116 protein-coding genes and 5 tRNA genes (1 of these 121 cut by a window edge) are annotated in these 112,594 nt (G+C 67.9%); 50 read left to right on the plus strand and 71 right to left on the minus strand.

Annotated features, from left to right (window positions below; genetic code table 11):
* Positions 1-235 precede the first annotated feature (235 nt).
* On the plus strand, positions 236-661 hold the full coding sequence (locus ACAG25_RS10975) for a pyridoxamine 5'-phosphate oxidase family protein (protein WP_370488415.1): 426 nt from the start codon (positions 236-238) through the stop codon (positions 659-661).
* 3 nt (positions 662-664) lie between these two features.
* Here ACAG25_RS10975 and ACAG25_RS10980 read toward each other — a convergent pair whose 3' ends face one another.
* The gene (locus ACAG25_RS10980) at positions 665-2,134 is read right to left on the minus strand and encodes a class I adenylate-forming enzyme family protein (protein ID WP_370488416.1); all 1,470 of its coding nucleotides are present in this window, start codon (positions 2,132-2,134) and stop codon (positions 665-667) included.
* A 103-nt stretch (positions 2,135-2,237) separates the two neighbouring features.
* On the opposite strand from ACAG25_RS10980, the gene ACAG25_RS10985 reads away from it, so the two are divergent.
* Positions 2,238-2,390, plus strand: a complete 153-nt coding sequence (locus ACAG25_RS10985; RefSeq protein ID WP_370488417.1) for a hypothetical protein — start codon at positions 2,238-2,240, stop codon at positions 2,388-2,390.
* Positions 2,391-2,458: 68 nt separating this feature from the next.
* On the opposite strand, the gene ACAG25_RS10990 is transcribed toward ACAG25_RS10985, so the two are convergent.
* From ACAG25_RS10990 to ACAG25_RS11000, 3 genes are all read right to left on the minus strand, one after another.
* Entirely contained in the window at positions 2,459-4,606 is a 2,148-nt protein-coding gene (locus ACAG25_RS10990; RefSeq protein WP_370488418.1) for a 3-hydroxyacyl-CoA dehydrogenase NAD-binding domain-containing protein, read from the minus strand.
* A gap of 30 nt (positions 4,607-4,636) precedes the next feature.
* Complete coding sequence (locus ACAG25_RS10995) at positions 4,637-5,848, minus strand: acetyl-CoA C-acetyltransferase (RefSeq protein ID WP_370488419.1); 1,212 nt, start codon at positions 5,846-5,848, stop codon at positions 4,637-4,639.
* Between the two features lie 128 nt (positions 5,849-5,976).
* The gene (locus ACAG25_RS11000) at positions 5,977-6,165 is read right to left on the minus strand and encodes a hypothetical protein (RefSeq protein WP_370488420.1); all 189 of its coding nucleotides are present in this window, start codon (positions 6,163-6,165) and stop codon (positions 5,977-5,979) included.
* A 65-nt stretch (positions 6,166-6,230) separates the two neighbouring features.
* On the opposite strand from ACAG25_RS11000, the gene ACAG25_RS11005 reads away from it, so the two are divergent.
* Positions 6,231-7,397 (plus strand): pyridoxal phosphate-dependent aminotransferase, encoded by a 1,167-nt coding sequence (locus ACAG25_RS11005; RefSeq protein WP_370488421.1) that lies wholly within the window; start codon positions 6,231-6,233, stop codon positions 7,395-7,397.
* Here the strand turns inward: ACAG25_RS11005 and ACAG25_RS11010 are convergent.
* The 7 genes from ACAG25_RS11010 to ACAG25_RS11040 all read right to left on the minus strand — a co-directional run bounded on the left by ACAG25_RS11010 (position 7,394) and on the right by ACAG25_RS11040 (position 9,838).
* Positions 7,394-7,837: an SRPBCC family protein gene (locus tag ACAG25_RS11010; protein WP_370488422.1), complete on the minus strand. Its 444-nt coding sequence runs from the start codon at positions 7,835-7,837 to the stop codon at positions 7,394-7,396. The genes ACAG25_RS11005 and ACAG25_RS11010 overlap by 4 nt on opposite strands.
* Before the next feature lie 71 nt (positions 7,838-7,908).
* On the minus strand, positions 7,909-8,349 hold the full coding sequence (locus tag ACAG25_RS11015; RefSeq protein ID WP_370488423.1) for an SRPBCC family protein: 441 nt from the start codon (positions 8,347-8,349) through the stop codon (positions 7,909-7,911).
* A gap of 17 nt (positions 8,350-8,366) precedes the next feature.
* Complete coding sequence (locus ACAG25_RS11020) at positions 8,367-8,957, minus strand: TetR/AcrR family transcriptional regulator (RefSeq protein ID WP_370488424.1); 591 nt, start codon at positions 8,955-8,957, stop codon at positions 8,367-8,369.
* A gap of 9 nt (positions 8,958-8,966) precedes the next feature.
* Positions 8,967-9,536: a chorismate mutase gene (locus tag ACAG25_RS11025; protein WP_370488425.1), complete on the minus strand. Its 570-nt coding sequence runs from the start codon at positions 9,534-9,536 to the stop codon at positions 8,967-8,969.
* A tRNA-Phe gene (locus ACAG25_RS11030) sits at positions 9,536-9,612 on the minus strand. Before ACAG25_RS11030 ends, ACAG25_RS11025 begins: the two co-directional genes overlap by 1 nt.
* A 40-nt stretch (positions 9,613-9,652) precedes the next feature.
* Positions 9,653-9,729 (minus strand) — tRNA-Asp (locus tag ACAG25_RS11035).
* A gap of 36 nt (positions 9,730-9,765) precedes the next feature.
* Positions 9,766-9,838, minus strand: a tRNA-Glu gene (locus ACAG25_RS11040).
* 119 nt (positions 9,839-9,957) lie between these two features.
* On the opposite strand from ACAG25_RS11040, the gene ACAG25_RS11045 reads away from it, so the two are divergent.
* Positions 9,958-10,030: transfer RNA gene (locus ACAG25_RS11045), tRNA-Lys, on the plus strand.
* A 1-nt stretch (position 10,031) separates the two neighbouring features.
* Here the strand turns inward: ACAG25_RS11045 and ACAG25_RS11050 are convergent.
* The 3 genes from ACAG25_RS11050 to ACAG25_RS11060 all read right to left on the minus strand — a co-directional run bounded on the left by ACAG25_RS11050 (position 10,032) and on the right by ACAG25_RS11060 (position 12,831).
* On the minus strand, positions 10,032-10,715 hold the full coding sequence (locus ACAG25_RS11050) for a hypothetical protein (RefSeq protein WP_370488426.1): 684 nt from the start codon (positions 10,713-10,715) through the stop codon (positions 10,032-10,034).
* A 133-nt stretch (positions 10,716-10,848) separates the two neighbouring features.
* Positions 10,849-11,745, minus strand: coding sequence for a serine/threonine-protein kinase (locus ACAG25_RS11055; RefSeq protein WP_370488427.1), 897 nt, complete (start codon positions 11,743-11,745; stop codon positions 10,849-10,851).
* 54 nt (positions 11,746-11,799) lie between these two features.
* Entirely contained in the window at positions 11,800-12,831 is a 1,032-nt protein-coding gene (locus ACAG25_RS11060) for an oxygenase MpaB family protein (RefSeq protein WP_370488428.1), read from the minus strand.
* Positions 12,832-12,900: 69 nt separating this feature from the next.
* On the opposite strand from ACAG25_RS11060, the gene ACAG25_RS11065 reads away from it, so the two are divergent.
* The 5 genes from ACAG25_RS11065 to phoU all read left to right on the plus strand — a co-directional run bounded on the left by ACAG25_RS11065 (position 12,901) and on the right by phoU (position 18,737).
* A complete protein-coding gene (locus tag ACAG25_RS11065) occupies positions 12,901-13,482 on the plus strand; it encodes a TetR/AcrR family transcriptional regulator (protein WP_370488429.1) in 582 nt (193 codons plus the stop codon).
* 106 nt (positions 13,483-13,588) lie between these two features.
* On the plus strand, positions 13,589-14,599 hold the full coding sequence (locus ACAG25_RS11070) for an acyl-ACP desaturase (RefSeq protein ID WP_370488430.1): 1,011 nt from the start codon (positions 13,589-13,591) through the stop codon (positions 14,597-14,599).
* Between the two features lie 86 nt (positions 14,600-14,685).
* Entirely contained in the window at positions 14,686-15,771 is a 1,086-nt protein-coding gene (gene dusB / locus ACAG25_RS11075) for a tRNA dihydrouridine synthase DusB (RefSeq protein ID WP_370488743.1), read from the plus strand.
* 215 nt (positions 15,772-15,986) lie between these two features.
* Positions 15,987-17,984 (plus strand): LCP family protein, encoded by a 1,998-nt coding sequence (locus tag ACAG25_RS11080; protein ID WP_370488431.1) that lies wholly within the window; start codon positions 15,987-15,989, stop codon positions 17,982-17,984.
* Between the two features lie 84 nt (positions 17,985-18,068).
* Positions 18,069-18,737 (plus strand): phosphate signaling complex protein PhoU, encoded by a 669-nt coding sequence (gene phoU / locus ACAG25_RS11085; RefSeq protein WP_370488432.1) that lies wholly within the window; start codon positions 18,069-18,071, stop codon positions 18,735-18,737.
* A 21-nt stretch (positions 18,738-18,758) separates the two neighbouring features.
* On the opposite strand, the gene pstB is transcribed toward phoU, so the two are convergent.
* The 6 genes from pstB to ACAG25_RS11115 all read right to left on the minus strand — a co-directional run bounded on the left by pstB (position 18,759) and on the right by ACAG25_RS11115 (position 24,486).
* Positions 18,759-19,535: a phosphate ABC transporter ATP-binding protein PstB gene (gene pstB, locus ACAG25_RS11090; protein ID WP_370488433.1), complete on the minus strand. Its 777-nt coding sequence runs from the start codon at positions 19,533-19,535 to the stop codon at positions 18,759-18,761.
* 8 nt (positions 19,536-19,543) lie between these two features.
* Entirely contained in the window at positions 19,544-20,458 is a 915-nt protein-coding gene (pstA, locus tag ACAG25_RS11095) for a phosphate ABC transporter permease PstA (protein ID WP_370488434.1), read from the minus strand.
* On the minus strand, positions 20,455-21,522 hold the full coding sequence (gene pstC / locus ACAG25_RS11100) for a phosphate ABC transporter permease subunit PstC (RefSeq protein ID WP_370488435.1): 1,068 nt from the start codon (positions 21,520-21,522) through the stop codon (positions 20,455-20,457). The genes pstA and pstC overlap by 4 nt, the downstream gene beginning before the upstream one ends.
* A 48-nt stretch (positions 21,523-21,570) precedes the next feature.
* Entirely contained in the window at positions 21,571-22,692 is a 1,122-nt protein-coding gene (pstS, locus tag ACAG25_RS11105) for a phosphate ABC transporter substrate-binding protein PstS (RefSeq protein ID WP_370488436.1), read from the minus strand.
* Between the two features lie 124 nt (positions 22,693-22,816).
* Positions 22,817-23,710 (minus strand): mycothiol synthase, encoded by an 894-nt coding sequence (gene mshD / locus ACAG25_RS11110; protein WP_370488437.1) that lies wholly within the window; start codon positions 23,708-23,710, stop codon positions 22,817-22,819.
* Positions 23,707-24,486 (minus strand): winged-helix domain-containing protein, encoded by a 780-nt coding sequence (locus ACAG25_RS11115; protein ID WP_370488438.1) that lies wholly within the window; start codon positions 24,484-24,486, stop codon positions 23,707-23,709. The genes mshD and ACAG25_RS11115 overlap by 4 nt, the downstream gene beginning before the upstream one ends.
* Before the next feature lie 170 nt (positions 24,487-24,656).
* Here ACAG25_RS11115 and lmeA point away from each other — a divergent pair, with 170 nt between their 5' ends.
* From lmeA to ACAG25_RS11145, 6 genes are all read left to right on the plus strand, one after another.
* Positions 24,657-25,469, plus strand: a complete 813-nt coding sequence (lmeA, locus tag ACAG25_RS11120) for a mannan chain length control protein LmeA (protein ID WP_370488439.1) — start codon at positions 24,657-24,659, stop codon at positions 25,467-25,469.
* Positions 25,466-25,888: a thioredoxin family protein gene (locus tag ACAG25_RS11125; RefSeq protein ID WP_370488440.1), complete on the plus strand. Its 423-nt coding sequence runs from the start codon at positions 25,466-25,468 to the stop codon at positions 25,886-25,888. The genes lmeA and ACAG25_RS11125 overlap by 4 nt, the downstream gene beginning before the upstream one ends.
* 29 nt (positions 25,889-25,917) lie before the next feature.
* Positions 25,918-26,004: an Ms5788A family Cys-rich leader peptide gene (locus tag ACAG25_RS11130; protein ID WP_370488744.1), complete on the plus strand. Its 87-nt coding sequence runs from the start codon at positions 25,918-25,920 to the stop codon at positions 26,002-26,004.
* 200 nt (positions 26,005-26,204) lie between these two features.
* Entirely contained in the window at positions 26,205-27,038 is an 834-nt protein-coding gene (locus ACAG25_RS11135) for a sulfurtransferase (protein ID WP_370488441.1), read from the plus strand.
* 1 nt (position 27,039) lies between these two features.
* Complete coding sequence (locus ACAG25_RS11140; RefSeq protein ID WP_370488442.1) at positions 27,040-27,342, plus strand: DUF1416 domain-containing protein; 303 nt, start codon at positions 27,040-27,042, stop codon at positions 27,340-27,342.
* Positions 27,343-27,490: 148 nt separating this feature from the next.
* On the plus strand, positions 27,491-28,120 hold the full coding sequence (locus ACAG25_RS11145; RefSeq protein ID WP_370488443.1) for an FABP family protein: 630 nt from the start codon (positions 27,491-27,493) through the stop codon (positions 28,118-28,120).
* A 246-nt stretch (positions 28,121-28,366) separates the two neighbouring features.
* On the opposite strand, the gene ACAG25_RS11150 is transcribed toward ACAG25_RS11145, so the two are convergent.
* Positions 28,367-29,248 (minus strand): aminodeoxychorismate lyase, encoded by an 882-nt coding sequence (locus ACAG25_RS11150; protein ID WP_370488444.1) that lies wholly within the window; start codon positions 29,246-29,248, stop codon positions 28,367-28,369.
* Between the two features lie 51 nt (positions 29,249-29,299).
* Between ACAG25_RS11150 and ACAG25_RS11155 the strand changes: the two genes are divergently transcribed.
* Together ACAG25_RS11155 and ACAG25_RS11160 are read left to right on the plus strand one after the other, a co-directional pair.
* Complete coding sequence (locus ACAG25_RS11155) at positions 29,300-30,373, plus strand: folate-binding protein YgfZ (protein WP_370488445.1); 1,074 nt, start codon at positions 29,300-29,302, stop codon at positions 30,371-30,373.
* Between the two features lie 147 nt (positions 30,374-30,520).
* A complete protein-coding gene (locus ACAG25_RS11160; RefSeq protein ID WP_370488446.1) occupies positions 30,521-30,694 on the plus strand; it encodes a DUF3073 domain-containing protein in 174 nt (57 codons plus the stop codon).
* A gap of 21 nt (positions 30,695-30,715) precedes the next feature.
* Here ACAG25_RS11160 and purM read toward each other — a convergent pair whose 3' ends face one another.
* Entirely contained in the window at positions 30,716-31,789 is a 1,074-nt protein-coding gene (gene purM / locus ACAG25_RS11165) for a phosphoribosylformylglycinamidine cyclo-ligase (RefSeq protein ID WP_370488447.1), read from the minus strand.
* Positions 31,790-31,891: 102 nt separating this feature from the next.
* Between purM and ACAG25_RS11170 the strand changes: the two genes are divergently transcribed.
* Positions 31,892-32,869, plus strand: coding sequence for an NAD(P)H-binding protein (locus ACAG25_RS11170; RefSeq protein WP_370488448.1), 978 nt, complete (start codon positions 31,892-31,894; stop codon positions 32,867-32,869).
* Positions 32,870-32,883: 14 nt separating this feature from the next.
* Here the strand turns inward: ACAG25_RS11170 and purF are convergent, their stop codons facing one another.
* The 13 genes from purF to purS form a co-directional block, all read right to left on the minus strand.
* Positions 32,884-34,428, minus strand: coding sequence for an amidophosphoribosyltransferase (gene purF / locus ACAG25_RS11175; protein ID WP_370488450.1), 1,545 nt, complete (start codon positions 34,426-34,428; stop codon positions 32,884-32,886).
* An 81-nt stretch (positions 34,429-34,509) separates the two neighbouring features.
* Positions 34,510-34,902, minus strand: a complete 393-nt coding sequence (locus ACAG25_RS11180; RefSeq protein WP_370488451.1) for a sterol carrier family protein — start codon at positions 34,900-34,902, stop codon at positions 34,510-34,512.
* A 12-nt stretch (positions 34,903-34,914) separates the two neighbouring features.
* Entirely contained in the window at positions 34,915-35,550 is a 636-nt protein-coding gene (locus ACAG25_RS11185) for a lysostaphin resistance A-like protein (protein ID WP_370488453.1), read from the minus strand.
* Entirely contained in the window at positions 35,547-37,214 is a 1,668-nt protein-coding gene (locus ACAG25_RS11190; RefSeq protein WP_370488745.1) for an alpha/beta hydrolase, read from the minus strand. The genes ACAG25_RS11185 and ACAG25_RS11190 overlap by 4 nt, the downstream gene beginning before the upstream one ends.
* A gap of 17 nt (positions 37,215-37,231) precedes the next feature.
* A complete protein-coding gene (gene purL / locus ACAG25_RS11195) occupies positions 37,232-39,553 on the minus strand; it encodes a phosphoribosylformylglycinamidine synthase subunit PurL (protein ID WP_370488454.1) in 2,322 nt (773 codons plus the stop codon).
* Positions 39,554-39,585: 32 nt separating this feature from the next.
* Positions 39,586-39,927 (minus strand): VOC family protein, encoded by a 342-nt coding sequence (locus ACAG25_RS11200; protein ID WP_370488456.1) that lies wholly within the window; start codon positions 39,925-39,927, stop codon positions 39,586-39,588.
* 14 nt (positions 39,928-39,941) lie between these two features.
* Positions 39,942-41,201: a M18 family aminopeptidase gene (locus ACAG25_RS11205; protein ID WP_370488457.1), complete on the minus strand. Its 1,260-nt coding sequence runs from the start codon at positions 41,199-41,201 to the stop codon at positions 39,942-39,944.
* A 35-nt stretch (positions 41,202-41,236) separates the two neighbouring features.
* Positions 41,237-42,550, minus strand: coding sequence for a hypothetical protein (locus ACAG25_RS11210; protein WP_370488458.1), 1,314 nt, complete (start codon positions 42,548-42,550; stop codon positions 41,237-41,239).
* A complete protein-coding gene (locus tag ACAG25_RS11215) occupies positions 42,547-43,278 on the minus strand; it encodes a hypothetical protein (protein ID WP_370488460.1) in 732 nt (243 codons plus the stop codon). The genes ACAG25_RS11210 and ACAG25_RS11215 overlap by 4 nt, the downstream gene beginning before the upstream one ends.
* Entirely contained in the window at positions 43,275-44,603 is a 1,329-nt protein-coding gene (locus tag ACAG25_RS11220; RefSeq protein WP_370488462.1) for a hypothetical protein, read from the minus strand. The genes ACAG25_RS11215 and ACAG25_RS11220 overlap by 4 nt, the downstream gene beginning before the upstream one ends.
* A 1-nt stretch (position 44,604) precedes the next feature.
* A complete protein-coding gene (locus ACAG25_RS11225; RefSeq protein ID WP_370488464.1) occupies positions 44,605-44,889 on the minus strand; it encodes a hypothetical protein in 285 nt (94 codons plus the stop codon).
* A gap of 31 nt (positions 44,890-44,920) precedes the next feature.
* Entirely contained in the window at positions 44,921-45,595 is a 675-nt protein-coding gene (gene purQ / locus ACAG25_RS11230; RefSeq protein WP_370488466.1) for a phosphoribosylformylglycinamidine synthase subunit PurQ, read from the minus strand.
* Positions 45,592-45,843 (minus strand): phosphoribosylformylglycinamidine synthase subunit PurS, encoded by a 252-nt coding sequence (gene purS, locus ACAG25_RS11235; RefSeq protein ID WP_370488468.1) that lies wholly within the window; start codon positions 45,841-45,843, stop codon positions 45,592-45,594. Before purS ends, purQ begins: the two co-directional genes overlap by 4 nt.
* A 31-nt stretch (positions 45,844-45,874) precedes the next feature.
* Here purS and ACAG25_RS11240 point away from each other — a divergent pair, with 31 nt between their 5' ends.
* The gene (locus ACAG25_RS11240) at positions 45,875-46,528 is read left to right on the plus strand and encodes an MBL fold metallo-hydrolase (protein ID WP_370488469.1); all 654 of its coding nucleotides are present in this window, start codon (positions 45,875-45,877) and stop codon (positions 46,526-46,528) included.
* On the opposite strand, the gene ACAG25_RS11245 is transcribed toward ACAG25_RS11240, so the two are convergent.
* The 6 genes from ACAG25_RS11245 to ACAG25_RS11270 all read right to left on the minus strand — a co-directional run bounded on the left by ACAG25_RS11245 (position 46,525) and on the right by ACAG25_RS11270 (position 53,016).
* A complete protein-coding gene (locus tag ACAG25_RS11245) occupies positions 46,525-48,165 on the minus strand; it encodes an FAD-binding dehydrogenase (protein WP_370488471.1) in 1,641 nt (546 codons plus the stop codon). The two genes, ACAG25_RS11240 and ACAG25_RS11245, sit on opposite strands and share 4 nt — an antisense overlap.
* Before the next feature lie 25 nt (positions 48,166-48,190).
* The gene (locus ACAG25_RS11250) at positions 48,191-48,868 is read right to left on the minus strand and encodes a DUF2334 domain-containing protein (RefSeq protein WP_370488472.1); all 678 of its coding nucleotides are present in this window, start codon (positions 48,866-48,868) and stop codon (positions 48,191-48,193) included.
* A 66-nt stretch (positions 48,869-48,934) separates the two neighbouring features.
* Entirely contained in the window at positions 48,935-49,432 is a 498-nt protein-coding gene (locus ACAG25_RS11255; RefSeq protein WP_370488473.1) for a glutathione peroxidase, read from the minus strand.
* A gap of 26 nt (positions 49,433-49,458) precedes the next feature.
* Positions 49,459-50,010: a TetR/AcrR family transcriptional regulator gene (locus ACAG25_RS11260; protein WP_370488475.1), complete on the minus strand. Its 552-nt coding sequence runs from the start codon at positions 50,008-50,010 to the stop codon at positions 49,459-49,461.
* Between the two features lie 4 nt (positions 50,011-50,014).
* Complete coding sequence (locus ACAG25_RS11265; RefSeq protein WP_370488476.1) at positions 50,015-52,114, minus strand: S9 family peptidase; 2,100 nt, start codon at positions 52,112-52,114, stop codon at positions 50,015-50,017.
* Positions 52,111-53,016, minus strand: coding sequence for a phosphoribosylaminoimidazolesuccinocarboxamide synthase (locus ACAG25_RS11270; RefSeq protein WP_370488478.1), 906 nt, complete (start codon positions 53,014-53,016; stop codon positions 52,111-52,113). The genes ACAG25_RS11265 and ACAG25_RS11270 overlap by 4 nt, the downstream gene beginning before the upstream one ends.
* A gap of 40 nt (positions 53,017-53,056) precedes the next feature.
* Here ACAG25_RS11270 and ACAG25_RS11275 point away from each other — a divergent pair, with 40 nt between their 5' ends.
* Positions 53,057-53,692, plus strand: coding sequence for a hypothetical protein (locus ACAG25_RS11275; protein ID WP_370488479.1), 636 nt, complete (start codon positions 53,057-53,059; stop codon positions 53,690-53,692).
* A gap of 5 nt (positions 53,693-53,697) precedes the next feature.
* On the opposite strand, the gene ACAG25_RS11280 is transcribed toward ACAG25_RS11275, so the two are convergent.
* The 5 genes from ACAG25_RS11280 to purB are packed head-to-tail and all read right to left on the minus strand — an operon-like array spanning position 53,698 to position 58,381.
* The gene (locus ACAG25_RS11280) at positions 53,698-54,168 is read right to left on the minus strand and encodes a DinB family protein (protein WP_370488480.1); all 471 of its coding nucleotides are present in this window, start codon (positions 54,166-54,168) and stop codon (positions 53,698-53,700) included.
* Between the two features lie 13 nt (positions 54,169-54,181).
* Positions 54,182-54,754 (minus strand): DUF1707 domain-containing protein, encoded by a 573-nt coding sequence (locus ACAG25_RS11285; protein WP_370488481.1) that lies wholly within the window; start codon positions 54,752-54,754, stop codon positions 54,182-54,184.
* An 11-nt stretch (positions 54,755-54,765) separates the two neighbouring features.
* Positions 54,766-55,800, minus strand: coding sequence for a tellurite resistance/C4-dicarboxylate transporter family protein (locus tag ACAG25_RS11290; protein WP_370488482.1), 1,035 nt, complete (start codon positions 55,798-55,800; stop codon positions 54,766-54,768).
* Positions 55,740-56,966, minus strand: coding sequence for a cytochrome P450 (locus tag ACAG25_RS11295; RefSeq protein ID WP_370488484.1), 1,227 nt, complete (start codon positions 56,964-56,966; stop codon positions 55,740-55,742). The genes ACAG25_RS11290 and ACAG25_RS11295 overlap by 61 nt, the downstream gene beginning before the upstream one ends.
* Positions 56,963-58,381 carry an adenylosuccinate lyase gene (purB, locus tag ACAG25_RS11300; protein WP_370488486.1) on the minus strand — a complete coding sequence of 473 codons (1,419 nt, stop codon included), beginning with the start codon at positions 58,379-58,381 and terminating at the stop codon, positions 56,963-56,965. Before purB ends, ACAG25_RS11295 begins: the two co-directional genes overlap by 4 nt.
* A 42-nt stretch (positions 58,382-58,423) precedes the next feature.
* Here purB and relZ point away from each other — a divergent pair, with 42 nt between their 5' ends.
* On the plus strand, positions 58,424-60,148 hold the full coding sequence (relZ, locus tag ACAG25_RS11305; RefSeq protein ID WP_370488487.1) for a bifunctional ribonuclease/(p)ppGpp synthase: 1,725 nt from the start codon (positions 58,424-58,426) through the stop codon (positions 60,146-60,148).
* Here relZ and ACAG25_RS11310 read toward each other — a convergent pair.
* Entirely contained in the window at positions 60,145-61,926 is a 1,782-nt protein-coding gene (locus tag ACAG25_RS11310) for a DUF222 domain-containing protein (protein WP_370488489.1), read from the minus strand. The genes relZ and ACAG25_RS11310 overlap by 4 nt on opposite strands.
* Positions 61,927-62,156: 230 nt before the next feature.
* Here ACAG25_RS11310 and ACAG25_RS11315 point away from each other — a divergent pair, with 230 nt between their 5' ends.
* Complete coding sequence (locus ACAG25_RS11315) at positions 62,157-62,465, plus strand: hypothetical protein (protein ID WP_370488491.1); 309 nt, start codon at positions 62,157-62,159, stop codon at positions 62,463-62,465.
* 57 nt (positions 62,466-62,522) lie between these two features.
* Here ACAG25_RS11315 and ACAG25_RS11320 read toward each other — a convergent pair whose 3' ends face one another.
* On the minus strand, positions 62,523-63,959 hold the full coding sequence (locus tag ACAG25_RS11320; RefSeq protein WP_370488492.1) for an APC family permease: 1,437 nt from the start codon (positions 63,957-63,959) through the stop codon (positions 62,523-62,525).
* A gap of 28 nt (positions 63,960-63,987) precedes the next feature.
* A complete protein-coding gene (locus tag ACAG25_RS11325; RefSeq protein ID WP_370488494.1) occupies positions 63,988-64,596 on the minus strand; it encodes a TetR/AcrR family transcriptional regulator in 609 nt (202 codons plus the stop codon).
* A gap of 73 nt (positions 64,597-64,669) precedes the next feature.
* Between ACAG25_RS11325 and ACAG25_RS11330 the strand changes: the two genes are divergently transcribed.
* Complete coding sequence (locus ACAG25_RS11330) at positions 64,670-65,497, plus strand: alpha/beta hydrolase (RefSeq protein ID WP_370488496.1); 828 nt, start codon at positions 64,670-64,672, stop codon at positions 65,495-65,497.
* Here ACAG25_RS11330 and purD read toward each other — a convergent pair.
* Positions 65,494-66,762 (minus strand): phosphoribosylamine--glycine ligase, encoded by a 1,269-nt coding sequence (gene purD / locus ACAG25_RS11335; RefSeq protein ID WP_370488497.1) that lies wholly within the window; start codon positions 66,760-66,762, stop codon positions 65,494-65,496. The two genes, ACAG25_RS11330 and purD, sit on opposite strands and share 4 nt — an antisense overlap.
* A gap of 102 nt (positions 66,763-66,864) precedes the next feature.
* Between purD and ACAG25_RS11340 the strand changes: the two genes are divergently transcribed.
* Genes ACAG25_RS11340 through ACAG25_RS11350 form a run of 3 tightly spaced genes read left to right on the plus strand, consistent with a single transcriptional unit; the run spans position 66,865 to position 69,482 of the window.
* Positions 66,865-68,100: a cytochrome P450 gene (locus ACAG25_RS11340; RefSeq protein WP_370488499.1), complete on the plus strand. Its 1,236-nt coding sequence runs from the start codon at positions 66,865-66,867 to the stop codon at positions 68,098-68,100.
* A gap of 9 nt (positions 68,101-68,109) precedes the next feature.
* Entirely contained in the window at positions 68,110-68,718 is a 609-nt protein-coding gene (locus ACAG25_RS11345) for a TetR/AcrR family transcriptional regulator (RefSeq protein WP_370488501.1), read from the plus strand.
* Positions 68,718-69,482 (plus strand): SDR family NAD(P)-dependent oxidoreductase, encoded by a 765-nt coding sequence (locus ACAG25_RS11350; RefSeq protein ID WP_370488503.1) that lies wholly within the window; start codon positions 68,718-68,720, stop codon positions 69,480-69,482. Before ACAG25_RS11345 ends, ACAG25_RS11350 begins: the two co-directional genes overlap by 1 nt.
* Here ACAG25_RS11350 and ACAG25_RS11355 read toward each other — a convergent pair whose 3' ends face one another.
* From ACAG25_RS11355 to ACAG25_RS11375, 5 genes are read right to left on the minus strand one after another with little or no spacing between them, the layout of a single operon-like run.
* The gene (locus tag ACAG25_RS11355; protein ID WP_370488505.1) at positions 69,483-70,709 is read right to left on the minus strand and encodes a hypothetical protein; all 1,227 of its coding nucleotides are present in this window, start codon (positions 70,707-70,709) and stop codon (positions 69,483-69,485) included.
* A complete protein-coding gene (locus ACAG25_RS11360; protein ID WP_370488506.1) occupies positions 70,706-71,149 on the minus strand; it encodes a carboxymuconolactone decarboxylase family protein in 444 nt (147 codons plus the stop codon). Before ACAG25_RS11360 ends, ACAG25_RS11355 begins: the two co-directional genes overlap by 4 nt.
* Positions 71,150-71,154: 5 nt before the next feature.
* Entirely contained in the window at positions 71,155-72,006 is an 852-nt protein-coding gene (locus tag ACAG25_RS11365) for an NAD(P)-dependent oxidoreductase (protein WP_370488746.1), read from the minus strand.
* An 8-nt stretch (positions 72,007-72,014) separates the two neighbouring features.
* Positions 72,015-72,776 (minus strand): SDR family oxidoreductase, encoded by a 762-nt coding sequence (locus ACAG25_RS11370; protein WP_370488508.1) that lies wholly within the window; start codon positions 72,774-72,776, stop codon positions 72,015-72,017.
* A 12-nt stretch (positions 72,777-72,788) separates the two neighbouring features.
* Entirely contained in the window at positions 72,789-74,255 is a 1,467-nt protein-coding gene (locus ACAG25_RS11375; RefSeq protein WP_370488510.1) for an aldehyde dehydrogenase, read from the minus strand.
* A 172-nt stretch (positions 74,256-74,427) separates the two neighbouring features.
* Here ACAG25_RS11375 and ACAG25_RS11380 point away from each other — a divergent pair, with 172 nt between their 5' ends.
* From ACAG25_RS11380 to ACAG25_RS11420, 9 genes are all read left to right on the plus strand, one after another.
* Complete coding sequence (locus ACAG25_RS11380; protein ID WP_370488511.1) at positions 74,428-75,024, plus strand: TetR family transcriptional regulator; 597 nt, start codon at positions 74,428-74,430, stop codon at positions 75,022-75,024.
* A gap of 22 nt (positions 75,025-75,046) precedes the next feature.
* Entirely contained in the window at positions 75,047-76,255 is a 1,209-nt protein-coding gene (locus tag ACAG25_RS11385) for a cytochrome P450 (RefSeq protein WP_370488512.1), read from the plus strand.
* Positions 76,256-76,266: 11 nt separating this feature from the next.
* A complete protein-coding gene (locus ACAG25_RS11390) occupies positions 76,267-77,094 on the plus strand; it encodes an SDR family oxidoreductase (protein WP_370488514.1) in 828 nt (275 codons plus the stop codon).
* Positions 77,091-78,449: a cytochrome P450 gene (locus ACAG25_RS11395; RefSeq protein ID WP_370488516.1), complete on the plus strand. Its 1,359-nt coding sequence runs from the start codon at positions 77,091-77,093 to the stop codon at positions 78,447-78,449. The genes ACAG25_RS11390 and ACAG25_RS11395 overlap by 4 nt, the downstream gene beginning before the upstream one ends.
* A 1-nt stretch (position 78,450) precedes the next feature.
* Complete coding sequence (locus tag ACAG25_RS11400; protein WP_370488518.1) at positions 78,451-78,657, plus strand: ferredoxin; 207 nt, start codon at positions 78,451-78,453, stop codon at positions 78,655-78,657.
* Positions 78,658-78,659: 2 nt separating this feature from the next.
* Positions 78,660-79,199 (plus strand): nuclear transport factor 2 family protein, encoded by a 540-nt coding sequence (locus tag ACAG25_RS11405; RefSeq protein WP_370488520.1) that lies wholly within the window; start codon positions 78,660-78,662, stop codon positions 79,197-79,199.
* Positions 79,200-79,299: 100 nt separating this feature from the next.
* Complete coding sequence (locus ACAG25_RS11410; RefSeq protein ID WP_370488521.1) at positions 79,300-80,433, plus strand: NDMA-dependent alcohol dehydrogenase; 1,134 nt, start codon at positions 79,300-79,302, stop codon at positions 80,431-80,433.
* 6 nt (positions 80,434-80,439) lie between these two features.
* Entirely contained in the window at positions 80,440-80,871 is a 432-nt protein-coding gene (locus tag ACAG25_RS11415) for a nuclear transport factor 2 family protein (protein ID WP_370488522.1), read from the plus strand.
* Between the two features lie 7 nt (positions 80,872-80,878).
* Positions 80,879-81,721, plus strand: a complete 843-nt coding sequence (locus ACAG25_RS11420) for an SDR family NAD(P)-dependent oxidoreductase (protein ID WP_370488523.1) — start codon at positions 80,879-80,881, stop codon at positions 81,719-81,721.
* On the opposite strand, the gene ACAG25_RS11425 is transcribed toward ACAG25_RS11420, so the two are convergent.
* The 3 genes from ACAG25_RS11425 to ACAG25_RS11435 all read right to left on the minus strand — a co-directional run bounded on the left by ACAG25_RS11425 (position 81,722) and on the right by ACAG25_RS11435 (position 84,148).
* Positions 81,722-82,642, minus strand: coding sequence for a TIGR03619 family F420-dependent LLM class oxidoreductase (locus tag ACAG25_RS11425; RefSeq protein ID WP_370488524.1), 921 nt, complete (start codon positions 82,640-82,642; stop codon positions 81,722-81,724).
* 4 nt (positions 82,643-82,646) lie between these two features.
* A complete protein-coding gene (locus tag ACAG25_RS11430) occupies positions 82,647-83,486 on the minus strand; it encodes a mycofactocin-coupled SDR family oxidoreductase (protein ID WP_370488526.1) in 840 nt (279 codons plus the stop codon).
* 74 nt (positions 83,487-83,560) lie between these two features.
* On the minus strand, positions 83,561-84,148 hold the full coding sequence (locus tag ACAG25_RS11435; protein WP_370488527.1) for a TetR/AcrR family transcriptional regulator: 588 nt from the start codon (positions 84,146-84,148) through the stop codon (positions 83,561-83,563).
* A 56-nt stretch (positions 84,149-84,204) separates the two neighbouring features.
* On the opposite strand from ACAG25_RS11435, the gene ACAG25_RS11440 reads away from it, so the two are divergent.
* Positions 84,205-85,485 carry a cytochrome P450 gene (locus ACAG25_RS11440; RefSeq protein WP_370488528.1) on the plus strand — a complete coding sequence of 427 codons (1,281 nt, stop codon included), beginning with the start codon at positions 84,205-84,207 and terminating at the stop codon, positions 85,483-85,485.
* Here ACAG25_RS11440 and ACAG25_RS11445 read toward each other — a convergent pair.
* On the minus strand, positions 85,469-87,112 hold the full coding sequence (locus ACAG25_RS11445) for a long-chain-fatty-acid--CoA ligase (protein ID WP_370488530.1): 1,644 nt from the start codon (positions 87,110-87,112) through the stop codon (positions 85,469-85,471). The genes ACAG25_RS11440 and ACAG25_RS11445 overlap by 17 nt on opposite strands.
* A gap of 76 nt (positions 87,113-87,188) precedes the next feature.
* Between ACAG25_RS11445 and ACAG25_RS11450 the strand changes: the two genes are divergently transcribed.
* On the plus strand, positions 87,189-87,593 hold the full coding sequence (locus ACAG25_RS11450; RefSeq protein WP_370488532.1) for an HIT family protein: 405 nt from the start codon (positions 87,189-87,191) through the stop codon (positions 87,591-87,593).
* Here ACAG25_RS11450 and ACAG25_RS11455 read toward each other — a convergent pair.
* Entirely contained in the window at positions 87,576-89,027 is a 1,452-nt protein-coding gene (locus tag ACAG25_RS11455) for a sensor histidine kinase (protein WP_370488533.1), read from the minus strand. The genes ACAG25_RS11450 and ACAG25_RS11455 overlap by 18 nt on opposite strands.
* Positions 89,024-89,737 (minus strand): response regulator transcription factor, encoded by a 714-nt coding sequence (locus tag ACAG25_RS11460; RefSeq protein ID WP_370488534.1) that lies wholly within the window; start codon positions 89,735-89,737, stop codon positions 89,024-89,026. Before ACAG25_RS11460 ends, ACAG25_RS11455 begins: the two co-directional genes overlap by 4 nt.
* Before the next feature lie 93 nt (positions 89,738-89,830).
* On the opposite strand from ACAG25_RS11460, the gene ACAG25_RS11465 reads away from it, so the two are divergent.
* The 11 genes from ACAG25_RS11465 (at position 89,831) to ACAG25_RS11515 (ending at position 100,292) form a co-directional block, all read left to right on the plus strand.
* Positions 89,831-90,559, plus strand: a complete 729-nt coding sequence (locus tag ACAG25_RS11465; protein WP_370488535.1) for a hypothetical protein — start codon at positions 89,831-89,833, stop codon at positions 90,557-90,559.
* A 35-nt stretch (positions 90,560-90,594) separates the two neighbouring features.
* Positions 90,595-90,666, plus strand: a tRNA-Thr gene (locus tag ACAG25_RS11470).
* Between the two features lie 46 nt (positions 90,667-90,712).
* Entirely contained in the window at positions 90,713-91,117 is a 405-nt protein-coding gene (locus ACAG25_RS11475) for an HNH endonuclease (RefSeq protein WP_370488536.1), read from the plus strand.
* Between the two features lie 23 nt (positions 91,118-91,140).
* Entirely contained in the window at positions 91,141-91,497 is a 357-nt protein-coding gene (locus ACAG25_RS11480) for a hypothetical protein (protein WP_370488538.1), read from the plus strand.
* A 176-nt stretch (positions 91,498-91,673) separates the two neighbouring features.
* A complete protein-coding gene (locus tag ACAG25_RS11485; protein ID WP_370488540.1) occupies positions 91,674-93,728 on the plus strand; it encodes a DUF4185 domain-containing protein in 2,055 nt (684 codons plus the stop codon).
* A gap of 43 nt (positions 93,729-93,771) precedes the next feature.
* Complete coding sequence (locus tag ACAG25_RS11490) at positions 93,772-94,893, plus strand: XdhC family protein (RefSeq protein ID WP_370488542.1); 1,122 nt, start codon at positions 93,772-93,774, stop codon at positions 94,891-94,893.
* Positions 94,894-95,026: 133 nt separating this feature from the next.
* Positions 95,027-97,324 (plus strand): xanthine dehydrogenase family protein molybdopterin-binding subunit, encoded by a 2,298-nt coding sequence (locus ACAG25_RS11495; protein ID WP_370488747.1) that lies wholly within the window; start codon positions 95,027-95,029, stop codon positions 97,322-97,324.
* A 10-nt stretch (positions 97,325-97,334) separates the two neighbouring features.
* The gene (locus tag ACAG25_RS11500; RefSeq protein ID WP_370488543.1) at positions 97,335-98,027 is read left to right on the plus strand and encodes an SRPBCC family protein; all 693 of its coding nucleotides are present in this window, start codon (positions 97,335-97,337) and stop codon (positions 98,025-98,027) included.
* Positions 98,024-98,920, plus strand: coding sequence for a xanthine dehydrogenase family protein subunit M (locus ACAG25_RS11505; RefSeq protein WP_370488544.1), 897 nt, complete (start codon positions 98,024-98,026; stop codon positions 98,918-98,920). Before ACAG25_RS11500 ends, ACAG25_RS11505 begins: the two co-directional genes overlap by 4 nt.
* A gap of 2 nt (positions 98,921-98,922) precedes the next feature.
* The gene (locus ACAG25_RS11510; RefSeq protein WP_370488546.1) at positions 98,923-99,405 is read left to right on the plus strand and encodes a (2Fe-2S)-binding protein; all 483 of its coding nucleotides are present in this window, start codon (positions 98,923-98,925) and stop codon (positions 99,403-99,405) included.
* Positions 99,402-100,292, plus strand: a complete 891-nt coding sequence (locus tag ACAG25_RS11515; RefSeq protein WP_370488547.1) for an NAD(P)-dependent oxidoreductase — start codon at positions 99,402-99,404, stop codon at positions 100,290-100,292. Before ACAG25_RS11510 ends, ACAG25_RS11515 begins: the two co-directional genes overlap by 4 nt.
* A 62-nt stretch (positions 100,293-100,354) precedes the next feature.
* Here ACAG25_RS11515 and ACAG25_RS11520 read toward each other — a convergent pair whose 3' ends face one another.
* Complete coding sequence (locus tag ACAG25_RS11520; protein WP_370488548.1) at positions 100,355-101,197, minus strand: SDR family oxidoreductase; 843 nt, start codon at positions 101,195-101,197, stop codon at positions 100,355-100,357.
* Between the two features lie 44 nt (positions 101,198-101,241).
* Positions 101,242-102,147: an enoyl-CoA hydratase gene (locus tag ACAG25_RS11525; RefSeq protein WP_370488748.1), complete on the minus strand. Its 906-nt coding sequence runs from the start codon at positions 102,145-102,147 to the stop codon at positions 101,242-101,244.
* Between the two features lie 70 nt (positions 102,148-102,217).
* Between ACAG25_RS11525 and ACAG25_RS11530 the strand changes: the two genes are divergently transcribed.
* Positions 102,218-102,385: a hypothetical protein gene (locus ACAG25_RS11530; protein WP_370488549.1), complete on the plus strand. Its 168-nt coding sequence runs from the start codon at positions 102,218-102,220 to the stop codon at positions 102,383-102,385.
* A complete protein-coding gene (locus ACAG25_RS11535) occupies positions 102,385-103,824 on the plus strand; it encodes a trehalose-6-phosphate synthase (protein ID WP_370488550.1) in 1,440 nt (479 codons plus the stop codon). The genes ACAG25_RS11530 and ACAG25_RS11535 overlap by 1 nt, the downstream gene beginning before the upstream one ends.
* On the opposite strand, the gene ACAG25_RS11540 is transcribed toward ACAG25_RS11535, so the two are convergent.
* The 8 genes in view from ACAG25_RS11540 to ACAG25_RS11575 are tightly spaced (at most 47 nt apart) and all read right to left on the minus strand, a layout consistent with a single transcriptional unit that may run on beyond the window.
* Positions 103,706-105,145, minus strand: a complete 1,440-nt coding sequence (locus tag ACAG25_RS11540) for an MCE family protein (RefSeq protein ID WP_370488551.1) — start codon at positions 105,143-105,145, stop codon at positions 103,706-103,708. The genes ACAG25_RS11535 and ACAG25_RS11540 overlap by 119 nt on opposite strands.
* Positions 105,142-106,317: an MCE family protein gene (locus tag ACAG25_RS11545; protein ID WP_370488553.1), complete on the minus strand. Its 1,176-nt coding sequence runs from the start codon at positions 106,315-106,317 to the stop codon at positions 105,142-105,144. Before ACAG25_RS11545 ends, ACAG25_RS11540 begins: the two co-directional genes overlap by 4 nt.
* A complete protein-coding gene (locus ACAG25_RS11550) occupies positions 106,314-107,702 on the minus strand; it encodes an MCE family protein (RefSeq protein WP_370488555.1) in 1,389 nt (462 codons plus the stop codon). The genes ACAG25_RS11545 and ACAG25_RS11550 overlap by 4 nt, the downstream gene beginning before the upstream one ends.
* Positions 107,699-108,757, minus strand: coding sequence for an MCE family protein (locus ACAG25_RS11555; RefSeq protein ID WP_370488557.1), 1,059 nt, complete (start codon positions 108,755-108,757; stop codon positions 107,699-107,701). The genes ACAG25_RS11550 and ACAG25_RS11555 overlap by 4 nt, the downstream gene beginning before the upstream one ends.
* Positions 108,750-109,736: an MCE family protein gene (locus ACAG25_RS11560; protein ID WP_370488749.1), complete on the minus strand. Its 987-nt coding sequence runs from the start codon at positions 109,734-109,736 to the stop codon at positions 108,750-108,752. Before ACAG25_RS11560 ends, ACAG25_RS11555 begins: the two co-directional genes overlap by 8 nt.
* 47 nt (positions 109,737-109,783) lie before the next feature.
* Positions 109,784-110,986 (minus strand): MCE family protein, encoded by a 1,203-nt coding sequence (locus tag ACAG25_RS11565; protein ID WP_370488559.1) that lies wholly within the window; start codon positions 110,984-110,986, stop codon positions 109,784-109,786.
* Positions 110,987-111,007: 21 nt separating this feature from the next.
* Positions 111,008-111,850: an MlaE family ABC transporter permease gene (locus ACAG25_RS11570; RefSeq protein ID WP_370488560.1), complete on the minus strand. Its 843-nt coding sequence runs from the start codon at positions 111,848-111,850 to the stop codon at positions 111,008-111,010.
* Positions 111,847-112,594, minus strand: the 3' portion of a protein-coding gene (locus ACAG25_RS11575; protein WP_370488561.1) for an MlaE family ABC transporter permease. 17 nt of this gene lie beyond the right edge of the window; the window shows 748 of its 765 coding nt (coding positions 18-765); the start codon falls outside the window, past its right edge; it ends in the stop codon at positions 111,847-111,849. Before ACAG25_RS11575 ends, ACAG25_RS11570 begins: the two co-directional genes overlap by 4 nt.

Consider the following 112,594-nt stretch of genomic DNA (forward strand, 5'->3'; position numbering starts at 1 on the left):
CCACCATTTCGCAGCAGCCGCCTGATCGGCGCAGAGCGACAGCCTACCTCTGACTGCCGCCAATCTTTGCAACAGAGCCGCTGCGCGGGGTCGATGTCGACCAGATCCAGTCGCCAGCCCTGCGGAATGAACAGTCCAAAGCGCATAGTGCCCGACTCTAGGTGTCCGAACGCGCCACCGGCAGACCGCCCGCGAAAGTCGTGTCGATGTCGTGGCATCTCAGTACGTTCACCCCATGGCTCTTTCCCCACCCGAACGCGAGGCTTTCCTCGCCGAACCGCATGTGGCCGCGCTGTCCGTCCACGCCGGAACTCGTCGCGGCCCGTTGACGGTGCCCATCTGGTACCAGTACCGACCCGGTGGTCAGCTGTGGTTCAGCACCGGCGCCGGTTCCCGCAAACACCGGCTGATCGAGGCGGCCGGCTACGTGTCGCTGATGGTCGACCGCGTCGAACCGACGGTGCGCTACGTCGCCGTCGACGGCCCGGTGCTCCGCATCGAACCCGGCACCGACGAACAGCTGGTGGAGATGACCCGGCGCTACCTTCCCCCGGACAAGGTCGAGGATTACCTCGAATACGCACGGCGCGAACACGGCGAGAGCATCGCGGTGTTCGTCGAACCGGAGCACTGGCTGTCGGCCGACCTCGGGTCGTTCTAGAGGTCAGCCGCGATACATCGCCGCGACGGCCGGCAGACTCACCTTCAGCGCCGGGTTGCGGGGCAACTCGTCGACGACGACGAAGCCGACCGGCACGTTGTAGACGGGAAGTCGTTGGCGGACCAGGTTTTCGAGCTCCTCGCTCGAGGGTGCAGTCACACCCGGCGTGACTTCCACCGCGGCGAAGGGCACCTGTCCCAGCCGCGCGTCCGGCACGCCGACGACGCACGCGTCGCGCACGTCCGGGTGGGAGATCAACACGCGCCGCACGGCCTCGGGAAGCACCTTGAAGCCTCCGCGGTTGATGGCGCCGTCCGCGCGCCCGTGCAACGTGACGAACCCGTCCGCGTCGACGCTGGCGATGTCGGTCGTGCGGATCCAGTCGGGGCTGATGGGCGCGACCTTGGCCTCCAGCAGTCCCTGCTCTCCGGCCGGCAGTTCCGCTCCGGTCTCGGGGTCGACGATGCGCAGTTCGGTGTCGGGTAGGGCCCGGCCCACGCTGTGCCGTTTGGAACTGCCGAACTCGGCGATCATCTCCGGGGTCCATGCGCACAGTGAGCCCGCGAATTCGGTTGCCCCGTAGGCCAACCGGATCGGTATGCCATATCGGTCCTCGAACTCGTCGCGGGTTTCGGGATCCAGGGGGCCCGACGCGCTGATCAGGAACTCCAGGGACGCCAGGTCCTCCTTCGCGACGTCGGCGTCGAGCAACATCCGGATGACGGCAGGTTGCACGCCGGATCGGGTGATGCGGTAGGTCTTGATCGCGCGGACGTACCCATCCACGCTGAACCGTTCGAGCATCACGATGCGCCGGCCGTTGTAAATGCCGGCGATCAACTGGCAGACGCCGATGCCGCCGAACTGCCAGTACGCGAGTTCCGGTGGCGCGTCGGTCGGCGCCTTCTCACCACTGGTCACGCTGAACACCGTGCGCTCGAGCACGGCCACCTTGATCGACTGCCGTTTCGGTGGGCCGGTGGTCCCGCTGGTGAGGATCTGCAGAGCGACGTCGGGCTCGGCCAGGGTGTGCGCGCGACCGGGATCGCGGGGTCTCACCTGGCTGACGATCGGATCCGACCGATCGATCGCGACAGCGGCGCTGCCGGTACGCGCGACCGCCGCGCGCATCTCCTGCGACCAGTCGTGGGCATCCGCGATGATCGCCGCCAACGCGAGTTGGTCGATGTCGTCGGCGATTGCCCGGTCCGACTGGAACGAATAGATCATCGACACCGGGCGACCCGCTGCGAGACAGCCCACGATCGTCGCGGCGTGCTGCAGTCGGTTACGCACCACCAGACCGACCGGCGCACGACGCGGCACCCCTGCGCGGTCGAGCACCGCCTCGACCGCGGCGCCAAAGGCACTGACCTCGCGGCCCGAATACCAACGGCCCTCGAACTCGATACACGGTGCGTCGCCGTATGAAGCCAGACCTGCGGCGAACCTGTCGGTGAAATTCTCGGGCACGGCGTCATTGTGCCGGGTGCACGGCCGCCATTGTCTGCATCTTTTCGTCACCCGGCACCCGAGCGACTGTCGTCGGCTCGCGGCGATGCGGCATCCTGTGGGCATGTCCGTCACACGACCCTCACCCCGGCCGCGCATCAAGTGGGCACTCACGAGCAACCTCGGCGCGCTGCGTGCCTTCGCCGCCGGCATCCACATCGCCAACGGCCTCGCCCACGGCGTTTTCCCGCCCGAGCACTCACGCACCCGCGCCTGACCCCCTCGTGAAACGCGAAAGCCCCTGCCGGAGCAGGGGCTTCGCGTCTAACAGGCGTCTTACGAGTCTTACGTCGTCAGCGAGGCAGGCGGGTTGAAGCGCTCGCCGTAGCGCTCGGCCAACTGCTTGGCCCGCGCCACGAACGCCTCCTTGCCGACACCGAGCTCACCCTGGTAGCCCACGATGAACTGCGCGCTGCCGCCCGTGTACGGCGGGAAGCCGATGCCCATGATCGAGCCGATGTTCGCATCGGCGGTCGAGGTGAGCACGCCCTCGTCGAGGCACTTCTGCGTCTCGAGCGCCTCGGCGAACAACATGCGGTCGATCATGTCCTGCAGGGGGATGTCCGAGCTGCCCGAGTTGAACGTCTCGGCCAGGCCGGGCCACAGGCCGACCCGCTTGCCGTCGACGTACTCGTAGAAGCCCGCACCCTTGAGCCGCGACGGACGACCGATCTCGATCATCTTGTTGACGACCGCCTCGGCCGGGTGCGCCACGTGGGTGCCGCCGGCGGCCTCGGTCGCCTTGCGGGTTTCGGTGGCGATCTTCTGCATCAGCTCGAGGTTGAGCTCGTCGGACAGCTGCAGCGGAGCCGCCGGGTAGCCGGCCTGCGAACCGGCCTGCTCGATGCTGGCCGCGGGCACGCCCTCACCGAGCATCGCCAGCGCCTCGTTGACGAAGGTCCCGATGACACGCGAGGTGAAGAAGCCACGGCTGTCGTTGACCACGATCGGGGTCTTGCCGATGGCCAGCGTGTAGTCGAACACGCGGGCCAGCGCCTCGTCGGAGGTCTTCTCCCCCTTGATGATCTCCACCAGCGGCATCTTGTCGACGGGCGAGAAGAAGTGGATGCCGATGAAGTCCTCCTGGCGCTTCACGCCGGTCGCCAGACCGGTGATCGGCAGCGTCGAGGTGTTCGATCCCAGCAGCGCGTTCGGTTCGACGATGTCCTCGATCTCCTGGAACACCTTGTGCTTGAGTTCCTGGTTCTCGAAGACGGCCTCGATCACGAAGTCGACGCCCTTGAGGTCGGCGGCATCGGCGGTCGGGGTGATCCGGGCCAGCAGCGCGTCGGAGCGCTCCTTGGTGGTTCGCCCTCGCTCGAGCGCCTTGGCTTCGAGCTTCTCGGAGTAGCCCTTGCCCTTGTCGGCGGCTTCCTGCGAGACGTCCTTGAGCACGACGTCGAAGCCGGCCTTGGCCGACACGTAGGCGATACCGGCGCCCATCATGCCCGCGCCCAGCACACCGATCTTCTTGATCTCCTGCTTGGCGATGCCGTCGGGCCGTGAGGCGCCGCCGTTGATGGCCTGCATGTCCAGGAAGAACGCCTGGATCATGTTCTTCGCGGTCTGACCGGTGACCAGCGTGGTGAAGTAGCGGCTCTCGATGCGGCATGCGGTCTCGAAGTCGACCTGCGCGCCCTCGACGGCCGCGTTGAGGATGGCCCGGGGTGCCGGCATCGGTGCGCCCTTGAGCTGCTTCTTCAGCAGGGCCGGGAACGACGGCAGGATCGATGCCAGTGCCGGCGAGGTCGGGGTGCCGCCGGGCATCTTGTAGCCCTTCGCATCCCACGGCTGGGTGTGTGCCTCCGGATTGGCCTTGATCCAGGCCTTGGCGGCGGGAACCAATTCCTCGACGCTGCCGACCAATTCGTCGACCAGCCCGATCTCCTTGGCCTTGCCCGGCTTGAAGCGGGTGCCCTGGCTCAGTACCTCCATGAAGGCCTTCTGGATGCCGAACATGCGCACGGTGCGGGCGACGCCGCCGCCACCGGGCAGCAGACCCAGCGTGACCTCGGGCAGCCCGATGACGACCCCCTTGACGTCGGCGGCGATGCGGTGGTGACAGGCCAGCGCGATCTCCAGGCCGCCACCGAGCGCGGCGCCGTTGATGGCGGCCACAACGGGCACACCGAGGGTCTCGAGCTTGCGCAGGTCGGCCTTGATGAACTCGACCTCGGCGAACGACTCGGCCGCGTTGTCGGGCCCGACGTTCATCATGCCCTTGAGGTCACCGCCGGCGAAGAACGTCTTCTTCGCGCTGGCGATCACCACGCCGGTAATCGAATCCTTTTCTGCCACAAGTTTATCCACGGCATTGTGCATGGATTCCTTGTAGTGCTCGTTCATCACGTTCGCCGAGCCGGTCGGGTCGTCGAGCGTCAGGGTGACGATGCCGTCGGCATCCTTGTCCCACTTGATGGTGTTCTCAGCCATGATTTTTCAGTCCCTTGTTCCGACTCGCGCTCAGACGCGCTCGATGATGGTGGCCACGCCCATGCCGCCGCCGACGCACAGCGTGATCAGCGCACGGCGAGCGCCGCGGCGCTCGAGCTCGTCGACCATGGTGCCGGTGATCATGGCGCCGGTGGCGCCCAGCGGGTGGCCCATCGCGATCGCACCACCGTTGACGTTGAGCTTCTCGTCGGGAATGTTCAGGTCCTTCTGGAACTTCAGCACCACCGACGCGAACGCCTCGTTGAGCTCGAACAGGTCGATGTCGTCGACCGTCAGGCCGGCGCGGTCGAGCACCTTCTTCGTGGCCGGGGTGGGCCCGGTGAGCATGATGACCGGGTCGGCGCCACTGGTGGCGGTCGCGACGATGCGGGCGCGCGGGGTAAGTCCCTGCGACGTGCCGGCCTTCTCCGAGCCGATCAGCACCAGTGCGGCACCGTCGACGATGCCCGAGCTGTTGCCGCCGGTGTGGACGTGGTTGATCTTCTCGACGAAGTGGTACTTCTGCAGCGCCACGTCGTCGAACCCGCCCATCGCGCCGACAGTGTCGAACGCGGGCTTGAGCTTGCCCAGGCTCTCCACGGTGCTGCCGGGCCGGATGTGCTCGTCATGGTCGAGGACGACCAGACCGTTCTGGTCGCGCACCGGCACCACGGACTTGGCGAAGTAGCCACCGGACCACGCCGCAGCCGCACGTTCCTGCGACCGCGCGGCGTAGGCGTCGACGTCCTCGCGGGAGAAGCCCTCGATGGTGGCGATCAGGTCGGCGCCGATGCCCTGGGGCACGAAGCCGATGCGGTAGTTGGTCTCCGGGTCCGACGCCCAGGCGCCCCCGTCGGAGCCCATGGGCACGCGGCTCATGGACTCGACGCCGCCGGCGAGCACCAGATCGTCCCAACCGGAGCGCACCTTCTGGGCGGCCATGTTGACGGCTTCCAGACCCGAGGCGCAGAACCGGTTGAGCTGCACGCCGCCGGTGGTCTCGGGCAGGCCGGCCACCAGGCCGGCGGTGCGGGCGATACACCCGCCCTGGTCGCCGACCGGGGAGACGACACCGAGGATCAGGTCGCTGATCAGGTTCTCGTCGAGGTCGGGGAAACGGGTGCGCATCTCGTCGATCAGTCCGACGACGAGGTTGACGGGCTTGATCTCGTTCAGGGCGCCGCCGCGCTGCTTGCCGCGCGGGGTGCGGATGGCTTCATAGATGAAGGCTTCTTCGGACATGTGTTCTCCAGGTCCTGTTCAGGGTTTTCGCGGGCGTGACACCCGCGCGGAGAGGCAGAGCCTCTTCGCGCGATGCTAACAGCCTCGCCCAACCCGTTGGTCGGGACCGTTGGAGAACTCCCGGACGGCTAGTCGGGTGAACCTTCGCTGCTGTCGAAGAACGACCACTCGCCGTCGTGTTCGACCTCCATACGCCACCCCAGTTCGTCGTACTCCGCCTTCTGGTCCACGAACCAGGCATGGGCGTCGTCGGCGCTTTCGATGTCCTTGGTCTCGACGACTTCACCCTTGGGATTGAGAACTCGGTAAGTAGCCATGCCGGTCCTGTTCCCCTCCGACGGTGTCCACACACCTACCGGGCACGGCGCTAGGCTCCGAAGTCGTGACGGTTCCACGGTTACGGCCGTACGCGGTGACCATTTTCGCCGAGATGTCAGCGCGCGCCGCCGAGGTCGGCGCGGTCAACCTGGGACAGGGCTTCCCCGACGAGGACGGTCCGGCCGCCATGCTGGACGCCGCACGTCAAGCGATCACCGACGGGGTCAACCAGTACCCACCCGGACTGGGTATCCCGGAGCTCCGTCAGGCCATCGCCGAGCAGCGCAAACGCCGGTACGGCGTCGACTACGACCCGGACACCGAGATCCTGGTGACCGTCGGCGCCACCGAGGGCATCGCGGCGGCGGTGCTCGGCCTGGTCGAACCCGGGTCGGAGATCCTGTTGATCGAGCCGTTCTACGACTCCTACTCGCCGGTGATCGCCATGGCCGGCTGCCACCGTCGTGCGGTTCCGCTGGTACCCGCGGGACGCGGGTTCACCGTCGACGTCGACGCACTGCGCGCTGCCGTCACGCCTAACACCGGGGCGCTGATCGTGAACTCCCCGCACAACCCGACCGGCATGGTGGCAAGCGAGGACGAGTTACGCGCGATCGCCGAGCTCGCGGTGGCCGCGGACCTGCTGGTGATCACCGACGAGGTGTACGAGCACCTGGTCTTCGACGGGCACACCCACCATCCGCTGGCCCGGTACCCGGGGATGGCCGAACGCACCGTGACCGTCTCCAGTGCGGCCAAGATGTTCAACGTCACCGGCTGGAAGATCGGGTGGGTGTGTGGCCCGAGCGATCTCGTCGCGGGGGTGCGAGCCGCCAAGCAGTACCTGACCTACGTCGGGGGGTCTGCGTTCCAGCCCGCGGTCGCGCAGGCACTGGCCACCGAGGATGCGTGGGTGGAGGCGCAACGGGCCTCGCTGGAGTCGCGACGGAACACGTTGGCAGCAGCGTTGAGTGACATCGGCTTCGACGTGCACGACAGCGCCGGTACGTACTTCCTGTGCGCGGACCCGCGCCCGCTGGGCTACGACGACAGCGCGCAGTTCTGCGCCGACCTCCCCGAACGCATCGGCGTGGCCGCCATCCCGATGACGGCGTTCTGCGATCCCGCCGCCCCGCACGCCGATCAGTGGAAACACCTGGTGCGGTTCGGGTTCTGCAAGCGCGAGGACACCCTCGACGAGGGAATCCGACGACTGCAGGCGCTGCGCTAGCGTTTCGACGAACTGAGCACCCGGCGCTTGAGGTCCTCGAGCGCGACGTCGAGCACCATCCGCCGGGCGCGCTTGAGCAGGAAGTCCGGCACCGGAGCGGCGAGGTCGAGGATCAGGTCGAATCGCACGCGAGTCTGGTCCTCGCCCACCGGCGTCAAGTTGTATTCACCGTGCTGGCCCCGCTGTGTCTTGGTGCTCGCGGCATCCCAGACCATCCAGTCGTCGCCCCAGTGGTACTCCAGGATCTCCCGGTCGGTGATCCCCATGATCTTCACCGTGGTCCTGACCCGGTGGGGCCGGCCGTCGGGATGCCGGTCGAGCACCTCGGCGTCCTTGTGCAGCGGCGACCACTCCGACATCTCCTCGACGTCGGCGAGCGCTTCCAGGATCACGCGTGGCGGGGCCTCGATGACCGTCTCACTGCTTGCCCGAACCGCCATACCGGCAAATGATAGTCCCGAGACCTGCCTCTTGCAGAAGTTTGCTCAGCTAATTCTGCGTACCGGTCTGATCACTGTTTGGCGACTTTGAGCACCTGCTTGCGCAGGCCGTCGGTGGCCGTCTCCATCCCACCCTTGAGGGCCCGCTTGAGCACGAAACCGGGCATCGGCACCGACAGGTCCAGGGCCATGTCGAACCGCACGCGGGTGGCGTCTCCCTCGGGTGTCAGCGTGTAGCCGGCGTCCTGGGCCTTCAGCTGGCCCGCCGACACCAGGGTCCAGGTCACCGAGTTCGGCCCCCAGGTGTACTCGAGCACCTGCTCGTCGGTCAGCCCGGCCGCCTTGACCTTCATCTTGACCTTCTTGGGCCGGCCGTCGTCGAACCGCTCGAGCACTTCGGCCTGCTGGTACTGGGGGGACCACGACGGCGTGGATTCCACGTCGGCGATCACGTCCAGGATCTGCTCGGGCGTGGCTTCGATCACGACTTCGCGGGAGTCTCGGGTTGCCATCCCGAGACGATAACCGCCTACCGACCGTGGTGGCTCAGTAATGCGATCGATGCCTCGACCGCTTCGTCGGTCACGTCGCCGAGCTCGCCGCCCTCTTCGACGGTGATGGCCGTCAGCTCGCGCAGGCCGCCCAGCAGCATGATGATCCGCTGACGCGAGATCGGGCTGACACCGGCGGAGCGGAACTCGTCGGTGGCCGAGATCGCGTCGACCATGCCGATGAACGCCTCCAGCGCCTCGCGCTGCAGACCGCGGGCCGCCGCGCCCAGAGACGGCACGTCACGGATCCAGCTCAGCATCAGCGCCGATCTGTCCTCGCCGGTGGCGATCCACGCCTCGACGGCCTGCCGCACCTGCTTCTGCCACGGGGCGCTGACGTCGACGGCCTCGGATATCTGCCGCACCTGTTGGGCGTTGGCGTCGGACAGCAGTTCGATGAAGCACGCCTCGCGGCTGTCGAAGTGCTCATAGAAGGTCCGGCGGGAGGTCCGGGCCCGACGCACGATGTCGGCGACGGTGGTCTTGGCGTAGCCCTGCTCGGCGATGGACTCCTCGAGCGCGTCGAGCAGCCGCTGTCGGAATCCGTTGCGTGTCATGTCGGAGGACATGATCGCACGTCAGCGGCAGTAGTTGCGGGTGGCGGCGGTCAGCGCCCGACGGTGGAGGTCATCGAAGCCGCGCCCGGTGGCCACGGCGTCCTCGGCCCGGCCCAGTTCCATCCGGCACATCGGCGATGACAACGCCTCACGTCGATCGGCCAGCAGCGTGACGAGTTCGCGGTTGACCGCATCCAACACCGCCCGCGACGCGGCCAGATCCTCCGCAGGCGCCGGCGCGGACGCCGGGTCCAGCGTCCACTGCGACAGCCGCGCGTACTGGATGCCGACCGACGCGTCGATCTGGTCGCGGAACACCGCGGTGACTTGAGCGGGGTCGACGCCGAGGGTGGTCGCTTCGGCGACGGCGGCGTCGATGACCTGTTGTTCGCGCCGGGGATCCTTGACCGGTTGCCCCGAGTGGAACTTCGACAGCGCCACCGGGTCGGCGACCTCGAGCCGGCGGGCGGTGGCGTCCACCAGGTCGGTCAGGGTGCTGTGGGGTTGCGCGGCGGCGACAGGGGCGACCAGCAGGGCCAGGACCGCGCACACCGCGGCCCAGGCCGCGGTGTGCCGGACTGAGACAGACATGGTGGCCAGGGCCGGGATCGAACCGGCGACCTTCCGCTTTTCAGGCGGACGCTCGTACCAACTGAGCTACCTGGCCGGACGGCACCGATCACTGTGCAACAAGTGCCTCGCCGTGATGGCGACCCTGACGGGACTCGAACCCGCGACCTCCGCCGTGACAGGGCGGCGCGCTAACCAACTGCGCCACAGGGCCTTACTGTGTGTCTCCCACTTCCGTGGTCGTCACGCGTACCCCCTACGGGATTCGAACCCGCGCTACCGCCTTGAAAGGGCGGCGTCCTAGGCCGCTAGACGAAGGGGGCCCAGCCGAATCTCTCCGGGGTACTCGCAACGCTTCAGTCGTTGGGAGCTTCGATAGCTTAGGGTACCGACACCCAAATCCTCAAACCGGCACCCCACCGCTATCCTTTTGGGTGCAAACGCCCCTATAGCTCAGTTGGTAGAGCTACGGACTTTTAATCCGCAGGTCCCAGGTTCGAGCCCTGGTGGGGGCACTCAGCGCAGATACAACTCGTCGCCGGTGGGATAACCGCCGCCGGTGGTGGTGATGTGCACATGGTCGTAGTGGCCGTAGCCGCCGGAGCGCGCGCCGCCGGGCGTGTAGTACACACCCCGCCAGATCGCATCCTGGATGCCGAACCGCTGCGCGTTCTGCAGCACATAGGACACGATCGCGTCGCCCAGCGCGATCCCGGCGGCCGACATCGGGTTCGGGATCATCACGTCCAGCGCCAGACCGTTGGGATGCCAACGCAGTGCGTCGGAACGGACGCCGCCGATGTCGTTGATCTCCGGGAACATCGCGCTGATGCTGCGTGCGGTCAGGATGGTGCGGACCTGCAGTCCGCGCTCGGAGGCCACCCCCGCGGGCAGCGTGCGGCTGACGACGCGCCACCGCGAGGCCGAGGCGAGCTCCACCGGCGCGTCCGCCGCCGCCGGTACTTCGGCTGTCAGATGGGCCGTGGGCGCGCCGGGCGCCGCGACGATCTCGGCGCAACAGGGCCGCTCAGGCGCGGCCGCGGGTTCCGGTGCCTGCTGGGCGACGGGCGCGACGTCGGCGACGTCGCGGAGTTGACCGCCGTCCGCCTTGGCGACGAGGAGGACCGCCGCCGGGGCGAGAAGGGCGCCGAGATAGACCGAGGGAGTTCGCCGCTCTTGGGGCTTCGAGTGCCGACCCACACAAGCAAGATACGGAAAAGTCCGGCAATGTACAGCATCGGGGTGCGAACCAGAAGGCGGCGCGCTGATCGTTACCGGACCGGGATCGTCCCGTCAGCGAAGCGTCATCGTGACTGTCGTCGCAGGTCAGCCGCTACACCACGACGAGCAGCGCCGCCACCGCCAGTACCGCCAGAACCGCGGCGGCGGCGACCATCCCGCGGGCACCCTGCGGGCGCGGCATGGGCGCGTCGAGGTTGGCGAGCATGGCCTCCGCGGTCGCGAACCGCCATCGCGGATCGGGCGACATCGCGCGCTCGATCGTGAGGGCCACCGCCGGATCGACGCCGGGCCGCAGGGCGCGCAGCGGCACCACCTGACCGCGGTAGATCGCGTCGGCCAACGCCGCGAGGTTGTCCTGGGGATAGGCGCGGCGACCCGTCAGCGCCTCGTAGGCCACCACACCCAGCGCATACAGGTCGTCGCTCGGCATCGCCGGGCGCCCGGCGATGCGGTCGGCCGGCAGGTAGGCCATGGTCCCGAAGACGCGGTTGGTCAGTGTCTGCGGTGAGTCGGCGCTCTTGGCCACACCGAAGTCGGTGATCTTCACCCCTCCCGAGGGTGTGAACAGCAGGTTCGCGGGTTTGACGTCCCGGTGCAGGACACCGCGGGCGTGCGCGGCAGCCAGCGCCGAGAGCACGTCGGTGAGGATCGCTCGGACCCGGTCCCCCGGTAGCGGACCGTAGGAAGCCAGGACATCGGCGAGGGTCTGTCCGGGGAGACGCTCCAACACGATGTAGTCGCGTCCCCGGTCGACGCCCTGATCGTGGACCGCGACCACATGCGGGTGGTTGAGAAGCGCGGCCGCGCGCGCCTCGGTCATGAAACGGCGACGGGTGTCCGGTTGGGCGCTGACCGAGGGATGGAGCATCTTGATCGCGACCGGACGGCCCAGTCGCATGTCCCAGGCGTCACGCACCTCCGCCATGCCGCCGCGGCCCAGAACGCCACGGAGTTCATAGCGGCCGCCCAGAACCTCTGGCGCCTGCATGTCCTTCAAGCTAGCCGGTACCGCCCGAAAGCAAACGCGACGACGCGACGACGGTCACACGTTCGGGCAATAGAACTGCGGTTGTCCGCGGTATTCGAGCGGCGGCAGGTTACGGGCCGGCGTCTCGACCAGCGGTGCGTCGGCGGGCAGCCGGCCCGTGGCCCGGTCCAGCGCGGAACGCTTGCGCGGGTGCATGAGCCAACGTTTCGGCAGGACCTTTCCCGCGAAGGTCACCACCTCACAGAACCGCTGGTGCAGGAATTCCTGGCGGGGCGACCAGGTGTAGCCCATCAGCTCGCGCACCGGCGGGTCGTAGAGCGCGACGGTCATGAAGTCGAGGAAGCGCTGCATGACCTTGAGGTTGAGTTTCCACAGCGGATCCGGAACCCATTCCAGCGACGGATGTTTCGGCATGGTGGACAGATCCATCACCTCGCGGGCGGCCCAGTTGTTCTCCAACACGTTGTTGCACATGTGGTCCCAGTACTCCTCGAACTCCTCCCAGGTCTTGGGGACCGGGCGCATGCTCATGCCGTACATGCGGTACCAGGTGATGTGTTCGTCGAACAGCTGGCGCTTCTCGGCTTCGGTGATCCCTCCGCCGAACTTCTCCGCGGCCAGCAGCACGGACTTGAAGAAGGTCGCGTGCGCCCAGTAAAAGACCTCCGGGTTCAGCGCGCTGTAGCGGCGACCCTGTTCGTCGACGCCTTTGATGCCGATGTGATAGTCGCGCACCTCGGCACCGGTCCTGGGCGCGCGGTCGCCGTCGAACACCACGCCGCCGATGGGATAGATGGAGCGCAGCAGCCGCGGGATGCGTTCCAGGAAGAAGATCGAGTGGTCTTTGACGGCCGCGCCGAGCTGGGGGTGCATGTTCTGCATCGACCCGGCCCAGGTGCCCTGGAACAGACCGGTCCACTGGCCGAAGTACTTCCAGGTCAGAGAGTCCGGTCCGAGCGGCATCGGCAGGTCGTCGTATCCGCCGCCGGTGACCGGGCATCCGGCGGCGACGGCCGGTCCCGGATCGCTGTCGGCCGGCTCCGGATTGCTGTTGGCCGGGCACACTGCAGACGTATCTTGAGTCACGGGCGCTCTTCCTGTCGACGCGTCACAAACTTTTGACTACACACGTTGTCATTCGAGCTTAGGAGGGTCGTGCGGTCAGGTCAACGACGCGGCAGATGGTCCGGCGTCCCCTTGTCGGATCGCCAGGCCCTGCGTCGCGACGAGTTGATCACCGCCGGGATCGCCGCCCTGGGCAATCCCGACCGTCCGGGCCTCACCGTGCGGGCGGTGTGCCGCGCAGCCGGACTGACCGAGCGCTACTTCTACGAGAGCTTCACCGACAGAGACGATTTCGTCGCCGCCGTCTACGACGAGGTGTGTACCGCCGCGATGTCGGCCCTGCGCCAGGCCGAGACCCCGCGCGAAGCGGTCGAACAATTCGTCTCGCTGATGGTCGACGACCCCACCCGCGGGCGGGTGCTGCTGCTGGCCCCCGAGGCCGAACCGGTTCTGGCGCGTTCCGGAGCGCGCTGGATGCCGAACTTCATCGCGCTGCTGCAGCACAAGCTGACGCGCATCACCGATCCCACGGTCCAGGCGATGATTGCCACCGGCCTGATCGGGGCACTCACTGCCTTGTTCACCGCCTACCTCGACGGCAGGCTGGGAGCCTCACGAGAGCAGTTCATCGACCACTGTGTTGAGCTACTGCTCAGCGGAGCAACGACTTGATAACGCTTACCACCTGCATGTGAGCTGCGGCGCGGTGGCTTGAATGTCACCGAGAGACACAGATATATTGACTGCAACTAACAGGTACAGATAACTGGGAGGCGTCGTGTCGAAAGACCTGACCGACCTGCAATTGCTGAAGGAGCTCGAGCCCGTCGTCGAGCCCCTGGTCAATCGGCATATGCGGATGAAGAAGGACTGGAACCCGCACGACTTCATCCCGTGGTCGGACGGCAAGAACTACTACGCCCTCGGCGGCCAGGACTGGGACATCGAGCAGTCCAAGCTCTCCGAGGTGGCCCGCGTCGCGATGCTGACCAACCTGCTGACCGAGGACAACCTGCCCTCGTACCACCGCGAGATCGCGATGAACTTCAGCATGGACGGACCGTGGGGCTTCTGGGTCAACCGCTGGACCGCCGAGGAGAACCGGCACGGTATCGCCCTGCGCGACTACCTCGTCGTCACCCGCAACGTCGATCCGGTCGAGCTGGAGATGCTGCGCATCGAGCAGATGACCCGCGGCTTCTCCCCCGGCCAGAACCAGCAGGGCGGGATCGAGCTGTTCGCCGAGAGCCTCTTCGATTCGGTGATCTACGTGACGTTCCAGGAGCTCGCCACCCGCGTCTCGCACCGCAACACCGGCAAGGCGTGCGACGACCCGATCGCCGACCAGCTGCTGCAGCGGGTGTCGGCCGACGAGAACCTGCACATGATCTTCTACCGGGACGTGTCCGAGGCGGGCTTCGAGATCGCCCCCGACCAGGCGATGAAGTCGCTGCACAAGGTGCTGCGCAACTTCAAGATGCCCGGCTACACGATCCCCGACTTCCGCCGTCGCGCGGTGACCATCGCCTCCGGCGGGGTGTACGACCCGAAGATCCACCTCGACGACATCGTCATGCCGGTGCTCAAGAAGTGGCGGATCTTCGAGCGCGAGGACTTCAACGGCGAGAGCGCCCGCATGCGGGACGACCTGGGCCTGCTGGTCGAGGAGCTGCAGGAGGCCGTCGACAAGTTCGAGGTCGCCAAGCAACGCCGAGAGGCGCGGTTGGCCCAGATGGCCGAGAAGAAGGCCGCCAAGGCCCAGCTCGTAGGGACTTCCGCAGCACCGTGACCACCAGCGTCGACGCGCCGCGGCCGGCCCGATCTGCACTGCGGATCGGGCCGATCGCATTGCGCAGCCCGGTCGTGCTGGCCCCGATGGCCGGTGTGACGAACGTCGCATTCCGGACGTTGTGCCGGGAGCTCGAGTTGAGCCGCGCCGGCACGGTCAGTGGGCTGTACGTCTGCGAGATGGTCACGGCCCGCGCGCTGGTCGAGCGGCACCCGGTGACCATGCACATGACGACGTTCGCCCCCGATGAGCAGCCGCGCTCCCTGCAGCTCTACACCGTCGACCCGGCCACCACCTATGCCGCGGCCAAGATGATCGTCGACGAGGACATGGCCGACCACATCGACATGAACTTCGGGTGCCCGGTGCCCAAGGTCACCCGCCGCGGCGGCGGTGCCGCGCTGCCGTACAAGCGCCGGCTGTTCGGGCAGATCGTCGCGGCCGCGGTCCGCGCCACCGAAGGCACCGACATCCCCGTCACGGTCAAGTTCCGCATCGGGATCGACGACGAGCACCGGACCCACCTCGACGCCGGGCGCATCGCGGCCGAGGAGGGTGCCGCAGCGGTGGCGCTGCACGCGCGTACCGCGGCCCAGCGGTACTCCGGGCAGGCCGACTGGGAGCAGATCGCCGCGCTGAAGGCCCACGTCCGCGACATTCCGGTACTCGGCAACGGTGATATCTTCGACGCCCGAGACGCGTTGGCCATGATGGCCGCGACCGGGTGCGACGGTGTGGTGATCGGCCGTGGCTGCCTGGGGCGGCCCTGGCTTTTCGCCGAGCTGTCGGCCGCCTTCTCCGGGGCGGAACCGGCGACACCGCCCACGCTGGGCGAGGTCGCCGCCATCATCCGAAGGCACGGCGAGCTGCTGGCCGCCCACTTCGGAGAGGACAAGGGAATGCGGGACATCCGCAAGCATGTGGCGTGGTACCTGCACGGGTTCCCCGCGGGAGCCGACCTGCGCCGATCGATGGCGCTGGTCAAGACCATCTCCGAGCTCGACGACCTGCTCGGGCAACTCGACGCCGACGAACCGTTCCCCACCGCCGCCTACGGTCCGCGCGGGCGGCAGGGGTCACCGGCGTCGGTGACGCTGCCCGAGGGCTGGCTCGACGACCCCGACGACTGCACCGTCCCGGCGGGCGCCGACGTGATGCACTCCGGGGGCTAGTCACCCGAGACCATTTCGAGAGATTTCTGACACTCAACTCGCCTGGATGTCTCTCAGGTTGTCTCAGTACGATGAGGAACCACGTGTTCGGCTCCAGTGGCGGAGTCAGAGCCAGTGCTTTATGACTGATGGCACGGGTATGGCAGTGGGTGCGCGGAACGCAACGAGGCGAGCGGGCACCGCAACGCCGAAACACCTGGAGGACCGGTACGAAGATGAGCGACGGCGACATGCAGGACGCCGCTGCCGATCGTGGCCGTCCCACGCCCGGTGACCGTCCCGACACCACGGGCGACAGTGACTGGCTTACCCGATCGTCGCGCCCGACGCCAGGCGCCGCGCCGTGGGAGCGACGAATCGATCCGCCGCCCGCCGATCCCGCTTCCGGAGCCGACGAACGCACCCCGGTCACCGTCGCCGATCTGATCGCCAAGATCCACGGTGATCAGGCACCCGTGGTCCCGCGCCGCCGGCGCGCCGCGCCGGAGCCCACTCCCCGGACGCCGGTCGAACGAGACAATGATGCCGAGGACTATCCCGCCGACGACTTCGACACCGCGGTGCTGCCCGTCGCGGTCCCCGAACCCGAACTGCCCAGCCTCGGCGCGCGCACGCCGCCCCCGCGGCCGCGACAGGCACGGACCCGCCCGCACGCGCGCACGCTGGTGGCCGGACGTACCGCCGCCGCGCTGGTCGCGGTCCTGGCCCTGGTGCTCACCGGCGGGGCCTGGCAATGGCAGTCGGCGAAGAACAACCTGCTCAACAAGGTCTCGGCGCTGGACCCCGACTCCCGCGACATCGTCGACCCCAACGCACAGTTCGGTGACGAGAACTTCCTGATCGTGGGCACCGACAGCCGTCTCGGTGACAACAGCGCGATGGGCGCCGGCACCACCGCGGACGCCGCCGGCGTGCGCTCGGACACGGTGATGCTGGTCAACATCCCGGCCAACCGCAAGCGCGTGGTCGCCGTCTCCTTCCCGCGAGACCTCGAGATCGAGCCGATGAAGTGTGAGCCGTGGGACCCCGAGACCCGCGAATACGGCGTGATCACCGACGAAGAGTCGCCCATGTACGGCATGGAAGAGGTCTACACCGAGTACAAACTGAACTCGGCGTTCGCCGTCGGTGGTCCGAAGTGCCTGGTCAAGGTGATCCAGAAGCTCTCCGGCCTGCATGTGAACCGCTTCATGGCCGTGGACTTCGCCGGGTTCTCCAAGATGGTCGACGCCCTCGGCGGTGTGGAGGTGTGCAGCACGACGCCGATCGAGGACCTGGAACTGGGCACAGTGCTGCCGCGGGCGGGCCGACAGGTCGTCGACGGGCACACCGCACTCAACTACGTCCGGGCCCGCTCGGTCACCAACGAGTTCAACGGCGACTACGGCCGGATCAAACGCCAGCAGCTGTTCCTGTCGTCGCTGCTGCGCTCGCTGATCTCCAAGGAGACGTTCTTCTCGCTGTCGAAGCTGAACAACGTCGTCAACATGTTCATCGGTGACAGCTATGTCGACAACCTGACCACCAAGGACCTGGTGGATCTGGGTCAGTCGGTGCAGGGCGTGACCGCCGGACGCATCACCTTCGTGACCGTCCCGACCGTCGGCTACGCCGACGAATGGGGCAACGAGATCCCCCGCGAAGACGACATGCGGGCGTTGTTCAACGCGATCATCAACGACGACCCGCTGCCCGAGGAACGCAACCCCGACAACACTCCCGTACCGGGCACCCCGGAGTCGCTGGCCAACAGCAACGGACAGCCCACCGACGCGTCCGGTTCGACCCCCGAGGTCATCAACGCCGTGACCACCGACCCGTCGGACGTCACGGTGCAGGTGTCGAACTCGACGGCGCAGTCCGGGCTGGCCTCATCCGCGGCCGGCGCCCTGCAGGCCTACGGGTTCAACATCACCACCCCCGACGATTACCCGGGGCCGCTGCAGCAGACCACGGTGTTCTTCTCCCCCGGCAACGAGGAGGCCGCCGCCACGCTGGCCGCGTCGTTCACCGACCCGAAGATCGAGCGGATCGGCGGTCTCGGCGACGTCGTGCAGGTCGTCCTCGGCACCGACTTCGACAGCGTCGCAGCGCCGCCGCCGAGCGGATCCTCGGTGCAGGTGCAGGTCATCCGCGGCACCAAGGACGCCGGGTCGACGGAGCTGCCCGAGGACCTCACGGTCACCAACGCCGCCGACACCAGCTGCGAGTAGAACCACCGTTTCGGCAGGTGGGGTTCACCTGCCGTTCATCGTCCGCTCGTGACGGGGGTCCCCGTGCGCCGTAGGCTTGATCCCATGCGTACCGCGTACCACGAGCAGTTGGATGCCCTGACCAGTCTCCTCGGAGAGATGTGCGGACTGGCGGGCGTCGCGATGGAGCGCGCCACCCAGGCCCTGCTGCAGGCCGATCTCGCCCTCGCCGAACAGGTCATCACCGACAACGACCAGATCACCGCGATGAGCGCGCGCGCCGAGGAGAGCGCGTTCGTGCTGCTGGCCCTGCAGGCGCCGGTGGCCGGCGACCTGCGCGCGATCGTCAGCTCCATCCAGATCGTCGCCGACGTCGAGCGCATGGGGGCGCTGGCACTACACGTCGCCAAGATCGCGCGCCGGCGCCATCCCCAACACGCGCTGCCCGAGGAGGTCAACGGCTACTTCGCCGAGATGGGCCGCCTGGCCGTCGAGTTGGGTCACAGCGCACAGGAGGTGCTGATCACCCGCGACCCCGAGAAGGCCGCGAGGATCGGCGAAGAAGACGACGCGATGGACGACCTGCACCGCCACCTGTTCTCCGTCCTGATGGACCGGGAATGGAAGCACGGCGTGGCCGCCGCCATCGACGTCACCCTGCTGGGCCGGTTCTACGAACGCTTCGCCGACCACGCCGTGGAGGTCGCACGTCGGGTGATCTTCCAGGTCACCGGCAAGAACCCGGACGAGGAGCAACTTCCGGCGTCACGCTGAGCGTGCCCGCCCCTTCGGGGGTCAGCCGAAGCGGCCGGAGATGTAGTCCTCGGTAGCCTTCTTCGACGGATTCGAGAAGATCTTCTCGGTGTCGTCGATCTCGATGAGCTTGCCCGGCCGACCTGTGGCCTCGAGGTTGAAGAACGCGGTCTGATCGCTGACCCGGGCGGCCTGCTGCATGTTGTGGGTGACGATCACGATGGTGAAGTCCTGCTTGAGCGTGGAGATCAGATCCTCGATGGCCAGCGTCGAGATCGGGTCCAGTGCCGAGCACGGTTCGTCCATCAGCAGCACGTCGGGCTGCACGGCGATGGCGCGCGCGATGCACAGCCGCTGCTGCTGGCCACCGGACAGCCCGCCGCCGGGCTTGTCGAGCCGGTCCTTGACCTCGTTCCACAGGTTGGCGCCGCGCAGAGAGCGCTCGGCGACCTCGTCGAGGGTCTTCTTGTTGCGGACACCGGCCAGCTTGAGCCCGGCCACCACGTTGTCGCGAATCGACATGGTGGGGAACGGGTTCGGGCGCTGGAAGACCATGCCGATGGTCTTGCGGACACCAACCGGGTCGATGCCGGGGCCGTAGATGTCCTCGCCGTCGAGCAGCACCGAGCCTTCGACGCGCGCCCCGGGGATCACCTCGTGCATCCGGTTCAGCGTGCGCAGCACCGTGGACTTCCCGCAACCGGACGGCCCGATGAACGCGGTGACGCTGCGTGGCTGCACCGACAGGGACACCTCGGCGACCGCATGGAACGAGCCGTAGTAGATGTTGACGTCCTTGAGATCCAGACGCTTGGCCATGACAGCTCCTAAACCTTTTTGGGGGCAAAGAATTTGGCGAGGAATCGCGCGCCGACGTTGAGCAGTGCGATCAGCACGATCAGGGTCAGCGCCGCACCCCACATGCGGTCGGTGGGCACCGGGTTGGCGCCCGCGCCGGCCGAGGTCTGGTCGTACATCATGCCGGGCAGCGAGCCCATGAATCCGCTGAACATGTCGAAGTTGATGGCCTGGGCGTACCCGACCAGGATGAGCAAAGGCGCAGTCTCACCCATGACGCGGGCCAGTGCCAGCATGATGCCGGTGACGATGCCCGACAACGCCGTGGGGATCACGATCGCCGAGATGGTCTTCCACTTCGGCACCCCGAGCGCGTAGCTGGCCTCGCGCAGATCCATCGGCACGATCCGCAGCATCTCCTCGGTGGAGCGCACGATCACCGGAATCATCAACAGCACCAAGGCAAGTGACACCGCGAACCCGGACCGTTCGAAACCCAGGGTGGCCACCCACAGCGCGTAGATGAACAGCGCCGCGACGATCGACGGCACGCCGGTGAGGATGTCGACCATGAACGTGGTGACCCTGCCCAGTCGGGTGCCGCCGCCGTATTCGACGAGGTAGATGCCGACGAACACCCCGACGGGAATCGAGATGGCCGCGCACACCAGGCCTTGCAGCAGGGTGCCGACGATCGCGTGATACGCCCCGCCGCCGGCAGCGAACGCCGTCATGCCCGCCTGCGAGTTCCACCACCAGGTGCTCGAGGTGACCGCGCCAATGCCCTTGGCCACCACGGTGTAGAGCACCCATACCAGCGGCACGAGAGCGACCAGCACCGAAGCGGTCACCAGAACGGTCGCCACCTTGTCGACCGCCTTGCGCCGGAGGCTCAGGCCCTGGAAGGTCGGCGCCTTGACGGGCTGGTCGAGTGTGCTCGTCATGACTTGCCCTTCCCGGCGACCGCGGCGCGGGCCAGCGAGTTGACCACGAACGTGAGGATGAACAGCACCAGACCCGCAGCGATGTACGCGCCGGCCTTGTACTGGTCGTTGAATTCCGAAGCCGCCGAGGCGATCAGGCTCGCGAAGGTGTACCCACCGTCGAACAACGACCACCCGAAGGCCTGCTGGGTGCCGCGCAGGATGATCAACAACGCGATGGTCTCACCGAGTGCGCGGCCCAGACCGAGCATGGCGCCGCTGATGTATCCCGACATCCCGAACGGCAGCACCGTGGTCCGCACGACCTCCCACCGGGTGGCGCCCAGGGCGAGCGCGGCCTCGATCTGACCGCGCGGGGTCTGCACGAACACCTCTCGGGTGACGGCGGTGATGATCGGCAGGATCATCACCGCCAGCACGATGCCGGCGGTGAAGATCGTGCCGCCGCCCGACACCGACGCGGTGCCGTCGGCGAACAGGAACATCCACCCCAGCGTGTCGTTGAGCCACAACGCGAACGGCTTGATCACCGGCGCCAGGACATACAGCCCCCACACGCCGTAGATGATCGACGGCACCGCGGCCAACAAATCGACCAGATAGGCCAGGGGTTGGCTGATCCGGCGTGATGCGTACTGCGTCAGATAGATCGCGATGCCCAGCGCCACCGGCATCGCCAGCAGCAGCGCGAACACCGAGACGAACACCGTGACCTGCAGCAGGTCCAGGATGCCGAAATGCATCGCCGAGGTGTCGGTGGTGATCCAGTTGCCGCCGAAGAGGAAGAAGTTCTCCTCGTTGCGGGCCAGCGCCGGGATCGCGCGCCACATCAGGAAGAAGCCGATCGCGGCGATGATCGCGACGATCAGGACGCCGGACCCTTCGGCGAGAATCCGGAAGATGCGGTCCCCGAACCGCACCTTGGCGTTCTTGGCGGGGTCCGTCGAGATCGGGGTGGGCTCGGGGAAGGGTGCGGCCAGCGCCTCACCCGATCCCGAGTCGGCTGGGTTGGGAATCGTCACAGAAGTTCCGTCGAAGCCCTTCTCGGTTCCGTGGTACGTCATTCGGTCAATCCCCATCCTCGCCTCGACACCGCCGCCGCGCCAAGGCGGCTAGGCAGTGGCGCCGATGGCGTCGACGGAGGTGAGCAACCGCTCCTTGAACTTCTGCGGCAGCGGCACGTATCCGGCCGACGACAGGTCGTTCTGTCCGTTGTTGGCCGCGGCCGTCAGGAACGACTTCACCGCGGTCGCGGTCTCGGCGTCATAGCCGTTGGAGCAGACGATCTCGTAGGTCGCCAGCATCAGCGGGTAGGCACCCGGCTCCTGGGTGCCGTAGATCGAGTCCAGGTCCAGCACCAGATCGTTGCCCTCGGACACGAACGTGGCGGCGTCGATCGCCTTGCCCGCGGTCTCGTCGTTGAGTGCGACCGCGCCCGCACCGGTGTCGATCTGCGCGTAGGGCACCCCGGCCTGGTCGGCGAAGCCCTTCTCGACGTAGCCGATCGAACCCGGGGTGGCCTGCACGGCCTGCACGACGCCGGCGGACTTCTGTGCGCCCTCCCCCGCGCCGCCTTGGAACTCGCTGCCGGCGCCCTGCGTCCACGTCTGCGGGGCGGCAGCGGTCAGGTACTTCTGGAAGTTGTCGGTGGTCCCCGACGAGTCGGAGCGGTAGACCGGGGTGATCGGGGTGTCCGGCAGGCTCGCGCCTTCGTTGAGGGCCGCGATCGCCGGATCGTTCCACGTGGTGATCTGGCCGGAGAAGATCCTGGCCAGCGTATCGCCGTCGAGCACCAGCGAGTCGACCCCGTCCAGGTTGTAGGCCATCGCGATGGGACCGAACACCAGCGGCAGGTGCCAGGCCGGGTTGCCTCCGCAACGTTGGGCGGCGGCCGCGATCTGGGCATCCGAGAGCGGGGAGTCCGACCCCGCGAAGTCGACGTTGGCCGCGATGAACTGCTCACGGCCGGCGCCGGAGCCGGTCGGGTTGTAGGAGAGGTTCTTGCCGGGGCAGGCCTGACCCCACACCTGGTTGAACACGGCGACGGCGTTCTGCTGGGCCGTGGAGCCCTCGGCGGTCACGTTGTTCTTGCCGCCGCAGTCAGCCGCCGACGCCGCACCGGTTTGCGTCCCCGTGGCCGTGGGCGCGTTGTTGTCGCTACCGCATCCCGCGAGGGTCAAGGCCGCTATCGCCGCGATCGAGGCGGTGGTGCCGAATGTCCTGCCGGTGCTCATGCGCTTCACTGATCCCACTTTCCTGATTCGATGCCGGAACGGCTGCGATCTCAGGGCAACGTATGCGGCCGTGGTGGATCGTTCGCGGACTGCGGGTGAACGCGAGGTGAACGGTTCGGCGTTCCTACCGGTTCGCCGCGTAGGCCACGTCGGTGTTGGCTATATCGAAGCCGAGGCGTTCATACGTCTTCACCGCGGCGGTGTTGTCGGCTTCGACGTAAAGCATCACGTCGGGCTCGACTCTGCCGACGGTCAGCCGCTCCGCCAGGTGGTGCAAGCCGCTCAGGGTCAGCAGCCCGCCCAGGCCGCGACCCTGCGCGGCGGGGTCGACGCCGACGACGTACACCTCACCGAGGGTCGCCGAATGCACCTTGGTCCAGTGGAATCCGAGCAGCGCACCGGACTGCTCGTCGAAGGCCATGAACAGTCCGTCGGGGTCGAACCATGCTTCGGCGCGGCGCTCGGCGATTTCGGCATCGGTCCAGCCACCCTGCTCGGGGTGCCACGCGAACGCGGCGTTGTTGACCCGCAACAGCTCGGCGTCGTCATCGGGACCCGAGTAGGTGGCCAGGCGCACTCCGTCGACCTCGGGCACCGCGGGCAGGTCCGCCAGCGGACGACTCATCTGCAGCAGCCGGCGCACAGGCACCAGTCCCAGGGCCCCGGCCGTGGCACGGGCCGGTTCGAGATCACCGTGGGCCCAGAATCGAGCGTCGGCGTCCCCGGTTTCGAGCGCGGTGCGGATCAGGTGGGCACCGATACCGCGACGACGCGCGTCGGGATGCACCACGAGTTCAGCCATGGGCGGGGCGTCGTCGGTGGCCGGCGCCAGATTGAGGTAACCCTGCACACGGTCGCCGTCGACGGCCAGAAGGTGTCGGGTCCGGTCGTGGTTCAGCGCGCGCAGTACCTGTTCGCCGACGGGTGCGACACCGTCGGCGACGGTGGCCGCCTCCACGAGTTCACGGATCTGCCGACGTCGGGTGTCGGCGAGTTCGTGCTGCCAGTCGACCGTCACGGACTCCCCAGCGCCTCGGAGACCACGTCGCTGCCGATCTCGTCGACCTCGTCGTCGTAGGGGTCGTCGTCGACCTCCTCGGGTGCCGGTGCGGCCGCTCCGCGGCCGCGGGCCGGACGGACGGCCTTGTACCCGACGTTGCGGACGGTGCCGATCAGCGACTCGTACTCGGGGCCGAGTTTGGCGCGTAGCCGGCGGACGTGCACGTCGACGGTGCGCGTGCCGCCGAAGAAGTCGTAACCCCACACCTCCTGCAGCAGCTGCGCCCGGGTGAACACCCGGCCCGCATGTTGCGCGAGGTATTTCAGCAGCTCGAACTCCTTGTAGGTGAGGTCGAGCGGTTTGCCGCGCAGACGAGCGGTGTAGGTGCCCTCGTCGATCACCAGCTCGCCGAGGCTGATCTTGCCGACGTTCTCCTGGTTGGCCAGACCGCCGCGGCGGCCGACCAAAAGCCGCAGGCGCGCGTCGATCTCGGCCGGACCCGTGCTGGGCAACAGGATCTCGTCGAGACCCCACTCGACGTTGACCGCGACCAGTCCGCCCTCGTTGACCACGGCCACCACCGGCACCGAGGTGCCGGTCGTGCCCAGCAGACGGCAGAGTCCACGCGCCGCGGCGAGGTCGGTGCGGGCGTCGACGATGGCCACGTCGGCGGAGCCGGCCTCCAGCAGCGACGACACCTCGGTGGGTGCGGTGCGCACGGTGTGCGCGAGCAGGGCCAGCGACGGTAGGACGGATTCCGGATGCGGGTCGACCGTGAGTAGCAATAGGTCCAACTGGCCCTCCAACAGCCGTGGAGATCTTCGGCAGGACACCACCGGTACGTCGTTGTCGCGCGGTGACTTCCCAGATTCATGCCTGACACACGGCCGTTACCGACCGTTGGTGGTCTAACGATAGCGCGCCACCTGCTCATACGCCGCGTCGAACGGGGACGCCGCGGCACGTGGGCAACAATGTCGGGGTGCGCAAGCTCCTCCTCGGTGGCCTCGCGACCGTGCTCACGTTGGTCCTGGGCGCGGTCGGCACGGACTTCGGCGCGGCGATCTATGCCGAATATCGCCTGGCCAGAAGCGTCCGCAGCGCCGCCGACCTGAACTGGGATCCGTCGGTGGCGATTCTGGGCTTCCCGTTCGTCGCGCAGGCGTCGCAGCACCGGTACGACGAGGTCGAGATCAAGGCCAGTGGTGTTGATCACGCGGTGATCGGCCGGGCATCGCTGGAGGCCACCCTGCATTCCGTCGAGCTTCCGGGGTCGTGGCTGGTGGCGCCGGACACGACGTTGTCGGTCGGCAAGGTGGAGAGCCGCATCATCATCGACTCCACCCATCTGGGCCGCTACATGGGCATCACCGACCTGCTGGTGGAGGCTCCGACCGTCGAGACCAACGACTCGACCGGCGGCACCACCGAGTCGGGGATCTCGAGTAACCGCGGCGTGGTCTTCACCGGTACCCCCCACCAGGCGGGGTTCGGTGAGAGGGTCAGCATCGCGGTGGATCTGTCGTTGACCGGACCGGACGACTCCACGCTGGTCCTGACCGCGACCGGAGTGCTGACGGGACCGGGCACCGCCGATCAGGACGTGCCGGAGGACCGGCTGCCGGCGGTGTTGGAGACCTTCAGCGGCTCGCTGCCGGGGCAACGGTTGCCGTTCGGGGTCCTGCCGACCAGTCAGGGGGCCCGCGGATCGGACATCATCATCGAAGGCATCACCGAGGACGTGGAGCTACGCCTGGACAGGTTCCGGCTCTCATGAGTGCGACCTGGGTCGTCGTCGTCGCGGTGTTGATCGCCGTGGCCGGCTTGGCCCTGGTGATCGGACGGCTGGTCACGCTGCGCAGCACGCTGGCCAGGGGCGCCGCGGAGTGGCCCGACGTCGACACCAGCGATCTGGGCCTGTCCGGCACCGGCCCCACGGTGCTGCATTTCTCGGCGCCGTGGTGCGGGCCCTGCGCCGGTGTCCGTCGGGTGGTCGACGAGGTCTGCGCGGAGCTGCCCCAGGTGGCCCACGTCGAGATCGACATGGACGCCAATCCCGCGGCGGCACGCAAACTTTCGGTTCTGTCGCTGCCTACGACGTTCGTCTTCGACGCCGACGGGCGCCAGCGTTACCGCACATCGGGGGTACCGACCGCCGCTGACCTGCGGTCGGTCCTTCAGCGGCTGTTGGCTTGATCACCCTGTCATTGGGTAAGCTGTCGGCCGTGTCAGCCCGCCTCGAGCTTGTGCTCACCAAGCGCCGCGCAGTGGATCTGTGCCGCGTTGCGGGCTGTTGCTGTTGTTGCTGCTGAGTAGCCGCGTCTTCGGTGTGCGTCGCACTGCCGTGAGCGGCCGCCGACCGGCCCCAGTCCGTCGATGCACCAACAGGAGCTTGATCCATGTCGAACCTCATCACCATCGGGAAGCCCCCTGCCATCCGTCGTCGCCTGACGTCGGGTGCACCGTCCCCCACGTAATCGCACCGCCCCCAACAAAACCGGAAGGACCCTCTATGGCACGCTCCGACGTCCTGGTCTCAGTCGACTGGGCCGAGAGCAATCTCGACGCTCCGAACACCGTCTTCGTCGAGGTCGACGAAGACACCAGCGCTTACGACACCGGGCACATCCCCGGTGCGGTGAAGCTCGACTGGAAGGCCGATCTGCAGGACCCGGTGCGGCGCGACTTCGTCGATGCCGAGCAGTTCTCGAAGCTGCTGAGCGAGCGCGGGATCTCCAACGACGACACCGTGATCCTCTACGGCGGCAACAACAACTGGTTCGCCGCCTACGCCTACTGGTACTTCAAGCTCTACGGCCACGAGAACGTCAAGCTGCTCGACGGCGGCCGCAAGAAGTGGGAGCTCGACGCCCGCCCCCTGTCGACCGACAAGGTGGAGCGGCCGACCACGAGCTACACCGCCAAGGCGCCCGACACCAGCATCCGCGCGTTCCGTGACGAGGTCATCGACGCGATCGGCAAGAAGAACCTCGTCGACGTGCGCTCCCCCGACGAGTTCTCCGGCAAGATCCTGGCTCCCGCGCATCTGCCGCAGGAGCAGAGCCAGCGTCCCGGCCACGTCCCGGGCGCGATCAACGTTCCCTGGAGCAAGGCCGCCAACGAAGACGGCACCTTCAAGTCCGACGAGGAGCTGGCCAAGCTGTACGCCGACGCCGGCCTCGACGGGTCGAAGGAGGTCATCGCGTACTGCCGGATCGGTGAGCGCTCGTCGCACACCTGGTTCGTCCTGCGCGAGCTCCTGGGGCACGAGAACGTCAAGAACTATGACGGCAGTTGGTGCGAATACGGCTCCCTGGTGGGGGCCCCGATCGAATTGGGAAGTTGATATGTGCTCTGCACCCAAGCAAGGACTGACGTTGCCCGCCAACGTCGACCTGGAGAAGGAAACGGTCATCACCGGCCGGGTCGTGGACGGCTCGGGGCAGGCGGTCGGCGGCGCGTTCGTCCGCCTGCTGGACAGCTCCGACGAGTTCACCGCCGAGGTCGTCGCATCGGCCACCGGTGACTTCCGCTTCTTCGCGGCACCGGGCACCTGGACGCTGCGCGCCCTGTCGAAGGTCGGCAACGGTGACGCCGTGGTCGCGCCGACGAGCGCCGGGATCCACGAGGTCGACGTCAAGGTCGCTTAGGCAGACCTCCGGTCGCGAGCAGGATCTCGACGGCGGTTAAACTCTCCGCCGTGGTGCTGTTCTTCGAGATCCTGCTCGTCGCCGCGGTCGTGGTGATCACCTGGTTCGCGTTGTACGCGGTGTATCGCCTGGTCACCGACGAGTCGTAATGACCTCCGGCGACGAGGCGGTCGCCGCTGCGGCCGAACGGGCCAAGCAGACCGCGGCGCGCAACGTTCCGTCGTTCACCGATCTTCCGGTGCCCGCCGATACCGCGAATCTGCGGCAGGGCGCCGACCTCAACGACGCCCTACTGGCGCTGCTGCCTCTGGTGGGTGTGTGGCGCGGCGAGGGTGAGGGTCGCGGCGCCCACGGCGACTACCGGTTCGGCCAACAGATCGTCGTATCGCACGACGGCGGCGACTACCTGAACTGGGAGGCCCGGTCGTGGCGCATGACCGAGGACGGCGATTACGAACGTCCCGATCTGCGTGAAACCGGCTACTGGCGGTTCGTCAGCGATCCGGCCGACCCCGGTGAATCCCAGGCCATCGAACTGTTGCTGGCGCACTCGGCCGGCTACGTGGAGCTGTTCTACGGCCGCCCGCTGAACCAGTCGTCCTGGGAGTTGGTCACCGACGCGCTGGCCCGCAGCAAGTCCGGCATTCTCGTCGGCGGAGCCAAACGGCTCTACGGCATCATCGAGGGCGGCGATCTCGCCTATGTCGAAGAACGGGTCGACGCCGACGGCGGTCTGGTTCCGCACCTGTCGGCACGGCTGTCGCGCTTCGCGGGCTGACCCACCCCGAACATGGAGCGACCCCCGAGCCGTCATCCACGGTCGGACAAAAACCGAGGGGCTCGGGGGCCGGGTGACTGCGGGGAATTCGCCAGCGCGCGCAGGTGTGCGTCAAGCGCTCCCCGGCGCTGCTAGCTCGCAGCCACCTCACATGTCCATAAGTCACTCAAAATCTCGGACCACCTCCTTTCCTGTGTACGAGCGAAGGTACCCCCGCGCCGCGACACCGACAAGGGAAATACGCTCTCAGCGATCGCGGCGCAGCGCGGCGTCGATCATCTCGGCCATGTCCTCGGCTGCCGCCGCGTGCGCCAGCTCGACTCCGTCGACGGTGTGCACGCGCGCCGCCAGCGTGATGCTCGACACCAACCAGACCCCTTGCGCGGCAACGAGATCAGCGGGCCGCAACGCCTGGTAGTCGCAGTCGTACCCCTTGTCGCGAGCGACTTCGAACAGCGCCTGCTGGGTGGTGCCGCGCAGGATCGGATACCAGGGCGGCGGGGTGAGCAGGCACGGCCGGCCGTCGTCGGACACGGTGGCGATGACGACCGTCGAGCGCGGCCCCTCGAGGATGTATCCGTCGCTGCTGACGAAGATCACGTCCCCGGCGCCACGCGCCTCGGCGTGGCGCAGCGCGGCCATGTTCACCGCGTAGGACAGCGTCTTGGCGCCGGCCAGTAGCCACGGCAACTCGTCGGTCCCGTGCGAGGTCAGTCCGCGGTCGAGGGTCACGGCCGCCAACCCGTGCCGCCGGACCTCGGCGACGCGCGCCGGCAACGCCCCGACGGTCGCGTAGGCCGTGCTGCCGGGTGCGCTCTCGCGGCCGCGGCTGTACACCAACCGCAGGACACCGTCATCCTCGGTCGCCGACGTCCAGGCCTCGACGGCGACCGCGACCGCGGCGCGCCACCGACCCAGATCGGGAGCAGGTAGGTCCATCATCTTCGCCGAGTGCGTCAGCCGTTCCAGGTGCGCGTCCAGCAGGCAGGGGCCGCCGTCGCGCACCAACAGGGTCTCGAAGATCCCGTCGCCGCGGACCGCGGCGAGGTCGTCGGCGAACAACAGCGGAACAGTCGGGTCGTGCAGCTGCCCGTCGAGGGTGACCACAACTCCGGGTCCGTCGGCCATGGACCCACAGCGTAGCCCCAGCGCCGGTCACCGAATCCGTAGAGTTGACCTATGTCCGCTGTCCCCGCACCTGATTCCGGACCCGATGCCGGGGCCGTCTGGCATTACGGCGATCCCCTCGGCGAGCAACGGACGGCCCGCGACGGCGCCGTCGTGGTCGAGCGGTCCCACCGCGGGGTGCTGACCCTGACGGGCGCCGAGCGCAACACCTGGCTGCACAGCCTCTCCACGCAGCACGTCAGTGACGTCGCCGACGGCACCACCACCCAGAATCTCAGCCTGGACGGGCAGGGCCGGGTCGAGGACCACTGGTTGCAGGCCGAGGTGGACGGTCGCACGGTCCTCGACACCGAGCCGTGGCGCGCCGAGCCGCTGCTGGCGTACCTGCGCAAGATGGTGTTCTGGTCGGATGTCGCGATCGAACCGGCCGAGTTCGGGGTGCTCTCGCTGCTGGGGCCGGATCTCGGCGACACCGCGGTGCTCGACGTGCTCGGACTGACGTCGCTGCCGGCCGACGGGACGGCGACGACCGTCGAGGGCGGCGGATTCGTGCGTCGCCTGTCTTCGGGCGGGGCGGACCTGGATCTGGTGGTGCCGCGGGTACAGCGCGACCAGTGGTGGGACCGCCTGACTGCGGCGGGGGTGCGCCCGGCCGGGGTCTGGACCTATGAGGCGCTGCGGGTCGCGGCCCGGCAACCACGCCTGGGCGTGGACACCGACGAGCGCACCATCCCCCACGAGGTGGGCTGGATCGGACCGGCCGTGCATCTGGACAAGGGGTGTTACCGGGGTCAGGAGACGGTGGCGCGGGTGCACAACCTGGGCAAGCCGCCGCGGATGCTGGTGCTGCTGCATCTGGACGGCGACACCGAACGTCCCGCTCCCGGGGACCCGCTGCTGGCCGGCGGCCGCGCGGTGGGGCGGCTGGGCACCGTCGTCGACCACGTCGACGAGGGAGCGATCGCCCTGGCGCTGGTCAAGCGCGGACTGCCCGCCGACACCGAGTTGACCACCGGCGGCCAGGTGGCCTGCACGGCCGCCATCGACCCCGACTCCGTGCCGGAGACCGACGCCGTCGGCGCCGGGCGACTGGCCGTCGAACGGTTGCGTAGCGGAACTAAGTGACGGCAGCCACAAAACCCGGCGGGTGATCAGGGCCTGCCAGCGCCACGGCGTTCGGCACGGTAAGGTGTCGGGCAGGACAATAAACACACTCAGATCGGAGCCGCCTAGTAATTGGGCCGCTCCGTTATTGCGCGAGGGGGTTCCCCCATGGGCCGCGGCCGGGCTAAGGCAAAGCAGACCAAGGTTGCACGTGAGCTCAAGTACAGCTCACCTCAGACCGACTTCGAGCGGCTTCAGCGCGAGTTGTCGGGATCGTCCAGTCTGGATGGTGAGAGGGCATCAGATGATGCCTGGGTCGAGGAGGACGACTGGCGCCGCTAGGCTCCAGTCCCCTCGACCCACCTAGAACCTGGGGTGCTGCCCCACCAGAACCGCACGGGCACTGTCCTTACCGCCCTTCTTGACGGTGCCCAGGGTCCAGCAGTCCAGGTGTCGGGCGGTCAGCACGGCCAGCGCGCGATCGGTGTCCTCCGGCGCGACCACGGCCACCATGCCGACGCCCATGTTGAACGTCCGTTCCATCTCGGCACGCTCGATGCGCCCGCGCTGGGCGATCATGCCGAACACCGGGGCGGGCGTCCAGGTGCCGCGGTCCAGTTCGGCCATCAGGCCGTGCGGGATGACGCGTTCCAGGTTGCCGGCCAGTCCGCCTCCGGTGACGTGGCAGAAGGTGCGCACCTGGGTCTCCGCGATCAGCGCCAGGCAGTCCTTGGCGTAGATGCGGGTGGGCTCGAGCAGTTCTTCGCCCAGGGTGCGGCCGAACTCCTCGACGTGGCCCGCGAGGTTCATGTGGTCGATCTCGAGCAGCACATGCCGAGCGAGTGAGTATCCGTTGGAGTGCAGGCCGGTGGACGCCATCGCGATGATCACGTCCCCGGGCTTGACCCGGTCGGGTCCGAGGACGTCGTCGGCCTCGACGACGCCGATGCCGGTGGCCGAGATGTCGTAGTGGTCCGGCGCCATCAGGCCGGGGTGCTCGGCGGTCTCCCCGCCCAGCAGCGCGCACCCGGCCTGGACGCAGCCGTCGGCGATGCCCGACACCAGCTCGGCGACCCGCTCGGGGACGGTCCGGCCGACGGCGATGTAGTCCTGCAGGAACAGTGGTTCTGCACCACACACCACCAGGTCGTCGACCACCATGGCGACCAGGTCGATGCCGACGGTGTCGTGCTTGTCCATGGCCTGGGCGACCGCCAGCTTCGTGCCGACCCCGTCGGTCGACGACGCCAGCAGCGGCTCGCGGTAGTCCCCGCGTAGGGCGAACAGGCCGGCGAAGCCGCCCAGCCCGCCCCGCACCTCGGGGCGGGTCGCCTTCTTGGCAAGTGGCTTGAAGAGTTCGACGGCACGGTCACCGGCTTCGATGTCGACGCCCGCCGACGCATAGGAAATGCCGTGTTGTTCGGCGCCCTTAGTCATCGGATGCAAGGCTACCGCCCGCCCTCCGGTGTCGAACTCCCGGATTGCGGCAATCCAGGTCGGCGTCGGCTCCGAAGACGGGGTAGACGGGCGGAGGAAGAGATGTCGGCTGGACAGACGCGGTGCCTGGTGACCGGCGCCACCGGTTATATCGGGGGTCACCTGATACCCAAGCTGCTGGAACAAGGGCTGGCGGTACGCGCGATGGCACGCACGCCCGCCAAGCTCGACGGGGCGCCGTGGCGCTCCGAGGTGGAGGTGGTGCGCGGCGACCTGACCGACCCGGACTCCCTGACCGAGGCCTTCGAGGACGTCGACGTCCTGTACTACCTGGTGCATTCGATGGGCACCTCCCGCGACTTCGTGGCCGAAGAGGCCCGCTCGGCGCGCAACGTGGTGGCGGCGGCGCAGAAGGCCGGGATCAAGCGGGTGGTGTACCTCGGCGGTCTGCACCCGGAGGGCGCGGATCTGTCGCGTCACCTGGCTTCCCGGGTCGAGGTCGGCGACATCCTGCTGGAATCACCGGTGGAGACGGTGGTGCTGCAGGCGGGCATCGTCATCGGTTCGGGGTCGGCGTCGTTCGAGATGGTGCGGCACCTGACCGACCGGTTGCCGCTTCTGACGACGCCGAAGTGGGTGCACAACAAGATCCAGCCGATCGCCGTCGACGACGTGCTGCACTATCTCGCCGAAGCGGCGACGGCCCCGGTGCCACGCTCGCGCACCTGGGATGTCGGCGGTCCGGACGTGATGGAGTACGGCGACGCGATGCAGATCTACGCCGACATCGCGGGCCTGCGCCGTCGGGTGATGGTGGTACTGCCGTTCCTGACGCCGACGATCGCGAGTTGGTGGGTCGGGTTGGTGACGCCCATCCCGGCGGGGCTGGCTCGGCCGCTGGTGGAGTCTCTGGAGTGCGACGCCGTCGCCCACGAACACGACATCGATGACGTCATCGCGCCGCCGCCCGGTGGCCTGACGAGCTACCGCGACGCGGTCGAACAGGCACTGCAACGCGACGGCACGGCCGCGGCCGGCGGGAAGCGGCGGTTGTTGCGGTTCAGCCCGGCGCAGGGTTAGGGACGCCGGAGGCGTCAAGGCCTGCGCAGCGCCGACGCGTTGTCGTTGTCGACGGTCTGCAGCGGGATGCCGGTGCGAGCCGCGGTGGCCAGCATGTGTTCCACGACGTTCTTGCCGAGGGCGGTCTCGCCGGGCAGTTCGATCGGGTAGTCCCCGTCGAAGCATGCCGAGCACAACCTCGAGGCGGGCTGTTCGGTGGCGGCGATCATGCCCTGTTGCGAGATGTAGCCCAGCGTGTCGGCGCCGATGGCGTGGCGGACCGCTTCGAGCATCTCGTCCTCGTCGGCATCGGCGTTGGAGGCGTTGGCGATCAGCTCGGCCGGGGTCGCGAAGTCGATGCCGTAGAAGCACGGCCATTTCACCGGGGGCGACGCGATGCGCACATGCACCTCGACCGCGCCGGCCTCGCGCAGCATCCGGATCAGGGCGCGCTGGGTGTTGCCCCGCACGATCGAATCGTCGACGACGATGAGGCGCTTGCCGCGGATGACCTCTTTGAGCGGGTTGAGCTTGAGGCGGATACCGAGTTGCCGGATGGTCTGCGACGGCTGGATGAAGGTGCGCCCGACGTAGGCGTTCTTCATCAAACCCTGACCGAACGGTATTCCGGACTCCTGCGCGTAGCCGACGGCGGCGGGCGTGCCCGATTCGGGGACGCCGATCACCAGGTCGGCGTCGACGGGCTTCTCGCGGGCCAGGCGCCGGCCGATGTCCACCCGGGTGGCGTGCACCGAGCGGCCGACGATCGTGGAGTCCGGACGCGCCAGGTAGACGTACTCGAACACACAGCCTTTCGGCGAGGGCGGCGCGAACCGGCTGGACCGCACCCCGTCGGCGTCGATGGCGAGCAGCTCACCGGGTTCGATGTCGCGGACGAACGAGGCGCCGACGATGTCGAGTGCGGCGGTTTCCGAGGCCACCACCCAGCCTCGGTCCAGACGGCCCAGTGACAGCGGTCGCACGCCGTAGGGATCGCGCGCCGCATACAGGGTGTTCTCGTCCATGAAGGTCAGGCAGAAGGCGCCACGCACGGTCGGCAGCAGTTCCAGCGCGGCCTGTTCCAGCGACGAATCTGCGGCGCCGTGGGCCAGCAGCGCGCCCAGGATGTCGGAGTCGGTGGTCGCGGCAGCGGCTCCGCGCGGACCGACCAGACCCTCGTCGCGGGCCCGGGCGGCCAGTTCGGCGGTGTTGACCAGATTTCCGTTGTGGCCCAGCGCAACTCCGGTACCGGCTGCAGTGTTGCGGAAGACGGGCTGCGCGTTCTCCCACGTGGTGGACCCGGTGGTGGAGTATCGGCAGTGGCCCACGGCGACGTGGCCGGGCATGGCGGCCAGCGTCTGCTCGTCGAACACCTGGCTGACCAGGCCGAGATCCTTGAACACCAGCACCTGGGAGCCGTCGGCGACGGCGATGCCCGCGGCCTCCTGGCCCCTGTGTTGCAGCGCATACAGACCGTAGTAGGTGAGTTTGGCCACTTCTTCGCTGGGTGCCCAGACGCCGAAGACTCCGCACTCTTCTCTGGGCTCGTTGTCCACGTCGGCGGACTGCTCAGCGGTCACAATCAGGCTGCTCCCTGGGGGCTGTGGGTGACGTGGGCCAGTCTACGGGTCAAAGTCGGTTGCGACAGAATCGCCGCCGAATTACTCGTCGAGGTTCACCACCGGCAGCCAGGACGCGATCTCCTCGGCCCGGGAGCCCGACAGCTGCAGCGCACCGACCGCGGCCGCGTCGTCGACCGTCAGCAGCCCGGTGGCCAGAAGCAGCCAGGTGCGGGGGTCGGTTTCGACGACGTTCGGCGGGTTGCCGCGGGTGTGTCGCGGACCGGCGATGCACTGCACCGCGACGAACGGCGGCACCCTGACCTCGACGCTGGAGCCCGGAGCGTCGGCGGCGAGGGTGCGCGCCGTCAGACGTACCGCCGCCGCGAGTTCGGCGCGCTGCGGCGACGGCGTGTCCGGGTCACGCAACCAGGCTGAGACCGCCGTGACGGCAGCGCGGGTCTGTGCCGGGTCGGCACCACGACGAGTGGCCACGGGTTCAGGATCTCAAACGGCTCGGCGTTCGACACGTCCACGTTGAACTGCCAGCGCCGCAACGGCTCCGGCCTCGTTGATCGCGAGGTGCGCGAGGATCGGCGCGGCCAGGCTGCCGGATCTGCGGTACAGCCACGAGAACAACGCTCCGGCGGCGCCGGTGACGAGCACCGTGCCGAGGACCGAGTCGCCTCCGGCGCGGGCGTCGGGCACATGGCTGAGGCCGAACACCGCGGCCGCGACGATCCCGCCTGCGCGCGGTCCGAAGGCACGGGTGGCCACGCTGTCGAGGATGCCGCGGTAGACGACCTCCTCGGACCACACGGTGCCGAACGGGATTCGCAGCAGCAGCCAGCGGCCGGGCTTCGCCGGAATGTCGCGCACGGCCATCCCCTCGCGTACCTCGCGGCGGGCGGTGGCCGCTGCCACGGCCGAGATCACGGGAGCCGCCGCGATACCACCCCACCGGAGCCCGTCCCACAGCGCAGGCGGCCGCAGTCCCAACGATTCTCGTCCGGTGAACGCCAAGGTCGCACTGAAAGCAATGTGCGGCAGGGGATTCCACCGCGTCGGCAGACGTGGCGACACGGCGCTCCAGGTGAGCAACAGCGCCGAGAGCCCAACGACCCGCGATGAGTGCCTCTTCACGTCACAGCATCAGAAAGTCGGTCCTGCAGGACATTCCGGATGCGCTCGGTGTCGGCACGGGTCCAGCCGGGCGGGGCCGCGACGCCCACCCAGCCGTCGAGGATGTAATGACCGTAGTTGTGGCCGTGCCCGCCGGGAGCCGAGGCCGCATTGGTCATGTCGGCGGCGACCTGCCAAAACGTGATGATCGGGTACCACCGCATGGACGCGGTGCGGTCCCGGCCGGGCGGTTCGGCCAGCCAGTCCGGGCGGGTGAACAGCAGATCCGGTGACCACCACACGATCGGATCCGACGCATGCTGCAGGAACAGCACCCGGGTGCCTTCCCAGGGCGGGAGGGTGTCCGCGGCGATCTGTTCGGAATCGTTGCCCTGCGAGAAACGCACGGTGCGCCCATTGTCGTAGCGGGGCTGCACTTCCGGGGTTCCGGGGTCGCGGCGCACGGTGATGCCGCGCCACAATCGGCTGGCGTTGGGCGGGCCGACCCACAGCACCGACGAGAAGCCCATCCGGGAGATGTCGGGCAACCAGTCGAACGCGGCCTGCCCGGCCATCGAACCCAGGCTCTCGCCGTAGAGCATCAACCGTGGGCGCCGGTCCGGCGGCAACTGCGCCCACCGCTGGTGTACCGCCTCGATCATCATCCGTCCCGACTGCATGGACTTCTGTTGATCACCCAGGAACGAAATCCAGCTCGGCAGAAAGGAGTACTGCGATCCCACGATCGCGGTGTCGCCGTTGTACATCAGCTCCAGCGCCGCGGTGGCCACGGGATTGAGCCACCCCGTTCCGGTGGTGGGTGCGATCACCAGCACTTCGCGGTCGAACGCGCCGGTGCGCTCCAACTCGCTGAGCAGCACCGCCATCCGCTCTTCGTCCGTCTCGGCGGTCTCCAGCCCGACGTAGACGCGGATCGGTTCGAGTGCGGGCCGGCCGTTGATGCGCTCGAGTTCCTCGGCGCTGGGACCGCCGGCGACGAAGCTGCGGCCCTGATAACCCAGGGTGTCCCATTCGGCGAAGGAGTCCGGGCTGCCCGATCTCTCGGAGTCCTCCGGTTGTACGACTCCTTCGGCGGTGGTGCTGTTCTGCGGTTGGAAGACCCGGTTGGCCGCGGCGAAGAAGCCGCGTACGAGCACACCGTTGACCAGGGTGATGACCAGAACCACCACCACGGCCGTGCCGATCAGCAGTGCCAGTTCGTCGGAGAGTCGCCACCGCCGGATCAGCATCCGCGCCATCGTCTTGATCACGTCGATGAACACGCGGGTCACGGCCACACACACCGCCCCGACGGCCGCGGCCAGCGCGAGGGTACGCAGATAGCTTGCGGTGCTGGGTCCTTCGACGCCCATGAGTTCCGAGACCTGCCGCTGCCAGTCGGCCGCCGGGACCACCATCAGCAGGCACGCCGCGACCGACCCGACCACGGTGATGGTCTTCAGCGTGTAGGCGATCCCGGACGGCAGCGGCCACCAGCGCCGGTTGGCGAGCACGAACCGGTGGACCATGCGGCCGAGGAACACGCCGATGCCGTAGCCGATCGCGGCGCTCAGCCCGCCGATGAGCCCACCGAACAGCCAGTCCCGGGGAAGAAGTGAGGGTGTGAGCGAGAGGCAGAAGCTCAGCGCGCCGAATGCGATGCCGGTGAAGTCCAGCCGCAGCATCCGCCACACCCAGAGGTTCACCCGAACAACCCGGGAAGCACGCCCTCCGACGTGCGTCGCAACTCCTCCAACGTCACGGTGAACAGTCCCTGCACCTCGACGGTCGGCTGGGTCGGGTCCGCACCCGGGTCCACGACGCCGATCCGGGTGGCCGGCAGACTTCGCGCCTCGCACATCGCGAGGAAGCGACTCTCCTCGGTGCGCGGCACCGCGACCAGGACCCGGCCCGCCGACTCGCTGAACAGGAACACGAAGGGGCCGCCGTCGTTCTGGAAGTCCTCGGGAATGACGATGCGGCAACCGGTTTCGCCGGCGAGGGCGGCTTCCACGACAGCTTGGATGAGTCCGCCCTCGGACAGGTCGTGGCCGGCGGACACCAGGCCGTCCCGCGACGCCGCGGTGAGCACCTCGGCGAGGAGTTGCTCGCGCGCCAGGTCGACCTTCGGCGGCACCCCACCGAGGTGATCGGCGGTGACCTGCGCCCAGATCGAGCCGTCGAACTCGTCGTGGGTGTCGCCCAGCAGGATCAGGGATTCGCCCGGTTCGGTGCCCAGTGCGGGCGGGATGCGCCGTTTGACGTCGTCGATCACGCCGAGGACGCCGACCACCGGGGTGGGCAGGATCGCGGTGGCGCCGGTCTGGTTGTAGAAGCTGACGTTGCCGCCGGTCACCGGAATGCCCAGTGTCGCAGCGCCGTCGGCGAGGCCGCGGACGGCCTGGGCGAATTGCCACATCACCCCGGGATCCTCGGGGGATCCGAAGTTCAGGCAGTTGGTCACCGCGATCGGGGTGGCGCCGGTGACGGCGACGTTGCGGTAGGCCTCGGCGAGCGCGAGTTGGGCACCGGTGTACGGGTCGAGCGCCGTGTAGCGGCCGGACGCGTCGGTGGAGATGGCGATGCCGCGTCCCGTCTCCTCGTCGACGCGCAGCACGCCGCCGTCGGCGTGTTCGGCCAGCACGGTGTTGCCGCGGACGTAGCGGTCGTACTGCTCGGTGATGAACGCGCGGCTGCACAGATGCGGGCTGCCCAACAGCTTCAGCAGCGTCTCGCGAAGCTCCTCCGGGGTCGACGGCCGCGGCAGCCGCGCGGAGGTGTCGGCGTTGAGCGCGTCCTGGGTCTCGGGGCGTTGTACGGGACGTTCGTAGACCGGACCTTCGTGGGCGACGGTGCGCGGCGGGACGTCGACGACGGTCTCGCCGTGCCAGGTGATTTCGAGGCGGCCGGTGTCGGTGACCTCGCCGATGACGGTGGCCAGCACATCCCATTTGCGGCAGACCGCCAAGAACGCGTCCACGTTCTCGGGTGTGACGACCGCGCACATACGTTCCTGCGATTCGCTCGACAGGATCTCCGCGGGGGTCATGTTGGCTGCGCGCAGAGGCACCGCGTCCAGCTCGACGCGCATGCCGCCGTCACCGGCTGACGCCAATTCCGAGGTGGCGCAGGACAATCCGGCACCACCGAGGTCCTGGATGCCGACCACCAGACCGCTGGAGTAGAGCTCGAGGCAGCACTCGATGAGTACCTTCTCGGTGAACGGGTCACCCACCTGCACGCTGGGCAGTTTCTTGCGGCCCGATGATCCGCCCTCGTCGCCCCCGAACGTCTCCGACGCCAGCACCGACACCCCGCCGATACCGTCGAGACCGGTACGGGCCCCGAACAGGATGATCTTGTTGCCGACGCCCGAAGCGAACGCCAGGTGCAGGTCTTCCTTGCGCAGCACGCCGACGCACAGCGCGTTGACCAACGGGTTGCCGGCGTAGGAGGCGTCGAAGACGGTCTCGCCGCCGATGTTGGGCAGGCCGAGCGAGTTGCCGTAGCCGCCGATGCCGCGCACCACGCCGTCGAGAACGCGGCGGGTGTCGGGGGCGTCGGCGGGGCCGAACCGCAGCTGGTCCATCACCGCGACGGGACGCGCACCCATGGCCATGATGTCGCGCACGATGCCGCCGACGCCGGTCGCCGCGCCCTGGTAGGGCTCGATGTAGGACGGATGGTTGTGGGACTCGACCTTGAAGGTCGCGGCCCACCCGTCACCGATGTCGACGACGCCCGCGTTCTCGCCGATACCGGCGAGCATCGCTTCCCGCATCTTCGGGGTGGTGGTCTCGCCGAAGTAGCGCAGGTGCACCTTCGAGGACTTGTAGGAGCAGTGCTCGCTCCACATCACCGAGTACATGGCCAACTCGGCGTCGGTGGGCCGACGGCCCAGGATCTCGCGGATCCGCTCGTACTCGTCGTCTTTGAGGCCGAGCTCTCGATAGGGCTGAGGCTGGTCGGGCGTGGCCGCCGCTCGTTCGACGGTGTCTACCTGATTGCTGAGCCCTGATGTCACGGCGTCAGTTTAGCCAGGATGTTCGGTGCGACTCAGGCCACACAGAACGCATTGCCCTCCGGGTCGGCCAGCACCACCCATTCGAACTCGGGTCCGAAGTCGTGCCGACCGGTCTCCTGCGCGCCCAGACCGACCAGCCGCGCCACCTCGGCCTCGCGGTCGGCGGCGTGGAAGTCCAGGTGCACCTTGTTCTTGCCGGGAGTCGGATCGGGCACGCGCTGGAACCCCAGGTTGGGTCCGCCGTCGCGGACGATCATCACGAAATCGCCTGGGGCCACGGCATTCAGCTCACCGCCGACGGCGTCGGCCCACCATTGCGCCAGCCGGTCGGGATCCGTGCAGTCGAAGGTCACCATCTCGATTGCGAGCGTCATGACCGAACTGTAGGTCAGCCGGGCGACAGGAATGCGTGCAATGCGGCCGAATACTGCGCGACGTCGTGCGCGCCCATCACTTCGCGCGCCGAGTGCATCGCCAGTTGCGCCGCACCGACGTCGACGGTGGGAATGCCGGTCCGCGCCGCGGTCATCGGGCCGATGGTCGACCCGCAGGGCAGGTCCGCCCGGTGTTCGTAGCGTTGCAGCGGCACCCCGGCCTGTTGGCACGCCAGCGCGAAGGCCGCCGCCGTGCGCCCGTCGGTGGCGTACCGCAGGTTGGGCTGCACTTTGAGCACCGGACCGGCGTTGACCTCGATCAGGTGGCCGGGTTCGTGGCGTTCCGGGTAGTTCGGGTGGGTCGCGTGGGCCATGTCCCCGGAGGCGACCATGGAGTCCGAGAGGCGCCGCAGGAAGTCCTGGCGGTCGCCGCCGGCGGCCAGCGTGATGCGTTCGAGCACGGTCAGGAGCAGGTCGGACTGGGCGCCGTGGTCGGACTGCGACCCGACCTCCTCGTGGTCGAACAGCACCAGCACCGGCAGCTGCGACGTAGCCGACGCCGCCAGGAAGGCCTCCAGGCCGGCGTAGCAGGTGGCCTGGTTGTCCAGGCGTGGCGCGCTGACCAGCTCGTTGTCGGCGCCGGCCAGCCGCGACGGGTTGATGTCGTGGGTCATCAGGTCGAAACCGAGCAGCGCGTCGACGTCGACGCCGGCGCGCTCGGCGACGTACCCGAGGAACGATCGGCTACCGCTGTCGACGCCCCACACCGCGTTGACGTGGCGCTGGGGGTTCAACTCGACACCCTTGCGGTCCTCGGCGAGGTGGATGGCCAGCTGCGGGACCCGCAGGATCGGGTCGTCGATGCGCACCAATACGTGCTCGACCTGTGCGCCGCGGCGCACCGACAGCCGTCCGCTGATGCCGAGGTCGCGGTCCAGCCACGAGTTCAGCCACGCCCCGCCGTAGGGCTGCAGCGCGACCACCTGCCATCCGGAGACGAACCGGTCGGGGTGCTGTTTGACGCGCAGGTTCGGGCTGTCGGTGTGGGCGCCGACGATCCGAAAAGGCACGGCACGCGCGTCCCCACCGCCACGCCAGGCAATCAGGGAGCCGGCCCGCACCACGAAATGGTCACCGGGTTCGGGCCAGGGATCGGCTTCCGACAGCTCGGTGAACCCGGCCGCGCGCAACCGCTCGGCTGTGGTGGCGACGGCATGGAACGGTGAGGGCGACGCGTCGATGAACTCGCAGAGCTTTTGCGCGGTGGCCGTCATGGTTCTCCATCATGGCCGATCGTTTCGCGCTCGCGTCAGTCCGGGGACGCCAAACCCGACAGGGTGTCACCGGTGCGCTGCACCAGGACGGTGTGGACGCGCCAGAGTTCGGTGACCAGGTCCGCGGAGGCGGGCAGGGTCCACAACTCCTCGCAGGTCGTGAGGTCGACGCCGCGGGCGAGGATCCCATCTGCGCGCACGACGGCCACGTCACCGTCGGAGCCGACGTAGTCGAACCCGAGGCGGCCGTCGGTGCAGGTCGACCCCGCGTCACCGGTGCGCAGGTCGAACTGCTGCCAGTCGCGATTGACGGGATCCTGGGCGACGTAGAGCCGCGGGCCGATCAGCCGCACGTGTGGTGACGAGTCCGTGCGCGGCAGTTCGAGGATCTGCCGTCCGTCGGCGTCGAGGACGCGGTGGTCCGTGGCCGTCCTGACCACCGGTAGATCGAGAGAGCGGGTCTCCAGGCCTTCGGCCGGAATCGGTTCGCCGCGTGGGGTTCCCGCCGCGTCGAAGAGCGCCACGTGGTCTCCGGCGCCGTCGGCGTATCCGTACCCGAAGCCGCCCGGGTAGACGATGGCACGGCGCAGGCGCGCCTGCGCAGGCAGCGCAGGCTCGACCACGGCGCCGTCGTCCAGGGAGAACACCACATCGGCACCCGCGCCGGCGCCTTGTACCGCGAGCGGCGCGCGGGTGGTGTCGTGGTCCCAGGACGCGAACTGGGCGGGCAGGATCCCGTCCCCGGGGACGAACCAGGTGGGTTCCGCACGTGATCCCACGCCGTGGACGCCGCGTCCTTCGACGGTCGCGACCACGCGGTCGCCGATCGGTTCGAGCTGCGGTTCGCCCTGGGCGTAAGCGACTTTCACCTCGGTCGGTCCCTCGTAGCTGATCGACTCGGCATCGGTGTCGACCACCCACGCGGTCCCGGGTGTTGCCGGGTCGCGCTCCTGGCGAACGCAGAGCACGTTCGGCGGGCCGTTGAGGTAGCAGTTGAAGGCAGCGGCATTCGCACTCGTCCCGAGGCGTACGGGGTCGAATGTCGGCTCGCCGTTCGTAACGTCGAGACCGACCAACCACCACTCGGTCGCGGCGATGCCGAGGAAGACGCCACGGTCGCCGATGTTGCCGATCGGTTTGACCGCCGTCCCGGGCGGCAGGCCGAGGTCGGCGACGGTCGTGGTCCAGTCGGGTACCGGTTGTTTCCGCAGCGGGCCGGTCAGAAGGGTCTGCTCCGGCAGGGCGGGCGCCGCAGCGTCCGCCGGTTCCTGCTCTCCGCGGGTGCATCCGGCCAGAAAGAGCAACGGCAGCAGGGCCGACGCGAGGGCGCGACGTGCGACCGCTCTCATGTCATGGCCTCCAGTCGTCGGGCGGCCCGGGAGTCGGTCAGTTCGTCGCGGTGCTCGGGGTGTTGCCAGTAGAACCGCACGAACTCCCGCGCGGCGCGGCCTCCAGGTGTGTACCAGTCCGAAGCCCATGTCCGGGTATGGCCGTCGGCGGTGGTCAGGTAGGTCGCGCCGGAGGTCTGGAACCAGTTACTCTGCGCGGACCGATCGGACACGTCGGTCAGCTCGTCCCAGCGGCGAGCGGCGCGGAAGTACGCGTCGGCGACGTCGACGCCCTCGGCGCTCAGACGCACATAGCCCATCCCGCCCTGACGGATCATGCGGATCAGGCTCGGCACCCCGATCACCGCGCCGATGATGCCGACCAGCGGAAGCCACGTCCGGTCTGCGGCGACGCCCGGAAGGCCGGCGACGCCGAAGAGACCGCCGACCCCGTACACCAGCAACGCGGCGAACGCAGCGAGCGCCCCGGTCATCGAGAGCCTGTCGACCAGGATTCCGGGACGCAATTCCGTTGCCCCGTCGACGATTTGGATGCGCGGCGCGACCTTGCCCAGGGTGACGACGATCCGCAGGACCAGCACCGCGATCGCGAAGACTGCGAATCCCAGGACGACCAGCATCGACGGCCAACGGCCCTGCGCTGCGAGCTCGAATGTCCAGTACAGGGAGAACGCGGCCAAGCTGCCGAACAGAACGCCGACCAAGGCCAGTGAGCTCGTCGGACTCATTTCGGGCAGAGCACCTCTCCCACCACCGTGCCGACGTAGCCGAAGACCCAGGAGCCTGCCACGCCGCCACCGAACGCACCGACGGGTCCGGCCGCGAGGCCACCCAGTCCGCCGCCCGCGATTCCGCCGACGGTGCTGTAGACCCCGGAGACGCCGGCGATGCAGGCCTCGCGGAGGGTCTCCGCGGAGACCATGTTGTAGGCCATCGTGGCCAGTCCCATCGCCGGGCCGCCCCACTTGGCGCCCGCCTTCACCTTGTCCAGTTCCGATGCGGTGAGTCCGGGGATGCCTTGTCCGGCTTGGGTTTGCAGTCCGGACAAGGCGCCCCCGGCCAGTGTCGGGAGCGGGTCGGTGAAGAACTCGTCGGGCAGCGCACTTTCGCGGCCGTCGGCGGTGATACAGCTGCCGGTGCGCACCCCGTCGGCCGTCTCGGTCATGGTGATCGTGGGACCGTCCCGCCAGCTCACCCGGGTCCTCAGACCGCCGTCCTCCAGCGGTTCGGTGAAGGTCTCCGAGATCCAGTTGTTGTGTTTGTCGGAGTGCAGGACGCGGGTGGTCCCGGGCGGATAGACCTGCTGGCTGGGCAGGCCCTGGTCGATGTATTCGGTGGCGACGTGCGTACTGCCGTCCATCATCGTGTAGGTCGTGACCCGGTTGCCGTCCCGGTCCTCGCTTTCGGTGATCTCGCGAACCGTCGTGGCCATGTCCTCGGCGCGGGCGATCTCTTGGAACTTCTCGCCGTCGGCGGTGTCCGGGCTGGGGACGTCGTCGACCGGCGCCGGACCGGGATCGTCGAGACCGACGAGATCCCGGTTGATCCCTTCCTCGGCGACGCTGACCATCAGCTTCATCGAGGTGGTGACGTCGGCCTGGTCGACGGCGACGACGAGGGGGTTCAGTTCGGCCTGTGCCTCCTTGGCCATGACCTCCAGTTCGGCTGCACGCTGTGCGGACATCCCTGCCGGGTCGATCAGCACGACCCACTGGTCGGTGACGTTGAGCGGCCCGCTGTCGATCTCGTCGGCCTTGGCCAGCGCGGCGGCGCGGGCCCGGCCGATGGTCGATGCACCGTCGGACAGAGCGGCAGCCACCGCCTCGGCGTAGTTCTTGAACGCCGACGACCTGTCGGTGGCGCGGCGGAACATGTCTGCGGCCGCGCTGTGCGCGGCACCCTGCCATGCCTGTGCCTGCGGCATCCGGTCGACCTGATCGTCGAGGTTGCGGACGGCCTGGTAGACGGTGGCGCCGGCGGATCGGATCGCAGCCGCCGCGGGCTCCAGCGACTCCGGGTTCCAGCCGCGCAATCGGCTGCGGGTGGGCAGCACGTCAGAACAGCTTCGTGAACTGGCCCGCCAGGCTCTCGTCGGTCACCTCATAGCGGTCACCGGCACCGCGGACGGCGACGCCCATCGCCGAGATGTCGCTGATCAGGTCGGCTGCGATGGTGCCCAGCCGGTTCCCGACGTGCCGGGTCGCCCATTGCGTCGAGGAGCCGGGCAGACCGTCGGCCGCCGTACCCGCGGTGGCTCCGACGTCGAGACCACTCAGCGAAGCGGCGGCGGACTGCACTTCTGCGGCGAATGCGCGCAACAAATCCGGGTCGACCAGCACAGGAAAAAACGTAGCAGCGACCGCGGAGGGGTCAGGACACCAAAACGGCGTCGAGCGCGGAGTAGAAGATGCCCAGCCCGTCATCCGAGGGCCCGGTCAGGGCTTCGGTGGCGTGCTCGGGGTGTGGCATCAGGCCCACCACGCGGCCGTCGGCCGAGCTAATCCCGGCGATGGCGCGCATCGAACCGTTGAGGTTCTCGCGGTAGCGGAACACCACGCGGCCCTCGCCTTCGAGTTCGTCGAGTACCTGCTCGCTCGCGACGTAGCGACCCTCGCCGGATTTCAGCGGGATCAGCAGGTCGGCGCCCTGCTCGTACCGGCTCGTCCACGCGGTGGTGTTCGAGGCCACTTCGAGCCAGGTGTCGCGGCAGATGAAGTGCAGGCCGACGTTGCGGGTCAGCGCGCCGGGCAGCAGTCCCGCCTCGCAGAGCACCTGGAAACCGTTGCAGATGCCGAGCACCGGCATCCCGCGGCGGGCAGCGGTGATCACCTCGCCCATCACCGGGGCGAACTTCGCGATGGCGCCGGCGCGCAGGTAGTCGCCGTAGGAGAAGCCGCCGGGCACGATCACCGCGTCCACACTCTTGAGATCGGCGTCGGCGTGCCACAGGCTGACCGCCTCACCGCCGGCCAGCCGCACGGCGCGCGCGGCGTCGACGTCGTCGAGTGTTCCCGGGAATGTGATGACCCCCACCCGTGCGCTCATGCGTTGCCCCCGGCCGGCTCCCGGGTGATGGTCCAGTCCTCGATCACCGTGTTCGCCAGCAGCGACTCGGCGATCTCGGCGAGCTTGTCGTCGTCGATGTCTCCGTCGATCTGCAACTCAAACCGCTTGCCCTGCCGGACATCTGAGATTCCGTCGAAACCGAGGCGCTGGAGCGCGCCGACGATGGCCTGGCCCTGCGGGTCCAGAATCTCGGCTTTCGGCATGACGTGTACCACCACTGTTGCCACGGAGACACTCTACCTGCGCGACAATGCCCCCATGCAGCTCACTCACTTCGGCCATTCCTGCCTGCTGGCGAGCTTCCCCACCGATTCGGGGCCTGACACGACGGTGCTGTTCGATCCCGGGACGTTCAGCCACGGCTTCGAGGGCATCACCGGGCTGGCGGCCATCCTGGTCACCCACCAGCACCCCGACCACGCCGACCCGCAGCGTCTGCCCGCGCTGGTGGAGGCCAACCCGCAGGCCGCGCTCTACGCCGACCCGCAGACCGCCGCACAGCTGGGCGCTCCGTGGCAGGCCGTGCACGTCGGCGATGAGCTGTCTATCGGCCACCTCAGGATCCGCGGCGCCGGTGGCCGCCACGCGGTCATCCATCCCGAGCTCCCCGAGATCGACAACATCTCCTATCTCGTCGGCGACGACGAGCATCCGGCCAAGCTGATGCATCCCGGTGACGCGTTGTTCGTGCCGGGCGAACCGGTGGACGTGCTGGCCACCCCGGCGGCCGCGCCGTGGCTGAAGATCTCCGAAGCGGTCGACTACCTGCGCGCGGTCGGTCCGACGCACGCGGTGCCGATCCACCAGGGCATCATCGCCGAGGCGGCCCGGCCGATCTTCTACGGGCGGCTGACCGAGATGACCGACACCGACTTCCAGGTCCTGACCCCGGAGTCCGCGACCGGTTTCTAACCGACGTCACGCGCTGCGGCGCGGCCGGCCGCACGTCCGGAGAACACGCAGCCGCCCAGGAACGTGCCCTCCAGGGAGCGGTATCCGTGCAGCCCTCCCCCACCGAAGCCGGCGGCCTCACCGGCCGCGTACAACCCGGGCAGCGCCGAACCGTCGGCCCGCAACGCCCGGGAGTCGAGGTCGGTCTCCAGCCCGCCCAACGATTTTCGGGTCAGGATGTGCAGTTTGACCGCGATCATCGGTCCGGCTTTGGGGTCGGTGAGCCGATGGGGCGCGACCACCCGGCTGATCCGGTCGGGCAGGTAGTTGCGGGCGCCACGGATGGCGGTGATCTGACTGTCCTTGGTGAAGCGGTTGGCGACCTCGCGGTCGCGCGCGGTCACCTCGGCCTCGACGGCGTCGTAGTCCAGGGCTTCGGTGTCGGGGACGGCGTTCATGGCGGTCACCAGGTCGCGCAGGTTGGCGGCGGTGACGAAGTCGACCCCTTTGTCGACGAATGCGTGCACCGGTGCGGGACCGTTGCGGGCCCGGTCCAGCACTGCGCGCACGCTGCGTCCGGTCAGGTCCGGGTTCTGTTCCTGGCCCGACAGCCCGAATTCCTTGTCGATGATCCGTTTGTTCAGCACGAACCACGTGTAGTCGTGCCCGGTCGCGGCGATGTACTCCAGCGTGCCGAGCGTGTCGAAGCCCGGATAGAGCGGGGCGGGCAGCCTTTTCCCGGTGGCGTCGAGCCACAGCGACGACGGGCCGGGCAGGATCCGGATGCCGTGGCGCGGCCAGATCGGGTCGTAGTTGGTGATGCCTTCGGTGTAGTGCCACATCCGGTCGCTGTTGATGACGTGAGCGCCCGCGGCCTCGGAGATGCCCAGCATCCGTCCGTCGACGTGGGCGGGTACGCCGCTGAGCAGCTGCTCGGGGACGCGTCCCATGCGGGGCGGCCAGTTCTTGCGGACCAGGTCGTGGTTTCCGCCGATGCCGCCGCTGGCGACGATCACCGCCTGCGCGCGGAACTCGAAGTCGCCGACCGGTTCCCGGGATGACGCGACGCCGCGCGCGGCGGTGCTGGGTTCCAGGACCGTGCCGCGCACCCCGACGACGGCGCCGTCTTCGACGATGAGTTCGTCGACGCGGTGGCGGTGGGCGAACCGGACGCCGGCGCGACTGGCGAGACGGCGCGCGAAGATGTCGACCAGGGCGGGGCCGGTGCCCCAGGTGATGTGGAAGCGGGGCACCGAGTTGCCGTGTCCGCGCGCGTCGTAACCGCCGCGCTCGGCCCAGCCGACCAGCGCGAAGGTCTGCAGTCCGCGGTCGCGCAGCCACTGCCGCTTCTCCCCCGCGGCGAAGTCGACATAGGCGTGTGCCCACTGGCGCGGCCAGTGGTCCTCCTCGCGGTCGAACCCGGCAGTACCCAGCCAGTCCTGCAGCGCGAGCTCATGACTGTCGCGGATGCCGAGGCGCCGCTGCTCGGGACTGTCGACGAAGAACAGCCCGCCGAAGGACCAGAAGGCCTGGCCGCCGATGTTCGCGGCGTTCTCCTGGTCGACGATCAGGACGCGGCGACCCCGGTCGGCAAGCTCGCACGCGGCCACCAGACCCGCCAGACCGGCACCGACCACGATGACATCAGCATCTGCCATTCCGCCAATCTAGCGACGCAGACGCTTACGCGGCGTCAGTCAGCGCAGGTCTCTCCCGCCACCGATACACGGCGGGCACGCAGCCGTGCATCAAGGCGAGATCGACCGCGTCCAGCATCGCCTGCCGGGGTCCCGGGCGGCGCAGATGTCGTGCGGCCACCGCGACGCGCACGACACCGTGCCGCCTCGCAGTGCGTTCGGCGGCCAACACGAGCGTGCGACACCACCAGGGCTCGGCCAGGAAACCCTCACCGATACCGAGAACTCTGCCCCGCACCACGTCTTTCCGCACCAGGTCGACGATTTCGTGCAGATTGGCCGAGATTCGGAATCCGTTGCGACGCAATGCGGTCGCGGTCCCCTCGGAGCTGTTCCACTTGGGCCCCGCGAACAGACGGGTGCGCAGGCCCAGATGATCGAGCATCCGGTCGGCGGCCGTCAGGCGCAGGTTGGCTTCGTGAGCCGGCAATGTCGCGGCGTCCTCGAAGCCGTGCAACACGATCGCGTCGCCGTCGCGACGGCGACCGGTCAACCAGTCGACGGTCTGCGGGTCCGCGTCGAGTCGATGGCCGGTTTTCGTGCGGGTCTTCACCAGCAGCGACGCGGGGACCCCGCGCGCGGCCAGCTGCGCGTGGAAGGCGATGACGTCGTCGAGGGTGCGCTGCCGAATTCCGGAGATCGAGACGATCAATTGTCCTGCCACACCAGCAGTGTCACAGCCGTAGGTGTCGCCGAGGTGGCCGAGACGGCGACGCCGGGTGTACAGCTGCTAGCGGGACAGAACGTCCTCGATGGCCGAGATGACCTCGGGCGCGTCGGGTTCGGTGCGCGGACGGAACCGCTTGACGACGCGGCCGTCGGGTGCGATCAGGAACTTCTCGAAGTTCCACTGGATGTCGCCGGCCTCCCCGCTGTCGTCGGTGGCCTCGGTGAGCTTCGCGTAGAGGGGATGCCGGTCGGCGCCGTTGACATCGGTCTTGGCCAGCAGCGGGAACGTCACCCCGTAGGTGGTCGAGCAGAATGTCTGGATCTCCTCGGCCGTGCCGGGTTCCTGGCCCATGAACTGGTTGCACGGGACCCCGATCACGGTCAGTCCGCGGTCGCCGTACTCTTTCGCCAGTTTCTCCAGTCCGGTGTACTGCGGTGTGAGACCGCATTTGGAGGCCACGTTGACCACCAGCGCAGCGCCGCCGGCGAGTTCGGCGAGCGTCGTGGACCTGCCGTCGAGAGTGGTCAGCGGAATGTCGGTGAGTGCGGTGTCGGTCATGGCACCGAACGTACCCTCCGGCATGCTCAGCTGAACAGCATCCGCGCCACGCGTTGAGCGGTGGCCACCGGATCGTCGCCGACGGCGACGACGTCGTTGAGGTGCAGCATCACGAACCCGTGGACCAGTGACCACGCGGCCAGACCGGCGGCCCGCGGGTCTTCCCGCGCGCGTGGATCGTCCAGGGTCTCGACGCCGGCGGCCAGTTCGGTGCCAGCCGCGTCGCGGGCGGCCCGCAGTTCGGGGTCCGTCGGATCGACCAGGGAGCGGTCGAACATCACTGCGTAGTGTCCGGGATTGTCGGTGGCGAACCGCACGTACGCCAGTGCGGCGTCGAGGAATTCGGGACGAGACCCGGACAGCGCGTCTGCCAGCATCCGCCAGCCCTGCGCGGCGAGCGCGGTGAACAGGCCACGACGGTCGGTGAAGTGGTGGGCGGGCGCGGCGTGCGAGACCCCGGCAGCGCGGGCCAGTTCGCGCAGCGAGACACCGTCGGCTCCGCGTTCGGCCACCAGGACCGCGGCGTGGCTGAGGATCGTGGCTCTCAGATCGCCGTGGTGGTAGGTGGTCTTGACCATCGGCCTAGCCGGAATCGCCGTCGGCTTTGGCCACATGCAGGAGCCACGCGTACTGGAACGCGGTTTCCTTCCACCGCTCGTAGCGGCCGCTGATGCCGCCGTGGCCGGCGTTCATCTCGGTCTTGAGGAGTACATCGGCGCCATCTCCCTGGACATGCCGCAGTGCGGCAACCCATTTCGCGGGCTCCACGTAGTAGACGCGGGTGTCGTTGAGCGACGTCATCGCCAGGATCGCCGGATAGTCCTTGGCTTCGACGTTCTCGTACGGCGAGTAGGACTTCATGTACCGGTAGACCTCGGGGTCCTCCAGCGGGTTACCCCATTCGTCCCATTCGGTGACCGTCAACGGCAGCGACGGATCGAGGATCGTGGTCAACGGATCGACGAACGGGACCGCGGCCAGCACACCGGCGAACAGTTCCGGCGCCATGTTGGCCACCGCGCCGACCAGCAGGCCACCGGCACTGCCGCCGTAGGCGACGAGCCTGTCCGGCCGGGTGATCCCGGCGTCGACGAGGTGGCGTCCGACGGCGATGAAGTCGGTGAACGTGTTGCGCTTCTCCAGTAGCTTGCCGTGTTCGTACCAGGGCCGGCCGAGTTCCCCGCCGCCCCGCACGTGGGCGACGGCGAACACCATGCCGCGATCGAGCAGCGAGAGCCGCGCGATCGAGAACCGCGGATCCTCGCACGACTCGTAGGCGCCGTACCCGTAGAGCAGAGTTGCGGCCGGCGTGGCGACACCGGCGCGATGCACGATCGAGATCGGCACGCGTGCACCGTCTTCGGCGATCGCCCAGTCGCGGCGCTCCACGTAGTCCTGCGGGCGGTAGTCCCCCAGCACCGGTTGCTCGCGCAGCAGTGTGCGTTCCCCGGTGGCCAGGTCCAGATCGTAGATGCGCACCGGCGTGACGAACGACGTCGCGCCGATTCGTAGTTTCGGGGCACTCCAGTTCGGGTTGGCCGACAGCCCCACCGACATCAGTTCGGAGTCGAACGTGATCGGTTGCATCGTCCCGTACCCGTCGCCGTCCACCGGCCACAGCGCGATCCGCGGCAGCGCCTCGCTGCGGTAACTGACCACCAGGTGGCCGTCGAACGCGTCGACCGAATCGAGGCGGACGTCGTCGCGGTGTTCGATCAGCGTCCGGTGCGCGGTGGGATCGTCGACCGGGGCCTCGACCAGGGTGAAGTTCTCGGCGCCGTCGTTGTGCAGGATCAGGAACCGGTCCTCGCCGCCGACGACGGCGTGGTCGACGGAGTATTCGACGGAATCGCGGCGTTCCCAGATGGTCTGGAACCCGGCGGCGGGGTCGTCGGCTGGTCCGTAGCGGAGCTCGGAGGTGACGGCGCTGCCGGCGGCGATGACGATGTATTTGTTGCTGCGGGTGCGGCCGACGCCGACCCAGAAGCGTTCGTCGGGTTCGTGGTAGACGCGTTCGTCGGGTTCCTGGGAGCCCAGGCGGTGCCGCCAGACGGTGTCGGGACGCCATGCGTCGTCGACGGTGACGTAGTAGACGGTCGCGTTGTCGGCCGCCCAGGTGACCCCGGCGCCGATCCCGGCGATCTCGTCGGGGTAACGCTCTCCGGTGCGTAGGTCTTTGAAGCGCAACGTATAGCGTTCGTCGCCTCTGACGTCCACCGAGTAGGCCAGCGTATTGCCGTCGATGCTGACTCCGGCCGCGCCGAGGGCGAAGAAGTCATGGCCCTCGGCTTCGATGTTCTCGTCGAGCAGGACCTGTTCGCCGGGGATCTCGGTGTCCTCGTCGAACTCCGGGGGTGTCCAGTCGTCGGGGTCGTCGACGGGGCAACGGCATTGCACGCCGTACTGTTTGCCGGCGAAGCTGCGTCCGTAGTACCACCAGTCTCCCCGCCGGGTGGGCACCGACAGGTCGGTCTCCTTGGTGCGGGCTTTGATCTCGTCGAAGATCTTCTGCCGCAAAGGCGCAAGGTTGGCGGTCCGGTGTTCGGTGTAGGCGTTCTCCGCCTCGAGGTGGGCCACCACATCCGGGTCGGTCTTGTCGCGCAGCCACTCGTAGTGGTCGACGAAGACGTCTCCGTGGTGTTCGCGACGGTGTTCGACGCGGCGGGCGACGGGGGCTTTCACGCGGGGGCTCCGATCCAGTCGTCGAACCGTCGGCCCGAAATACGTTCGTAGGCTTCGATGTAGCGTGCTCTGGTGGCATCGACGATGTCGGGCGGCAGCGGTGGTGGGGGTTGGTCGCCGGTGCGGTCCCAGCCGGACTCCGGGCCGGTCAGCCAGTTGCGCACGAACTGTTTGTCGAAGCTGTTCTGCACGGCGCCCTCGGTGTAGTCGTCGGCGCGCCAGTAGCGCGACGAATCGGGGGTGAACACCTCGTCGGCGAGGGTCAGCTCTCCGCGGGAGTCGACACCGAACTCGAACTTGGTGTCCGCGACGATGATCCCCTTGGTCAGTGCGTGTTCGGCGCCGGCGCTGTAGATCTGCAGCGTGCGTGCGCGCAGCTGCTCGGCCCGGTCGGCGCCGATAAGGTCCACGACGTCGGCATAACTGATGTTGACGTCGTGGTCGCCCAGGTCGGCCTTCGTCGCCGGCGTGAACAGCGGTTCGGCGAACCTGCTGGCTTCGACCAGGCCGGCAGGTAGTTCGATGCCGCACACGCTGCCGGTCTTCTGATAGTCGAGGAGTCCGGATCCGGTGAGGTAGCCGCGGGCGACGGCCTCCACGGGCAGCATGTCGAGTTCTTCGACCACCAGGGCCCGGCCCAGCACCTCGGTGGGGATGCGCTCGTCGTCCGGTGGCCCGGCCAGATGGTTCGCCGCACCCGCTGTTTCACGCAGGAAGTCGAAGAAGAACACGCTCATCGCGGTCAGGATGCGGCCCTTGTCCGGGATCTCGGAGTCGAGGATGTGGTCGTAGGCCGAGATCCGGTCGGTGGCGACGAACAACAGGTGCCTGTCGTCGATGCGGTAGAGCTCTCGAACCTTGCCGCTGGCCAGATGCTCGTAGTCGGACAGATCGGGGCGCATTCGGCCAGCCTATCGGGCGCTCTGTGCTGGGATCGAAGCCATGACGTCGAGGTATGTTCCCTACGCCGGCACGCCGGGCCGCCTGCTGGCGCAGCTGACCGCCGACATCCTCATCGCGATCTGGGTGGCGGTGTGGGTGTCGGTCGGGGTGGCCGTGCACGCCGCGGTGACCATGATCGCCGAGGTGGGCCGCCAGTTGAACGACGGCGCCACCGGCGTCTCCGAGAACCTGGATTCGGCAGGTAACCGTGCCGACAGCGTGCCGCTGATCGGCGATTCGATCGCCGGACCGCTGCGCGCGGCCAGCGAGGCGGCGCTGGACATCGCCGGCGCCGGGCACAGCCTGGACAGCACGGCGAGCTGGCTGGCCTGGGTGCTGGCCCTGGCAGTCGCCGCACCGCCGATCATGCTGGTCGGCATGCCGTGGGTGGTGCTGCGGCTGCGGTTCGCGCGCCGCAAGTGGACCGCTGTCACGCTGGCGTCGACGCAGGCCGGTGAGCAACTGTTGGCGCTGCGTGCGCTGGCGAACCGCCCGTTGCCGAAGCTCGCCGCGATCAGCCCCGATCCGGTGGGTGCCTGGCGCGAGCAGGATCGCGTCGCGATCCGTGGGCTGGCTGCTCTCGAACTCCGCTCGGCCGGCATCCGGGCGGCCAACCTCCGGACGGCACCGCACTGACCCTCTCAGCGACCGACGGCGCCGTCGATCTGCTCGCGGAGGATGTCGAGGTGACCGGCGTGCCGCGCCGTTTCCTCGATCATGTGCGTCAGTGCCCACCGCATCGACGGACGCGTGCCGGCACGGGCCGGGCGGGCGCACGGTGCCGTGAGGTCCTCGCAGGCGGCGATCACCGTATTGGCCCGGTCGACGGCGTCGCGGTAGTCGGCGATCACGGACTCGACGGTCTGGTGCGCGGCGGCGTGAAAGGTGGCGGGCCAGTCGGCGTCCTCGCCGAGGAACATGAACCGCTCCACGTGGGCGAGGTGGTTCACCAAACCCAGGCAGTTCGTCCCGGAGGGGACGCCGGCAGCGCGGACGGCGGGTTCGGGAGCACCGTCGAGCTTGGCCACCACCGATTGCCGCAGATAGTCGAGAAAGCCGACCAGCACCTCTTTCTCGGAGCCGTCCACGCGCGGCGGTGCAGTGTCGCCCATACCTGCCTTCCCGTTACTTGAGCAGCCGCTTGAGCGACGTGCCGAACGGATGGCGGGCGGTCAGCGACCCGAACCGCACCTTCCCGCTGACCACGACGTGCAGTCGGCGCGACGGCGGGCTGGTCGGCACCTTGACCGACGTGGACGATCCGATGTTGGCGACGCCGTTGAGGTCGGCGGTCGCGCCGTCGGGCAGGATGAGTTCGGTGGAGCTCAGGTAGTCGTCGATGTCGATGTAGACCACCGGACCGGGCAGCACCGCGGAGCTGAAATCCAGTGTCGTCGAGCACATCCGCGTCACCAACCGCAGCCTGGCCGGCACCGTCCATCCCCCCTTGCGGGAGATGCCCGACATCCAGCTCTTCAGCACCTCGGGTGGGGCGGGTGCGGCGTCGCGACGGACATGCGGAAGGTCGGCGATCACGCGGTCCAGCTCGCTGCGGGTTCTGGCGGCCAACACGACGTCGACCCGCTGGGTGTATTCGTCCAGGGTCAGCATGCCCTGGCCCACCGCATGCTCGAGGATCGTCGTCACTGCGGCGCGGTCGGCATCGGACGCGCGCCAGTCGGGAGCTCCGGGATCCATCGCGGTCCAGCCTAACCGTGCTGTCCACCCGTCCGCTGGACCGTCAGCGATCTCGCGGCCGCGGCCAGCCCACCCGCGGTGACGCCCAGCCACGTCAGCATCGCCACCCAGCAGACCACCAACGACACGGTGATCAAGGCAGGCCAACCGGTTTCGTCGACGATCCCGTGAGTGGCCACCGCATACATGCCGAGCGGGAACACCATGGCCCACCAGACGCCCGCGAACCGCAGGACATGCGGTCGCCGCAGGTACCTCAGCGCGAAGTAGAGCAGCGGGGTGATCCATACGGTGGCACCCAGCCACGCCGCCGCGGCGCCCCAGCGCGTCACCTCGGCGAGCCATCCATCGTCGAGCAGCCGGTGGAGGTGATGACCGGCCAGGGCCGCGATCGCCAACCCGCCCATCAGGATCCAGGCGTCGGGCTCGAACCCGTCGGGGTCCAGACGGGCCAGCACGGCGCGCCGGAGAATCAGTCCCGTCATCACGGCGTAGATCACCAGGGCTGACGCCCACAGCAGCGCGGCCACACCCAGCAACGGGCGCCAACCGGTGAACGCCGCCAGTTGGGTCAGCACGATGGCCAGCCCCGAGGTGCCCACGCTCGGCAGCTCCCACGCTCCTCGGGACCTTTCGATCCAGTCCGACCACCGCTGCGCGGCGATCGCCCGCACGGTCGCGACACCCAGGAAAATCCACACGACCATCGCCAGCACGGCGAGCGTCCACAGCGCACCGGGGATGTCGGCCAACCGGGTGTCCAGTACCGCGCAGGCGGCCACGAAGGTGAACAGCTTGATCGGAACGTCGGGATCACGCAGATCCAATGGCTCACGGCGCCAACGGATCACCCCGGTCACCGCCAGCACCGGCAGCGCCACCACGGCCAGCACCGCCAGCACCGTGCTGACCGTCCAGTAGCCGTGTTGGCCCATCGCGATGGACACGATGCCCGTCGCCATAACCGCTGCGAACGCATCGGGCTTCACGAGTCGAATTCCACCACCAGGTGCCGGATCCCGGTGTGCCGGTTGCTGCGGGTCCATTCCACCGGTGCGGCCGGGGTGACCGAGGAATACCTGCCGAGCACTTCCTCGAAGATCACCCGCAGCTCGAGACGAGCCAGGTTGGCCCCCAGGCAGTAGTGCACGCCCTGACCGAATCCCAGGTGCGGGTTGGGTTTCCGCGTGATGTCGAAGCGGTCCGCGTCGGCGAACACGGCGGCGTCTCGGTTGGCCGAGCCCTCCCACACCAGCACCTTCTGACCCGGCTCGACTTGGTGACCGCCCAGCGTCGCGGGACGGGTGACGGTACGTCGCTTGGACGGCGACGGCGAGGTCCAGCGCACCATCTCCTCGATCGCGGTCGGTAGGAGCGACGGGTCCTCGCGCAGTGCCCGGTAGGCATCGGGGTTCTCGACCAACGCCAGCAGTCCCCCGGCAATGGCATTGCGGGTGGTCTCCGCCCCGGCGCTGAACAGCAGGTTGAAGAACAGGTAGCTTTCGAGGTCGGTCAGCGTGGGATCGACGGAGTTCACCACGACCGAGAGCATGTCGTCGGTGGGTCGAGCGCGTTTGGCCGCGATCAATTCCTGGCCGTAGGCGAACATCCGGGAGCCGGCTTCCTCCACCGACAGGCGGGTAATCGACGCCTTGCGGGAGCCGCCGAAGTCGAAGCTGGGTTCGATGGCCTCGAAGATCCAGTGTCGCTCGGACTCGGGAACTCCGAGCAGGATGCAGATCATCTGCATCGGGACCTCGGCGGCGATGTCGGTGACGAAGTCGAACGGGGACCCGGGCTCGACGTCGTCGAGCAGACGGCGCGCCCGCGCGCGGAGGTCGTCCTCGACCCGGGTGATCATCCGCGGGGTCAGTCCGGAGCTGATGAGGCGGCGCACCTCGGCGTGGCGCGGGTCGTCCATCATGTTCAGCAGCTGCCCCGCGATCGGCAGATCCTGCAGCAGTGTGCCTCCGAACGGCCGATCGCCGCCGGTCACCGACGAGTAGGTCTGCGGATCACGCAGAACCGCAAGGGTTTCGGCGTGGGTGGCGACCGACCAGAATCCTTCGCCGTCGGGGGTGTTCTCGGTGGGCCCGTGCCAGTACACCGGTGCTAGCTCCCGGTGTACGGCAAAGAGGTCATGCGGGAAGCCGTCGGCGAAGTTGTCCAGATCGGTGAAATCGATCTGGGCGAGATCGCCGGGCGCGGTCACAGGATTGCGCCGGAGGTGTATTTCGCGGCTTCGGGATGCCGGGCGACCACCGCGTCTACGGCTGCGACCACGCGGTCCACCTGGTCACCGGCTGCGCCGCTGAAGACCTGCCTATCGGCCAACGCTGCGTCGAGCGCCGGACGGTCCAGGGGCAGCCGCGGATCACGAGCAAGCCGGTCGAGCAGGTCGGGTTCGGCGCCCTTCTCCCGCATGTCCAGGGCGACGGCCACGGCGTGTTCCTTGATGACCTCGTGGGCGGTCTCGCGGCCGACACCGGCACGGACCGCCGCGATCAGGATGCGGGTGGTCGCCAGGAACGGCAGGTAGCGGTCGAGTTCACGCTGGATCACCGCGGGATACGCACCGAACTCGTCGAGGACGGTCAGGAACGTCTCGCTCTGCCCGTCGAGGGCGAAGAACGCATCGGGCAGCGCGACGCGTCGCACCACCGAACAGAACACGTCACCCTCGTTCCATTGCGCGCCGGCGAGTTCGGCGGCCATCGAGGCGTATCCGCGCAGCACCACCTGCAGGCCGTTGACGCGTTCACAGCTGCGGGTGTTCATCTTGTGCGGCATGGCCGACGAACCGACCTGGCCGGGAGCGAAACCTTCGGTAACCAGTTCGTGGCCGGCCATCAGCCGGATGGTGTGCGCCAACGAGGACGGTCCGGCACCGAGCTGGACCAGCGCCGAAACGACGTCGTGGTCCAGCGAACGGGGGTAGACCTGGCCGACACTGGTGAACATCTCGGCGAAGCCCAGGAACTGGGCCACGCGGCGTTCCAGATCGGCGAGGCGTTCGGTGTCACCGTCGAACAGGTCGAGCATGTCCTGCGCGGTGCCCATCGGGCCTTTGATGCCGCGCAGCGGGTAGCGGGCGATCAGCTCGTCGACCCGGGTGATCGCCACCAGCAGTTCTTCGGCCGCGGACGCGAATCGCTTACCGAGCGTGGTCGCCTGCGCGGCGACGTTGTGACTGCGACCTGCCATCACCACGTCGCGGTACAGCACCGCCCGTTCGGCCAACCGGGCCAGCACCGCGACGCTGTGGTCGCGCACCAGTTCCAGTGACCGGCGGATCTGCAGCTGCTCGACGTTCTCGGTGAGGTCGCGGCTGGTCATGCCCTTGTGCACGTGCTCGTGCCCGGCCAGGGCATTGAACTCCTCGATCCGGGCTTTGACGTCGTGGCGCAGGACCCGTTCGCGCGCGGCGATGGACGCCAGGTCGACGGTGTCCAGCACGGCCTCGTAGTCGGCGACCACGCCGGCGGGCACGTCCACGCCCAGCTCTGCCTGGGCTTTCAGCACCGCCAGCCACAGCCGTCGCTCGGCCACGATCTTGGCCTCCGGCGACCAGATCGCCACCATCTCTTCACTGGCGTAGCGGTTGGCCAGCACGTTCGGGATGCTCACGATCAGACAGCCTACGAGCCTCGGTCGTGCACAGTAGACACCGTGCACTTCATCGGTGTGGACCTCGCATGGGGCCAGCGCAAACCCACGGGCGTGGCCGTCGTCGACGACAGCGGCCGACTGGTGCTGGCCACGGTGGCCTCCGACGACGCGAGCATCTGCTCGCTTCTCGAGCCGTATGCCGAGGACGACTGCGTCGTCGGCTTCGACGCTCCCTTGGTCGTGCGGAACGCGACGGGCCAGCGGCCCGCCGAGCGCGCGATCAACGCCGACTTCGCGCGGTTCCAGGCCGGGACACATCCGTCCAACACCGGCCGGCCCGAATTCGCCGACGGCACCCGGGCCGCCCGATTGGCCGAAGCGCTGGATCTGGACATCGATCCACGGTCCGGGGCACCGCGGCGCGCGCTGGAGGTGTATCCGCATGCGGCGACGGTGGCGCTGTTCCGGTTGGGACGGACGCTGAAGTACAAGAGCAAGCCTGGCCGCTCCCTGGCCCACATGCGCACCGAGCTGGTGCGGTTGATGGAGCTCATCGAGGGACTCGCCGGCGCCGACCCCGCCTTACGTACGAACGGCAGCGAGGACTGGGCGCGGTTGCGCGCCGCGGCCGAAACCGCCTCGCGCAAGAGCGAACTGAGGCGGGTCGAGGATCCGGTGGACGCGGTGGTGTGCGCGTATGTGGCGATGTTCGCCGCCCGTCGGCCCGACGACGTCACCTACTACGGCGACAGCGACACCGGCTACATCGTCACACCCACACTGCCGTCGGATCTGGAGCCCGCGCCGCCGGAGCCCACACCCGGCGCGGTCCACCAGGCCATCGCGACGTACGCCGAGCGCCGACCGCACCTTGTCGGTGTCACCGACCGGTACCTCGCGACGGTCACCGGCCTGCTCGACGACGCCGGGATCAACTACCTCAGTGTCACGGCGCGGACCAAGTCGGTGGCGTCTTTCGCTGCGAAGGCCGACCGCCACGTCGACGGGCGGCGGCTGTATACCGATCCTCTGGTCGAGATCACCGACCAGGTCGGCCTGCGGGTCATCACCTACCTGCGCGACGATGTCGGCGCCGTCGCCAACGTGCTCAACGAGGAGATGCAGTTGCTCGACGACCGCGATCTGGGGATGGAGACCGCGGCTGAAGGCCGGTTCGGTTACGCGAGCAGACATCTGTTGGTCGCGGCCAAAGGTGAGCAGCAGGCGGCGTCGGTGCAGGTGCGGACCATCCTTCAGCACGCGTGGGCGGAGTTCGAGCACGATGTCCGCTACAAGGGGTCCATCCCCGAGGAGGATGCGCCGGATCTGAACCGTCGCTTCACCCTGGCCGCGGGACTGCTGGAATTGGCCGACCGTGAGTTCTCCGCCATTCGGGAGCGGCTGCGGTCCACCTCCCCGAGCGCGCGGACCCCGGAGACGCCTGGCGCACCCGGGATTCCGACGCCGGTGCTGGCGGCCTACTTGGCCAGCAGGTTCCCCAGTGCGGGCTGGTCGCGTACCGAGCATTACGCCTGGATGGCCGGTCTGCTGCTGGACCTCGGTATCGACTCGACCGACGAGGTGGATGCGGCCCTGGCGGGGATCGATGCCGACGCCGTCGATGCCGCAATGGATTACCGGTTCCCTGCCGGCGCGGTGCGTCGCCTCGACGATGCATTGTTGGCGCTGTTCGGTTCCCGTTACATCGGATTACCCGGCAACTCCCACCGGGTTGCCCTGCTGGAGAACAGATTTGCCCGCCTCAGCGGTTCCACCGACGGCTAGAACGGGGGTGCGTCGTTGGGTGGTGGGAGGAGTTGGTCGCCGTTGTTGGTCAGGGCTGCTTCGTTGATGCGGCGGAGGACTTGGTTGTAGCGGGTTTGGGCTTGGGCGCGGGTGTATCGCCGCCGGGGCATCATGATGCCGCGTCGTTGGTCGGTGGGTGGTGGGGGTGGTGGGCCGTTGGTCCAGAGGGTGGCGGTGGGTTTGCACAGGGCCGGGAACAGCAGGGCGCTGCCGGGTTTGGTGAGATAGGTGTGGCCGGTGGGGCTGACCCATTTGATGGTGCCGTCGGGGTATTGCCGGTCGGTCCAGCCGTCGGGTCCGCACCAGAACGTTTTGAGTAAGTGGTGAAAACGGCAGAGGCACTTGAGGTTTGAGGCGTGGGTGGGGCCGATGGGGTGGGGCACGGTGTGGTCGATGTCGGCTTTGGTGGCTGCGATGTCGCACAGCGGGAACCGACAGGTCAGGTCGCGGCAGCGGATGAACTCGGCCAGTGCGCGGGAGGGCAGGTAGCGGGGCTCGGCGGGGCTGTCGCCGGGGTGGATGATTTCGCGGATGCGGGCGTTGCCCAGCAGTGGGTGCAGCCCGGCGGCGGGGACCAGCCCGGCGCCGAAGATCAGCGCGGCTTTCGGCGACGACGCGGTCGCCGAGGTGACCGGGGAAGCCGGCTCTGGCCCCGTGGTGTCCTCAGCCTCAGCCTCGTCCTCGTCCTCGTCCTCGGTCTCGTCCTCGTCCTGCGCGGGGTCAGCGTCGACCTCGGCCTGCGGCGGCGATTGTTCTTCGGCGGGCTGCGGGCGCAGCTCTGCCCGCGACGCAGACCCGTCCTCAGTCCCGGGCTCAGGTTCGGGTTCGGGCTCAGCCTCGGGTTCGGGTGACTGGGCTTCGTCCTGCTCGCTGTCGGCCGGCTCGGTTTGGGTCGGCTCTTGCTCGGCAGCGTCCGGCGCAGGTTGGGCGTGTGCGTGGTCTTTTGCGGTGTGCAGGGTGGTGGTGTCGGTGACGACGTAGATGAAGGTGTTGGGGGTGGGGGCGGGGTTGTTGGCGGCGTGGCAGTCCGAGAGTCCGCAGCCGCAGGCCAGGGCGTCGAGGCCGTAGCCGATGGCGGCCAGCGCGTCGTTGCGGCGCTCGTCGAGGGGGCGGGGGTCGGCCTGGCAGACGGTGCGCGCGATCGCCTCGATACGGTCGCCTAGCGCGGCGGCGTCGCTGCTGTTCATCCGCGCCCACACCGTCTGAAACCCCGGCGGATCGGCGGGGTCGCCGATCTGCAAGCCCCGCTCGGCTTGGCGGTGGCGCGGTACGCGGTGGGCGGCGGGGTCGTGGGTGATGACCGTGGCGTCGATGGCCTGGTCGATCTTTTCCCGCGACAGCCGCCCCCAGAACCCGACCTGGGCGGCCAGGGCGGCATCCACGGCGGCCATCAGGTCGGGATCGCCGATCAGCCCGGTGCGGTAGACGATGGTGCGTACCACCAGGTCGCTGATCAGTCCCTGGGCGAACAACGCCGCCACTTTGGGGAGGCGGTCGCGCAGTGCGACGGCCCGGTCGGTTTGGGCCAGCGCCAACCCTTGGGTCACCCCGAGCGCGGCGGCCAGTTCGGCGGCCACCGCCCGATCGGGGTCGAGGAACCAGTTCTCCCGGTCGCGGGCCGACGGCAACTGGGTGCGGCGGTCGAACAACTCGGCCAGTACCGCCAGCTTGCGGTAGGCGGCGATGTTCTCCGCGCGCGAGCAGATCCGGGCGGCGTCGATCAACCCGGCCGCGCTGGCCGCGTTGATCTCCGCCACTGACGGAACGCTATCGAACATGTGTTCGATTATGCCAGCGGGGTGTGACACGTCGGCGCACCAATTCGAATCGGTGACGATCAGATCCGGTCACGGGGCGATCAATTTCTGCCACCGGAAATGAAACCCTCCACACCCCGGTTTCATCAGGCAGATCGCCACGATCAACCAAACGTCGAAACCGCGTGATCCGCTCCACGGCTCCGACCCGCACCGAGGGAATCAGAGCAATGAAGACCATCACCACCGCCACCATCGCCGCTACCGCCGCCGCGGGCCTGTCGGCCGCGATCCTGGGCCTGGCCGCCCCCGCCGCAGCCGCCCCGTCAAGCTCCAGCGACGCCTACGCCACCATCAACGCACTCGAAGCCGACGGCAACCGCGTCATCATCAACCGCCACAGCGGCACCGCCCTCACAGACGCCACCATCATCGCCGTGCGACCCGGCCCCGAATTCACCACATGGGTCTGGGACGCCCAACGCGACGACCGCATCCAAGTCCCCGCCGGACGCACCTACTTCGTCGACGTCGAATAACCCCACACCGAAAAAGGGGCCGCCTCGACAGAGTCGGCCCCTTCTTCGCGTAATCCCCTATTCCGGGCCCGCCGCCAGATCTTCCGGATTGGTGATCTGCCCGTCCTGAATGCCGAGTTGACGGTTGATCGCCTGGGTCAGGAAGAACAGGCCGATTCCGATGACGATCAGACCGCCGGCGACGATGTACTGCTGCACAGGCCGGCCCGACAGAGGCGTCACCAGATACAGCGACGCGACAAACCCGATGACCGGCAACGCCGTTGGCGTCTTGAAGTGGTGGCCGTCGTGGCGCACGTCGCTGCGCAGAACCAGCACCGCGACGTTGACAACAGCGAACACCGCAAGCAGCAGCAGGCTCGTGGTGCCGCCGAGAATGGCGATCGCGTTGCTGCTGGCGGCCGTGCTGACGTAGATGATCACACCGAAGGCGATGACGGTGGTGAACACGATCGCCACCCAGGGTGAGCGACGTTGCGGGTGCACGGTTCCGAGCACCGGGGGCAGCACCCGCTGGCGGGCCATGCCGTAGATGAGCCGACTGGCCATCAGCATGTTGATCAGCGCTGTGTTCGACACCGCGAACATCGTGATGAACGGCAGGATCGTGTCCATCGGCAGCTCGGGAGCGCCGGCCTTGACCACCTCGACCAGCGGGGTGTCGCTCGCTTCGAGCTGCCCGACGGGCACCAGCGCCACCGCCACGATGGAGATCAGGATGTAGACCATCCCGGCGATCCCGAGACCCGTCAACAGGATCTTGGGGAAGGTGCGGACGGGATCCTTGGTCTCCTCGGCCATGTTCACCGAGTCCTCGAAACCGACCATGGCGAAGAAGGCCAACGACGTTGCGGCCGTCACCGCCAGGAAGGTGTTCTTGTCCTCGGCCGTCTCGAACGCCACGATGCGGGAGAAATCGACATCGGTCCCGCGGGTGAACGCCCAGAAGCCGATCATCAACACGATCACCAAGCCGGTGATCTCGACGATCGTCAGGACGACGTTGAGTTTGACGCTCTCCCCGACACCGCGGTAGTTGATCGCCGCCAGCAAGGCCATGAATCCCAACGCCAGCAGTGCGACACCGATCTTCGACGTCTCGATGCCGGTGCCTTCGTAGAAGTTCGCCGCGAATGCCCTGGAAGCCGTTGAGGCGGAGGTGATTCCCGAACACATCACGACGAAAGCAACCAGAAATGTGACGAAGTGGATGCCAAACGCCTTGTGCGCGTACAGGGCTGCGCCGGCCGCCTGTGGGTACTTGGTGACCAGTTCGAGGTAGCTGAAAGCCGTGATCGTGGCGATGAGGAAGGCCACCAGGAACGGCAGCCAGGCAGCGCCGCCGACCTCACCGGCGACATCGCCGACCAAGGCGTAGACGCCCGTGCCCAGGATGTCCCCGACGATGAACAGCAGCAGCAGCCCGGGACCCATGACCCGCTTGAGTTGCGGCTGTTGCTCCGCGCCTCGTGGGCTGGCCACCGATTCCGTCATCACGCCTCCCGGTTCGTTCTGCGTCGGACTAGTTGAACGGCGCGAGGACGTCGATGACGTCGATCAGTGTGGCTCTGGCCGTCTCACGCGGGCCATCGCCGTCCCCCACCATCGCTGACACGACGGCACCGTCGACGGCACACACTAATGCGGTCAGCATGTCGGCGCGCACGGAGCGTCCGGATCGCTCGATGACTTCGACGACGGCATCGGTGCGCTGCTTGAGGATCCTGCGCTGGATGTCTCGCAGGCCGGGCTGGCGAGCGCAGGCGATGTAGCGCTCATAGCGCGAGATCAGCAACTCCGTGGCACGTTCCGGGGTGTCCCCGACGAGCAGATCGACCAGGATGTCGGCGGTCGACTCGGCACCGCGCCGGCGTCGGGACAAGGCCCCGACCCGGTCCTTGAGTTGTTGCGCCTCCCGCAGTCCGATGAGTTCGACGGCGTTGGCGATCAGGTCGTCCAGCGAAGAAAAGTAGTACGTCGTCGACGCCAGTGGCAGGCCCGCGCGGCGGGCCACCGCGCGGTGTCGCACGGCGTCGAACCCGCCCTCGCACAGCAGATCAGCAGCGGCGCTGACCAGCGCATACCTTCGACGCTCCCCTTTGGGAGTGACCGCTGCCGTCACGTAAAGCATGGTGCCAGTCGGGGCGGGCCGGCATCGGGCTTTCGGCAATTCGTCCCTCATTACCTTCGGCAGCGCGGCTGGCATGATTGCCGCCATGCCGATGCTCAGTCGCCGCGCGCTGCTGTCCCTGGGTCTGCGGGCCGGGTTGGCAGGGGCTGCGGTGTCTGTTGTGAGCGCCCCGCCGACCGTCGCCGCACCTGCGCCGACCTACACCTCGGGAGCGTTGCGCTCGACCGCGCGCGGAGGGGTGACGGTGAACTGGATCATCGCCCGCCCACCGGGGCAGGACCGGCCGCTGCGTCCGGTGATCCTGCTGCACGGCAAAGACTCCAGCGCCGCGAACGTCATGTCGATGGGCGTCGAACGGTTCCTGGCCGACGCGGTGGCTGCCGGGTTACCGCCCTTGGCGATGGCAGCGATCGACGGCGGCAACGGGTACTGGCACCGCCGAGCGTCGGGCGACGACTCGGGATCGATGGTGCTCGACGAGTTCCTGCCGCTGCTGGCCGACCAGGGACTGGACACCTCCCGCGTGGCGTTCCTCGGCTGGTCGATGGGCGGATACGGAGCGATGCTGCTGGGTTCCCGGTTGGGCAGCGCCCGTACTGCGGCGATCTGCGCGGTGAGCCCGGCCCTGTGGACCTCACCCGGTGCTGCGGCGCCCGGCGCGTTCGACGGTGGCGAGGACTACGCCGCCAACAACGTCTGGGGTCTCGACGAGCTCGATCGCATACCGCTGCGGATCGACATCGGCGACGGTGATCCGTTCGCCGGCGCTACGCGAGAGTTCATCGACCAACTCGCTACACCGCCGGCGGGCGGCTTCTCGGCCGGCGGGCACGATGCCGCGTTCTGGTCCGCGCAGTTGACGTCCCAGATCAGCTGGATCGCGCCGCTGCTGAGCGCTTAGACGGAGATTCGGCCTTCTGCTGCCGCCAGCCCGATATCGCTGCGAAAGTGCGCCCCCGGCAGGCGGATTGCGCTCATCGTGGCGTAGGCGTCGTCACGCGCAGCGTTCAGGTCCGCACCGACACCCACCACCGACAGGACCCGACCGCCGGACGACACCAACGCACCGTCGTCGCGCCGCGCGGTACCGGCGTGCAACACCCCGTCGCGATCCGCGCCCGAGATGACGTCGCCCAGACGCGGCCGCCCGGGGTAGTTCTCGGCGGCGAGCACGACGGTGACGGCTGCCCCCTCGCGCCACTGCAGAGGAGGCATCTCGGCCAGCCGTCCCGTGGCGGCCGCCGACAGCAGTTGCCCGAGCGGGGATTCCAGTAGGGCCAGCACCGCCTGCGTCTCCGGATCGCCGAAGCGGCAGTTGAATTCGACGACGGAGGGGCCTGACGAGGTGATGGCCAGCCCGGCGTACAACAGACCGCTGAACGCGCAGCCACGCCGAACCATTTCCGTAGCAACGGGTTTGATGACTTCTTCGACGATCCGGGTCGTCATGTCGGCGGGCAGCCACGGCAGTGGCGCATAGGCGCCCATCCCGCCGGTGTTCGGTCCGGTGTCGCCGTCGCCGACACGCTTGAAGTCCTGCGCGGGCAGCAACGGCACCACCGTCTCACCGTCGACGATGCAGAACAGCGAGACCTCGGGGCCGTCGAGGAAGGACTCGAGCAGCACGGGATGGCCGGCGTCGAGCAGGGAGGCGGCGTGCGCGCGGGCTGCGTCGCGGTCGGCGGTGACCACCACACCCTTCCCGGCGGCCAGTCCGTCGTCCTTGACCACCCAGGCGCGTTGCCCGGCGGCCGGACCGAACCGGTCCAGGGCGGCGTCGAGGCGCGCGGGGTTGTCGACGATCTCGCTGGTCGCGGTCCGCACCCCGGCCGCCGTCATGACGTCCTTGGCGAATGCCTTGGACCCTTCGATACGGGCCGCGTCACACGCCGGGCCGAAGCAGGCGATGCCCGCCGCACGTACCGCGTCGGCGACGCCGAGCACCAGCGGAACCTCCGGTCCGACCACGACCAGGTCGGCCCCGACTCGTCGGGCCAGCGCGGTGACCGCCTCGCCCGAGGTGATGTCGACGTCGTACTGGTCGGCCAGGGCTGCGGTCCCCGCGTTGCCGGGAGCTATCGACAGACCATCGACCTGCGGGTCGCGGCGCAATGCCAGCAGCAGCGCATGTTCACGGGCTCCGGAGCCGATCACCAGGACGTGCACAGATGCACCCTAACGGCTGCCTCGCAGCGCCTCTGGACCATACAGCTGACCGATCAGTGTATGGTCCAGAGTAAGTGCCATACGTCACATCCGGAGGACGCCATGACGACGACGCAGAGCTGTCCGTTTCTGCCCCAGGGGTATGACTTCACCGATCCGGACGTGCTGCTCCGGGGCATCCCGGTGACCGAGTTCGCGCAGCTGCGCAAGACCGCGCCTGTGTGGTGGAACGCCCAGGGCGAGTCGATCTTCGACGACGGCGGCTACTGGGTGATCTCGCGCCACGAGGACATCAAGGCCATCTCGCGCAACCACGACGGGCTGTGGTCGACCAACGCCAAAGGCGCGGTCATGCGGTTGCCCGACGGTGTCACCGCCGAGCAACTGGACCTGACCAAGGCGCTGCTCATCAATCACGACGCGCCCGAACACACGCGGCTGCGCAAGATCGTGTCGCGCCTGTTCACGCCGCGGGCCATCGCGGGGATGGAGCAGAAGCTCGCCGGTGCCGCCCGCGAGATCGTGGCCCGCGCGGCGGCAAAGGACAGCGGCAATTTCGTGGACGACATCGCCATGCCGCTGCCGCTGCAGGCGATCGCCGACCTGATCGGGGTGCCCGAAGCCGACCGCGAGAAATTGTTCCACTGGTCCAACTGCATCATGAACACCGACGACCCCGACTTCGACTCCGACCCCACGATGGCCAATGCCGAGCTGATGGGCTACGCGTACACCATGGCCGAGGAGCGGCGACGCTGCCCGGCCGACGACATCGTCACCCGTCTGGTGGAGGCCGATGTCGACGGCGACTCCCTCGGCGAGGTCGAGTTCGCGTTCTTCGTCATTCTGCTCGCTGTGGCCGGCAACGAGACCACGCGCAACGCCATGACCCACGGCATGAACGCGTTCTTCGAAAACCCGGATCAGTGGGAGCTTTTCAAACGGGAACGGCCCGAGACCGCGGTCGACGAGATCATCCGCTGGGCCACCCCCGTGCACTGTTTCCAGCGCACCGCGCTCGAGGACGTCGAGATCGGCGGCGTGACCATCGCCGCGGGACAACGCGCCGGCCTGTTCTACAGCTCGGCGAACTTCGACGAAGAGGTCTTCGACCGGCCGTTCGAGTTCGACATCCTGCGCAACCCGAACCCCCACCTGGCGTTCGGCGGCAACGGCGCGCACTTCTGCATCGGCGCCAACCTGGCCCGCATGGAGATCAAGCTCATGTTCAACGAGATCGCCGACCAGATCCCCGACCTCCGGCGACTCGGTGAACCGCAACGCCTGCGTTCGGGCTGGATCAACGGCGTCAAGGACCTGCAGGTCGCCTACCACTAGAGTGCCTTCGTGCGCACTCATGGTTGGTCCGGGGCGAAACCGGCCTCGGACGACGAGGCCGCCGCGCGCATCCTGGCCGCTGCCGGCAAGGCCATCGAGGAACACGGTGCCGACTTCAGCCTCTCCGACGTGGCGCGCACCGTCGGGGTGACCCGCCAGACCGTCTACCGCTACTTCCCGAGCACCGAGGCACTGCTGGTCGCAGCCGCAGTGCAGGCCGTCGACGAATTCCTGGACCGGCTGACCGCCCACCTCGCCGGCGTGCAGGACCCCGTCGACGCGGTGACCGAAGCGGTCGCAACGGCTTTGGAATGGCTGCCGCGAGAGAAGTACATGGGCCTGCTCGTGGTCCCCGGCCGCACCCGCCACGTCGAGTCGGTCACCTCCGATGTCGCGCTGCGTTTCGCCCGCACGATGGTCGACCGTCTGGACGTGGATTGGACCGCCGCGGGCCTGGGCGACGACGATCTCGACGAACTGGCCGAACATCTGCTGCGCATCATCCAGTCGTTCGTCGTCGACCCCGGCCGACCACCGCGCAGCGGCACCCGCCTGCGCGCGTATCTGCGCCGCTGGGTGGGCAACACAGTGAAATCCGATCGCAAAGGACGTGAGTAATGACGGTATTGGACCAGTTCCGCCTCGACGACAAGGTCGTCATCATCACCGGCGCCTCCTCGGGCCTGGGGGTTTCGTTCGCCGAGGCATGCGCACAGGCCGGCGCCGACGTCGTCCTCGCGGCGCGTCGCGCCGAGAAGCTGTCTGCCACAGCAGCACTCGTCGAGAAGGCGGGACGACGCTGCCTTACCGTGCCGACCGACGTCGCCGATCCCGCGCAGTGCACCGCGATGGTCGAAGCCGCCATGGACGAGTTCGGCCGCGTCGACGTGCTGGTGAACAACGCCGGGGTGGGCACCGCGGTCCCGGCGCTGCGTGAGACGCCGGCAGAGTTCGAGAAGGTCATGGACGTCAACGTCAACGGCTCCTACTGGGCGGCCCAGGCCTGCGGGCGCGTCATGCAGCCGGGCAGCTCGATCGTCAACATCGCCAGCATCCTCGGCATCACCACCGCCGGGTTGCCCCAGGCCGCCTATGCCGCGTCCAAGGCCGCCGTCATCGGGCTGACCCGCGACCTGGCCCAGCAGTGGGGACACCGAAAGGGCATCCGCGTCAACGCGATCGCCCCCGGCTTCTTCGAGTCCGAGATGACCGATGAGTACGCTCCCGGCTACCTCGACCGCATGATGGAGGAGCGTGTGGTGCTCAAGCGGATGGGCTCGCCGCTCGAGTTGTCGGCGACGCTGATCTGGTTGGCGTCGCCGGCCGGCGGTTACGTCTGCGGGCAGACGGTCGTCGTCGACGGCGGGGTGACCATCACCTAGCTAGAGCACGGTCAACGGCAGCGACTTGCGGCCCTCGAACTCCCAGGACGCACCACCGCTGACCTTCGTCACCGACACCTCGGACAGTTCCTTTGCCGGGGTGTCGGTTTCGATGAATCGCACGGTCCAGTCCGTCTCGGTGCCCGACAGTTCTGCCCGCAGGTGCGGGTCCACGGCGGTCGCGATCGCCTGCAGCGGTTTGTCTGCGGCCGGAGAGAGCAGCGAGATCCAGGCACCGTCGCCGTGCGCCGGCGAGCGACGGACGTGCACGAAGCCAGGATCGATGTTGGCGTGCACGTAGGCCGCCGGGTTCAGCAGCGGATGCAGCTCGAGCACCCGCAGCGCGCCGACCGGCCCGCCGGGCAGCTTCAGCGCCTTGTGGATACGTTCGGCGGCCACGCCGGCGATGCCGATCAGCTGCTTGGTGCGGATGCTGTCAGCCAGTGCCACATCGTCTTTCGCGCGTGCCCGCACCGCGATGTTGAACGACAGCACCAGCAGATGCATCTGCAGACACACCTCGTCGGCGATGCGCACCAGCGCCGAGTGCGAGAACGCACCGAAGTCCAGGTCCGACAGCAACGGCCCGGAGTAGTCGGCCATGCCCTCGTCGGTGGGGTCGATCGGATCGAGTTCGGTGTGGTGCGCCCGACTGGCCCTGACGGTCTCGATCTGCGGGATGAACTCGACCTCGGGGAAGGACTCGTCGATGGTGACGGTCCACGCGCAGTGCGGATGCCGGTCGGCAGGCGTCCGGGGCGGCCGGTGGATCGGGCGGACCTGGCACTTGCTGTTGGTGGCCAACGCAGTCGCGTCGAACGTCGGGTCTTCGATGTCGTGGCACATTCCGACCACGTAGTCCTCGCCCATCGGCTCGACGTCGAGCAGCGCCCCGCAGTGGTCGAGATGGAACTCGCCGTGCCAGCGGTCGTGGACGGTGTAGCGGAAGTCCATGAACTGTGGCGGCGCGCCGATGTCGAGTTGCATGCCCTTGAAAATCGTGATGACGTCGTCGCCTTCGAAGTTCAGCGCACGTTGCATCCGTTTGGTGTAGAGCGGGCTCGAGGCCGCCCACTCCTCGATCGCGATCTGCACCATCTCCTCGCGACCGAAATTCGAGATGCACCAGGCCATTCCGGACCGGTCGATCAGCTGCCCGATCAGCAGTAGCTCGGGGACCAGCGTGGCGAGTTCGTCGCGCGAGAGCGCGGCGTACCTACTCATCATGAACCGACGCCCTCATCATGGACCGTGCCCCCGGAGTGCATGCGGACCGCAGCGTTGACGTTCGCCTTCTTGTCCTCGCCACTGGCCTTCTTACGCTGCTTGGCGACTTTCGACACTGCCCCGTCGAGCTTGGATCCCAGCGGGAAGCCGAGGTAGTGGGTGAGGAAGACGGCCATCTCCTTGAGTTCTTCGACGGTGAGCTCCTCGTTGGCCAGCGCTGCGTTGATCTGGATCTCGGCGAGATCCGAGTTACCGAGAGCGGTCACGGCGGTCAGCGTCAGCATGCGCTTCTCGCGCATGGACAGACCGGGCCTCGTCCAGATGGTGCCGAACAGGTGCTCGACAGTCAGGTCGAAGTACGGGTCACCCTGGATGTCGGGCATCTCCCACCCGTAGACCTCGTTCATCTTCTCCAGGCCTTTACGGCGCACGTCATCCATCGGCTCTACTCCTTGGTGCTTGACGAGGTGTGCGGGACGCCGAGACCGGCGGCCAGGTCGCGCAGCGCGATCTCGGCCAGCGGCAACTCGACGCCGGTGGCTTCTCCGAGACCGAGCGCCAGCCGAAGATCCTTCTCGGCCAGGCCCCGGGTGTGGACGAACATGTCGTACAGGAAGTGGTCCGGGGTCAGCGGATTCATGTCGTCGCGCACCATGATCGCGCCGGGCCCGCCGCTCTGCGCATCGCTGTGGCGAACCACCCGACCGAGCTTCTGCAGGTCGATGCCGGCGGCCTCGGCCAGGCGCATCGCCTCACACGCCGCGGTGAATCCCACGAACGTCAACATGTTGCGCGCCAGCTTCATTCGGGTACCCGCGCCCGGTTCGCCGGCCCGGACGACCATGGACGCCCACTTCTTGAAGACCGGTTTGACCTTCTCGTAGGCCTCGTCGTCGGCGCCGACCATGACGGCCAGTTCGCCCTTGTCGGCCGCACCGGCGCCACCGCTGACCGGTGCGTCGACGATGTGGACCCCCTTGGGGCGCAGCTGTTCGGCGAGTTGTCCGGCGGTGTCGGGTTCGATCGTCGAGTGGATCGCGATCACAGTGCCCGGTGCCGCGTGGGCGCCGAGCTCGGCGACCACGTCACGCACCTGGGCGTCGTTGAGCACGGTGACGCTGATGACGTCGGCCTCGGCGACCGCGGCGACGCTGTCGGCCGCGATGGCACCGGCCTCGACCAACGGGGCCATGGCCTCGGCGCGGACGTCGAACACGATCAGCCCGTCGGGCCAGTCGACCAAACGTCGGGCCATCGGTGCGCCCTGGTTGCCCAGGCCGATATAGCCGAGCTTCATCGTGTCCGTCACCGGATGATCTGTCCGCCGTCGACATTGAAGATCTGACCGGTGATCCACTTCGCCTGGTCCGAGAGCAGGAACAGCAGCATGCCGACGAGATCGTCGGGCTGGCCCATGCGCGACAACGGGATTCCCTTGACGATGTCGGCGACCATCTCCTGCGGCGTGGTGGTCCGGTTGGCTTCGGTGTCGATGGGGCCGGGCGCGATGGCGTTGACGCGGATGTTCTGGCCGCCGAGTTCGGTGGCCAGCTGCTGGGTCAGTCCGTTGATGCCGACCTTGGCCAGGCCGTAGAAGTTCGAGTACAGCCACGCCGCCGTCGAAGACTGGTTGACGATCGCACCACCGCCGCGTTTGGCCATCTTCTTGTACACCGCGCGGGTGCACACCAGCGCACCGTCGAGGTTCACGCTCATGAACTTCTTGTAGTAGTCCCAGTCGACGGTGATCAGGAAGTCGAGCTTCATACCGCCGAAGATCGCGGCATTGTTGACCAGATAGTCGATGCCGCCGAACTCCGAGAGCGCCTGTGCTGCCATCTCTTTGGCCGAGTCAGGGTCGCTGACATCCACGCGCACCGCAAGGGCGTTGCCGCCCTCGCCCTTGATGCCGTCGGCGACCTTCTGGGCGCCTTCGGTGTTGATGTCCGCAACGACCACCGCGGCGCCCTCGCGGGCCAACGCCTCGGCGTAGGCCTGCCCAATACCGCCGCCGGCGCCGGTCACGATGGCCACCTTGTCCTTGAACTGATCTCCGTAGAGTCCCATAGCTGTCCCTTCTCAGACTGCCGTCGCGATGGCCTTGATTTCCAGATATTCCTCGAAGCCGGCCAGGCCCATCTCCCGGCCGATGCCCGATTGCTTGTATCCGCCGAACGGCATGTCCGCCGAGTACCAGACACCACCGTTGATGTTGACCGTGCCGACACGCATCCGGGCGGCGACGCCATTGGCCCGGTCCAGATCCGGCGAGAACACCGTGCCCGACAAGCCGTACGGCGAGTCGTTGGCGATGCGCACCGCGTCGTCGTCGCCGTCGTGCGCGATGACCGTCAGGACCGGACCGAAGATCTCCTCCCGCGACACCTTCGCCGCATTGTCCAGCCCGGCAATGACGGTCGGCTCGATGAAGAAACCCTTGTCCCGGTCCGCAGGCCGACCGCCGCCGCAGGCGAACCGACCGCCCTCGGCGACGGCGGAGTCCAGATAGCCCTGCACCCGGTCGCGCTGACGCGCCGAGATCAGCGGCCCGCACACCGTGCCCGCGTCGGTCGGGTCCCCCGGCTTCAGCCCGGCCATCGTTGCCGCGGCGGCCTCCACCGCCTCGTCGTAGCGGTTGCGCGGCACGACCAGGCGGGTCGTGATGGCGCATCCCTGACCAGCGTGCATCGACGCGGTGAAACCGGCCATCGAGCAGGCGCCCGGCAGATCCGCGTCGTCGAGCACCAGGAATGCAGACTTCCCACCGAGTTCGAGGAAGACCTTCTTCAACGTCGCCGACCCGTCGGCCATCACGGCCCGTCCGGTCGCGGTGGACCCGGTGAACGAGACCATGTCCACCCGTGGGTCTTTCGACAGCAACGCCCCGACCGCGTGGTCGCTGGAGGTGACGATGTTCAGCACGCCCGCCGGGATGTCGGTGTGCTCGGCGGCCAGCTCGCCCAGCACGGCGGCCACCCACGGGGTATCGGGAGCGGGCTTGAGCACCAGGGTGTTTCCGGCGGCCAGCGCCGGCCCGATCTTGGCGAGGTTGATCTGGTGCGGGAAGTTCCACGGGGTGATGGCGCCGACGACGCCGACGGCCTCGCGGGCGATCCTGCGCGCGGTCTTGATGCCCATCGGCTTCGCCACGCCCAGATCGGTGATCCATTGGTAGGACTCGGCGGTGTCGGCGCAGAACGTCAGATCCTCGATCGGGCCCTCCAGCTGAGCCGCCGAGGTCAGCATGCGCGGCGCCCCGACCTCGGCCATCGTCATCTCGCGCAGTTCCTCGACGTGGTCGCGCATCGCCTGTTGCAGTTGGCGCAGACAGCGCACACGGAGTTCGGCGTCGGTCGACCAGCTCGTCTCATCGAAGGCCCGTCGCGCCGCCTCGATCGCCGCACCCATGTCCGTGGCGTCGGCGTCGGCGGCCACTCCGAGCGTCTCCTCGGTGGCGGGGTTGATGGTCGGGAAGGTGCCGGCGTTGCCGTCGACGAGCTTGCCGTCGATGTACAGCTTGCTCTCGCGATCGGCCAGGATTGCCATCCGGCCTCCTGTTCTGGTTCTGGACAGCTGTCTGACTGGATTCCCTCGAACCATAGCCCCCGGCCTGCAGCACAGGCAAGAACAGCGGAACGGCGCAACCCAATATTCCTGATGGAAAGGGGTTTCTACGCCATGGTTGCCGATGGCGACCTCTGTCGGCTAGGTTGGACATGTGTCCAGTGAAGCTGTAGCCGCGATCACAGATCAGGCGCGGCAGGCACCCCGCAACCGTCGGCAGGAAGAGACGTTCCGCAAGGTCCTGGCCGCGGGACTGGAAGCCCTGCGCGAGTCCTCCTACGCCGACCTGACCGTGCGGGCCGTGGCTGCCCGCGCGAAGGTCGCCCCGGCCACCGCGTACACCTACTTCTCGTCGAAGAACCACCTCATCGCCGAGATCTACCTGGACCTGGTGCAGAAGGTCGACTACTTCACCGACGTCAACGACAGCACCGTCGACCGCGTGGAGAAAACGTTGCGCGCCATGGCGCTCACCCTCGCCGACGAACCGGAAGTCGCGGCCGCCTGCACCACCGCCCTGCTGTCGGGTAACGACACCGCGGTGCGCAGCGTCCGCGACCGCATCGGCAGCGAGATCCACCGCCGCATCCGCGCCGCCGTCGGCCCGGACGGGGACCCCCGCACTCTGGCCGCGCTGGAGATGACGTTCTTCGGCGCGCTGGTCAACGCGGGCAGCGGCGTCTACACCTACCACCAGATCGCCGACCGCCTGAGCTACGTGGTCGGCCTCATCGTCGGAGAAGACCGTTGACGGACCTTGTCGGAGACAAGAAATGACATTGAGCGACGTGAAACTCGACCCCTACGACTACGACTTCCACGAGGATCCGTACCCGTACTACCGGCGCCTGCGCGACGAAGCCCCGCTGTACCACAACGAGGAACTCGGCTTCTGGGCCTTGTCGCGGCACGCCGACGTGCTGCAGGGATTCCGGAACAGCACCACGCTGTCCAACAAGTTCGGTGTCTCGCTCGACCCAGCCTCACGCGGCCCGCACGCAGCGAAGACCATGTCGTTCCTGGCGATGGACGATCCCGATCATCTGCGGCTGCGGACGCTGGTGTCGAAGGGCTTCACGCCGCGACGAATCCGTGAACTCGAACCACGCGTCACCGAGATCGCCGTCGCACACCTGGACATCATGCTGGAGATGGCGCGCAGCGGCGCCGCGGTCGACTACGTCGACGAGTTCGCCGGCAAGCTGCCCATGGATGTGATCTCCGAGCTGATGGGTGTGCCGGAGGCCGACCGGACTCAGGTGCGCGCCTGGGCGGATGCGGTGATGCACCGCGAGGACGGTGTCACCGACGTGCCGGCCGCGGCCATCGAGGCGTCGATCAACCTGTTCGTCTACTACCAGGAGATGGTCGCCGAGCGACGCAAGAAACTCACCGACGACCTGACCTCGGCGCTGCTGGAGGCCGAGATCGACGGCGACCGGCTCACCGACGACGAGATCATCGGGTTCATGTTCCTGATGGTCATCGCCGGCAACGAGACCACCACGAAACTGCTTGCCAATGCTGCGTTCTGGGGTCACCGCAACCCTGATCAGCTGACCCCGGTGTACGAGGACCTCGACCGCGTGCCGCTGTGGGTCGAGGAGACGCTGCGCTACGACACGTCCAGCCAGATCCTCGCGCGCACGGTCTCCGGTGACCTGACGTTGTACGACACCCGGATTCCCGAAGGCGACGTGGTGCTGCTTCTTCCCGGCTCGGCGCACCGCGACGAACGGGTCTTCGACGATCCCGACCGCTATCTGATCGGTCGCGAGATCGGCTCCAAACTGATGAGTTTCGGCAGCGGCGCCCATTTCTGCCTCGGCGCGCACCTGGCGCGCATGGAGGCGCGGGTGGCGCTGACCGAGTTGTTCAAGCGAATCCGCGGGTACGAGGTCGACGAGGCCAACGCTGTCCGCGTCCACTCCAGCAACGTCCGCGGGTTCGCTCACCTCCCGATCCACGTCGAAGTGCGCTGAAAGGCCCGTTGATGCCTCGATTTGACCCTCTGCCCGATCGTCGTCCCGCACTCGTCGCCGGCGCCTCGTCCGGAATCGGCGCGGCGACCGCGGTCGATCTCGCCTCGCGCGGATTTCCCGTCGCGCTCGGGGCCCGCCGGGTGGAGAAGTGCCAGGAGCTCGTCGAGAAGATCCGCGCCGACGGTGGCGAAGCCATCGCGGTGCACCTCGACGTCACCGACCCGGACTCGGTGAAAGCCTGTGTGGAGCAGACAACCTCGGAGATCGGTGACATCGAGGTACTCGTCGCCGGAGCCGGTGACACGTACTTCGGCAAGCTCGCCGAGATCAGCACCGAGCAGTTCGAGTCGCAGATCCAGATCCATTTGATCGGCGCCAACCGGGTGGCCGGTGCCGTGCTGCCCGGGATGCTCGAACGTCGTCGTGGGGACCTGATCTTCGTCGGATCGGATGTGTCGCTGCGTCAGCGCCCCCACATGGGCGCCTACGGCGCGGCCAAGGCCGGGCTGGTGGCGATGGTCACCAACTACCAGATGGAACTCGAGGGCACCGGCGTGCGTGCGTCGATCGTCCATCCGGGACCGACCAAGACGTCGATGGGCTGGAGCCTGCCGGCCGAGCTGATCGGTCCCGCGCTGGAGGACTGGGCCAAGTGGGGTCAGGCCCGCCACGACTACTTCCTGCGCGCCGCCGATCTGGCCCGCGCGATCACGTTCGTCGCCGAGACACCCCGCGGTGGGTTCATCGCCAACATGGAGCTGCAGCCCGAAGCGCCGCTGGCGGACGTCAAGGAGCGACAGAAACTCGCACTCGGTGAGGAAGGGATGCCAGGACAATGACCGCTCTCAAAGACGTGCCCCGTGTCTCCGGCGGCGAAGAGGAACACGGCCACCTCGAGGAGTTCCGCACCGACCCGATCGGGCTGATGAAGCGCGTCCGCGAAGAGTGCGGGGACGTCGGCTGGTTCCAGCTGGCCGGCAAGCAGGTGGTGATGCTGTCCGGCGCCGAGGCCAACGAGTTCTTCTTCCGGTCGACCGACAGTGAACTCAACCAGGCCGAGGCCTACCCGTTCATGACGCCCATCTTCGGCGAGGGCGTGGTGTTCGACGCCGATCCCGAGCGCCGCGCCGAGATGCTGCACAACACCGCCCTGCGCGGCGAGCAGATGAAGGGCCACGCCGCGACCATCGAGAACGAGGTCAAGCGGATGATCGCCGACTGGGGCGACGGAGGCGAGATCGAGTTGCTCGACTTCTTCGCCGAGCTGACCATCTACACCTCCACGGCCTGTCTGATCGGGCTGAAGTTCCGCAACCAGCTCGACTCGCGCTTCGCCAACTACTACCACCTGCTCGAACGCGGCACCGATCCGCTCTGCTACGTCGACCCGTACCTGCCGATCGAGAGCTTCCGGATTCGCGACGAGGCCCGCGCCAACCTGGTGGAGCTGGTGCAGGAGGTCATGCACGGCCGAATCGCGAACCCGCCCACCGACAAGAGCGATCGCGACCTGCTCGACGTGCTGGTCTCGATCAAGGACGAGGACGGCAATCCCCGCTTCTCGGCCAACGAGGTCACCGGCATGTTCATCTCCCTGATGTTCGCCGGTCACCACACCAGCTCCGGCACGTCGTCGTGGACGCTGATCGAACTGCTCCGCAACCCCGACTTCTACGCCAAGGTCCAGCAGGAGCTCGACGATCTGTACGCCGACGGGCAGGAGGTCAGTTTTCATGCGCTGCGGCAGATTCCGAACCTGGACAACGCGCTCAAGGAGACGCTGCGGCTGCACCCGCCGCTGATCATTCTGATGCGGGTGGCCCAGGACGAGTTCGAGGTCGCGGGTCATCCCATCCACAAGGGGCAGATGGTGGCGGCCTCACCGGCCATCTCGAACCGGATCGCCGAGGACTTCCCCGATCCCGACGCCTTCGATCCCGACCGCTACAACAAGCCGCGGCAGGAAGATCTGATCAACCGCTGGACCTGGATCCCGTTCGGCGCCGGCAAGCACCGGTGCGTCGGCGCCGCGTTCGCCCAGATGCAGATCAAGGCGATCTTCTCGGTTCTGTTGCGCGAGTACGAATTCGAGATGGCGCAGCCCGCCGAGAGCTACCGCAACGACCACTCCAAGATGGTCGTCCAGCTGGCCCGTCCGGCGAAGGTCCGCTACCGCAGGCGCACGAAGGCCTGACATGGGTTGCTACCGCGTGGAACTCGACGAGGACCTCTGTCAGGGGCACGCCATGTGCGAACTCGAGGCTCCCGAGGTGTTCTCGGTGCCCAAACGCGGCGTCGTCGAGATCACCGACCCCGAACCGCCCGACGAGCTCCGTGCAGCCGTCGAACTGGCCGTCGACATGTGTCCGACCCGGGCACTGACCATCATCGAGAAGGAGTGAGTATGGCAACCCGTGAGCAGCTCGAAGGTTGGGTCGAGCGCTGGCTCAAGGCCAACCAGGACGCGGAGGCCGCCGGCGACTGGAAGCCGCTGGCGGACTTCTACACAGACGACGCGACCTACGGCTGGAACATCGGCCCCAAGGAAGACGTCATGTGCGTCAACAAGGACGAGATCCGCGACGTTGCCCTGGGCCTGGAGATGGAAGGCCTGGAGAACTGGGTGTACGAGTACCAGAGGGTGCTGATCGACGAGAAGCAGAACGAGATCGTCGGTTTCTGGAAGCAGATCGCCAACAAGAGCGACGGCACCCGTGACGAGATCTACGGCATCGGCGGCAGCTGGTTCCGGCTGAACGACCAGCTGCTCATCGAGTGGCAGCGCGACTTCTTCGACTTCGGTCACGTGCAGAAGGCGTTCATGAAACTGATCGAGTCCGGTGACCTGACCCCGACCATGCAGAAGCGCATCGAGCGATCGCTGGCCGGCGAGAAGCTGCCCGGTTACTACCCGTTGGGCCAGGCGCCGGCCCCGCTCTGGTAGCTCCCACCCAAGCGGTTGCTTGGGGGCGATGTGGTGTGGCTAACTAGAGCCTCTAGTCTCTAGCTAGAAGCTCTACTAAGTAAGCAGGAAAGCAGGAGAAATGAAGACCAAAGGCGCTCTGATCTGGGATTTCAATCAGCCGTGGTCGATCGAGGAAATCGAGATCGGCGATCCCGTCAAGGACGAGGTCAAGATCCGGATGGAAGCGTCCGGGATGTGCCACTCGGATCATCACCTGGTCACCGGCGGTATCCCGATGGCCGGTTTCCCTGTCCTGGGCGGTCACGAGGGCGCCGGCGTGGTCACCGAGGTCGGCCCGGGCGTGGAGCACCTGGCTCCCGGCGACCACGTGGTCCTGTCCTTCATCCCGTCCTGCGGCGAGTGCCCGTCCTGTCAGGCCGGCCTGCGCAACCTGTGCGACCTGGGCGCCGGCCTGCTGGCGGGCGTCGCGGTCTCCGACGGCACCCACCGGATCCACGCCGTCAAGAACGGTCAGCCCGTCATCCCGATGACCCTGCTCGGCACCTTCTCGCCGTACATGGTCGTCCACAAGAGCTCCGTGGTGAAGATCGACCCGTCCATCCCGTTCGAGGTGGCCTGCCTGGTCGGCTGCGGCGTGACCACCGGCTACGGCTCGGCCGTGCGCAGCGGTGACATCCGTCCCGGCGAGGACGTCGCGATCATCGGGATCGGCGGTGTCGGCATGGGCGCGCTGCAGGGCGCGGTCAACGCCGGCGCGCGCTACATCTTCGCCGTCGACCCGGTCGAGTGGAAGCGTGACCAGGCCCTCAAGTTCGGCGCCACCCACGTCTACCCCGACATCGCCGAGGCGATGATGGGCATCGCAGAGGTCACCTCCGGCGGCATGGCTCGTAAGACCATCATCACCGTGGGCGAACTCAAGGGCGAGGACATCGACAACTACCTCAACCTGACCTCCAAGGGCGGCACCTGCGTCGTCACCGCGGTCGGCAGCATGCTCGACACGAACGTGACGCTGAACCTGTCGATGCTGACGCTGCTGCAGAAGAACCTGCAGGGCACCATCTTCGGTGGTGGCAACCCGCACCACGACATCCCGTCGCTGCTGTCGATGTACAAGGCCGGCAAGCTCAACCTCGACGACATGGTCACCCGCCAGTACAAGCTCGAGCAGATCAACGAGGGCTACCAGGACATGCTGGAGGGCAAGAACATTCGCGGCGTCATCCGCTACACCGACGAGGATCGCTGAGTCGTCGTGACTGACACGGCGGCGCTGAGCCCGGTGGTCGCGGCGTCACGGAACTCGTGGCGCTGCGTCCAGTCCGGCGATCGGGAGGGCTGGCTGGCCCTCATGAGTGACGACGTCGTCATCGAGGACCCGATCGGCGAGGCCGTCACCAACCCCGACGGCACCGGGGTTCGCGGCAAGGACGCCGTTGCGGCGTTCTACGACACCAACATCGGGCCCAACCAGCTGCGCGTCACCTGCGAGGAGACGTTCCCGTCGAGCAGTCCGACGGAGATCGCCTACATCCTGGTGCTGGAGACCACGTTCCCCAACGGTTTCGTGGCCACGGTGCGTGGCGTGTTCACCTACCGGGTGGACGACGCCGGCCTGATCACCAATCTGCGGGGCTACTGGAACATGGACGCCATGACGTTCACCCAGGCGGAGAGCACCGATTAGCGAGTCGTTGTCCGGCCGCGCGGCCGTCGTGGTCGGCGGCACCCGCGGAATCGGTCTGGCCGTCGCCGAACTGCTGGCCGCCCGCGGCGCGCATGTGGTGGTCAATGGGCGCGATGCCGAGGCTGCCGAGCAAGCGGCGCAACGCATTCCAGGTGCGATCGCGTATTCCGGGTCACCGGCGCATCCCGATGTCGCCGACGCACTCATCGACACGTGTGTCCGTGAGTTCGGTGCCGTGGACATCCTGGTCAACTGTGCCGGTACCGCCGAACCGGCGGGCTCGTCGATTCTCAACGTCACCCCCGCGCAGTTCCAGGAACTCATCGACGCGCATCTGGGCACGGTGTTCCAGACCTGCCGCGCCGCGGCCCCCCGGATGGTCGCGCAAGGTCGCGGCGCCATCGTGAACACCAGTTCGTCTGCGTTCCTGGGTGATTACGGCGGCACCGGCTACCCGGCCGGGAAGGGCGCGGTCAACTCCCTGACGCTGGCGATCGCCGCCGAACTCAAGGAGCACGGTGTCCGCGCCAACGTGGTGTGCCCCGGCGCCCGGACCCGCCTGTCGACCGGTCCGGACTACGAGGCCCACATCACCGAGCTGAACCGACGCGGACTGCTCGACGACATCAGCATGGACGGCGCCCTCGATGCCGCCCCACCCGAGTACGCCGCACCCACCTACGCCTACCTGGCCAGCGACCTCGCCGCGCACATCACCGGTCAGATCTTCATCGCTGCAGGCGGTTTCGTCGGCCGGTTCGACCGTCAGGCTCCGTCGATCGTGGCGTTCCGCGGGCATCACGACGAGCCGCCGTGGACGGTCGAGGAGATCGCCGCCCAGGTCAGATGATCAGGCGAGCTGCGGCTTGATCTCCTCGATCACCCACTGCGCGTAGTCCAGGTACTCCTCGACACCGCGTACTTCCGGGATCGGCACCGAGCTGACCGTGACACCCTGCTCGGACAACCAGCCCAGACGCTCGACGATCTCGTCGGCGCTCATGCCCGGGCGAGCGTTCGGGTCGTCCTGTGCGACATGGCCCTCCCCCACCCGGTTGGTGCCCAGCCCGTGGACGACATCGAAGGGCCGCCCGTCGTACTCCGGCTGCGACTTGATGAAATCCAGCCGCTCGGCGATCTTCTCCGGCGGGGTCAGAAACGACCACCAACCGGAAGCGAACTTCGCGGCGCGGCGCAGCGCGGCGTCGGCGTCACCGCCGATCCAGATCGGCAGATGCGGCTTCTGCACCGGCTTCGGTTCGAACGCCACCTCGTCGAAGGACACGTACTTACCGTGAAAACTCGTCGTCTCCTGGGTCCACAAGTACTTGATCACCGCGAGGTACTCGTCGGCCATCCGTCCGCGTTCTCGGAACGGAACGCCGAGCGCATCGAATTCGCTTGCCAGCCAACCGACGCCGAAGGTGACCATCATCCGACCGCTGCTCATCCAGTCCGCGGTGGCCAATGATTTCGCCAGCACGATCGGATGCTGCAGCGGCAGCACCGTGATGCACGAGTTCAGCCGGATCCGCTCGGTGGCGCCGGCCAGGTGAGCCTGCGCCACCGTCGACTGCAGATAGTGCGGCCCCGACAGCTCGACGTGCTCGACGGGGATCACGAAGTGCTCCGGCACCGCGATCATGTCGTAGCCCCACTGATCGGCACACTTGGCCATCCGCGTCTGGTCGGCCCCGGTGACCGAGGCCTCCCAGGGCTGCGACATCGCCGGCAGCCGCAGCATGTGTGGAAGGGCAAAGACCAGTTGCATCAGGCTATTTCAGCATACTTCCGGCGTCGACGGTGACGGGTAGCCCGGTGATGTACCGCGCCTCGTCGGACGCCAGGAACAGCACCGCGTTGCTGATGTCGATCGGCTCGACCCATCCGACCGGCAGCACGTGCATGAACTGCGCGGCCACCGCGAGATCTTCCGGACCCGGGTTCTCCAGATCGGGACGGAACAGCTTCATCGTGCCTTCGTTCATGAACAGCGGGGTGTTCACGTTGGTCGGACAGACCGCGTTGACCCGGATCGAATGCTGGCCGAGCTCCACGGCGAACGTCCGCATCAGGCCGATGACGCCGTGCTTGGCGGCGATGTAGTGGCCGGTGTGTGGGTACGGCTTGAGTCCACCGACCGAGCTGGTGAGGACGATCGATCCGCCCTGTCCACCGGAGAGCAGGTGTGGGACAGCGGCTTTGACCGACTTCCAGACGCCCGAGAGGTTGACGTCGATCATGTCGGTCCAGTCTTCTTCGCTGGTGTGGTCCAGCGTCTGCCCACCGTTGCCGATGCCGGCGTTGGCGACCACGATGTCGAGGCGGCCCAGTTGCTCGACCCCGGAGTCGACCGCGTTCTTGACGGCGGCGAAGTCGCGTACGTCCACTTCGGCGGCGACGATCCGGCGCCCGGTCCCCTTCACCAGGTCCACGGTCTGGGCCAGGTCATCCGGTGTCGCGGCGGGGATCTGTGTGTTGCTGCTGATCGGTCCGCAGACATCGATCGCGATGATGTCGGCGCCCTCCTCCGCCAGACGGACCGCGTGGCTACGTCCCTGCCCGCGCGCTGCGCCCGTGATGAACGCGACCTTGCCTTCGACCCGACCAGCCATCTCTCACCTCAAATCCAGCCCGACGACCGACTTTTGTCGATCGATCAGGAGCGTGACACCGATCACCCGGACTGTCAACCGTCGGAAGACGATCCGAGCTGTTGGAGCAGGCGGTCGACGTAGGAGCGCATCTCGTCATGGCCGAGGGTGACCCCGACGTTGCTCTCGTTGCAGAGGCTGCGGGCGATCTGGGCGATCAACATCGAGACCGCCACCGGCGGATGCTCGCGCAGGTCGATCCCATTGGTGCGCAGGGCGACAGTGACTGCGGCCGTTTCGATGTCACGCACACGTTCGGCGTAGGCCCGCAGTTCCACGCGGATCGCCTTGCGATGATTGGCCAGCGCCATGAACTCGGTGTTCAGACCGGTGCGGTGGACCTCGGAGTTGATCAGCCACAGCGCCCGCAGCGGGTCGTCATTCGTCAACGCCTTGCGCATGTGCTCCAGGGACGTCTCGGCGCCGGCCCGCAGCACCTCGACGAACAGGTCATCCATCGTCGGGAAGTAGTAGTAGACCAACGCCTGCTTGACCCCGGCCTCGGCGGCCACGCGCCGGGAAGTCGCTGCGGCATAACCTTCGTCGCGCATCACCTTGGCCGTCGCCTCTATCAGACGTTGCCGCGCATTGCTTGACCGTGCCTCAGACGCCGTGGTAAGCATGGCGCATTCTATCAGTCTGATCGATCGATCAGGCAAGCGAAAGGACGGCTTACCTGATGACCGACCTCGCCTCGGTGGACTTCTTCTCCGACTACGAGCTGAGCCAGGACCCGTACGCCTACTGGGATGCGCTGCGCGAACGCAACCCCGTCTACCGGGAACCGCACTACGGCGTCGTCGCGGTCACCGGATATCAGGAAGTGGTGGCCGCGTTCAAGAATCACGACGCGTTCTCCGCGGTCAACGCGATCGGCGGGCCGTTCCCGCCGCTGCCGTTCACCCCGGAGGGCGACGACATCACCGAGCAGATCGAGGCGCACCGACACCTGTTCCCGATCTACGAGCACATGGTGGTGATGGACCCGCCCGCCCACGAACGGGCCCGCTCCCTGCTGAACAAGCTGTTGACGCCGCGTCGCCTCAAGGAGAACGAGGACTACATGTGGCAGCTGGTCGACAGCCAGATCGATCGCGTGATCGACAACGGCCGATGCGAGTTCCTCTCCGAATACGCGAAGCCCTTCGCCACCTCGGCCATCATCGACCTCCTCGGCGTTCCCGAACAGGACCGTCCCGAGTTCCTCGCCGCGCTCGGTGTCGAGGAGCGCCACGGTAGTCGCGTCGGCGCTCTCGACGGCGAACCCGTCGGTTCCGATCCGTTGCAGTACCTCGATGACAAGTTCGCCGGATACCTCGCCGAACGGCGCCGGGAGCCACGCGGCGACGTGCTGTCCGGAATGGCCACCGCCGTCTACCCCGACGGCTCCACGCCCGAGCTCATCGAGGTGGTCAAGCCGGCGACGTTCCTGTTCGCCGCCGGTCAGGAGACCGTCACCAAGCTGCTGTCCGCGGCGATGAAGACCCTCGGCGAACAGCCCGAGTACCAGCAGATCCTGCGCGAGCACCCCGACCGCATCCCGACGTTCATCGAGGAGTCGTTGCGGATGCACTCGCCGACGAAGGTGGACTTCCGGTTGGTCCGTAAGACCACCACGCTCGGCGGCGTGCACCTGAAGGCCGGCACGATCGTGATGCTCTGCCTCGGCGCGGCCAACCGCGATCCGCGCAAGTTCGACGATCCGCACGAGTTCCGCCCCGACCGCAAGAATGTGCGCGAGCACATCGCGTTCGGCCGCGGCATCCACACCTGCGCAGGGGCGCCGCTGGCCCGGGTCGAGGGGCAGATCACGGTGCGCCGCTGGCTGGACCGAACCAGCGAGATCCGGCTCGACGAAACCACCCATGGTCCTGCCGGGGCACACCGGTTCGCCTACGACCCGACGTTCCTGCTCCGCGGGCTCAGCGAGTTGCAGATCGAGTTCACCCCGGCAGGGTGACGTCGCGGTACTGCTCGCGCAGCTTGACTTTGAGCACCTTGCCGGTCGCGGTGTGCGGCAGTTCGTCGACGAAGATCACGTCCTCGGGAAGCCACCACTTGACCACCTGACCGGCCAGGTACTCCAGGACCTCGTCGCGAGTTGCCGTGTGGCCCTTGCGCAGCACGGCGATCAGCAGCGGCCGTTCCTGCCACTTCGGGTGCGGAACCCCGATCACCGCGGCCTCGGCGATCGCGGGATGTCCCATGGCGGCGTTCTCCAGATCGATCGAGCTGACCCACTCCCCGCCGGACTTGATGACATCCTTGGTCCGGTCGACCAGATGCAGGTATCCGTCCGGGTCGATGGTGGCGACGTCCCCGGTGGGGAAGAAGCCCTCGGCGTCGAGCTTGTCTCCGCCCTCGCCCTTGAAGTACCCGCTGGCGATCCACGGGCCACGAACCAGTACTTCCCCAAAAGCCTTGCCGTCCCAAGGCAACCGGTTGCCGTCCTCGTCGACGATCTTGAGTTCGACGCCGAAAACACCGCGACCCTGCTTGAGTTTGATCTGTTGTTGCTCTTCCACGGACAGATCGGCGTGCTTGGGCAGGAGCCGGCCGACGACGCAGATCGGACTGGTCTCGGTCATCCCCCAGCCCTGACCTCCCTCGGCCCCCAACTCGTTCTCGATGCGCTCGAGCATCGTCTTGGGCAGCGCCGAACCGCCGATGCCCGCCCACTCGAGTTTCAGTTCGCTCGGGTCGATCTCGGGATGCTCGTCGAGGTAGGCGAAGAACATCAGCCACACCGTCGGCACCCCCTGCATGATCGTCACGCCCTCGTCGCGCATCAACCGGTAGACGCTCTCCCCGTCGAGGTGCGGGCCGGGCAGCACCAGCTTGGCGCCCACCATCGCCGCCGAGTACGGCGTGCCCCATGCGTTGGCGTGGAACATCGGCACGACCAGCAGCAGCGTGGCGCCGCTGTGGATGTCGAAGGTGTCGCGCGACAGGGACAACATCGCGTGCAGCACCGTCGAACGATGGGAATACAGAACACCTTTCGGGTTCCCGGTGGTGCCGGAGGTGTAGCACAGCGACGAGGCGGTGCGCTCGTCGAACTCCGGCCAGACGTAGTCGGTGGACTGGCGTCCGACGAAATCCTCGAAGCAGCGCAGCTTGTCGGCGGGGATCTCCGGGATGTCCGGCATGTGCTCGCGGTCGGTCATCGCGACGTAGGTCTCGACGGTGGTGAACTGGTCGGCCAGCTGGCCGACCAGCGGTGCGAAGGTGATGTCGAAGAACAGCACGCGGTCTTCGGCGTGGTTGACGATGTAGACGATCTGCTCGGCGAACAGCCTCGGGTTGACGGTGTGCATCACCGCACCCGATCCCGAGACGCCGAAGTACAGCGCGAGGTGGCGGTCGCTGTTCCACGCCAGCGTCGCGACCCGGTCGCCGGCGGCGACGCCGAGTTCGGCCAGCGCGTTGGCGACCTGCTTGGACCGGTCGCGGACCGCGCTCCAGGTGGTGCGCCGAACCGGCCCCTCGGGCAGCCGGGACACGATCTCGGTCTGTCCGTGGAACGTCGCCGCATGCTCGATGAGCGACGAGATCAACAACGGCCGGTCCTGCATCAAACCCAACATCTGGCCAGGCTAGAGCGAACCGGAACACCGCGGGGGCCGTTGCGCGCCGGATTCGCCGACTGGAATGCTCGAGCCCATGGCGACCGTCTTCACCAAGATCATCAACCGAGAGCTGCCGGGACGCTTCGTCTACGAGGACGACGACATCGTGGCGTTCCTGACGATCCAGCCGATGACACAGGGCCACACCCTGGTGGTCCCCCGCGAGGAGATCGACAACTGGCAGGACATCGAGCCGGCCAAGTTCGCCCGGGTCATGGAGGTGGCGCAGCTCATCGGGAAGGCAGTCTGCAAGGCCTTCGACACCGAACGTTCGGGCGTCATCATCGCCGGCCTGGAGGTGCCGCACCTACACGTGCACGTCTTCCCGGCCCGCAACCTGTCGGACTTCGGGTTCGCCAACGTCGACCAGAACCCGTCACCGGAATCGCTCGACGAGGCGCAGGCCAAGATCAAGGCCGCGTTAGCCGAGTTGTCCTGAGGGGACCGCGGCCGCCGAGGGGCTGACGTCGGCGATGCGCGGAAGGCTCACCCGGAACCGGCTGCCCTGGCCAGGTGCGGTGGTCACCTCGACGTGTCCACCGTGGGCCCAGACCAGCGAATCGACGATCGACAGACCCAGTCCGGTGCCGCCGCTGGCTCGGGTGCGCGACGAATCGGCGCGGTAGAACCGCTCGAATACGCGTTGGGCGTCCTCGGCGCTCATGCCGCGTCCCTCGTCGCGGACCTCCAGGATCGCGTCGTCGCCCTCGGTGCCCACCCGCACGGTCACCGCGGCACTGTCGGGCGTGTGTTGCAGGGCGTTGGCGACCAGGTTGGACAGCACCTGTCGCAACCGCGCCTCGTCGCCGAGAACCTCCGGAGTGCCGGGCCCGTCGAACACCTCCATGTCGATGCGACGACTCGGTGCGACCGACCGCGCGTCGTGTACCGCGTCGGTGGCCAACGTCAGCAGATCGACGCGGCGCTGCTCGAGCGGGCGCTGCGCGTCCAGACGCGCCAGCAGCAGCAGGTCCTCGACGAGCAAACCCATTCGGCGCGCTTCACTTTCGATACGGCTCATCAGCATCTCGACGTTGCCGGCCGCGCCCTGTCGGTACAGTTCGGCGAAACCGCGGATGGTGGTCAGCGGTGTGCGCAATTCGTGGCTGGCGTCGGTGATGAAGCGCCGCATCCGCTCCTCGGAGGTGCGGGCCGATTCGGCGGACTGCTCCGAGGAGGCCATCGCCCGTTGAATCTGGGCCAGCATGCCGTTCAGCGCCGACGACAATCGACCGACCTCGGTGCGCGGGTCGCGTTCGGGCACCCGACGGTCGAACTGCCCGGCTGCGATGGCCGCCGCGGTCTGCTCGACCTCGATGAGCGGGCGCAGGCTGCGATGCACGACGGCATAGCCGGCGACGCCGAGCACCAGTAGCACCGCGGCGCCGATGCCGATCTGCGTGAACACCAGGGTGCGCATCGTCGAGTTCACGTCGGCCAGGTCGATGGCCACCGTGGTCAATCCGCCGTCGGCGGCGCGCACCGTCATCGCACGCCACTGCAGCTCGGGGTGGTCGACCGAACCCACCGTCACCGGGTCGGGCCCCACGTCGTTGTCCGCGGGCAGATCGGGTTCGGCGACGCGGTCGTTGACGGCGGTCCACACGTGGCGTTCGGAGTCGACGGTTCGCACGTAGAAGTCCGACGGCGGACGCGCCGGATTGGGGTCACCCAGCGGCGTGACCGGCGTCTGCCTCGGCACCTGGGCCCAGCCCTGCGACGCGTCCAGCAGGGTGGCGTCGACGCGCTTCATCAGACCGTGCTGCAGGATCGTGGTGACCGCGATACCGGAGGCCAACAGCCCGCACGCAACCAGCAGCAGCGTGGCCGCGACCAGCGCGACGCGTAGCGGCACACCCCGACCGCGGCTCACCGTGGTTCGCGCAGGACGTACCCGACGCCGCGCAGCGTGTGCAGCAGTCGCCTGTCGCCGGTGTCGATCTTGCGCCGCAGGTAGGAGACATAGGACTCGACGACGTTGACGTCGCCACCGAAGTCGTAGCGCCAGACGTGGTCGAGGATCTTCGGCTTCGACAACACCGTGCCGGCGTTGATCATGAAGTAACGCAGCAGCGTGAACTCGGTCGGCGACAACGACACCGGCTCGCCGGCCTTCCACACTTCGTGGGTTTCCTCGTCGAGTTCGATGTCGGCGAACGTCAAACGTGAGGTCCGCAGTTCGGGGCCGCGGCCGGCGCGACGCAGAATGACCCGCAGTCGGGCCACCACTTCTTCGAGGCTGAACGGTTTGGTCACGTAGTCGTCGCCGCCCAGCGTCAAGCCGGCGATCTTGTCCTGCAACGAATCTCGTGCCGTCAGGAACAGCGCCGGCGCGTCGATCCCCTCCCCGCGCAGCGCGCGCAGCAGCGCGAACCCGTCCATACCGGGCATCATCACGTCGAGGATGATCGCGTCCGGGCGCACCTCCCGCGCTGCGGTCAGGGCGGCCTGCCCGTTGGTGGCGGTGTGCACCTCGAAACCCTGGAATTTCAGGCTCACCGACAGCAGCTCGACGATGTTCGCCTCGTCGTCCACGACCAGGACGCGAGCCTCGGGGACGTGATCCTGAAGCGGCATGGCCATCCCTCCAGTGTCCTCGCTTCCGGTGCGCGATTCCTGGAAGTCCGCTGTGCGGTTCCTGTGAGTCGCTGTTGCCTCGTCTTTAGACTTGACCGTATGAACCTCGCCAAATCGCTCACCGACCTCGCGTTCGCGCCGGTGCGCGTGGGCCTGGCCGTCGCCGACGCCGGGATCGGCATGGCGACCAGCGCGATGGACGTGGCCCACCGCGCGGTCGGGGAGACGGGGGTGCAGCAGCGCCCGACCTCGTTGGCGCAAATGCTCGGCATGCAGGAGGCCGTGGAGCGGGCCAACCGCCTGGCCCGCCTGATGGACGAGGACCAACCGCTCGGACGCGCGCTCGCCCCGGACGGTCCGCTGGACCGGCTGCTCAAGCCCGGCGGCGTGGTGGATCGCATCACCGCCCCCGGCGGCGTGCTCGACCGCCTGACCCAGGAAGACGGCGGACTGATGCGCGCCATCGAGCCGGGCGGTCTGGTCGATCAGCTGCTCGAAGAAGACGGCCTGGTCGATCGCCTACTCGCCGAGGACGGACTGGCCGACCGGCTCTTCGCTGAGGGCGGGCTGATCGAGAAGCTGACCGCGCGCAACGGCCCGCTCGAGCAGCTGGCCGACGTCGCCGACACGCTGAACCGGCTGGCGCCGGGCCTGGAAGCACTGGAGCCGACCATCGAGGCGCTGCGCGAGGCGGTGATCGTGCTGAGCCAGGTGGTCAACCCGCTGAGCAACATCGCCGACCGGATCCCCCTGCCGGGACGCCGCATGCGCAGCCGCACGACGCCCCGGCCGGTGCCTTCGCAGCGGGTTATCGACCCGCCCCAATGAGCAGATAAGATCCGGCACGTCCTCTTCGAGGGCACGCCTCCTTAGCTCAGTGGTAGAGCAGCCGCCTTGTAAGCGGCAGGTCGTCAGTTCAATCCTGACAGGAGGCTCCGAAGCTACACGGATCTGTCATAGGCCCTTCGTAACGTGTGCGACGTGAGAGAGTGTCGCGGGTGCGGTTCCTCGTTGACCAAGCGCAGTCAAAAGGTGTACTGCAGCAATAGTTGCCAGGCTTCCGTCCGGCGAAGGTCGGCTACGCAACGGTGGCTGAACTCCGGGGCGTCCTGGGTGGGCACCCGCAGCGAGCACTACATCAGGCAATATCTCAGTGCCCAACAGTCGGGTTGCTGTGCGATCTGCGGCGGGACCGCGGTCTGGCTGGAACGGCCCCTCGCCTTCGTCCTCGACCACATCGACGGCGACGCGTCGAACAACCGCCGGGAGAACCTGCGGCTCATCTGTCCGAACTGTGATTCGCAGCTACCCACATACAAGAGCCGCAATCGTGGCAGCGGCCGGTATTACCGCCGTCAGCGCTACGCCAACGGCCAGTCGTTCTGACCGGCACGAGTACCGTCACGGCCATGGCTGAAGCTGGACTGTGGATCGCGTGGGGTGTGCCGACGGCCGGGCGGGAGCGCCGTGCACTCGAGCTTCTCGTCGAGACCGAGGGCTATCTGTCAGAGCTTCAGGAGCAGGGACGCATCGAACGCTTCGATCGCGTGGTCCTCAAGCCGCAAAGCATCGAGATCGGCGGATTCATCTTCATCCAGGGCTCCGACGAGCAGATCGACGGGCTGCGGCGGGACGAGTCGTTCGGGGTCTGGTTGGCCCGGGTGCAGTTGGTGGCCGATCAGGTCGGGGTGGTCGACGCGTGGGCCGGCGACGGCATTGCCGAGGCGGTCCGGCTCTACGAGAAGGCGTTGGAGACCCTCGAGTAGGCCGCTCGCGTCCGTTTGCTGCTGAACCACCACGTTTGACCCTGCGTGAGAAACACCAAGATCACGGTAACGAAACGGATTCTGTGACGATTTAACCTTTTGCTCAGTCTGTTCCGGCACGTGCGATTGAATGGCCACCAGTTCGGGACACGAACAGGTTGGATCAGAGGGGTTTCATGGGTTCCGCAGCCTACGTCGGCCGCGTCGGCGGGCTTGCCGTCGCACTCGGTATCGGATCAGCTGTCTTTGTCGGCAATGGCGTCGCAGTCGCCGATGACACCGACGGCGCGGGGGCGCGGTCATCGTCGTCAGCTACCACCGATGCCGACAGTGGCGAGCGCACGCGCCGCAACGAACAGACCACCGAGCGCAGGTCGGCCCGTACCGCCGACGCCGGTACAGACTCTGCGCAGGGCGACGAGGTCGTGCTCGACGACGAGGACGCGACCGCCATCGACGAGGGCGCAGTCGAGGAGCCCGAGCCCGCCCCGCGGCCCGAGCGCCGCCGGGCGGCGGCCCAACCGGTCGAGTCCACAGAGCCCGAAGCGGCGCCGACGTCCGCTCCGGCCCGCACCCAGCGCCGAGCGGAGCCCGAGGTCCGCACCGAGGCCACCGACGCCCCCGAGAAGCCGGCGGCGACGTCGGAAGACGACCCCGCGGTGGCCCCGAAGGAGCCGACCAAGGTCGCGGTGTTCGCCTCGGCGACCGTGTTGGCGGAGGCCAGCAGCGTGCGGTCCGCCCCCGAGGTCGCCGAGATCGACCTGCCGGCCGACGACGAGGTGGAGACGCGCCGGCCGAACCTGGTTTCCGCGGTGGTCAATGTCGTACACAGCATGCTCGACTGGGCGCGGCAGCGCGCCGACACCAACGACCCCGCAAGCACCCCACAACCCCCGTTCCTGTGGGCCTTGATGTCGTTCGCCCGTCGCGAGCTGGACAACCTCTTCGCGACCCGCAGCACCACCCCGGTCGCCTCCGCCGCACGCACCACCAGCCTCGCGCTGGCCGCCAACGCCGCCACCGACACCTGGGTACCGCCACACAAGCCGTGGGCCGACCCCCAGGTCAGCCCGTCGACGAACTTCGTCAGCTGGGTCACCGGGAGCTACGTCTATCCCGAGTCAGAACCGCGCAAGCGCAACCAGCTGGCCGACACCTACAGTCGCTTCGGCGTGCACGGCACCGACGTCGGTGTCATGTGGGACAACGGCATGAAAGACGACCCCAACACCCCGTGGAACGAAAGCCAGGTGCTGATCGCCGTCGGCGACACGTTCAGCGGCCCCGGCATGCAGGGCGGCTGGCGCTACAACACCCTGTTCCGCAGCTCCGACCGCGACCTGTCCAACGGCATGGACATCCCGGACGGAGAGTGGAAGAACGGCAACATGTTCGGCGGCGCGCCGCTGTCGGCCGAGACGTTCGCGCGTCCGATCATCAACCGGCCGACGTGGCTGCCCGGTTCGGTCACCCTGATCCCCACGGCGGGAATCTCGGTGGAGGCCCCGGGCACCAAATTCGGTGTCATGCAGTACGTCAGCTTCATGTCGGTGTCGCGCTGGGGTTCGGCCGGCCGGTGGACGACGAACTACTCGGCGATCGCGTACTCCGACGACAACGGCGAGAACTTCAAGGTCGCGCCGCAAAGTGTGCGCTACAACTCGATCTTCAGCGGACACCGCAACTTTCAGCAGTCCGCGTTCGTGCAGGGCAACGACGGCTACGTGTACATGTACGGCACACCCAACGGCCGCCAGGGCGCGGCCTACGTCGCACGGGTGGCTCCCGAGGACATTCTCGACGCGTCGAAGTACGAGTACTACAAGAAGGCGTCGTCGGGCTGGCTCGGCACGACGCCCGCGCGCTGGGTGCAGGGCAGCCCGTCGTCGGCCTCGGCAGTGATCGGCAAGACCGGCGGCGCGTGTGGCGCCACCAAACCGGGGTACCGGGTCAGCGAGATGTCGGTGCAGTACAACGAGTACCTCGGCAAGTACGTGACGCTCTACGGCGATCAGTTCAACAACATCGTCATGCGGACATCCGACACCCCCGAGGGCGAATGGTCGGAGGCCACGGTGCTGATGGGCCAGCAGCCCGGCGGCATCTACGCGCCGATGCTGCACCCGTGGTCGCCGTCGACGGCGGGCACCGGGTCGGACCTGTACTGGAACCTGTCGTTGTGGTCGGACTACAACATCATGTTGATGCGCACCGACCTGTCCAAGCTCTGACGGACGAAAAGCTCTCCAGACACGGCCCCCTACACTCGCGTTCGTGCGCGACGTTCTCGACGAGCTCCTGAGGGTGTGGCAGTCCGGCGGCACCGCCGGACTGGCAACCGTGGTGCGCACCATGAAATCTGCGCCTCGCCCGCCCGGTGCGGCGATGGTGGTCGCGCCCGACGGCAGCGTCGCCGGATCGGTGTCGGGAGGCTGCGTCGAGGGCGCCGTGTACGAGCTCGCCCAGGAGGTGGTTTCCGGCGGCACGCCTGAGCTGCAGCGCTACGGCGTCAGCGACGACGACGCGTTCTCGGTCGGATTGACCTGTGGCGGCACCATCGACATCTTCACAGAAGCGGTGTCACGCAACACTTTTCCGCAGCTGCAGGACATCGCCGACGACATCGCTGCGCATCGGCCGGTCGCGGTGGCCACCGTGATCGCCCATCCCGACTCCGACCGCGTGGGTTCCCGGTTGATCATTCGACCCGACAGTGCCGACGGCACGGTGGGTTCCGCGCGTGCGGACGCCGCGGTGGCCGACGACGCCCGAGGGCTGCTCGCTGCGGGCCGCTCGGGTGTGCTGACGTACGGACCGGAGGGTCAGCGGCAGGAATCGGGCATGGAGGTGTTCGTCGGCAGCCACGCGCCGCGACCGCGGATGCTGGTGTTCGGCGCGATCGACTTCGCCGCCGCCCTGGCGCAGCAGGGCGCCTTTCTGGGCTACCGGGTCACCGTCTGCGACGCACGTCCGGTATTCGCGACCGAGGCGCGCTTCCCCGCCGCCGAGGAGGTCGTCGTCGACTGGCCGCACCGCTACCTGGCTGCGCAGGCCGACCAAGGCACCCTCGACGCGCGCACCGCGATCTGCGTGCTCACCCACGATCCCAAGTTCGACGTCCCGGTCCTCGAGGTCGCGCTGCGCCTTCCCGAGGTCGGCTACATCGGGGTGATGGGCTCGCGACGCACCCACGACGACCGCACTCGCCGCCTGCGCGAGGCCGGACTGACCGACACCGAGCTGGCGCAGCTGGCCAGCCCGATCGGCCTGGACCTGGGCGCCCGCACCCCGGAGGAGACCGCGGTGTCGATCGCCGCGGAGATCATCGCGCGCCAGTGGGGCGGTACCGGGCGGCGACTGTCCGAGACGGACGGACGCATCCACCACGAAGCATGAAACCGCGTGAGACACAAGTGGTGGAAATGTCGCTCTCCGATGCGATAACGTCACTCTTCAAGTTCTGAGGAGAGTGATCGAAGTGACCGACACCGCCGTCGAGTCCGTCACCGCGCGTTACGCCGGCCGACGCATGGAACGTGTCGAGGACAGCCGACTTCTCACAGGTCACGGCTCGTTCGTCGACGACATCAACCGCCCCGGGATGCTGCACGCGTGCTTCGTGCGCAGCCCGTACGCCCGCGCGAAGATCCTGAGCTTCGACGCCTCGGCGGCACTGGCCCATCCCGGTGTGCATGCGGTGCTCACCGCCGACGACATCAACCCCGAGGTCAACGAGGCGTGGCACGCCGTCGCGGGCAAGGACGTGCCGGACACCCCGCGCCCGCCACTGGCCGAGGGCGAGGTCCGCTTCGTCGGCGACCCGATCGCGATCGTCATCGCCGAGAACCGGTACATCGCCGAGGACGCGATCGAGCTGATCGACGTCGACTACGAACCCCTGCCCCCCGTCGCCGACTTCACCCGCGCGGTGGAACTCGCCGAGAGCGGCGCGGTGGTGCACGAGGCCTATCCGGACAACCGCGCCGGCGGCATGGGCGGCGCACCGCCGGACGAGGAGACGTTCGCCAACGCGGCCTATGTCGCCAAGGCGCACGTGTACCAGCAGATCCACGCACCGGTCCCGATCGAGACCCGCGGCATGGTGGTCGAATGGCAGGCCGCCCCCGGCGAACTGACCGTCTGGGCGTCCACCCAGACACCGCACGAACTGCGCGCATTCGCCGCGCGGCTGCTCGGCATCCCGGCGCAACGGGTCCGGGTCATCATGCGCGACACCGGCGGCGGTTTCGGCCAGAAGGTCGTGCCGATGCGCGAGGACATGTGCATCCTGCTGGCCGCCCGCAAGGTCGCGGCACCGCTGAAGTGGATCGAGGACCGCCGCGAGAACCTGATGTCGGCGGGGCAGGCCCGCCACGTCGACGGCGACGTGCGGATGGCCTTCGACTCCGAGGGCAACATCCTGGCCGCCGACATCGACTTCATCCAGGATGTCGGCGCCTATCCGACGCCGTATCCGGTGCTGACCACCGCGGCCATCGGCATGTTCTTCCCCGGCCCGTACCGGGTGCCGAAGTCCAGCTTCAACTACCAGACCATCTTCTCCAACACCGCCGGACTGGCCGCCTACCGCGGACCGTGGCAGTACGAAACCCTCACGCGCGAGATACTTCTCGACATCGCCGCACGTGACATGGGGATCGACCCGCTGGAGCTGCGGCAGCGCAACATCCTGCGGCGTGACGAAATGCCGTACTTCAACCCGAACGGCATGCCCTACGATCATGTCGCCCCGGCGGACACCCTCGACCAGGCGGTGAAGATCCTCGACCACGAGGGATTCCGCAAGGAACAGGCCGATGCGCTGGAGGAAGGCCGCTACATCGGACTGGGCTACTCGGCCTACATCGAGCCCACGGGTGCGGCGACCGGCCACCTGGCCACCGAGGGCGCCACCATCCGGATGGAGTCCACCGGCAAGATCAACGTCTACGTCAACGGCGGTTCGACCGGCAACAGCCTGGAGACCACCGTGGTGCAGTTGACCGCCGACGCGCTCGGCGCCGACATCGACGACGTCTCCACCATCCAGGGTGACACCGCGGTGACCCCGTACGGTGCGGGCACCCAGGGCAGCCGCAGCGGACCCATGACCGCCGGCGCGGTCAGCGAAGCCGGCGCGATCCTGCGCAAGCAGATCCTGGCCATCGCCGCGAACCTGCTCGGCGTGCCGGCCGAGGAGATCGAACTCGCCGGCTCGCGCGCGATCGTGCGCAGCGAACCGGACAAGAGCGTCAGCTTCGCCGACATCGCCTACCGCTCCTACTACGACCCCGGACAGCTGGCCGGCACCAACCCCACGCTGGAGGCCACCGCACGCTTCAACTCCGAGGCGATGATCCACTGGGCCAACGCCACTCACGCCTGCACCTGCGAGGTCGACGTCAAGACCGGACAGGTCACGCTGACCCGTTACATCGTCAGCGAGGACGTCGGCCCGATGATCAACCCCAACGTCGTGGAAGGCCAGATCGCCGGTGGCACCGCGCAGGGCATCGGCGGCGCTCTGCTCGAGGAGATGAACTACGACGACGACGGCAACCCGCTGTCCTCGACGTTCGTCGACTACCTCCTGCCGACCGCCACCGAGGTCCCCGCCATCGAGTACGGCCACGTCGAGATCCCCGGCCCCGGCGTCGGCGGATACAAGGGCTGCGGCGAGGGTGGCGCGATCGGCTCCACCCCGGCGGTCATCAACGCGATCAACGACGCGCTGGCGCCGCTCGGGGTCACCATCACCCGGCTGCCGGCCACCCCGGCCTCGATCATCGAGGCCATCCAGAAGAGCCAAGAACAAGCGACGAAGTAGAGGACGAACAGTGGAGTTGGTCAACGAGTTCCGCGTTCCCGTGCCGGCCGCGACGGCGTGGGAGGTGCTCACCGATGTGCAGCGCGTCGCGCCGTGCATCCCCGGCGCGCAGCTGCTGTCGGTCGACGGTGACGACTTCACCGGCGCGGTGAAGGTCAAGGTCGGTCCGATCACGGTGTCCTACAAGGGCGAGGCGACGTTCACCGAGAAGGACGAGTCCGCCGGGCGCGTGGTGATCAAGGCCAGCGGCAAGGAGACCCGCGGCAGCGGCAACGCCTCGGCGCTGGTGACCGCGCAACTGAAAGACGAGGGTTCCGAGACCGCGGTGGTGATCACCACCGACCTGACGATCTCCGGCAAGGCCGCACAGTTCGGTCGCGGTGTGTTGGCCGACGTGGCCGGCAACCTCATCGCCCAGTTCGCGCAGCGGCTGGAGGCCGACGTACTGGGCGGGTCCGCCAAGCCGCAGTCCGCCCCGTCCGCGGAGGCGCAGACCGCTGCACCGGTCGCCGCGGCCGCCGACGAGTCGGTGGACCTGTTGAAGGTCGTCGCGCTGCCGATCGCCAAGCGCTACGCACCGGTCGCGGCCGGGGTGGCCGCCGGTGTGGCGGTCGGCCTCCTGCTGGGCCGGCGCCGCCGCAGCACCCCGACTCCGCCGGCCGTCGACGAGCTGGTCGCCGCGCTGTCCCGGCTGCTGTCATGAAACCCGCCGCATTCGACTACCACCGGCCCGACACCCTTGCCGAGGCTGCCGAGATCCTCGGACGGCTCGGCGATGACGCCAAGGTGCTCGCCGGTGGACAGAGCCTGGTCCCGATGCTCAACATGCGGCTCACGCATTTCGAGAACCTGGTCGACATCTCGCGGGTCGACGAGCTGTGCGGAATCGACCCGGTCGACGGCGCGGTCCGCGTCGGGGCCACCACGTCGCACGCGCTGGTCGGACTCGACGACGAGGTCGCCGAGTCGGTGCCGCTGCTGACGTTGGCCACTCCGCACATCGGCCACTTCCAGATCCGCACCCGCGGCACCCTCGGCGGAGCCATCGCCCACGCCGACCCCGCAGCCGAATACGCCGCTGTGGCACTGGCTCTGGACGCCGAGATGGAAGCCACCTCGACCCGCGGAACACGTGTCGTCGCGGCACAGGACTTCTTCACCGGGCTGTGGGAGAACTCCCTGGAGGGCGACGAGATCCTCAGCGCGGTGCGGTTCCCGGTGTGGCAGGGCCGCTGTGGGTTCGCCGTCGAGGAGTTCGCCCGCCGCCACGGCGATTTCGCGATCGCCGGCGCCGTCGTCGCGGTCGAACTCGACGATGCCGACCGCGTGAAGCGATGCGGCATCGGCCTGCTCGGCCTGGGCTCGACCCCGCTGCGTGGCAGCGCCGCCGAGACCGCGATCCTCGGGCGCGCAGCCGGCGAGCTCGACGAGGAAGCCCTCGACGAGATCGGCAACGTGGCCATGGACGCCCTCGACGACATTCCCGCCGACCTGCAGGGCTCGGCAACCTACCGGGCCCGCGTCGGCTCGGCGATGGTGGCGCGAGCGCTGGGCAAGGCGCTGGCGTCGGCAAGCACCCAGACCCAAGGAACGTGAGCATGCGCGAGACCCCCGTCGAGATCACCGTCAACGGCCACCCGGTGCGCCACGTGGTGGAGACCCGACTGACCCTGGCCGATTTCCTGCGCGAGAAGTGCGGGTTGACCGGAACCCATCTGGGTTGTGAGCACGGAGCGTGCGGCGCCTGCACGGTACTGCTGGACGGCCAGGCGGTGCGTTCGTGCCTGATCTTCGCTGTGCAGGCCGAAGGCCAGGAGGTCACCACCGTCGAGGGCGTGGGCGGCGAGGACGGTCAGCTGTCCCCTGTGCAGGCCGCGATGCGGGAGTGCCACGGTTTGCAGTGTGGTTTCTGCACACCGGGATTCGTCACCAGCATCACCGCCCTGCTGCGCGACAACCCGTCCCCCACCGACGAGGAGATCCGCGAGGGTCTGTCCGGCAACTTCTGCCGGTGCACCGGGTATCAGGGCATCGTCAACGCGGTGAAACGCGCGGCAGAGGTGAATAATTCGACGGCATGAGGATCGGGTTCGTCGGCCTGGGCAACATGGGTGCGGCCATGGCCGCCAATCTCCTGGCCGCCGGCCATGACCTGACGGTCTACAACAGATCCCCCGAGAAAGCCCGGCCGCTGACCGGGCAGGGCGCCACCGCCGCCGCCTCGGTGGCGCAGGTCTGCGACGCAGAGGTCGTCGTCTCGATGCTCGCCGACGACGCCGCCACCGAAGCCGTGACGTTCGGCGACTCGGCCATCCTGTCCTCGTTGCCGCCCGGCGCGATTCACGTGTCGTGTTCCACCATCAGCGTCGCGTTGTCACAGCGGCTGACCGAGGCGCACGCCGCGGCCGGCCAGACGTTCGTGGCTGCACCGGTGTTCGGCCGTCCCGAGGCGGCCGCGGCGGCGAAGCTGTTCGTCGTGGCCGGCGGTTCGCCCGCTGCGGTGGAGGCCCTCGAGCCGATCTTCTCGGCGGTGGGTCAGCGCACCATCACGATCTCCGAAAAACCGCACATCGCCCACCTGGTGAAGCTGTCGGGCAACTTCCTGATCGCCTCGGTGATCGAATCCCTCGGCGAGGCAATGGCTCTGGTGTCCAAGGCCGGTGTCGACAAGGTCGAGTTCCTCGACCTGTTGACCTCCACGTTGTTCGACGCGCCCGCCTACCGCACCTACGGCGGGCTGCTGGCCCGCCAGGAGTTCGAGCCGGCGGGCTTCGCAGCGCGGCTCGGGCTCAAGGATGTGCGGCTGTTGCTGGCGGCCGGCGAGGAGCTGCAGGTGCCGATGCCGGTGGGCGGCCTGATCCGCGACCGCTACCTGGCGCTGCTGGCCGGCGGGGGCGCCGAACTGGACTGGTCGGCGATGGGCGCGATCGCTGAGTGGGAGTCGCAGGGACGGACCACCCGCGGCTGACGAGATTGCTTCCAGCGCGCGATTTTCGTCGGTTGACGCGCGTGGAATGCGATTTCGGCGGGTCAGTCGGGGACGACGCCGCGCAGACCGTCGGCGCCGAACACCGGCTCGAGCATCGACGAGAAGTCCGGCCCGCGGCGCAGCATCATCCCGCCGTCGACGTTGATCACCTGCCCGGTGATGTAACTCGACGCATCCGAGAGCAGGAACACCGCCGCGTCGGCGACATCCTCGACCTCACCGGGCCGCGGCAGCGGTGTGGCCTCTGCGTAGTCGCCACTGACCTCCGGGGACATGAAGATCGCCGCGACCAGATCCGTGCGGATCAGCCCGGGGCGCAGGCAGTTCACGCGTACCCACGACGGGCCCAGTTCGTCGGCGGCCAGTTTCATCAGGTGGTCGACCGCGGCCTTGGATACCCCGTACGCGCCGAACCAGCGGTGGGTGTTGCTCGCCGCGATCGACGAGATCCCGACGAACGAACCGCCACCGCCGCGGACCATCTCGCGCGCGGAGTGCTTGAGCACGTAGAACGTTCCGTTGACGTTCAGGTCGATCAAGTTGCGCCACGCCGCGGAGTCGAGCTGCGGGATCGGCCCGATGGTGTCGCTGCCGCCGGCGCAGTTGACCACACCGTGCAGCCGGCCGGTCCAGGACGTCGCCGCCGCCACCGCGCGGATCACGTCGTCCTCGTCGGTGACGTCACCGGCCTCGTAACGCACCGCACCGCCGCCTTCGCCTGCGGCAGAGGCGATCTCGTCGGCCGCCGCCGCGAGCTTGTCGGCGTTGCGACCCATCAGCATGGCGTTGCCCCCGGCGGCGACCACCGCCGCGGCGACCCCCTTGCCGATTCCGCTGCCACCACCGGTGACCAGAACGGTCTTGTCGGACAACGAGATCTGCACGCGCACGCTCCTTTGACGGTCTAACAGAATCTCTCAGTTATACGTCACGGCTCGTCGTGGCGGGCCAACTTCGGCGCACCCAGGGTGCGCCAGTCCGGCACGTTCGGCGGCAGGCCGATCGGGTACCGGTTCTCGTTGAACGCCGCCCAGTGCGCGTGTCCGAGTTCGTGGATGTGGAAGGCGTGCCGCAGCGCCTCGGTGAAGCCCATCGCGTCGCTGGCGGCATTGACCGAATCCTTCACCAGCAGCGCGGCCATTGTGGGGCGCTCGGCGATCCGGCGCGCGAACTCCAGGGTCTTGTCCTCGAGTTCGTCGCGGGCGAAGACCTTCGACACCATGCCCAACCGGTGCGCCTCGTCGGCGTCGATGCAGTCGCCGGTCAGCAGCAGTTCCTTGGCCTTGCGGGGTCCGAACTCCCACGGGTGGGCGTAGTACTCGACGCCGGGCATCCCCATTCGGACAGCGACCACATCGGAGAACCGCGCGTCGTCGGCGGCCACGATCAGATCGCACGCCCAGATCAACATCAGGGCCGCGGAGATCGCGTTGCCCTGCACCTGGGCGATGGTGATCTTGCGCAGGTCGCGCCACCGGCAGGTGTTCTCGAAGAAGTAGTGCCACTCCTGCAGGTAGGTCTGCTCGGCGATGGCCTCGCGGGTGGCGCCGTTGCACAGGAAGGTCGGGTGCTGGTCGGGTCCGGGGGAACGCTCGGCCATCGCGGCCTCCGAACCCAGATCGTGGCCGGCCGAGAAGTTCTTCCCACGGGCCGCCAGGATGACGACCCGCACCTCGTCGTCGGCCTCGGCCCGGCCGAACGCCTCGTCGAGTTGGACCAACAGCGTCCGCGACTGCGCGTTCTGCGCGTCCGGGCGGTTCAGCCAGATCCGGGCGATCCGGCCGTCGTCGAGCGTTTCATAAGTCACCTGCTGCGTCGTTGCCACACGGAGCACATTACGTCGCGGGGTGTGTCCGGAGGCACACCGCCCGAGGCCCACCCCGGAGTTGTCTAAAGTTGAGGTCATGCCTGCGAAATCTGATCCGGCCGCAGACCTGGCCGACGTGGAACCGATCGCCGACAGCACCGAGCGCCAGGCCCGACGCGTCGTGGCCGCCTACGCCACCGACGCCGACGAATGCCGGGTGTTCCTGTCGATGCTCGGCATCAACCCGGGCAAGCTCGACGCGTAATGAGCACCCAGGGCAGCGCCGACTTCGTCGTGGTGGCCAATCGGCTGCCTGTGGACATGGTGCGACTGCCCGACGGCACCGTTGAGCCGCGGCGCAGCCCGGGCGGCCTGGTCACGGCGCTGGAGCCTCTGCTGCGCCGCCGCCGCGGCGCCTGGGTCGGCTGGGCCGGTGTGCCGCACGATCCCGGCGACCCCGACACCGAGACGCCCATCGCGGACGACGACATGGTCCTGGTGCCGGTCCGGCTGTCCGCCGAGGATGTCGCCGAGTACTACGAGGGCTTCTCCAACGCGACGCTGTGGCCGCTCTATCACGACGTCATCGTCAAACCCGTCTACCACCGGGAGTGGTGGGACCGCTACGTCGACGTCAACCGGCGCTTCGCCGAGACCACGGCCGCCACCGCCGCCGAGGGCGCCACGGTGTGGGTGCAGGACTACCAGCTGCAGCTGGTCCCCAAGATGCTGCGCATGCTGCGGCCCGATCTGACCATCGGCTTCTTCCTGCACATCCCGTTCCCGCCGGTCGAGCTGTTCATGCAGATGCCGTGGCGCCGGGAGATCATCGAAGGCCTCCTCGGCGCGGACCTGGTCGGATTCCACCTGCCCGGCGGTGCCCAGAACTTCCTGATCCTGGCGCGGCGCCTGCTCGGCGCCAACACCTCGCGCGGCAACGTCGGGGTGCGGTCACGCTTCGGCGAGGTGCAGCACGGCTTCCGCACCGTCAAGGTCGGCGCGTTCCCGATCTCGATCGACTCCGCCGAACTCGACCAGCAGGCCCGCAGCCGCAAGATCCGTCAACGCGCCCGCGTGCTGCGCGCCGAACTGGGAAACCCGCGCAAGATCCTGCTCGGCGTGGACCGGTTGGATTACACCAAGGGCATCGACGTGCGGATGCGCGCGTTCTCCGAACTCCTTGCCGAGGGCCGCATCGACCGTGAGGACACGGTACTGGTGCAGTTGGCCACGCCCAGCCGGGAACGCGTGGAGAGTTACATCGTGATGCGCGAGGACATCGAGCGCCAGGTCGGCCACGTCAACGGCGAGTACGGGGAGGTCGGCCACCCCGTGGTGCACTACCTGCACCGGCCGATCCCGCGGGAGGATCTGGTCGCCTTCTTCGTCGCCGCGGACGTGATGCTGGTGACGCCGTTGCGTGACGGCATGAACCTCGTCGCCAAGGAGTACGTGGCCTGCCGCAGCGACCTGGGCGGGGCGCTGGTGCTCAGCGAGTTCACCGGTGCGGCCGCCGAACTGCGGCAGGCCTACCTGACCAACCCGCACGACCTGGAGGGCGTCAAGAACGCGATCGAGGCTGCGCTCACCCAGTCGCCGGAGGAAGGGCGCCGGCGGATGCGTGCGCTCCGCCGGCAGGTGCTGGCCCACGACGTGGATCGGTGGGCGCGCGCCTTCCTCGACGCGCTGGCGACGCAGGAGTGAGTCTCAGATCGGCGTGATGTAGTCGATCAACCATCTGCCGTCGATCTTGCGGTAGTCGACGCGCAGCCGGCTTCCGTCGTAGACGGGTTTGCCGCCCTTCTCCGTGACGGTGCGGTTCATATACACCATCACCGATGCCGCGGTCCGTTGTGCGTCGAGCACACCGGCGCCGACGAGTCGGCGCCCGCTTACCCGGGAACTCCTGGCACGGGTAGTTGCGCGCACCACGCACCACGCTCGGATCGTTGTGCGGCACTTTGCAGTACAGGTCGGTCGGCAGTTCACGCACGGTGGTGTCGGCCGGCGAGCGGATCTGCGTCGGCGGGATGAAGCCCACCGAGCACGGCGGCGGGTCGCCGAGGTCGATCTTGAAGTCGAGCTTGCCGCCCTCGTCGCCGGGCACCCCGCCACCGACGGTGAGCAGCGCGGCGAACAGTGCCGGGAAGATCACCAGCGACTGCTCGATCGACTTGCGGTAGATGACGCCCACGCGACCGGCGTTGGCCAGGTTGGCAGCCAGCATCGGGAACGACGGCCGGATGCCGGTGAACGTCTCGTTGGCGACGTCGATGGTGCCGGGCGCGGTCTGCAGCGTCGTCCGAAGCTGCGGGTCGGCGTTGGCGACCTCGGTGGTCAGGCGGGCCAATCCGTCGGCCAGCGACCGGATGTCGTCGCCGCTGCGGATCTGCGCGGCCAGCAGCGGACCGGCCTGGTCGATCAGCTGCTCGACCGGTTCGTAGTTGGCGTTGGCCTCGTCGACCAGAAGGCGCGCCGACTCGATCATCCGGGCCAGCTCGGGACCCGAGCCGTTGAACGCGGCGAACGACTCGCGCAGCAGGTCCTGCAACCCTGTGTTGCTGATGTTGGTGACCAGCGCGTCGGCCTCGTCGAGCAGGCCCGCGATGTCCTGCCCGATCGCGGTGCGGTCCAACCCGATGTCGGCCCCGTCGGCGAGCATCTCCTGGTCGATCACATCGTCGGGCGGCACCAGGTCGATGTACTGCTCGCCGATGGCCGACATGCTCTTGACGGTGGCGGTGACGTTCGCCGGCACCGGGGTGCCACTGTTGAGACGCATCCGCGCCACCACGGCGTCGTCGGTCAGGCCGACCGACTCGACCCGGCCGATCGTCACGCCCCGGTAGGTGACGTTGGCGTTCTGGTAGATGCCGCCACCGGCGGCGAAGTTGGCGGTGACGTTGTAGACGCCGATGCCCAAGGCGGCCGGCACCTGCAGGTAGAACACCGCGGTGATCCCGACGGTGATGACGGTGACGAGCGCGAAGATCCCGAGTTGTACGCGCGTGAGGCGATCGATCATCGCGGTGGCTCCCCTCCGGCCGGTCCCGGTGGGATCTTGAACGGGTCGGCTGCCTGACCCGACAGGTTGGCCATCGAGCCGATCAGGAAGTCGGGCGGGTTGATGATCTCGTCCATCCGCTTCATGTTCGGGTCCAGGCCCAGTGACGTGGTGAAGATCGACTCGCCCACCCGGCGCAGGGTGAGGTCGAAGGTGGTGAACACGTTGAGGTAGTCACCACGCACGGCACGCTTGATGTTCTTGCTGACGAACGGGAACGTCGGCAGCAGTTGCAGGTCCTTGACCAACGCCGACCGGTTCTCGCTGAGTTCCTTGACGACCGGGTACAGGCTGACGAGGTCGGCGGTGAAGTCGTCCTTGGTCTGCGACAGCATCCGCGAGGCCACCTCGGCGAAGCTGCGCAACGCCGCGAACGTGTCGACGATGTTGGCGCGGTTGTTGTTGAGCACTTCCAGCGCGCCGGGCAGCGTGTCGAGGGTGCGGCCCAGACTGTCCTTGCTGTCGGCCAGGATGCCCGCGAAACGGTTGAGGCCCTCGGCCGCGGCGATGATGTCGTCGGTCTGTTCCTGCAGGGACGCGGTCAGCTCGGCCAACCGGGGCACCAGATCGGTGAAGCTGTCCCGTCGACCGGCGACCGCGGCGTAGGCCTCGTCGGTGATGTCTTGCAGCGCACCGAGATTGCCCTTGTTGACCACCACTCCCAGGGAGGACAGCACCTCCTCGGTGGTCGGGTAGCGGCCCGCGCGGTCGATCGGGATGTGCGCTCCCTCGCCGAGGCGCCCCACCGGGCGCTCGCCGACAGGTGCGGCCAACTCGACGTGCTGGGAACCCAGCAGCGAGGTCTGGGCGACCCGTACCCCGGTGTTCTCGGGCAGATTGACGTTGCCCTGCAACGACAATTGGACGGCGGCGTAGAACGTGCCATCGGGGCGTTGCACGGCGTCGATACCCGAGACGCTGCCCACCGTGACGTCGTCGACCATGACCGGCGAGTTCTGCGGCAGCGTCGCGACGTCGGGCAATTCGACGGTGATGGTGAACGACTCCGGGCCGTGCCCTGCGGTGCCGGGCATGTTCAGCGAGTTCAGGCCGCCGAACTGACAGCCCGCCAGCAACGCGGCGCCACTGGTGATGGCGACGGTGCGTAGTGCCCACCGGGTGCGGACGGTCATCGCTGTCCCTCCTCACCTGGCAGCGGCACCGGGCCGGGGGCGGCGCCGGGCTGACCGTGCGCGGCACCGGCTTCCGGCGCCGACGGGGCGGCACCGTCGGATTTCGGCAGGAAGAACGTGGCCAGGTCGGCGTCGATCGGTACCTCCGGGGGCGTCACGCCGGGCGCGTTCTGCCACTGCAGGTACGGCACCGGCGTCCTGGCCTTGGCCTCGGTCTCCGGGGTGTCGTAGATGATCTGGCCCTTGTAGGCGGTGATGCTGTTGATCGGGTGGAACATCACCGGCGGGTAGTTCATCGTGATGCGCTTGAGCACCGGTCCCATGCGCTGGCGACAGATCTCGGCGCGCTTGTAGTTGTCGGTCGACGTGGCGGCATCGAATGTGCCGCCGCAGATGAACTGCACGGGGTTGGCGAAGTTCGGCAGGGACAGCACGCCGCCGACGGTGCCCTGGGCCGGGTTGTAGATGTTGTAGAAGTTGGCCAGCCCGTTGGGCGCGATGTGCAGGATCTGCTCGATGTCGTCGCTCTGCGCGGTGAGCAGATTGGTGAAGTCGGTGAGGCGGTTGACCTGCCCGATGAGGGCCTCGTTGTGCTCACCGAGGAATCCGCGGACATCGCCGAGCGCCTGATTCAGGGTGCCGAGGGTGGCGTCGAGGCCCGAGGCGCTCTCGGCGAGCACCTGCGACACCGACGCGACGTGGTTCGTGAACTGCACGATCTGCTCGTTGCTGTTCGACAGCGCGTCGACGAGGACCTGCAGGTTACGGATGGTGCCGAAGATGTCGGTCCGCGAGTCGCCGAGCCGGCCCGCGGTCTGCGACAGCTCACGCAACGCGTCGCGGAACGAGTCGCCGTTGCCGTCGAAGGTGTCGGCGGCCTGGTTGACGAACTCGGAGATCGGTCCCTGCACCTGCCCCTGTCGGGGCCCGAGCTCCTCCGCCAGCGCGGTCAATTGCTCTTTGACCTCGTCCCATTCGACCGGAACCGCGGTGCGGTCCAGCCCGATGGTGGCGCCGTCGGGCAGCGCCTGGCCCCCGGTGAACGCGGGAGTGAGCTGAATGAACCTGGCCGACACCAGGTTCGGTGCGACGATCAGCGCCTTGGCGTTCTCGGGCACCTGGATGCCGTGGTCGAGGGTCATCGTGATGCGCACGTCGGTGGCCCGCGGGTCGATGGCATCGATCTTGCCGACCGGCACCCCGACGATGCGAACCTCGTCACCGGGGTACAACCCGACCGCGGTGGTGAAGTGGGCGACGATCTTGGAGCCCGTGCGGGTGGGCCAGACGAGGAACACCCCGACGGCGAGCACGGCAACCAGCAGCAGCGCCAGCGAGGTGCGGACCGCGCGGCTGCGTGTGTTGATCTTGTCGGTGATGCTCATGGTGACTTCGGCCTGAGGATGAAGCGCTCGGAGATGTATCCGCGCAGCAGGTCGGAAAGGCTGTCGGGCAGCTTGCCCGGCTGGAAGTAGGTGTCCAGCAACACCTCCGCGATCGGGGCGGGCGGCAGGCCGTACAGGTTGATCTGGAAGCCCGGTGCCGAACCGACCACCTCACCGAGCGCGGTCGCGTACGGCGGCAGCCGGCGCAGTGCCTCGCTGATGTGTTCGCGCCGCTCGAGCAGGTTGTCCAGCACGGCGTTGAGGCGCTGCAACGCGGGACCGAACTCGCGGCGGTTGTCGGCGACGAAACCGGAGAGCTGTTCGGAGACATCGTCGATACCGGCGATCAGCCGCGACAACGCCTGGCGCCGCTCGTCGAGGGCGGCGAAGAGCAGGTTGCCGTCGGTGATGAGTTGGTTGACCTGACCGGAACGGGCGGCCAGGGTGTCGGAGACCCGCTTGGCGTGCCCGAGCAGCTGAGCCAGCGCCTCGTCGCGCTTGTTGAGCGTGCGGGACAGGTCGGCGATGCCGTCCAGCGCGCCGCGCAGCTGCGGGGTGGCGTCGCGCAACGAGTCGGTCAGCGTCCGCAGGGCCTGCTCGAGTTGCGGCTTGTCGAGTTCGGCGGTGTTACCGCCGAGGTCCTGCAATGCGGTGTTCAGGGTGTACGGAGTCGTGGTGCGGCCCAACGGGATCACCGTGGATTCACCACCGCCCTTGGGCGTGACCGCCAGCGACTTCTCCCCCAACACCGTGTCGGTCTTGATCGCCACCAACGACTGGTCGCCCACGGCGATGTCGCGTTTGACCGTGAAGGTGACCTTGGCCGCGTCGCCGGCCAGCGCGACGTCCTTGACGCTGCCGACCGTGATGCCCGAGACGTTGACGTCGTTGCCCGGCGTGATGCCGCCGGCGTCGGCGAAGAAGGCCTGATAGGTCTTGCCCTGAGGGAAGAACGGCAGGCTGGTGTAGCCGAACGACACGATCACCAGGCAGGCCACCAGCGCGATGCCGAAGATGCCGGTGCGCAACGGATTCGAACTCTCGGTGCTAGCCATTCTCCGAACACCTCCCCTTCGACGGGTCCGGCGGTCCACCGAACGGGATCAGCAGGTCGCTGCCCGCGGGACCGTTGATCTTGATGCGTGTCGAGCAGTAGAAGATGTTGAAGAACGAACCGTAGGCCCCGAGTGCGTTGAGCCGCAGGTAGTTCTCGGCCAGAGGTTCGATGACCTCGTTGACCTCGGCCTTGCGTTCGTCGAGCTCCTCGGCCAGCGGGCGCACCTGTTCGATGACCCCCTGCAGTGGCCGCCGCGATCCGGCCAGCATCTCGGTCAGGTCGTTCTCGGCGGTGGCCAGCGGTCCGATCGCACCCGCGATCGGGTCGCGTCCCTCACTCAAGCCGGTGATCAGCTGCTGCAGCCGGTCGACGCTCGCGTCGAACTCGGCGCTCCGCTCGTCGACGGTCGACAGCACCGTGTTCAGGTTGGTGATCACCTCACCGATGAGCTGATCCCGTGCCGCGAGGTTCTGACTGAACGCACTGGTGCTGGCCAGCATGCTCGACAGCGCTCCACCCTGGCCCTGCAGCAACTCGATGACCGCACCGGACAGCTCGTTGACCTTCGACCCGTCGAGGCCCTTCACCACGGGGCGCAACCCGCCCAGCAGCGCATCGAGGTCCAGCGCCGGTGCCGTGTTGTCCTTCGGGATCGTCGAACCCGGCGGCAGCTTGCGCAATTCGCCCGGCCCCGAGGTGATCTCGAGGTAGCGGTCGCCGACGAGGTTCTCGTAGCGGATGACCGCGCGGGTGGAGGTGTAGAGCTGGTAGCGCTTGTCGATGTCGAAGCCCACGTCGACGGTGTTGTCCGGGTTGAGGGCCACCTCGGTGACCGAACCGACGGGCACACCGGCGATCCGGACGTCCTGTCCGGTCTTCAGCCGCGATGACTCGGAGAACGTGGCCCGGAACGAGTTGCTCGAGGCGAACCGGAACTCGCCGAACACGACGATCAACCCGGCGCCCACCAGGGCCATCACCAGGGTGAAGATCGAGACACTGATCAGGTTGCGACGGTGGTCCACTAGAAATCATCCCGTTCCGCGAACGCCCCATTGAACAGGAACTGCAGCGTCGACGGTGCGTCGAACTGCAATTCGGTGTTGGGCTGATACGGCACGTAGGCGTTGTCGGTGACCAGGAACGGTGCCCGGTACCACGACCCGCCGTACTGCTTCGACGGCATGTTCGGCAAGCCACGGCAGTTCGGCCCGCCGGTGGCGTTGACGATCGGCAGACTCTCGGGATACGTGTACGCCGGCGAGCCGGGGATGAAGTTCGAGGACGTGAACAGCCCGGGGCGGGTGCCGCCGATGATCGGGCCGAACCGGTCGATCGCGAGATCGATGGCCTGCAGCAGACATCCGTACTCCGGCGAGTAGTCACCGAGCACCTTCAGAGGTACCCGCAGGCGCTGGATGGCGGCGATGTAGTCGTCGGCACCGGGCTCCAAGGTGGCGGCGCCGTTGTTGGCCAGGCCGGTGGCCGCCAGCAGCGTGGTGTTCAGGTTGTCCTGCTCTTCGACGACCGTCCGGGCGATCGACGGTGCGTTGTCGAGGATTCGGGCCAGGTCGGCGCCGGCGTCGCCATAGATGCCGGCGACGACCGCCGTCTGGCGGATGTCCTCGCGCAGCGTCGGGAGCTTCGGATTCAGTTGCGACAGGTAGTAGTTCAGGCCGGCCAGCAGCGCACCCAGATCGTCACCGTTGCCCCGCAGTCCCTCTCCGAGCGCGGAGATCGTCGCGTTGAGATTGATCGGATCGATCTTCTCGAGCAGGTCGGTCAGGTTCTGGAAGAGCGTGTTGACCTCGAGTTGGACATGGCGGGCCGCCACCTCGGTGCCGGGGCGCAGCGACTCCCCCGAGGTCTGCTCCGGCGGCAGGAACTCCACCGACTTGGCGCCGAAGATCGTGGTCCCGCCGATCCGTACGCCCGCGTTCTCCGGGATGTAGCGCAGGTCGGCCCGGTTGATGGCGAGCGTCAGCTTGGCGTCGCGGCCCGCATACTCGATCGACTCGACCTTGCCGACCTGGATGCCGCGGTACTTGACTTTCGCGTCCCGTTCCATCACCAGGCCGGCCCGGGGCGAGAGCACGGTGACCTTGTCGGTCGGGGTGAACGCGGCGGTGTAGGAGAGGTAGGTGAAGACCACGGCGGCGAGCACCACGGCAGCCAGGATCGCCGCAGCGATCCTGACGTGGCTGCGCTTGGCGTCACCGTCGGACATGGTCTCTGTTCCCTGCCTTCCTCAGCCGGAGAGGTTGAAGTTGCCGGACGCGCCGTAGACGGCGAGCGAGATGAACAACACGATGGTCACGACCACGATCAGCGAGGTGCGCACGGCCTGACCCACAGCGATGCCGACGCCCACCGGCCCGCCGGAGGCGTTGTAACCGTAGTAGGTGTGCACCAGCATGACCGCGACGGCCATCGCGACGGCCTGCAGGAACGACCACAGCAGGTCGCTCGGGTTCAGGAACGTGTTGAAGTAGTGGTCGTAGAGGCCAGAGGACTGGCCGTTGATGTAGACGGTGGTGAAGCGGGCCGCGAAGAACGCTGAGAGCACCGACAGCGCATACAGCGGAACGATCGCGATCAGCCCGGCGACGATGCGGGTGGACACGAGGTACGAAACCGCGTGCACCGCCATGGCTTCCACGGCGTCGATCTCCTCGGCGACGCGCATCGCACCCAACTGTGCCGTGGCTCCGGCGCCGATGGTCGCCGCCAGCGCGATGCCCGCGATCACCGGCGCGACGATGCGCACGTTCAGAAACGCCGAGAGGAAGCCGGTCAGCGCCTCGATACCGATGTTGCCCAGCGACGAGTAACCCTGCACGGCGAGCACACCGCCCGACGCCAGCGTCATGAACGCCGCGACCCCGACGGTTCCGCCGATCATGATCAGCGCGCCGGTGCCCATCGACATCTCGGCGATCAAACGGATGGTTTCCTTGCGGTACCGGGTGATCGCGTTGGGGATGTAGCGGAACGTCTCGCCGTAGAACAGTGCCTGCTCACCGATGGTGTCGACGACCTTCGGCACGCCGCGCAGCATGCGGCGGAAGCGCAGGGTGGCGTCGTAACTCATGCGTCCAACACCCGGACCCCGACCGCGGTCATGATCACGTTGATCACGAACAGACAGATGAACGCATAGACCACGGTCTCGTTGACCGCGTTGCCCACGCCCTTCGGGCCGCCCTTCACCGTCAGACCGCGGTAGCAGCCGACCAACCCGGCCACCACCCCGAACAGCAACGCCTTGACCTCCGCGAGGATCAGCTCGGGCAGTCCGGTCAACACGGTCAGACCGTTGATGAACGCGCCGGGGTTCACGCCCTGCAGGAAGACCGAGAACACGTAGCCGCCCGACAGCCCGATCAGGCACACCAGCCCGTTGAGCAGCAGGGCCACGAACGTCGAGGCCAGCACGCGGGGTACGACGAGACGCTGGATGGGATCGATGCCCAGCACCCGCATGGCATCGATCTCCTCGCGGATGGTGCGCGCACCGAGGTCGGCGCAGATCGCCGTGGCGCCGGCGCCGGCCACGACGAGCACCGTCACCACCGGACCGAGCTGGGTGATCGTGCCGAATGCGGTGCCCGCGCCCGAGAGGTCGGCGGCGCCGATTTCGCGCAACAGGATGTTGAGCGTGAACGAGACCAGCACCGTGAACGGGATGGCGACCAGCAGGGTCGGCACCAGGGAGACCCGGGCGATCATCCACGTCTGGTCGAGGAATTCGCGGAACTGGAATGGACGCCGGAAAGTCTTGACGAAAGTGTCCAGAGACATTTCGACGAACCCGCCCACGGCCCGCGCCGGCGCC

The sequence above is a fragment of the Mycobacterium sp. pV006 genome (assembly GCF_041287115.1).
GTDB lineage: Bacteria > Actinomycetota > Actinomycetes > Mycobacteriales > Mycobacteriaceae > Mycobacterium.

Coding starts and splice junctions, on each gene's coding strand:
- ACAG25_RS11025 (WP_370488425.1), bottom strand. CDS start 9,536: ATGTCTGTCTCAGTCCGGCACACCGCGGCCTGGGCCGCGGTGTGCGCG.
- ACAG25_RS11190 (WP_370488745.1), bottom strand. CDS start 37,214: ATGCTGCGGCTGGACTTCACCGGCATCGCATTCGGCGCGCTGAGCTTC.
- ACAG25_RS11555 (WP_370488557.1), bottom strand. CDS start 108,757: ATGGCTAGCACCGAGAGTTCGAATCCGTTGCGCACCGGCATCTTCGGC.
- ACAG25_RS11315 (WP_370488491.1), top strand. CDS start 62,157: ATGAAGACCATCACCACCGCCACCATCGCCGCTACCGCCGCCGCGGGC.
- ACAG25_RS11410 (WP_370488521.1), top strand. CDS start 79,300: ATGAAGACCAAAGGCGCTCTGATCTGGGATTTCAATCAGCCGTGGTCG.
- ACAG25_RS11465 (WP_370488535.1), top strand. CDS start 89,831: ATGAACCTCGCCAAATCGCTCACCGACCTCGCGTTCGCGCCGGTGCGC.
- purM (WP_370488447.1), bottom strand. CDS start 31,789: ATGACTAAGGGCGCCGAACAACACGGCATTTCCTATGCGTCGGCGGGC.
- ACAG25_RS11450 (WP_370488532.1), top strand. CDS start 87,189: ATGGCGACCGTCTTCACCAAGATCATCAACCGAGAGCTGCCGGGACGC.
- ACAG25_RS11320 (WP_370488492.1), bottom strand. CDS start 63,959: ATGACGGAATCGGTGGCCAGCCCACGAGGCGCGGAGCAACAGCCGCAA.
- ACAG25_RS10975 (WP_370488415.1), top strand. CDS start 236: ATGGCTCTTTCCCCACCCGAACGCGAGGCTTTCCTCGCCGAACCGCAT.
- pstB (WP_370488433.1), bottom strand. CDS start 19,535: ATGGCCAAGCGTCTGGATCTCAAGGACGTCAACATCTACTACGGCTCG.
- ACAG25_RS11160 (WP_370488446.1), top strand. CDS start 30,521: ATGGGCCGCGGCCGGGCTAAGGCAAAGCAGACCAAGGTTGCACGTGAG.
- ACAG25_RS11255 (WP_370488473.1), bottom strand. CDS start 49,432: ATGACCGACACCGCACTCACCGACATTCCGCTGACCACTCTCGACGGC.
- ACAG25_RS11360 (WP_370488506.1), bottom strand. CDS start 71,149: ATGGATGACGTGCGCCGTAAAGGCCTGGAGAAGATGAACGAGGTCTAC.
- purQ (WP_370488466.1), bottom strand. CDS start 45,595: ATGAGCGCACGGGTGGGGGTCATCACATTCCCGGGAACACTCGACGAC.
- ACAG25_RS11435 (WP_370488527.1), bottom strand. CDS start 84,148: ATGCTTACCACGGCGTCTGAGGCACGGTCAAGCAATGCGCGGCAACGT.
- ACAG25_RS11370 (WP_370488508.1), bottom strand. CDS start 72,776: ATGGGACTCTACGGAGATCAGTTCAAGGACAAGGTGGCCATCGTGACC.
- ACAG25_RS11570 (WP_370488560.1), bottom strand. CDS start 111,850: ATGAGTTACGACGCCACCCTGCGCTTCCGCCGCATGCTGCGCGGCGTG.
- ACAG25_RS11550 (WP_370488555.1), bottom strand. CDS start 107,702: ATGAGCATCACCGACAAGATCAACACACGCAGCCGCGCGGTCCGCACC.
- ACAG25_RS11010 (WP_370488422.1), bottom strand. CDS start 7,837: ATGGCGGTTCGGGCAAGCAGTGAGACGGTCATCGAGGCCCCGCCACGC.
- ACAG25_RS11155 (WP_370488445.1), top strand. CDS start 29,300: ATGTCCGCTGTCCCCGCACCTGATTCCGGACCCGATGCCGGGGCCGTC.
- ACAG25_RS11495 (WP_370488747.1), top strand. CDS start 95,027: ATGGAACGTGTCGAGGACAGCCGACTTCTCACAGGTCACGGCTCGTTC.
- dusB (WP_370488743.1), top strand. CDS start 14,686: ATGGCCGGTGTGACGAACGTCGCATTCCGGACGTTGTGCCGGGAGCTC.
- ACAG25_RS10990 (WP_370488418.1), bottom strand. CDS start 4,606: ATGGCTGAGAACACCATCAAGTGGGACAAGGATGCCGACGGCATCGTC.
- ACAG25_RS11145 (WP_370488443.1), top strand. CDS start 27,491: ATGACCTCCGGCGACGAGGCGGTCGCCGCTGCGGCCGAACGGGCCAAG.
- ACAG25_RS11515 (WP_370488547.1), top strand. CDS start 99,402: ATGAGGATCGGGTTCGTCGGCCTGGGCAACATGGGTGCGGCCATGGCC.
- ACAG25_RS11280 (WP_370488480.1), bottom strand. CDS start 54,168: ATGGGCGACACTGCACCGCCGCGCGTGGACGGCTCCGAGAAAGAGGTG.
- ACAG25_RS11325 (WP_370488494.1), bottom strand. CDS start 64,596: ATGCTTTACGTGACGGCAGCGGTCACTCCCAAAGGGGAGCGTCGAAGG.
- ACAG25_RS11285 (WP_370488481.1), bottom strand. CDS start 54,754: ATGGATCCCGGAGCTCCCGACTGGCGCGCGTCCGATGCCGACCGCGCC.
- ACAG25_RS11425 (WP_370488524.1), bottom strand. CDS start 82,642: ATGCAACTGGTCTTTGCCCTTCCACACATGCTGCGGCTGCCGGCGATG.
- ACAG25_RS11290 (WP_370488482.1), bottom strand. CDS start 55,800: ATGGACCCGCAGCAACCGGCACACCGGGATCCGGCACCTGGTGGTGGA.
- ACAG25_RS11485 (WP_370488540.1), top strand. CDS start 91,674: ATGGGTTCCGCAGCCTACGTCGGCCGCGTCGGCGGGCTTGCCGTCGCA.
- ACAG25_RS11405 (WP_370488520.1), top strand. CDS start 78,660: ATGGCAACCCGTGAGCAGCTCGAAGGTTGGGTCGAGCGCTGGCTCAAG.
- ACAG25_RS11440 (WP_370488528.1), top strand. CDS start 84,205: ATGACCGACCTCGCCTCGGTGGACTTCTTCTCCGACTACGAGCTGAGC.
- ACAG25_RS11365 (WP_370488746.1), bottom strand. CDS start 72,006: ATGAAGCTCGGCTATATCGGCCTGGGCAACCAGGGCGCACCGATGGCC.
- ACAG25_RS11170 (WP_370488448.1), top strand. CDS start 31,892: ATGTCGGCTGGACAGACGCGGTGCCTGGTGACCGGCGCCACCGGTTAT.
- ACAG25_RS11200 (WP_370488456.1), bottom strand. CDS start 39,927: ATGACGCTCGCAATCGAGATGGTGACCTTCGACTGCACGGATCCCGAC.
- ACAG25_RS11545 (WP_370488553.1), bottom strand. CDS start 106,317: ATGACCGTCCGCACCCGGTGGGCACTACGCACCGTCGCCATCACCAGT.
- ACAG25_RS11140 (WP_370488442.1), top strand. CDS start 27,040: ATGTGCTCTGCACCCAAGCAAGGACTGACGTTGCCCGCCAACGTCGAC.
- ACAG25_RS11135 (WP_370488441.1), top strand. CDS start 26,205: ATGGCACGCTCCGACGTCCTGGTCTCAGTCGACTGGGCCGAGAGCAAT.
- ACAG25_RS11270 (WP_370488478.1), bottom strand. CDS start 53,016: ATGCGCCCCGATCTGTCCGACTACGAGCATCTGGCCAGCGGCAAGGTT.
- ACAG25_RS11505 (WP_370488544.1), top strand. CDS start 98,024: ATGAAACCCGCCGCATTCGACTACCACCGGCCCGACACCCTTGCCGAG.
- ACAG25_RS11150 (WP_370488444.1), bottom strand. CDS start 29,248: ATGGCCGACGGACCCGGAGTTGTGGTCACCCTCGACGGGCAGCTGCAC.
- ACAG25_RS11540 (WP_370488551.1), bottom strand. CDS start 105,145: ATGATCGATCGCCTCACGCGCGTACAACTCGGGATCTTCGCGCTCGTC.
- ACAG25_RS11560 (WP_370488749.1), bottom strand. CDS start 109,736: ATGGCCCTGGTGGGCGCCGGGTTGATCGTCGTGTTCGGCGAGTTCCGG.
- ACAG25_RS11240 (WP_370488469.1), top strand. CDS start 45,875: ATGCAGCTCACTCACTTCGGCCATTCCTGCCTGCTGGCGAGCTTCCCC.
- ACAG25_RS11000 (WP_370488420.1), bottom strand. CDS start 6,165: ATGGCTACTTACCGAGTTCTCAATCCCAAGGGTGAAGTCGTCGAGACC.
- ACAG25_RS11510 (WP_370488546.1), top strand. CDS start 98,923: ATGCGCGAGACCCCCGTCGAGATCACCGTCAACGGCCACCCGGTGCGC.
- ACAG25_RS11355 (WP_370488505.1), bottom strand. CDS start 70,709: ATGATGAGTAGGTACGCCGCGCTCTCGCGCGACGAACTCGCCACGCTG.
- ACAG25_RS11330 (WP_370488496.1), top strand. CDS start 64,670: ATGATTGCCGCCATGCCGATGCTCAGTCGCCGCGCGCTGCTGTCCCTG.
- ACAG25_RS10985 (WP_370488417.1), top strand. CDS start 2,238: ATGTCCGTCACACGACCCTCACCCCGGCCGCGCATCAAGTGGGCACTC.
- ACAG25_RS11215 (WP_370488460.1), bottom strand. CDS start 43,278: ATGAGTCCGACGAGCTCACTGGCCTTGGTCGGCGTTCTGTTCGGCAGC.
- ACAG25_RS11430 (WP_370488526.1), bottom strand. CDS start 83,486: ATGGCTGGTCGGGTCGAAGGCAAGGTCGCGTTCATCACGGGCGCAGCG.
- ACAG25_RS11385 (WP_370488512.1), top strand. CDS start 75,047: ATGACATTGAGCGACGTGAAACTCGACCCCTACGACTACGACTTCCAC.
- ACAG25_RS11245 (WP_370488471.1), bottom strand. CDS start 48,165: ATGGCAGATGCTGATGTCATCGTGGTCGGTGCCGGTCTGGCGGGTCTG.
- ACAG25_RS11020 (WP_370488424.1), bottom strand. CDS start 8,957: ATGTCCTCCGACATGACACGCAACGGATTCCGACAGCGGCTGCTCGAC.
- ACAG25_RS10995 (WP_370488419.1), bottom strand. CDS start 5,848: ATGTCCGAAGAAGCCTTCATCTATGAAGCCATCCGCACCCCGCGCGGC.
- ACAG25_RS11260 (WP_370488475.1), bottom strand. CDS start 50,010: ATGGTCAAGACCACCTACCACCACGGCGATCTGAGAGCCACGATCCTC.
- ACAG25_RS11445 (WP_370488530.1), bottom strand. CDS start 87,112: ATGTTGGGTTTGATGCAGGACCGGCCGTTGTTGATCTCGTCGCTCATC.
- ACAG25_RS11055 (WP_370488427.1), bottom strand. CDS start 11,745: ATGCAGGCGCCAGAGGTTCTGGGCGGCCGCTATGAACTCCGTGGCGTT.
- ACAG25_RS11205 (WP_370488457.1), bottom strand. CDS start 41,201: ATGACGGCCACCGCGCAAAAGCTCTGCGAGTTCATCGACGCGTCGCCC.
- ACAG25_RS11535 (WP_370488550.1), top strand. CDS start 102,385: ATGAGCACCCAGGGCAGCGCCGACTTCGTCGTGGTGGCCAATCGGCTG.
- pstA (WP_370488434.1), bottom strand. CDS start 20,458: ATGACGAGCACACTCGACCAGCCCGTCAAGGCGCCGACCTTCCAGGGC.
- phoU (WP_370488432.1), top strand. CDS start 18,069: ATGCGTACCGCGTACCACGAGCAGTTGGATGCCCTGACCAGTCTCCTC.
- ACAG25_RS11375 (WP_370488510.1), bottom strand. CDS start 74,255: ATGGCAATCCTGGCCGATCGCGAGAGCAAGCTGTACATCGACGGCAAG.
- ACAG25_RS11275 (WP_370488479.1), top strand. CDS start 53,057: ATGACGTCGAGGTATGTTCCCTACGCCGGCACGCCGGGCCGCCTGCTG.
- ACAG25_RS11350 (WP_370488503.1), top strand. CDS start 68,718: ATGACGGTATTGGACCAGTTCCGCCTCGACGACAAGGTCGTCATCATC.
- ACAG25_RS11460 (WP_370488534.1), bottom strand. CDS start 89,737: ATGGCCATGCCGCTTCAGGATCACGTCCCCGAGGCTCGCGTCCTGGTC.
- ACAG25_RS11340 (WP_370488499.1), top strand. CDS start 66,865: ATGACGACGACGCAGAGCTGTCCGTTTCTGCCCCAGGGGTATGACTTC.
- ACAG25_RS11565 (WP_370488559.1), bottom strand. CDS start 110,986: ATGTCCGACGGTGACGCCAAGCGCAGCCACGTCAGGATCGCTGCGGCG.
- ACAG25_RS11480 (WP_370488538.1), top strand. CDS start 91,141: ATGGCTGAAGCTGGACTGTGGATCGCGTGGGGTGTGCCGACGGCCGGG.
- ACAG25_RS11400 (WP_370488518.1), top strand. CDS start 78,451: ATGGGTTGCTACCGCGTGGAACTCGACGAGGACCTCTGTCAGGGGCAC.
- ACAG25_RS11395 (WP_370488516.1), top strand. CDS start 77,091: ATGACCGCTCTCAAAGACGTGCCCCGTGTCTCCGGCGGCGAAGAGGAA.
- pstS (WP_370488436.1), bottom strand. CDS start 22,692: ATGAGCACCGGCAGGACATTCGGCACCACCGCCTCGATCGCGGCGATA.
- ACAG25_RS11530 (WP_370488549.1), top strand. CDS start 102,218: ATGCCTGCGAAATCTGATCCGGCCGCAGACCTGGCCGACGTGGAACCG.
- ACAG25_RS11015 (WP_370488423.1), bottom strand. CDS start 8,349: ATGGCAACCCGAGACTCCCGCGAAGTCGTGATCGAAGCCACGCCCGAG.
- ACAG25_RS11080 (WP_370488431.1), top strand. CDS start 15,987: ATGAGCGACGGCGACATGCAGGACGCCGCTGCCGATCGTGGCCGTCCC.
- ACAG25_RS11210 (WP_370488458.1), bottom strand. CDS start 42,550: ATGAGAGCGGTCGCACGTCGCGCCCTCGCGTCGGCCCTGCTGCCGTTG.
- pstC (WP_370488435.1), bottom strand. CDS start 21,522: ATGACGTACCACGGAACCGAGAAGGGCTTCGACGGAACTTCTGTGACG.
- ACAG25_RS11390 (WP_370488514.1), top strand. CDS start 76,267: ATGCCTCGATTTGACCCTCTGCCCGATCGTCGTCCCGCACTCGTCGCC.
- ACAG25_RS11125 (WP_370488440.1), top strand. CDS start 25,466: ATGAGTGCGACCTGGGTCGTCGTCGTCGCGGTGTTGATCGCCGTGGCC.